The sequence below is a fragment of the Streptomyces flavalbus genome (genome assembly GCF_042674625.1).
Classification (GTDB): domain Bacteria; phylum Actinomycetota; class Actinomycetes; order Streptomycetales; family Streptomycetaceae; genus Streptomyces; species Streptomyces flavalbus.
Genome location: NZ_JBHTEB010000001.1, coordinates 6,525,032 through 6,637,131, shown reverse-complemented (window position 1 = coordinate 6,637,131; position 112,100 = coordinate 6,525,032). Strand labels below are relative to the sequence as shown.

At 72.3% G+C, this 112,100-nt stretch carries 99 protein-coding genes and 6 pseudogenes (1 of these 105 cut by a window edge); 42 read left to right on the top strand and 63 right to left on the bottom strand.

Going from position 1 to position 112,100, the window contains the following annotated elements; genetic code table 11:
- Positions 1–251, bottom strand: the 5' portion of a protein-coding gene (locus tag ACFQZ6_RS29665; RefSeq protein ID WP_381615075.1) for a DUF6158 family protein. The gene continues 1 nt to the left of window position 1, outside the view; only the first 251 of its 252 coding nucleotides appear in the window; its start codon is at positions 249–251; only part of the stop codon is in view: it crosses the left edge, with 2 bases visible at positions 1–2.
- A gap of 57 nt (positions 252–308) precedes the next feature.
- Here ACFQZ6_RS29665 and ACFQZ6_RS29660 point away from each other — a divergent pair, with 57 nt between their 5' ends.
- A complete protein-coding gene (locus ACFQZ6_RS29660) occupies positions 309–1,424 on the top strand; it encodes a baeRF2 domain-containing protein (RefSeq protein WP_381615072.1) in 1,116 nt (371 codons plus the stop codon).
- 63 nt (positions 1,425–1,487) lie between these two features.
- Here the strand turns inward: ACFQZ6_RS29660 and ACFQZ6_RS29655 are convergent, their stop codons facing one another.
- Positions 1,488–3,107: an ABC-F family ATP-binding cassette domain-containing protein gene (locus ACFQZ6_RS29655; RefSeq protein ID WP_381615069.1), complete on the bottom strand. Its 1,620-nt coding sequence runs from the start codon at positions 3,105–3,107 to the stop codon at positions 1,488–1,490.
- 93 nt (positions 3,108–3,200) lie between these two features.
- On the opposite strand from ACFQZ6_RS29655, the gene ACFQZ6_RS29650 reads away from it, so the two are divergent.
- The 3 genes from ACFQZ6_RS29650 to ACFQZ6_RS29640 all read left to right on the top strand — a co-directional run bounded on the left by ACFQZ6_RS29650 (position 3,201) and on the right by ACFQZ6_RS29640 (position 5,844).
- Positions 3,201–4,694: a bifunctional phosphatase PAP2/diacylglycerol kinase family protein gene (locus tag ACFQZ6_RS29650; RefSeq protein ID WP_381615066.1), complete on the top strand. Its 1,494-nt coding sequence runs from the start codon at positions 3,201–3,203 to the stop codon at positions 4,692–4,694.
- Positions 4,695–4,801: 107 nt separating this feature from the next.
- On the top strand, positions 4,802–5,629 hold the full coding sequence (locus ACFQZ6_RS29645) for a class I SAM-dependent methyltransferase (RefSeq protein WP_381615063.1): 828 nt from the start codon (positions 4,802–4,804) through the stop codon (positions 5,627–5,629).
- Between the two features lie 44 nt (positions 5,630–5,673).
- On the top strand, positions 5,674–5,844 hold the full coding sequence (locus ACFQZ6_RS29640) for a hydrophobic protein (protein ID WP_381615060.1): 171 nt from the start codon (positions 5,674–5,676) through the stop codon (positions 5,842–5,844).
- Between the two features lie 39 nt (positions 5,845–5,883).
- Here ACFQZ6_RS29640 and ACFQZ6_RS29635 read toward each other — a convergent pair whose 3' ends face one another.
- From ACFQZ6_RS29635 to ACFQZ6_RS29575, 13 genes are read right to left on the bottom strand one after another with little or no spacing between them, the layout of a single operon-like run.
- Positions 5,884–6,171: a gas vesicle protein K gene (locus tag ACFQZ6_RS29635; protein WP_381615057.1), complete on the bottom strand. Its 288-nt coding sequence runs from the start codon at positions 6,169–6,171 to the stop codon at positions 5,884–5,886.
- Positions 6,168–6,356: a gas vesicle protein gene (locus tag ACFQZ6_RS29630; RefSeq protein WP_381615055.1), complete on the bottom strand. Its 189-nt coding sequence runs from the start codon at positions 6,354–6,356 to the stop codon at positions 6,168–6,170. The genes ACFQZ6_RS29635 and ACFQZ6_RS29630 overlap by 4 nt, the downstream gene beginning before the upstream one ends.
- Positions 6,353–7,141 (bottom strand): GvpL/GvpF family gas vesicle protein, encoded by a 789-nt coding sequence (locus tag ACFQZ6_RS29625; protein ID WP_381615052.1) that lies wholly within the window; start codon positions 7,139–7,141, stop codon positions 6,353–6,355. Before ACFQZ6_RS29625 ends, ACFQZ6_RS29630 begins: the two co-directional genes overlap by 4 nt.
- Complete coding sequence (locus ACFQZ6_RS29620) at positions 7,138–7,467, bottom strand: gas vesicle protein (protein WP_381615049.1); 330 nt, start codon at positions 7,465–7,467, stop codon at positions 7,138–7,140. Before ACFQZ6_RS29620 ends, ACFQZ6_RS29625 begins: the two co-directional genes overlap by 4 nt.
- Positions 7,464–8,498 carry an SRPBCC family protein gene (locus ACFQZ6_RS29615; protein WP_381615046.1) on the bottom strand — a complete coding sequence of 345 codons (1,035 nt, stop codon included), beginning with the start codon at positions 8,496–8,498 and terminating at the stop codon, positions 7,464–7,466. Before ACFQZ6_RS29615 ends, ACFQZ6_RS29620 begins: the two co-directional genes overlap by 4 nt.
- On the bottom strand, positions 8,495–9,157 hold the full coding sequence (locus ACFQZ6_RS29610; protein WP_381615043.1) for a DNA primase: 663 nt from the start codon (positions 9,155–9,157) through the stop codon (positions 8,495–8,497). The genes ACFQZ6_RS29615 and ACFQZ6_RS29610 overlap by 4 nt, the downstream gene beginning before the upstream one ends.
- Positions 9,154–9,417, bottom strand: coding sequence for a gas vesicle protein GvpG (locus ACFQZ6_RS29605; RefSeq protein WP_381615041.1), 264 nt, complete (start codon positions 9,415–9,417; stop codon positions 9,154–9,156). Before ACFQZ6_RS29605 ends, ACFQZ6_RS29610 begins: the two co-directional genes overlap by 4 nt.
- 3 nt (positions 9,418–9,420) lie before the next feature.
- Positions 9,421–10,203, bottom strand: coding sequence for a GvpL/GvpF family gas vesicle protein (locus tag ACFQZ6_RS29600; protein ID WP_381615040.1), 783 nt, complete (start codon positions 10,201–10,203; stop codon positions 9,421–9,423).
- Positions 10,200–10,625 (bottom strand): gas vesicle structural protein GvpA, encoded by a 426-nt coding sequence (locus ACFQZ6_RS29595; protein WP_381615038.1) that lies wholly within the window; start codon positions 10,623–10,625, stop codon positions 10,200–10,202. The genes ACFQZ6_RS29600 and ACFQZ6_RS29595 overlap by 4 nt, the downstream gene beginning before the upstream one ends.
- 58 nt (positions 10,626–10,683) lie before the next feature.
- Positions 10,684–11,055, bottom strand: coding sequence for a gas vesicle protein GvpO (locus ACFQZ6_RS29590; protein ID WP_381615036.1), 372 nt, complete (start codon positions 11,053–11,055; stop codon positions 10,684–10,686).
- A 44-nt stretch (positions 11,056–11,099) separates the two neighbouring features.
- Positions 11,100–12,029 (bottom strand): non-homologous end-joining DNA ligase, encoded by a 930-nt coding sequence (ligD, locus tag ACFQZ6_RS29585; protein WP_381615033.1) that lies wholly within the window; start codon positions 12,027–12,029, stop codon positions 11,100–11,102.
- Positions 12,026–13,876, bottom strand: coding sequence for a transketolase (locus tag ACFQZ6_RS29580; RefSeq protein ID WP_381615030.1), 1,851 nt, complete (start codon positions 13,874–13,876; stop codon positions 12,026–12,028). Before ACFQZ6_RS29580 ends, ligD begins: the two co-directional genes overlap by 4 nt.
- Positions 13,873–15,405 carry an NAD(P)/FAD-dependent oxidoreductase gene (locus tag ACFQZ6_RS29575; RefSeq protein WP_381615028.1) on the bottom strand — a complete coding sequence of 511 codons (1,533 nt, stop codon included), beginning with the start codon at positions 15,403–15,405 and terminating at the stop codon, positions 13,873–13,875. Before ACFQZ6_RS29575 ends, ACFQZ6_RS29580 begins: the two co-directional genes overlap by 4 nt.
- A 140-nt stretch (positions 15,406–15,545) precedes the next feature.
- Here ACFQZ6_RS29575 and ACFQZ6_RS29570 point away from each other — a divergent pair, with 140 nt between their 5' ends.
- A complete protein-coding gene (locus ACFQZ6_RS29570; RefSeq protein WP_381615025.1) occupies positions 15,546–16,502 on the top strand; it encodes an LLM class F420-dependent oxidoreductase in 957 nt (318 codons plus the stop codon).
- A 13-nt stretch (positions 16,503–16,515) separates the two neighbouring features.
- On the opposite strand, the gene ACFQZ6_RS29565 is transcribed toward ACFQZ6_RS29570, so the two are convergent.
- The 11 genes and pseudogenes from ACFQZ6_RS29565 to ACFQZ6_RS29515 all read right to left on the bottom strand — a co-directional run bounded on the left by ACFQZ6_RS29565 (position 16,516) and on the right by ACFQZ6_RS29515 (position 29,637).
- Positions 16,516–16,989: a phage holin family protein gene (locus ACFQZ6_RS29565; protein ID WP_381615022.1), complete on the bottom strand. Its 474-nt coding sequence runs from the start codon at positions 16,987–16,989 to the stop codon at positions 16,516–16,518.
- A 43-nt stretch (positions 16,990–17,032) separates the two neighbouring features.
- Complete coding sequence (locus ACFQZ6_RS29560) at positions 17,033–17,587, bottom strand: GNAT family N-acetyltransferase (RefSeq protein ID WP_381615019.1); 555 nt, start codon at positions 17,585–17,587, stop codon at positions 17,033–17,035.
- 9 nt (positions 17,588–17,596) lie between these two features.
- On the bottom strand, positions 17,597–17,866 hold the full coding sequence (locus ACFQZ6_RS29555; protein WP_381615016.1) for a LapA family protein: 270 nt from the start codon (positions 17,864–17,866) through the stop codon (positions 17,597–17,599).
- Between the two features lie 61 nt (positions 17,867–17,927).
- The gene (locus tag ACFQZ6_RS29550) at positions 17,928–18,851 is read right to left on the bottom strand and encodes a S66 peptidase family protein (RefSeq protein ID WP_381618742.1); all 924 of its coding nucleotides are present in this window, start codon (positions 18,849–18,851) and stop codon (positions 17,928–17,930) included.
- Positions 18,852–18,856: 5 nt separating this feature from the next.
- Complete coding sequence (locus ACFQZ6_RS29545; protein WP_381615013.1) at positions 18,857–20,809, bottom strand: S9 family peptidase; 1,953 nt, start codon at positions 20,807–20,809, stop codon at positions 18,857–18,859.
- Positions 20,810–20,836: 27 nt separating this feature from the next.
- Positions 20,837–22,141 carry a M20/M25/M40 family metallo-hydrolase gene (locus ACFQZ6_RS29540; protein ID WP_381615010.1) on the bottom strand — a complete coding sequence of 435 codons (1,305 nt, stop codon included), beginning with the start codon at positions 22,139–22,141 and terminating at the stop codon, positions 20,837–20,839.
- Positions 22,134–22,967 (bottom strand): M55 family metallopeptidase, encoded by an 834-nt coding sequence (locus ACFQZ6_RS29535; protein WP_381615007.1) that lies wholly within the window; start codon positions 22,965–22,967, stop codon positions 22,134–22,136. The genes ACFQZ6_RS29540 and ACFQZ6_RS29535 overlap by 8 nt, the downstream gene beginning before the upstream one ends.
- Before the next feature lie 108 nt (positions 22,968–23,075).
- On the bottom strand, positions 23,076–23,801 hold the full coding sequence (locus ACFQZ6_RS29530; protein ID WP_381615004.1) for a class I SAM-dependent methyltransferase: 726 nt from the start codon (positions 23,799–23,801) through the stop codon (positions 23,076–23,078).
- 255 nt (positions 23,802–24,056) lie between these two features.
- Positions 24,057–26,522 (bottom strand): ATP-binding SpoIIE family protein phosphatase, encoded by a 2,466-nt coding sequence (locus ACFQZ6_RS29525; RefSeq protein ID WP_381615001.1) that lies wholly within the window; start codon positions 26,520–26,522, stop codon positions 24,057–24,059.
- Positions 26,523–26,639: 117 nt separating this feature from the next.
- Positions 26,640–29,044, bottom strand: a pseudogene (locus tag ACFQZ6_RS29520) (MFS transporter).
- A 149-nt stretch (positions 29,045–29,193) separates the two neighbouring features.
- Positions 29,194–29,637: an SRPBCC family protein gene (locus ACFQZ6_RS29515; RefSeq protein WP_381614999.1), complete on the bottom strand. Its 444-nt coding sequence runs from the start codon at positions 29,635–29,637 to the stop codon at positions 29,194–29,196.
- Between the two features lie 146 nt (positions 29,638–29,783).
- Between ACFQZ6_RS29515 and ACFQZ6_RS29510 the strand changes: the two genes are divergently transcribed.
- Both ACFQZ6_RS29510 and ACFQZ6_RS29505 read left to right on the top strand, forming a co-directional pair.
- Entirely contained in the window at positions 29,784–30,842 is a 1,059-nt protein-coding gene (locus ACFQZ6_RS29510) for an Rv2578c family radical SAM protein (RefSeq protein ID WP_381614996.1), read from the top strand.
- Positions 30,843–30,981: 139 nt separating this feature from the next.
- Positions 30,982–32,556 carry an alpha/beta hydrolase gene (locus ACFQZ6_RS29505; RefSeq protein ID WP_381614993.1) on the top strand — a complete coding sequence of 525 codons (1,575 nt, stop codon included), beginning with the start codon at positions 30,982–30,984 and terminating at the stop codon, positions 32,554–32,556.
- A gap of 28 nt (positions 32,557–32,584) precedes the next feature.
- On the opposite strand, the gene ACFQZ6_RS29500 is transcribed toward ACFQZ6_RS29505, so the two are convergent.
- On the bottom strand, positions 32,585–33,160 hold the full coding sequence (locus ACFQZ6_RS29500) for an adenylosuccinate lyase (RefSeq protein ID WP_381614990.1): 576 nt from the start codon (positions 33,158–33,160) through the stop codon (positions 32,585–32,587).
- 380 nt (positions 33,161–33,540) lie between these two features.
- Here ACFQZ6_RS29500 and ACFQZ6_RS29495 point away from each other — a divergent pair, with 380 nt between their 5' ends.
- The 9 genes from ACFQZ6_RS29495 to pssA all read left to right on the top strand — a co-directional run bounded on the left by ACFQZ6_RS29495 (position 33,541) and on the right by pssA (position 44,447).
- A complete protein-coding gene (locus ACFQZ6_RS29495; RefSeq protein ID WP_381614987.1) occupies positions 33,541–35,337 on the top strand; it encodes a 3-hydroxyacyl-CoA dehydrogenase family protein in 1,797 nt (598 codons plus the stop codon).
- A gap of 160 nt (positions 35,338–35,497) precedes the next feature.
- Positions 35,498–36,313: a TetR family transcriptional regulator gene (locus ACFQZ6_RS29490; RefSeq protein ID WP_381614984.1), complete on the top strand. Its 816-nt coding sequence runs from the start codon at positions 35,498–35,500 to the stop codon at positions 36,311–36,313.
- A gap of 387 nt (positions 36,314–36,700) precedes the next feature.
- Complete coding sequence (gene ccrA / locus ACFQZ6_RS29485) at positions 36,701–38,038, top strand: crotonyl-CoA carboxylase/reductase (RefSeq protein ID WP_381618739.1); 1,338 nt, start codon at positions 36,701–36,703, stop codon at positions 38,036–38,038.
- Positions 38,039–38,048: 10 nt separating this feature from the next.
- Entirely contained in the window at positions 38,049–40,097 is a 2,049-nt protein-coding gene (locus ACFQZ6_RS29480; RefSeq protein WP_381614981.1) for a protein meaA, read from the top strand.
- Positions 40,094–41,056, top strand: a complete 963-nt coding sequence (locus ACFQZ6_RS29475; protein ID WP_381614979.1) for an HpcH/HpaI aldolase/citrate lyase family protein — start codon at positions 40,094–40,096, stop codon at positions 41,054–41,056. Before ACFQZ6_RS29480 ends, ACFQZ6_RS29475 begins: the two co-directional genes overlap by 4 nt.
- A 4-nt stretch (positions 41,057–41,060) precedes the next feature.
- Positions 41,061–41,573, top strand: a complete 513-nt coding sequence (locus tag ACFQZ6_RS29470) for a MaoC family dehydratase (RefSeq protein ID WP_381614977.1) — start codon at positions 41,061–41,063, stop codon at positions 41,571–41,573.
- A 2-nt stretch (positions 41,574–41,575) separates the two neighbouring features.
- Positions 41,576–42,781, top strand: a complete 1,206-nt coding sequence (locus tag ACFQZ6_RS29465; RefSeq protein WP_381614974.1) for an acyl-CoA dehydrogenase family protein — start codon at positions 41,576–41,578, stop codon at positions 42,779–42,781.
- A 171-nt stretch (positions 42,782–42,952) separates the two neighbouring features.
- A complete protein-coding gene (locus tag ACFQZ6_RS29460; RefSeq protein WP_381614972.1) occupies positions 42,953–43,609 on the top strand; it encodes a phosphatidylserine decarboxylase in 657 nt (218 codons plus the stop codon).
- Complete coding sequence (pssA, locus tag ACFQZ6_RS29455; RefSeq protein WP_381614969.1) at positions 43,596–44,447, top strand: CDP-diacylglycerol--serine O-phosphatidyltransferase; 852 nt, start codon at positions 43,596–43,598, stop codon at positions 44,445–44,447. Before ACFQZ6_RS29460 ends, pssA begins: the two co-directional genes overlap by 14 nt.
- A gap of 186 nt (positions 44,448–44,633) precedes the next feature.
- Here the strand turns inward: pssA and ACFQZ6_RS29450 are convergent, their stop codons facing one another.
- Both ACFQZ6_RS29450 and ACFQZ6_RS29445 read right to left on the bottom strand, forming a co-directional pair.
- Entirely contained in the window at positions 44,634–45,785 is a 1,152-nt protein-coding gene (locus ACFQZ6_RS29450; protein WP_381614967.1) for a glycerate kinase, read from the bottom strand.
- Between the two features lie 130 nt (positions 45,786–45,915).
- Positions 45,916–46,665, bottom strand: coding sequence for an SIR2 family NAD-dependent protein deacylase (locus tag ACFQZ6_RS29445; protein WP_381614965.1), 750 nt, complete (start codon positions 46,663–46,665; stop codon positions 45,916–45,918).
- A gap of 81 nt (positions 46,666–46,746) precedes the next feature.
- Between ACFQZ6_RS29445 and ACFQZ6_RS29440 the strand changes: the two genes are divergently transcribed.
- Positions 46,747–46,947 (top strand): DUF2191 domain-containing protein, encoded by a 201-nt coding sequence (locus ACFQZ6_RS29440; RefSeq protein WP_381614962.1) that lies wholly within the window; start codon positions 46,747–46,749, stop codon positions 46,945–46,947.
- 21 nt (positions 46,948–46,968) lie between these two features.
- Here the strand turns inward: ACFQZ6_RS29440 and ACFQZ6_RS29435 are convergent, their stop codons facing one another.
- Positions 46,969–47,460, bottom strand: a complete 492-nt coding sequence (locus ACFQZ6_RS29435) for an NUDIX domain-containing protein (protein ID WP_381614959.1) — start codon at positions 47,458–47,460, stop codon at positions 46,969–46,971.
- A 27-nt stretch (positions 47,461–47,487) separates the two neighbouring features.
- On the bottom strand, positions 47,488–48,210 hold the full coding sequence (locus ACFQZ6_RS29430; RefSeq protein ID WP_381614956.1) for an NAD(P)-dependent oxidoreductase: 723 nt from the start codon (positions 48,208–48,210) through the stop codon (positions 47,488–47,490).
- A gap of 94 nt (positions 48,211–48,304) precedes the next feature.
- On the opposite strand from ACFQZ6_RS29430, the gene ACFQZ6_RS29425 reads away from it, so the two are divergent.
- Entirely contained in the window at positions 48,305–48,991 is a 687-nt protein-coding gene (locus tag ACFQZ6_RS29425) for a TetR/AcrR family transcriptional regulator (RefSeq protein WP_381614953.1), read from the top strand.
- 7 nt (positions 48,992–48,998) lie between these two features.
- Here the strand turns inward: ACFQZ6_RS29425 and ACFQZ6_RS29420 are convergent, their stop codons facing one another.
- The 3 genes from ACFQZ6_RS29420 to ACFQZ6_RS29410 form a co-directional block, all read right to left on the bottom strand.
- A complete protein-coding gene (locus ACFQZ6_RS29420) occupies positions 48,999–49,487 on the bottom strand; it encodes a methylated-DNA--[protein]-cysteine S-methyltransferase (RefSeq protein ID WP_381614951.1) in 489 nt (162 codons plus the stop codon).
- A gap of 19 nt (positions 49,488–49,506) precedes the next feature.
- Positions 49,507–50,997, bottom strand: coding sequence for an AlkA N-terminal domain-containing protein (locus tag ACFQZ6_RS29415; RefSeq protein WP_381614948.1), 1,491 nt, complete (start codon positions 50,995–50,997; stop codon positions 49,507–49,509).
- Between the two features lie 145 nt (positions 50,998–51,142).
- Positions 51,143–53,074, bottom strand: coding sequence for a heavy metal translocating P-type ATPase (locus tag ACFQZ6_RS29410; RefSeq protein WP_381618736.1), 1,932 nt, complete (start codon positions 53,072–53,074; stop codon positions 51,143–51,145).
- A gap of 57 nt (positions 53,075–53,131) precedes the next feature.
- On the opposite strand from ACFQZ6_RS29410, the gene ACFQZ6_RS29405 reads away from it, so the two are divergent.
- Positions 53,132–53,503 (top strand): ArsR/SmtB family transcription factor, encoded by a 372-nt coding sequence (locus ACFQZ6_RS29405; RefSeq protein WP_381614945.1) that lies wholly within the window; start codon positions 53,132–53,134, stop codon positions 53,501–53,503.
- A 16-nt stretch (positions 53,504–53,519) separates the two neighbouring features.
- Here ACFQZ6_RS29405 and lpdA read toward each other — a convergent pair whose 3' ends face one another.
- The 4 genes from lpdA to ACFQZ6_RS29385 all read right to left on the bottom strand — a co-directional run bounded on the left by lpdA (position 53,520) and on the right by ACFQZ6_RS29385 (position 59,872).
- Positions 53,520–54,941 (bottom strand): dihydrolipoyl dehydrogenase, encoded by a 1,422-nt coding sequence (lpdA, locus tag ACFQZ6_RS29400; protein ID WP_381614942.1) that lies wholly within the window; start codon positions 54,939–54,941, stop codon positions 53,520–53,522.
- A 108-nt stretch (positions 54,942–55,049) separates the two neighbouring features.
- On the bottom strand, positions 55,050–55,391 hold the full coding sequence (locus tag ACFQZ6_RS29395; RefSeq protein ID WP_381614940.1) for a DUF6343 family protein: 342 nt from the start codon (positions 55,389–55,391) through the stop codon (positions 55,050–55,052).
- Between the two features lie 16 nt (positions 55,392–55,407).
- On the bottom strand, positions 55,408–55,833 hold the full coding sequence (locus ACFQZ6_RS29390; protein ID WP_381614937.1) for a CBS domain-containing protein: 426 nt from the start codon (positions 55,831–55,833) through the stop codon (positions 55,408–55,410).
- A gap of 88 nt (positions 55,834–55,921) precedes the next feature.
- Complete coding sequence (locus tag ACFQZ6_RS29385) at positions 55,922–59,872, bottom strand: glycoside hydrolase family 2 TIM barrel-domain containing protein (protein WP_381614934.1); 3,951 nt, start codon at positions 59,870–59,872, stop codon at positions 55,922–55,924.
- A gap of 252 nt (positions 59,873–60,124) precedes the next feature.
- On the opposite strand from ACFQZ6_RS29385, the gene ACFQZ6_RS29380 reads away from it, so the two are divergent.
- The 3 genes from ACFQZ6_RS29380 to ACFQZ6_RS29370 all read left to right on the top strand — a co-directional run bounded on the left by ACFQZ6_RS29380 (position 60,125) and on the right by ACFQZ6_RS29370 (position 62,068).
- Positions 60,125–60,739 carry an ABATE domain-containing protein gene (locus tag ACFQZ6_RS29380; RefSeq protein ID WP_381614931.1) on the top strand — a complete coding sequence of 205 codons (615 nt, stop codon included), beginning with the start codon at positions 60,125–60,127 and terminating at the stop codon, positions 60,737–60,739.
- Positions 60,740–60,873: 134 nt separating this feature from the next.
- Positions 60,874–61,677, top strand: coding sequence for an MBL fold metallo-hydrolase (locus ACFQZ6_RS29375; RefSeq protein ID WP_381614928.1), 804 nt, complete (start codon positions 60,874–60,876; stop codon positions 61,675–61,677).
- 196 nt (positions 61,678–61,873) lie between these two features.
- Positions 61,874–62,068 (top strand): hypothetical protein, encoded by a 195-nt coding sequence (locus tag ACFQZ6_RS29370; protein WP_381614926.1) that lies wholly within the window; start codon positions 61,874–61,876, stop codon positions 62,066–62,068.
- Positions 62,069–62,088: 20 nt separating this feature from the next.
- Here ACFQZ6_RS29370 and ACFQZ6_RS29365 read toward each other — a convergent pair whose 3' ends face one another.
- The 4 genes from ACFQZ6_RS29365 to ACFQZ6_RS29350 all read right to left on the bottom strand — a co-directional run bounded on the left by ACFQZ6_RS29365 (position 62,089) and on the right by ACFQZ6_RS29350 (position 67,020).
- Positions 62,089–62,598: an O-acetyl-ADP-ribose deacetylase gene (locus tag ACFQZ6_RS29365; RefSeq protein WP_381614923.1), complete on the bottom strand. Its 510-nt coding sequence runs from the start codon at positions 62,596–62,598 to the stop codon at positions 62,089–62,091.
- A gap of 51 nt (positions 62,599–62,649) precedes the next feature.
- Complete coding sequence (locus tag ACFQZ6_RS29360) at positions 62,650–64,059, bottom strand: phytoene desaturase family protein (protein ID WP_381614921.1); 1,410 nt, start codon at positions 64,057–64,059, stop codon at positions 62,650–62,652.
- Positions 64,060–64,158: 99 nt separating this feature from the next.
- Positions 64,159–65,016: an inositol monophosphatase family protein gene (locus tag ACFQZ6_RS29355; protein ID WP_381614918.1), complete on the bottom strand. Its 858-nt coding sequence runs from the start codon at positions 65,014–65,016 to the stop codon at positions 64,159–64,161.
- Between the two features lie 174 nt (positions 65,017–65,190).
- Complete coding sequence (locus ACFQZ6_RS29350; protein ID WP_381614915.1) at positions 65,191–67,020, bottom strand: gamma-glutamyltransferase family protein; 1,830 nt, start codon at positions 67,018–67,020, stop codon at positions 65,191–65,193.
- A 110-nt stretch (positions 67,021–67,130) separates the two neighbouring features.
- On the opposite strand from ACFQZ6_RS29350, the gene ACFQZ6_RS29345 reads away from it, so the two are divergent.
- The 3 genes from ACFQZ6_RS29345 to ACFQZ6_RS29335 all read left to right on the top strand — a co-directional run bounded on the left by ACFQZ6_RS29345 (position 67,131) and on the right by ACFQZ6_RS29335 (position 70,552).
- Positions 67,131–68,315 carry a hypothetical protein gene (locus ACFQZ6_RS29345; protein WP_381614912.1) on the top strand — a complete coding sequence of 395 codons (1,185 nt, stop codon included), beginning with the start codon at positions 67,131–67,133 and terminating at the stop codon, positions 68,313–68,315.
- A gap of 229 nt (positions 68,316–68,544) precedes the next feature.
- Positions 68,545–69,528, top strand: coding sequence for a glycoside hydrolase family 11 protein (locus ACFQZ6_RS29340; protein WP_381614909.1), 984 nt, complete (start codon positions 68,545–68,547; stop codon positions 69,526–69,528).
- A gap of 34 nt (positions 69,529–69,562) precedes the next feature.
- Complete coding sequence (locus tag ACFQZ6_RS29335; RefSeq protein WP_381614906.1) at positions 69,563–70,552, top strand: polysaccharide deacetylase family protein; 990 nt, start codon at positions 69,563–69,565, stop codon at positions 70,550–70,552.
- A gap of 3 nt (positions 70,553–70,555) precedes the next feature.
- Here the strand turns inward: ACFQZ6_RS29335 and ACFQZ6_RS29330 are convergent, their stop codons facing one another.
- Both ACFQZ6_RS29330 and ACFQZ6_RS29325 read right to left on the bottom strand, forming a co-directional pair.
- Entirely contained in the window at positions 70,556–71,230 is a 675-nt protein-coding gene (locus ACFQZ6_RS29330; RefSeq protein WP_381614903.1) for a response regulator, read from the bottom strand.
- Positions 71,227–72,378: a sensor histidine kinase gene (locus ACFQZ6_RS29325; protein WP_381614900.1), complete on the bottom strand. Its 1,152-nt coding sequence runs from the start codon at positions 72,376–72,378 to the stop codon at positions 71,227–71,229. The genes ACFQZ6_RS29330 and ACFQZ6_RS29325 overlap by 4 nt, the downstream gene beginning before the upstream one ends.
- Before the next feature lie 165 nt (positions 72,379–72,543).
- On the opposite strand from ACFQZ6_RS29325, the gene ACFQZ6_RS29320 reads away from it, so the two are divergent.
- The 3 genes from ACFQZ6_RS29320 (at position 72,544) to ACFQZ6_RS29310 (ending at position 75,325) form a co-directional block, all read left to right on the top strand.
- Positions 72,544–73,545 (top strand): carboxymuconolactone decarboxylase family protein, encoded by a 1,002-nt coding sequence (locus tag ACFQZ6_RS29320; protein ID WP_381614897.1) that lies wholly within the window; start codon positions 72,544–72,546, stop codon positions 73,543–73,545.
- On the top strand, positions 73,542–74,366 hold the full coding sequence (locus ACFQZ6_RS29315; RefSeq protein WP_381614894.1) for a class I SAM-dependent methyltransferase: 825 nt from the start codon (positions 73,542–73,544) through the stop codon (positions 74,364–74,366). Before ACFQZ6_RS29320 ends, ACFQZ6_RS29315 begins: the two co-directional genes overlap by 4 nt.
- Positions 74,367–74,644: 278 nt before the next feature.
- Positions 74,645–75,325 carry a hypothetical protein gene (locus tag ACFQZ6_RS29310; RefSeq protein ID WP_381614891.1) on the top strand — a complete coding sequence of 227 codons (681 nt, stop codon included), beginning with the start codon at positions 74,645–74,647 and terminating at the stop codon, positions 75,323–75,325.
- A gap of 20 nt (positions 75,326–75,345) precedes the next feature.
- On the opposite strand, the gene ACFQZ6_RS29305 is transcribed toward ACFQZ6_RS29310, so the two are convergent.
- The 9 genes and pseudogenes from ACFQZ6_RS29305 to ACFQZ6_RS29265 form a co-directional block, all read right to left on the bottom strand.
- A complete protein-coding gene (locus ACFQZ6_RS29305; protein WP_381614889.1) occupies positions 75,346–76,890 on the bottom strand; it encodes an NCS1 family nucleobase:cation symporter-1 in 1,545 nt (514 codons plus the stop codon).
- Positions 76,891–76,991: 101 nt separating this feature from the next.
- Positions 76,992–78,011, bottom strand: a complete 1,020-nt coding sequence (locus tag ACFQZ6_RS29300; RefSeq protein ID WP_381614886.1) for a TIGR03842 family LLM class F420-dependent oxidoreductase — start codon at positions 78,009–78,011, stop codon at positions 76,992–76,994.
- A 23-nt stretch (positions 78,012–78,034) separates the two neighbouring features.
- Entirely contained in the window at positions 78,035–79,438 is a 1,404-nt protein-coding gene (gene hydA, locus ACFQZ6_RS29295) for a dihydropyrimidinase (RefSeq protein WP_381614883.1), read from the bottom strand.
- A gap of 28 nt (positions 79,439–79,466) precedes the next feature.
- Positions 79,467–80,309 carry a nitrilase-related carbon-nitrogen hydrolase gene (locus ACFQZ6_RS29290; protein ID WP_381614880.1) on the bottom strand — a complete coding sequence of 281 codons (843 nt, stop codon included), beginning with the start codon at positions 80,307–80,309 and terminating at the stop codon, positions 79,467–79,469.
- Positions 80,310–80,465: 156 nt separating this feature from the next.
- A complete protein-coding gene (locus ACFQZ6_RS29285) occupies positions 80,466–82,028 on the bottom strand; it encodes a PucR family transcriptional regulator (RefSeq protein ID WP_381614877.1) in 1,563 nt (520 codons plus the stop codon).
- Between the two features lie 14 nt (positions 82,029–82,042).
- Positions 82,043–83,329, bottom strand: coding sequence for an aspartate aminotransferase family protein (locus ACFQZ6_RS29280; protein WP_381614874.1), 1,287 nt, complete (start codon positions 83,327–83,329; stop codon positions 82,043–82,045).
- A pseudogene (locus tag ACFQZ6_RS29275) lies at positions 83,326–84,167 on the bottom strand (nitrilase-related carbon-nitrogen hydrolase). The gene ACFQZ6_RS29280 and the pseudogene ACFQZ6_RS29275 overlap by 4 nt, the downstream one beginning before the upstream one ends.
- Before the next feature lie 157 nt (positions 84,168–84,324).
- Positions 84,325–85,605 (bottom strand): hypothetical protein, encoded by a 1,281-nt coding sequence (locus ACFQZ6_RS29270; RefSeq protein WP_381614871.1) that lies wholly within the window; start codon positions 85,603–85,605, stop codon positions 84,325–84,327.
- Positions 85,606–85,731: 126 nt separating this feature from the next.
- On the bottom strand, positions 85,732–85,983 hold the full coding sequence (locus ACFQZ6_RS29265) for a helix-turn-helix domain-containing protein (RefSeq protein ID WP_381614868.1): 252 nt from the start codon (positions 85,981–85,983) through the stop codon (positions 85,732–85,734).
- A gap of 32 nt (positions 85,984–86,015) precedes the next feature.
- Between ACFQZ6_RS29265 and map the strand changes: the two genes are divergently transcribed.
- The 3 genes and pseudogenes from map to ACFQZ6_RS29250 all read left to right on the top strand — a co-directional run bounded on the left by map (position 86,016) and on the right by ACFQZ6_RS29250 (position 90,776).
- On the top strand, positions 86,016–86,798 hold the full coding sequence (map, locus tag ACFQZ6_RS29260; protein WP_381614865.1) for a type I methionyl aminopeptidase: 783 nt from the start codon (positions 86,016–86,018) through the stop codon (positions 86,796–86,798).
- Between the two features lie 594 nt (positions 86,799–87,392).
- Positions 87,393–89,984, top strand: a complete 2,592-nt coding sequence (locus tag ACFQZ6_RS29255; protein ID WP_381614863.1) for an ATP-dependent Clp protease ATP-binding subunit — start codon at positions 87,393–87,395, stop codon at positions 89,982–89,984.
- Positions 89,985–90,003: 19 nt separating this feature from the next.
- Positions 90,004–90,776 (top strand): annotated as a pseudogene (locus ACFQZ6_RS29250) (hypothetical protein).
- Positions 90,777–91,078: 302 nt separating this feature from the next.
- Here the strand turns inward: ACFQZ6_RS29250 and ACFQZ6_RS29245 are convergent.
- Positions 91,079–91,822 carry an amino acid ABC transporter ATP-binding protein gene (locus tag ACFQZ6_RS29245; protein ID WP_381614861.1) on the bottom strand — a complete coding sequence of 248 codons (744 nt, stop codon included), beginning with the start codon at positions 91,820–91,822 and terminating at the stop codon, positions 91,079–91,081.
- Between the two features lie 139 nt (positions 91,823–91,961).
- A complete protein-coding gene (locus ACFQZ6_RS29240; protein WP_381614858.1) occupies positions 91,962–92,396 on the bottom strand; it encodes a DUF6278 family protein in 435 nt (144 codons plus the stop codon).
- Positions 92,397–92,627: 231 nt separating this feature from the next.
- Between ACFQZ6_RS29240 and ACFQZ6_RS29235 the strand changes: the two genes are divergently transcribed.
- Entirely contained in the window at positions 92,628–94,448 is a 1,821-nt protein-coding gene (locus ACFQZ6_RS29235; RefSeq protein WP_381614856.1) for an SGNH/GDSL hydrolase family protein, read from the top strand.
- 17 nt (positions 94,449–94,465) lie between these two features.
- On the opposite strand, the gene ACFQZ6_RS29230 is transcribed toward ACFQZ6_RS29235, so the two are convergent.
- The 6 genes from ACFQZ6_RS29230 to ACFQZ6_RS29205 form a co-directional block, all read right to left on the bottom strand.
- Positions 94,466–95,245 (bottom strand): exodeoxyribonuclease III, encoded by a 780-nt coding sequence (locus tag ACFQZ6_RS29230; protein WP_381614853.1) that lies wholly within the window; start codon positions 95,243–95,245, stop codon positions 94,466–94,468.
- Positions 95,246–95,299: 54 nt separating this feature from the next.
- Complete coding sequence (locus ACFQZ6_RS29225) at positions 95,300–95,935, bottom strand: MBL fold metallo-hydrolase (RefSeq protein ID WP_381614850.1); 636 nt, start codon at positions 95,933–95,935, stop codon at positions 95,300–95,302.
- Between the two features lie 68 nt (positions 95,936–96,003).
- On the bottom strand, positions 96,004–97,356 hold the full coding sequence (gene pcaDC, locus ACFQZ6_RS29220) for a bifunctional 3-oxoadipate enol-lactonase/4-carboxymuconolactone decarboxylase PcaDC (RefSeq protein WP_449334079.1): 1,353 nt from the start codon (positions 97,354–97,356) through the stop codon (positions 96,004–96,006).
- A gap of 29 nt (positions 97,357–97,385) precedes the next feature.
- Positions 97,386–97,658 (bottom strand): tyrosine-type recombinase/integrase, encoded by a 273-nt coding sequence (locus tag ACFQZ6_RS29215; protein ID WP_381618733.1) that lies wholly within the window; start codon positions 97,656–97,658, stop codon positions 97,386–97,388.
- Entirely contained in the window at positions 97,634–98,011 is a 378-nt protein-coding gene (locus tag ACFQZ6_RS29210) for a hypothetical protein (protein WP_381614845.1), read from the bottom strand. The genes ACFQZ6_RS29215 and ACFQZ6_RS29210 overlap by 25 nt, the downstream gene beginning before the upstream one ends.
- Positions 98,012–98,056: 45 nt before the next feature.
- Positions 98,057–98,209 carry a hypothetical protein gene (locus ACFQZ6_RS29205; RefSeq protein ID WP_381614842.1) on the bottom strand — a complete coding sequence of 51 codons (153 nt, stop codon included), beginning with the start codon at positions 98,207–98,209 and terminating at the stop codon, positions 98,057–98,059.
- Positions 98,210–98,898: 689 nt separating this feature from the next.
- On the opposite strand from ACFQZ6_RS29205, the gene ACFQZ6_RS29200 reads away from it, so the two are divergent.
- From ACFQZ6_RS29200 to ACFQZ6_RS29165, 8 genes and pseudogenes are all read left to right on the top strand, one after another.
- Positions 98,899–101,697 carry an FG-GAP repeat domain-containing protein gene (locus ACFQZ6_RS29200; protein WP_381614840.1) on the top strand — a complete coding sequence of 933 codons (2,799 nt, stop codon included), beginning with the start codon at positions 98,899–98,901 and terminating at the stop codon, positions 101,695–101,697.
- A 343-nt stretch (positions 101,698–102,040) separates the two neighbouring features.
- Complete coding sequence (locus ACFQZ6_RS29195; protein ID WP_381614837.1) at positions 102,041–102,478, top strand: hypothetical protein; 438 nt, start codon at positions 102,041–102,043, stop codon at positions 102,476–102,478.
- Between the two features lie 617 nt (positions 102,479–103,095).
- Positions 103,096–103,188, top strand: a pseudogene (locus ACFQZ6_RS29190) (hypothetical protein); the annotation flags it as partial.
- A gap of 51 nt (positions 103,189–103,239) precedes the next feature.
- A pseudogene (locus tag ACFQZ6_RS29185) lies at positions 103,240–103,584 on the top strand (alpha/beta fold hydrolase); the annotation flags it as partial.
- A 143-nt stretch (positions 103,585–103,727) separates the two neighbouring features.
- Positions 103,728–103,931, top strand: coding sequence for an alpha/beta fold hydrolase (locus ACFQZ6_RS29180; protein WP_381618922.1), 204 nt, complete (start codon positions 103,728–103,730; stop codon positions 103,929–103,931).
- A 770-nt stretch (positions 103,932–104,701) separates the two neighbouring features.
- Positions 104,702–105,160, top strand: coding sequence for an SPW repeat protein (locus tag ACFQZ6_RS29175; protein ID WP_381614834.1), 459 nt, complete (start codon positions 104,702–104,704; stop codon positions 105,158–105,160).
- 336 nt (positions 105,161–105,496) lie between these two features.
- On the top strand, positions 105,497–107,209 hold the full coding sequence (ctaD, locus tag ACFQZ6_RS29170) for an aa3-type cytochrome oxidase subunit I (RefSeq protein WP_381614831.1): 1,713 nt from the start codon (positions 105,497–105,499) through the stop codon (positions 107,207–107,209).
- Positions 107,206–107,580, top strand: a complete 375-nt coding sequence (locus ACFQZ6_RS29165; RefSeq protein WP_381614828.1) for a hypothetical protein — start codon at positions 107,206–107,208, stop codon at positions 107,578–107,580. The genes ctaD and ACFQZ6_RS29165 overlap by 4 nt, the downstream gene beginning before the upstream one ends.
- 120 nt (positions 107,581–107,700) lie before the next feature.
- Here the strand turns inward: ACFQZ6_RS29165 and ACFQZ6_RS29160 are convergent, their stop codons facing one another.
- Entirely contained in the window at positions 107,701–108,009 is a 309-nt protein-coding gene (locus tag ACFQZ6_RS29160; protein WP_381614826.1) for a hypothetical protein, read from the bottom strand.
- A gap of 719 nt (positions 108,010–108,728) precedes the next feature.
- On the opposite strand from ACFQZ6_RS29160, the pseudogene ACFQZ6_RS29155 reads away from it, so the two are divergent.
- Both ACFQZ6_RS29155 and ACFQZ6_RS29150 read left to right on the top strand, forming a co-directional pair.
- Positions 108,729–109,927, top strand: a pseudogene (locus ACFQZ6_RS29155) (hypothetical protein).
- Positions 109,928–109,938: 11 nt separating this feature from the next.
- Complete coding sequence (locus ACFQZ6_RS29150; RefSeq protein WP_381614823.1) at positions 109,939–110,538, top strand: hemerythrin domain-containing protein; 600 nt, start codon at positions 109,939–109,941, stop codon at positions 110,536–110,538.
- 468 nt (positions 110,539–111,006) lie between these two features.
- Here the strand turns inward: ACFQZ6_RS29150 and ACFQZ6_RS29145 are convergent, their stop codons facing one another.
- The gene (locus ACFQZ6_RS29145; protein WP_381614820.1) at positions 111,007–111,975 is read right to left on the bottom strand and encodes a zinc-binding dehydrogenase; all 969 of its coding nucleotides are present in this window, start codon (positions 111,973–111,975) and stop codon (positions 111,007–111,009) included.
- Positions 111,976–112,100 lie beyond the last annotated feature (125 nt).

The window sequence follows — 112,100 nt, the reverse complement described above, 5'->3', positions numbered from 1 at the left end:
TACTCGCGGTCGCGGGCGCCGTCCCGGGTGCGGCCCGACGCCACGAAGCGGGTCGGGTTGCGGCGCAGGTACTCGCCCTCCAGTTGGGCCATGCGCTCGTTGTGGGTGCGCAGCGCGTCGTTCGAGCCGTACAGGAGTGTGTCGTGGCGGGTGCGGTGGATGGTCTCCAGCTCCCGCATGAGCTGCTGGTCGTCCAGTTGCCCCGGGTCGACTCCGGTCATCGTGGTGCCCCGCTCGTCGTGTTCGTTCATGCCGTTCGGGTACCCGCCCGGCACGCACTACCCCCGAGCGGCATCCGGGAGGGAGCCATGGATCTCGCTTTCCTGCACCCACTCTACGAACATTCCGGCCCCTGGGCCTCCGTGTACCTCGACACCTCCCGGCATACGGAGGACACCCCGCACGAGCGGCACCTGACGGCCGAGGCCATGGCTCAGGACCTCGCGGACCAGGGCGCCGACGCGGCGACCTGCCGGGCCGTACGGGACGCCGCCGAGGAGTTGCGGCACTCCCCCGAACCGCACGGGCGGGCCCTGTTCGCCCACGCGGGTGAAGTCGTCCTCGACCCGTCGCTGGCCCGTCCGCCGCAGCGCGACTGGGCCGTCTGGGCGCCGCTGCCGCGGGTCGCGCCGCTGCTGGACCTGGCCGGGGAGGACCCGGTGTGCGTGGTGGCGTACATCGACCGCAAGGGCGCCGACTTCGAGCTGCGCTCCGCGCTGGCCAGGGAGGACGCGGGCACGGTCGCCGGGCGGCAGTGGCCGGTGCACCGCACCAGCACCGTCGACTGGTCCGAGCGCCACTTCCAGCTACGGGTGGAGAACACCTGGGAGCACAACGCGGCCGAGATCGCGGACGCGCTGGCCGTCTGCCAGGAGGAGACCCGGGCCGACCTGCTGGTGCTGGTCGGGGACGACCGCGAGCGGCGCTCCGTGCACGAGCGGCTGCCGCGGCGGCTGCACGACCGGGCGGTGGAGGCCGGGCGCGGGCCCGGCAGCAGGCTGCTGGACGCCGAGGTGGAGGAGATCCGCGCCGAGCACGTACGGCGGCAGGCCGAGGCGGAGGTGGAGCGGTTCCTCGCCGCCCGCGCCCCGGACGCCGAGGGACACCCGGCGGCGGTGGAGGGCGTGCCCGCGCTGGTGGAGGCGGCGCGCGAGCACCGTCTGGACGAGCTGCTGGTGCTGCCGGAGGGCCCCGACACGCACCGCGAGGTGTGGATCGGTGAGGACCCCGACCAGTTGGCGATGCGCCGCACCGAGCTGAAGGTGCTCGGCGAGCAGGACTCCTGGTCGGCCCGCGCGGACGACGCGCTCATCCGCTCGGCGGTGGCGACGGGCGCCCCGGCGCTGTCGCTGGCCCCGTCGCGGTCCGCCCACGAGGCGGAGGTCCCCTCGGGCGGCCTCGGGGCGCTGCTGCGCTGGCGGTGACGCCGCACCCACAGAGAACGTCGCACCCACAGAGAACGTCGCACCCCGCGGGAGGCCGTAGCGCTACCGCACGCGTTCCACCCGCCGCTCGTCCCAGACCGGGCCGTCCGTCTCGCGGACCCGCCCGTCGGCGCCGAAGACCAGGTAGCGGTCGAAGGAGCGGGCGAACCAGCGGTCGTGGGTGACCGCGAGGACGGTGCCGTCGAAGGCTTCCAGGCCCTCCTGGAGGGCCTCGGCGGACTCCAGGTCGAGGTTGTCGGTGGGCTCGTCGAGGAGCAGGGCCGTGGCGCCCGCGAGTTCCAGGAGCAGGATCTGGAAGCGGGCCTGCTGGCCGCCGGAGAGCCGGTCGAAGCTCTGCTCGGCCTGCTGGGTCAGCTCGTAGCGGCGCAGCCTGGACATCGCCGCGCCCCGGTCCTGGGCGTGTTCGAGCCACAGCACGTCGAGCAGGGTGCGGCCGGTGAGTTCCGGGTGGGCGTGGGTCTGCGCGAAGTGGCCGGGCACGACGCGCGCGCCGAGCTTCCACTGCCCGGTGTGCGCCACGTCCTCCCCGGCGAGCAGTCGCAGGAAGTGGGACTTGCCGGAGCCGTTGGAGCCGAGGACGGCGACCCGTTCGCCGTAGAAGACCTCCAGGTCGAACGGTTTCATCAGGCCGGTCAGCTCCAGCCCGGCGCAGGTCAGGGCGCGCACGCCGGTACGGCCGCCCTTCAGCCGCATCCGGATGTCCTGCTCGCGCGGCGGCTCGGGGGGCGGCCCGGCCTCCTCGAACTTGCGCAGCCTGGTCTGGGCGGCGGCGTAGCGGGAGGCCATGTCGGGGCTGTTGGCGGCGGCCTGCCGCAGGTTGAGCACGAGCTTCTTGAGCTGGGCGTGCTTCTCGTCCCAGCGGCGACGCAGTTCCTCGAAGCGGGCGAAGCGCTCGCGGCGGGCCTGGTGGTAGGTGGTGAAGCCGCCGCCGTGCACCCAGGCGTCCGCCCCGGCGGGTCCCGGCTCCACGGAGACGATCTTCTCGGCGGCGCGGGCGAGGAGTTCCCGGTCGTGGGAGACGAACAGGACCGTCTTGCGGGTCTCCTCCAGCCGCTCCTCGAGCCAGCGCTTGCCGGGCACGTCGAGGTAGTTGTCCGGCTCGTCGAGCAGCAGCACCTCGTCGGTGCCGCGCAGAAGCGCCTCCAGGACGAGGCGCTTCTGCTCGCCGCCGGAGAGGGTGCGCACCTGCCGCCACTGCGCCTTGTCGTACGGCACGCCGAGCGCGGCCATGGTGCACATGTCCCACAGCGTCTCCGCCTCGTACCCGCGCGCCTCTGCCCAGTCGGCGAGGGCCTGCGCGTACCTGAGCTGGGCGGCCTCGTCGTCGACGGTCATGATCAGGTGCTCGGCGGCGTCGACGGCCCGCGCGGCCTGACTGATCCGGGGCGGCGCGACCGACACCAGCAGGTCGCGTACGGTCGTCTCGTCCCGTACGGAGCCCACGAACTGCCGCATCACACCGAGGCCGCCGCTGACGGTGACGGTGCCGCCGTGCGGCTTCAGCTCGCCGGAGATCAGCCGCAGGAGGGTGGTCTTGCCCGCGCCGTTGGGGCCGACGAGGGCGACGACGGCGCCCTCGCCCACCCGGAACGACACGTCCCCGAGGAGGGTCCTCCCGTCGGGGAGGTGGTACTCGAGGTGCGCGGCTTCCAGGTGTCCCATGGGCGCGATTGTCCGGGCGCCCGCCGCGCTGGGGCAAACCGTTATCGCCGGGGCGCCGCGAGGAAGGGGGGCCCAGCGGGTACCCGCACCCGTATGAGTCCCGATGTCGATCTCACCGTTCCCCAGCCCGGCCGCCGTTCCGTGCGGGCGCGGCTGCTCGCCCTGGACAGCCGGTTGTTCGAGTTCGCCGCGGCCCGGCACTGGCCGTACGCGCAGCGGGTGCTGCCGCGGCTGAGCCACGGCGCCAACCACGGGGTGCTGTGGTTCGCGACGGCCGCCGCCATGGCCGCGAGCCGCACCCCGCGCGGCCGTCGCGCCGCCGCCCGCGGACTGGCCTCGCTCGCGCTGGCGTCGGCCACCATCAACACCCTCGGCAAGCGCTCGGTGCGCCGCCCCCGCCCGGTCCTCGACCCGGTCCCCGCGGTACGGCACCTGAAGCGGCAGCCGATCACGACGTCCTTCCCGTCCGGGCACTCGGCCTCCGCGGCGGCGTTCGCGGCGGGCGTGGCCATGGAGTCCCCGGCGTGGGGCACGGCGGTGGCGCCGGTGGCGTTCTCGGTGGCGATGTCCCGGATCTACACCGGGGCGCACTTCCCGAGCGACGTGCTGGCGGGCGCCGCGCTCGGGGTGGGCGCGGCGTTCGCGGTACGGGGGATGGCGCCGACGCGGGCGCAGCTCGTGCCGCCCGCCCGGCCGCGCGCCGAGGTCCCGGCGCTGCCCGACGGGGAGGGCCTGGTCGTGGTGGCGAACACCGCGGCGGGCACCGCGGACCGGGTGCGGGCGCTGCGGGCCGCGCTGCCCGGCGCCGAGGTCGTCGAGTGCGATCCGCGGGACGTGCCCGCCGAGTTGGAGAAGGCCGCCAGCCACGCGCGGGTGCTCGGGGTGTGCGGCGGCGACGGCACGGTGAACGCGGCGGCCCGGACCGCGCTGCGGCACGCGCTGCCGCTGGCCGTGCTGCCCGGCGGCACCCTCAACCACTTCGCGCAGGACCTGGGCGTGGAGGACGCCGGTGCGTTCAGCCGGGCGGTGCGGCGCGGGGAGGCGGTCCGGGTGGACGTGGGCCGGTTCAGTTGTGGCGAGCGGCACGGGGTGTTCCTGAACACGTGCAGCCTCGGCGTCTACCCGGAGCTGGTGCGGGAGCGGGACCGCTTCTCGGCGCGGATCGGCAACTGGCCCGCGGGGGTGCTGGCGGTGCTGCGGGTGCTGCGCGCCGACCGGCATCCGCTGGAGGTGCGGCTCGGCGGTGGGGCCCGGCCGCTGTGGCTGCTGTTCGCGGGGAACGGCACCTACCACCGGATGGGGCTGATCCCGGGCCGCCGTCTGGACCTGGCCGACGGGCAGTTGGACGTGCGGGTGGTGCACGGCGGGCGTCGGCCCGCGCCGCGGCTGCTGGCCGCCGCCCTCGCCGGACCGCTCACCCGCTCCCCCGCGCACGCCGCCGTGCAGGTGCCCCGGCTGCGGCTGGCGGACGTGGCGCCGGGCACGCTGCTCGCCCATGACGGCGAGGTCACGGAGGTGGCGGGCGAGGTAATGCTGGAGAAGCTGCCGGAGGCGCTGACGGTGTACCGTCCGCTGCCCGGCGACTGACGTAGCGTCAGTCCACATAGCGAAACACAGGGTCTCATCATTCGGGCGGCGGGCGTACGGTGTCCCTACCTCGTTCAGCTCCGCCGTCCGACGAGAAGGGCACAGCCATGCCGGAACCCCGGGAGACCGCCGTCTACACGCACGGGCACCACGAGTCCGTCCTGCGTTCGCACACCTGGCGGACCGCCGCCAACTCCGCGGCCTACCTGCTCCCTTCGCTGAAGCCCCACATGAAGGTCCTGGACATCGGCTGCGGACCCGGCACGATCACCGCCGACCTGGCGGAACTGGTCCCCGACGGCCACGTCACCGGCGTGGACCACGCGCCGGGCATCCTGGAACGGGCCCGCGCCACCGCCACCGCACGCGGGCTGGCCAACGTGGACTTCGCGGTCGCGGACGTGCACGCGCTGGACTTCCCCGACGACACGTTCTGCGTGGTCCACGCCCACCAGGTGCTCCAGCACGTCGGTGACCCGGTGCGCGCGCTGAGCGAGATGCGGCGGGTCACCAAGCCCGGCGGGTTCGTCGCCGTCCGGGACGCCGACTACGCGGCGATGACCTGGTACCCCGCGTCGCCGGACCTGGACGCCTGGCTGGACCTGTACGAGCGGGTGTCCCGGGCCAACGGCGGCGAGCCGGACGCCGGGCGGCGGCTGCGGTCCTGGGCGCTGCGGGCGGGCTTCGACGCCGCCGACGTCATCGCCACCTCCGCCACCTGGACCTTCGCCACCGCCGAGGAGCGCGCCTGGTGGAGCGGCCTGTGGGCGGACCGCACCCTGGCCTCGGCGTACGCCGACCGGGCCACCGGGGGCGGCCACGCGACCGCCGGGGAGCTGCGGGAGGTGTCCCGGGCGTGGCGGGAGTGGGGCGCGCGGGAGGACGGCTGGTTCAGCGTCCTGCACGGGGAAATTCTGTGCAGGAAAGACGCCTGAGAAGCGAAATTCAGGAAACCCGTACGACAGGAGGTTGACACAATATGGTACCCATCCTGATCGTGCTGCTTCTGGCGCTCATTCTGTTCGGCGCCGGATTCGCGTTGAAGGCGCTCTGGTGGATAGCGCTGGCGGTACTCGTCATATGGCTGCTGGGGTTCCTCTTCCGGAGCACCAGCGCGGCGGGAGGCCGCAGCCGCTGGTACAGGTGGTGAACGACCCCCGGGGCTGACCCTCAGCCCCGGGGGAACCCCTCACTCGCGAGGGAGCAGAGGTCCAAGCGGCCCGAGGTCCAGATTCAGGTCCTCGGGCCGCAGTCCGTACCGCTCCCGCAGCTCCGTCATCCGGTCGTCCAGCAGCATCAGGGTGAGCCCGATCCGCTCCTCCTGCTCCTCGCTGAGGTCCCCCTCGTCGAAGCGGCGCAGCGCCTGCCGCTCCATGAGCTGGCGCAGCAGCTCCACCACGGTCAGGACGAGTTTCACCAGGTCGCGCTCCACGGTGTCCGGCTCCAGGTCGAGACGGCCTCGGCGGGCGGCGGTCATGCCCCCTCCTCCCAGGGTGCGGGAACGCGTGCGTTCACCGAGCTGATCAGGGCGTTCAGGTCGATCCGGACGAGATCGACGTCGGCGATGCGCAGGGTGACGTCGCCGGTGATGACGACGCCCCCCGCCAGCAGCCGGTCGAGGAGGTCGACGAGCGCGACCTCCCGGCGTTCCACGACGGTCACGCCCGGCCCTCCTCGAATTCCACGAAGGAATAGGCCGCCCACGGCCCGGTGAGTTCCACCCGGATTCCCGAGGCGCCGTCCACCGTCTCGTCTTTCGTGCGGTCCACGATTTCCACGAATTCCTCGGAATCGGCGCGCGGCACCAGATAGGCGGCGTTGAGCACGTTGCGTCCGGACGCGCCGGACAGCGCCGGGCTCTGCGGCGCGTGCAGCCGGGCGTCCTCGGCGTGCGCGGCGAGCGTGCGGTGCAGCCGGGTCGCGAAGGTCTCGGCCCGCTGCCAGGCGTCCTCGCGGCTGCGGGCCTGCCTGCTGCGCTGGCGCAGGTAGTCACGGCCGGAGGCGGCCGAGGGCGCCCGGCGGGACTCCGGGACGGGCCGGGCCTCCTCCTCGGCCGGGAGGTACACCTTCACGCCCCACTCCACGCGCCCCTCCAGCCGGTCCAGCGTGTGCCGGAAGTCCGCCTCGCGCGCCTCGATCATCGTGCGGACGCCGCTGTCGTCCCGGAAGACGGTGGCGAGCCGCAGCGGCAGCGGGGTGGTCACGGTGGTGAGGGCGTCGATCACGCCCTGGTGGGCCCGCGCCACCCCGGTGAGCCAGTCCAGGTCCTCCAGGTGCGACCGCAGCGGCTCCTCCGCGAAGTCGGCCTCGGGTACGTGGCTGACCACGGCCACCAGACCGTGGTGCGACAGCAGCCGGGGCGGGTCCCCGGCCACGCCCGCGAGCTGGGACTGGAGCGGGGTGCCGAAGGGGCGGCAGACGGCGTACACGTACCGCAGTCCGGTCACGATGCCTCCTCCTCGCGGGCGCGGCCGGGTTCCAGTTCCGCCAGCCGGGCCCGCAGTTCGGCGTTCTCCCGGGACAGCTCGTCGCGGCGGGCCCGGGTGGACAGCGCCGGGTCGTCCTCCCACCAGTCGATGCCCATCTCCTTGGCCTTGTCCACCGAGGCCACGATGAGCCGGAGCTTGATGGTGAGCAGCTCGATGTCGAGGAGGTTGATCCGGATGTCGCCCGCGATGACGACGCCCTTGTCCAACACCCGTTCCAGGATGTCGGCGAGGTTGGCGCCGCCGTCACGGCCGTAGGTCTCGGGCAGTCTGCTGGGGGTCGTCATGCGCGGCTCCCGCGCTCGTCGGCGTACTCGTACTCGGCGTCCTCTTCGACGTCCTCGTCCGCCGGTTCCTCGCCCTCGCCCTCCGGCTCCTCGTAGGCGTCCGCCGGTTCCTCGTCGTCTTCCGCCGGTTCCTCGTACGCGTCCTCCGGCTCGGCGTCCTCCGGCTCCGCCTCTTCCCGTTCCGCCTCTTCCAGGGCCTCCTCGTGGCCGAGTACGACCTCGCCGTCGCGGATCTCGCCGCGCCAGCCCTCCTCGGCCTCCCCCTTGAGGGTGATGAACCGGGCGAAGTTCTTCAGGTCCAGGCGGGCCCGGCGGCCCTGGGCGCGCCAGAGGTTTCCGGTCTTCTCGAACAGGCCCTTGGGGTAGTACTCGATCACCAGCAGCACCCGGGTGAGGTTGTCCGCGAGCTGGTGGAAGGAGACGACGCCCTTCGTGGTGCCCTTGGCGCCCTCCGAGGTCCAGGCGATCCGGTCGTCCGGCACCTGCTCGGTGGTGTGCGCCTTCCAGCTCCGGTTGGACCAGAAGACCTTGAGCTGCCAGTCGGAGTCGGTGTCGTCGGCGCGGCCCGCGCTCTTGACGCCCTTGGCGAAGGTGCTGAAGTCCTGGTACCGGGTCCACTGGTCGTAGGCGGTGCGCAGCGGCACGCCCACGTCGACCTGCTCGATGATGACGGTGGGCCGGTGCCCGGCACCGCCCTTCCGGCCGCCCTTGCCCGCGGTGAGGTTCTTCAGCGCGCCGGTCACGCTGTCCTTGGCCCGCGAGGCGCCGATCTCCAGCGCGCTGCGCAGCGGGCCCTTGCCCTCGGCGAGCTTGCGCCCGCCGTCCAGGGCGAGCTGGGCGAAGCCGGGGCTCTTGCCCTCGGCGATGTCGTTCAGCCGGACGGTGGTCTCGCCCAGCTTGCGGCCGAGGCCGACCAGCACGCGCTGGGCCTGGGCGGCGAGGTACTCCTGCGCCTCCGCCTTGAGCCGGTCGGCGGCCTCGCTGCGGGCCACTCCGCCGAGCGCGTCCGCTCCCAGGGGCGCCTTGCTCATCGCTCACCGCCTCCCTTCGGCAGCCGGGACCTGGTACCGCGGGCCGCGCCCCCGATCGCGGTGGCCTTGCGGGCGGCGGTCTTGCGGGCCGCCTTCTTCGCGGCGGTCTTCTTGGCCGGGGCCTTCTTCGCGGCGGCGGTCTTCTTGGCGGGGGCCTTCTTGGCTGCGCCCTCCGCCGTCTTCCTGGCCGCCGTCTTCTTCGCCGCGGCCTTCTTGGCGGGCGGCGGCGCGGCCTCCGCCTCCGGCTCTTCGTCGGGTTCCGGCTCCTCGTACGCCTCCGCCTCGTCGTCCTCGTACGCCTCGTCGTCGGAGGAGTCGTCGTCCCGGCCCGCCCCCGGTATCGCCCCGGAGAGCTGGCCGCGGACCTTGCTGGTGCGGTCGTGGAGGCGGTCCGCGAGGGCGTCGAGCTGCCGTTCGACCATGGCGCCGGACGCGGCGGAGCCGACGCCGCGCAGGTCCTCACGGAGCTGGTCGCCGATCTCCTTGAACTGCGGGTTGTCCCGCAACTGCCCGGCCACCACGTTCGCGAGCGCCCGCGGGCTGAGCTGCATCCGCTTACCCGCGACCATCGTGCCCACGGCGAAGGCGAGCTTCGCCTTCTTGGTCCGTCCGAGGACGTAACCGGCCCCTACCGCGAGGCCAAGTCCCACTCGGTTCATCGTGTCGTCCCGTCGTTCGTGTGCCCGCCCCCGCGGGAGGCGGTCTCCAGTCGGTCCAGCAGTTCGTCCTCCCTGCGGTCGAACTCCTCCTCGTCGATCTCGCCCGCCTCCAACTGCTCTTCGAGGCGGGCGAGCTCGGCTCGGATCACTCCCGGGTCGTAGTACTGGCGCTCCGCCTCACGGAGCACCTGTCCGATGACCCACGCGCTGCCGCGCACCGGGGCGAACGGCAGCAGCAGGACCTCTCCGATCAGTCCCATGGGTCATCCGGTTCCCGTGTCGGCGCCGCCGGTCCCGCCGATGGTGCTGCCCGCGGGCTCGGCCGGTCCGGGCTCGACGAAGCTGTACGGCGGCAGCGGGCCGTTGACCCGCAGTTCGAGGTGCGGGTGCGAGGCGCGGGCCTGCTCCACGGCCGCCAGGAAGGTCTCGGCGGAGTCCCGGGCGACCAGGAAGGACACGTTGGCCAGCCAGCCGGTGGACTGCGGGCCCACGCTCTCGGCCGCCGCGGCGGACTCCAGCAGGCGTCGCAGCTCGGCGGCGTCCTCCGCCTCCTTGGCCTGCACCGCGGCGGCGACCAGCTCACCGAGCCGCAGCCGCTGCTCGTAGGTGCCGCCGTCGGCCTGCCGGTTGGCCTCCGCGAGGGCGCGTATCTCCTCGTTCTCGGCCATCACCCGGTGCAGGACCGCCTCCTCCACGTGGGTGGCCTTGACGTTGTACTCGACCTTGCCCTCCAGCGCCCGCAGGCGTTCCTGGTAGTGGTCGGCGCGCTCGGCGAGCACCCCGGTGACGGAGTCGTCGTCGGGGGCGATGCTGCCGAACCGCATGGGCAGGACACAGGCGGCCGATCCGGCCTCCGCGAGCACGTTCTGGTGGGCGAGCAGGTCCTTGCGCTTGGGCCGCAGCCCTTCCGGGGCCTCGCTGACGATCGCCGCGAGGTCGCCCTCCTTGAGGATCCGCACCGGCCGCGGCGGATCACCGACGCCGCCCATGCCCTCGGGGAGCGCGGGGTGCGATCCGGCGGTGATGCCGTAGACGTACGTGCTCACTCCTGCTCCTCCTTCCGGCGCGCGGCCGTGCTCTTGCGGGCGCGCGGCCTGGGCTCGGACTCGCCCTCCCCGCGCGCCTGCCGGAAGGCGTCGGAGACGGTCTGGGCGGCGCCGGACAGGGCGCCCTTGGACTTGCCGCGCGCTCCGGACTCGGTGATCTCACCGACGACGTCGGGCAGTCCGGGGCTCTTGTTGGGTCCGGACTCCAGGTCGAGGCGGTTGCAGGCCTCGGCGAAGCGCAGATAGGTGTCGACGCTGGCGACGACGACGCGTACGTCGATCTTCAGGATCTCGATGCCGACGAGGGAGACCCGTACGAAGGCGTCGATGACGAGCCCTCGGTCGAGGACCAGCTCCAGGACGTCGTACAGGCCGCTGGTGCCGCCTCCTCCTCCGGTCTGCTGTGCCGGGACGACGGTCATACCGACCGTGCCTCCTTGTCTGTGGGTTCGACTGTGGTGTGGGACGCGGGCGGGCGGCCTAGCGGCCGCCGGGCCTATGTGCGTCGGCCCGCCCGCGTTCGTAGCGGCGCAGGCGCCGGTAGCCGGTGAGCTGCCCTTCGGGGTCGAGGTCGACCTGGTAGCTCGCCATCAGGCTCATCGTGTCGGGCACCCGGGCGAGTTCGAGGACCTCGACCTCCAGCGACCAGCCGTCCTCGGTCTGTTCGAACGACGAGACGGTCTCGGCCGACATCCCGGTCAGCTCCGCGAGCTGGGCGCGTGCGTGCCGCAGCACCTGCATCGGGTTCGGTGCGGTGCGCTCTTCGGGTTCTTTGGGTTCCGCTGGCTTTTCGGTGTCTTTGGGGGGGTTCTGTGAACTCGACGAATCAGTTGTGTTCTTTGTGTTCGACATGGCCACCTCCAAACACGGGTGGCCGGACGGGCGTTGGCCAAACCTCAGCCGCGCAACGCGTCGAGGCGCCGTCGCGCCGGTCCCAGCGCGCGGGCCCGGCGCGGCACGCCGCCCCAGGGGTCGGTACGGGCCTGGTCGACGGCGTCGGTGATGGTCCAGCGGCGCGGGCCGAGGTCGGGGTCGTCGAGCTGGTCCCAGGAGACGGGCATGGCGACGGGCGCGCCGGGCCGGGCGCGCACGGTGTAGGGGGCGACGGCGGTCTGCGCGTAGGCGTTGCGCTGCACGTCGAGGTAGAGGCGGTCGCCGCGGTCCTTCTTGCGGGCGGCGGTGGTGAACCGGTCGGGGTGCTCGGCGGCGAGGGTGTCCGCGACGTCCCTGGCGAACTCCCGTACGGTGTCGAAGTCCTGGCGTCCGTCGAGCGGGACGACGACGTGCAGGCCGCGGGAGCCGGTGGTCATCAGCGCGGACGGCAGCCGCAGTTCGTCGAGCAGCTCCCCGAGGAGCCGGGCCGCGTCCCGCACCGCCCCGAAGTCGTCGGTGGACGGGTCGAGGTCGAAGACCATCCGGTCGGGGTGGTGGGGCCGTTCGGCGCGCGACAGCCAGCGGTGCAGGGTCAGGCAGGCCTGGTCGGCGAGGTAGACGAGGGTGGCGGTGTCGTCGCAGACGGTGTGCCGGACGGTGCCGCCCTCCTTCTCCATCTCGGCCCGGGTGACCCAGTCCGGGTAGTGCTCGGGGGTGTTCTTCTGCATGAACCGGGGGCCGTCCAGGCCGTCCGGGTGGCGCTCCAGCATCAGCGGGCGGCCCCGCACCTGGGGCAGCAGGTACGGCGCCACGGAGCGGTAGTAGTCGACGAGGTCGCCCTTGGTGTGGCCGGGCGCGTCGCCGTCCCGGGCGGGGAAGAGGACCTTGTCGGCCCGCTGGACCTCGACCGTGCGCCGCCCGGCCCGTACCGTCCGCACGGCGCCGCGGCTCATCGTACGACCGCCTGCTCCACGAGGAGTTCGACGGACGCGGTGATCGACTCGGCGTCGATGCCCGCCGCGTGCAGTTGCTCGGCGGGGCTGGCGGAGCCCGGCATCGTGCGGACGGCCAGGCGCACCAGGCGGGGCATGGGGCGCCCGTCGAGGAAGGCGTCGCAGACGGCGTCCCCGAGGCCGCCCTCCTCGTGGTGGTCCTCGACGGTGAGCAGACAGCCGGTGTCCTCGGCGGCCTGGCGCAGGGTGGCCCGGTCGACGGGCTTGACGGAGTACAGGTCGATGACGCGAACCTGGATGCCGCGCGCGTCCAGGGCGTCGGCGGCGGCCAGCGCCTCCGGCACGGTCACGCCCGCGGCGACGACGGTGAGCCGGTCGGCGGCGGAGGAGCGCAGCACCTTGCTGCCGCCGACGGGGAACTCCTCGTCGGGCGGGTAGATCACCGCGTTCTTGCCGCGCGAGGTGCGCAGGTAGCGCACGCCGTCCAGGCCGACCATGGCGCTGACCAGCCGGGCGGTCTGGTTGGCGTCGCACGGGTAGAGTACGGTCGAGCCGTGCACGGCGCGGAACATCGCCAGGTCCTCCAGGCCCATCTGCGAGGGCCCGTCCTGCCCGATGGCCACGCCCGCGTGCGAGCCGACGAGGTTGATCCCGGCGCCGCTGACGGCGGCCATCCGCACGAAGTCGTGGGCGCGGGTGAGGAACGCCGCGAACGACGACGCGTACGGCACCCAGCCGCGCGTCGCGAGGCCCACCGCGGCGGCGACCATCTGCTGCTCGGCGATGTAGCACTCGAAGAACCGCTCGGGGTGTTCCTTGGCGAAGAACTCGGCCCGGGTGGAGTCGCTGACCTCGCCGTCCAGGGCGACGACGTCGCCGCGTCCGCTGCCGAGCGCGGCGAGCGCCTTGCCGTAGGCGTCGCGGGTGGCGACCTCCTCGCCCAGGTCCCAGCGGGGCAGTTCGACGTGCCCGGTGCGCACGGCGTGCAACATGCGGGTGGCGGGCGGTTCGTGGACCTCGACGCGCAGGTCCCGGGGGCCGCCGAGTTCGGCGACGGCCTCGTCGGCGTCCGGCAGCGGCTTGCCGTGCAGTCCCTCGCGGTCCTCGACGGCCGCGACGCCCTTGCCCTTCAGGGTGCGGGCGAGGACGGCCGTGGGCTGGCCCCGGGTGGACAGGGCCTCGCCGTAGGCGCGGTCGACGGCGTCGACGTCGTGGCCGTCGACCTCGATGGTGTGCCAGCCGAACGCCTGGAAGCGGCGGGCGTAGGCGTCGAGGTCGTGGCCGTGCCGGGTGGGCCCGCGCTGGCCGAGCCGGTTGACGTCGACGATCGCGGTGAGGTTGTCGAGGTGCTCGTACGCGGCGTGCTCGGCGGCCTCCCACACGGAGCCCTCGGCGAGTTCGCTGTCGCCGCACAGCACCCACACCCGGTAGTCGCCGCCGCGGTCGAGGCGCTTGCCCGCGAGGGCGACGCCGACGCCGACGGGCAGGCCCTGCCCGAGGGAGCCGGTGGCGGTCTCCACCCACGGCAGCCGTCGTGGCGTGGGGTGCCCCTCCAGCCTGCTGCCCAGTTCGCGGAACGTCAGCAGTTCCTCGTCGTCGATGGCACCGGCGGCCTTGTACGCGGCGTAGAGCAGGGGGGAGGCGTGGCCCTTGGAGAGGATGAAGCGGTCGTTGCAGGGGTGGGCGGGGCGTGCGAAGTCGTAGCGGAGGTGGCGGGCCAGCAGGACGGCCATCAGGTCCGCCGCCGACATCGAGGACGTGGGGTGCCCGGAGCCCGCGGCGGCTGCCGCCCGGACGCTGTCCACGCGCAACTGCTGGCCGAGGTCGACGAGTTCACCGCTGTTCATGCCTCTCCCTCCGTGGGGTGGTCGGGCTTCATGTCGGGGTCGGTGCGCTTGACGGGGCCGGGGGCGGGGTGCTCGGCGCCGCGTTCCGGGGCGGGCTGGTTCTTCGCGGGCTCGCCGCCGGGCTGGTTCCTGGCGGGCTCGCCGCCCGGCTGGTTCTTCGCGGGCTCCGCGCTGCCGTCGCCGTCGCTGTTGCCGTTGCCGTTGCCGTTGCTGTTGCTGTTGCTGTTGTTCGGCATCCGCACCAGCTCCGGTGACGCCGTGTCCAGCGGCACCGACCAGGACCGTACGAGGCCCAGTTGCACGGCCTGCCGGGGCAGGACGGCGTCCAGCAGCCAGTCGGCGGCGACCCGGACCCGGTTGCCGGGCATCGCGGCGAGGTGGTAGCCGCGGGTCACGGCACCGGCGAGCGGCCCGGACAGCGGCACCCCGAACGGGTTGGCGGCGGCCTTCGCCCCGCCGAGGTCCACCACGAACCCCAGGTCACCATGGCGGTACGGCTTGCGCTCCCCCACCCCCAGCGACGCGGCGACGTTGTGCGCGCACGTCTTGCCGTGCCGCCAGGCGTGCTGCGCGGTCATCGGCGTGAACTGGCCGGGGTTCTCCAGGTCGGGTACGGCGGCGGCGTCCCCGCAGGCGAACACCTCGGGCCGTCCGGGCACCTGGAGGTAGGGGTCGACGAGCAGCCGCCCGCGTTCCATCGGCAGCCCCAGCGACTCCGCGAGCGGATCGGGCCGTACGCCCACGCACCACACCAGCGTGTGGGTGTCGACGAACTCGCCGTCGGTGAGCAGCACCCCGGTGGGCGTGGCCTCCTTCACGGAGGTGCCCATCCGCACGTCGACGCCGCGCTCGCGCAGCACCCGGTCGGCGGTGCGGGAGAGCCGTTCGTCCATCTCGGGCATCACGCGCTCGGCGATGTCGAGGAGCATCCAGCGGGGCCGCATCCCCTCCCGCAGGGGGTGCTTGCGGACCTGCGCGTCGGTGAAGAGCTGCCCGTGCGCGGCGACCTCGGTGCCGGTGTACCCGGCGCCGACGACGACGAAGGTGCAGCGCGCGGCGCAGCTCTCGGGGTCGTCGGCGGCGGCGGCCAGCTCCACCTGCCGGGTGACGTGGTCCCGTAGGTAGAGGGCCTCGGGCAGGCCGCGGAAGCCGTGCGCGTGCTCGGCGACGCCCGGGATCGGCAGCAGCTTGTTGACGCTGCCCGCGGCGAGCACCAGACGGTCGTACTCCAGGGTCCCGGTGTCGCCCTCGGGGCCGGTGTAGCGCACCGTGCGCGCGTCCAGGTCGAGGGCGTCGGCCTCACCGAGCACCAGGCGGACCCGGGGCAGGGTGCCGGACAGGGACACGGTGACCCGGCGTGGCTCCAGGATTCCGGCGGCCACCTGGGGCAGCAGCGGCAGGTACAGGAAGTAGTCGGTCGGGTTGAGCAGGGTGATCTCGGCCTTGCCCCGGGCCATCCGCGACAGCTCACGGGCCGTGCGGTACCCGGCGAAGCCGGCTCCGACGATCACGATGCGGGGTCGACTCACGGTTCCTCCGGCGGTGGCGTCTCGTCCGAGCCTTCCGCGTCCCCCTGGCCAGGGCGGCCAAACGTGCCCGGGGTTTCCGCACCGGCGGCGGGGTAACTCGGCGCCGCGACACGTCCCGCCCCCCCACGGAGGTGCCCCCCATGCCCGAGTACGGCTACTTCCTGTCCTGTGAGGAACACGGTCCCGCCGAGCTGGTCGAGCAGGCGCGGATGGCCGAGCAGGCCGGTTTCCAGGCGCTGTGGATCTCCGACCACTACCACCCCTGGAACGACGCGCAGGGGCAGAGCCCGTTCGTGTGGTCGGTGATCGGCGCGCTCTCCGAGGCGGTGTCGCTGCCCATCGAGACGGCGGTGACCTGCCCGACGGTGCGCACCCACCCGGCGGTGGTGGCGCAGGCCGCGGCGACCTGCGCGGTGATGACGGGGGGCCGGTTCCGGCTGGGGGTGGGCACCGGGGAGGCGCTGAACGAGCACATCCTGGGGGACGCGTGGCCGCCCGCGCACATCCGGATGGAGATGCTGGAGGAGGCCATCACGGTGATGCGCAAGCTGTTCACCGGGGAGGAGGTCAGCCACCGCGGCACCCACTACACCGTGGAGAACGCCCGCCTCTACACGGTCCCCGAGGAGCCCGTCCCCATCGACGTCTCCGGGTTCGGCCCCAAGGCGACGTCGCTGGCGGCGCGGGTCGGCGACGGCTACATCACGATGATGCCCGAGGAGCCGATGGTGGAGCAGTTCCGCAAGGGCGGCGGGGGCACCAAGCTGGTGAGCGGCGGGACGAAGGTCTGCTACGGCACCGACCGCGACGAGGCGGTACGGACCGTGCGGCGGCTGTGGGCCAACGAGCTGCTGCCCGGCGAGATGGGGCAGGTGCTGCCCACGCCGCGCCACTTCGAGCAGTTGGAGCCGCTGGTCACCGAGGACATGGTGCGCGACGGCCGGGTCTGCGGGGACGACGTGGACGAGCACGTCGGCGCGCTGAACGCGTTCGCCGAGGCGGGCTTCGACCGGGTCTACGTCAACCAGATCGGCCCGGAGCAGCGGGCGTTCTTCGACTTCTACCGGACGAAGGTGCTCCCGCAGCTCCAGGGGTGACGCGGGCGAGGGGTCAGGCCCGGTGGTGCGGGCCCTCCGGGTCGGTCCCCTCGGCCCGCGGCGCTTCCGGCGCCCCGGGCGCCGTCGGCGGCATCGGCGGGTAGGGCACGCTCCCCAGGCCGCCGGGCGGACCGGCGGGCGGGGTGCCGCCGGGCACCCGGTCCTCGCCACCGGGCGCCTGAACCGCGTCCTGCCGGGAGGGCCGGGCGGCGCCGCGCAGCAGGTAGGCGATCGCGGCGAGGAGCACGGCGGTGATCAGCGCCGCCGACCAGTCGGGCAGCCCGGCGGCGAGGGCGAGGCCCACGGTGAGCGCGAGGGCGGCGCCCGCGTACAGGGCGACGGCGCCGGACGCGGCGTACAGCGCGGCCTTGCGCCGCTGCTCGCGCGCCTGCCGGTGCAGTTCGTCCCGCACCGTCTCACGCGCCACCTGCGCCAGTTCGTCGACGAGGTGCTTGTCCAGGTGTTCCAGATGATCAAGGCGCTTCATGGCGCCCGGGTACCCTTGGTCGACGCAGCGTAACGCCTTGGCGTCAGCTCTCGGCCTTGACCATCTCCACGGTCAGCGCCCAGCGTTCGTGGTCCCGCCAGGCCCCGTCGATGAACAGCATGTCCGGCGAGTAGCCCTCCAGACGGAAGCCGCAGGCGCGGGCCAGGGCGATGGACGCGGCGTTGTCGGGCTGCACGTTGATCTCCAGCCGGTGCAGCCCCATCGCCCCGAACGCGTACCGCACCACCAGCCCGAGCCCCTCCCGCATCAGCCCCCGCCCGGCGGCGTGCGCGAACGCCCCGTAGCCGAGGGCGCCGCACTGGAACGCCCCGGCGACGATGTTGTTGACGTTGATGAACCCGGCGAGGGCGCCGTCGTCGAGGTCGCAGACGAGGAACCCCGCCTTGGTGGGATCGTCGATGAGCCGCCCCGCGTACCCGGCGTACTCCTGCTCGGTCTGCGGCGGGAAGAGCCACGGCCGGTGCAGCTCCCGGCTCTCGCGGGCCCGCGCGACGAACTCGGCGGCGTCGGCGCGGGTGAAGTGCCGGATGCCCACGCGGGGGCCCTCGGCGAGGTGGCGGGAGACGGGGTGCGGCACCCCGCCACCCTACGGCCTCACGCGCTCCCTGCGCCGCCTGACGAAGTACGCCCCGCACAGCACCCCGATGAGCCACATCGCGAGCAGCGCCGCCCACAGCGGCATGGACACCACCGGCACCAGCAGGCGGATGTCGGTGGTCTGGGTGTTCTCGAAGATGAAGACCAGGGCGAGGAGGGCGAGGACCAGGACGGCGATCTGGCCGGTGCTCATCGCACGGGCCTGACCGGCGTCCGGCCCACCGCCGGTGTCGCCCGGCGCGGTCTGCTTCCGGCTCATGCCACCAGCGTGCGCCCTCCCCCGGCCGACCCGCGCGGGAAACGCCGCCCCCCGGGTGACGTCACCGCAGCGCCGGTGCGTCCAGGGTCAGGGTCGCCCGGTCCGCGTCCAGCTCGGCCGCCACCCCGAACGGCACGGTGAGCGCGCCCTCGCAGTGCCCGAACCCGAACTCCTCCACCACCGGCACCCCGAGCCCGCCGAGCCGGTCGACGAGCAGCGCCCGCACCTCGTCGTAGGGGTCGCACTCCGCCCACGACCCGAGCAGCACCCCGCGCACGCCGTCCAGCCAGCCGGAGCGCAGCAACTGGGTGAGGTAGCGGTCGAGCCGGTACGTCTCCTCCCCCACGTCCTCCAGGCAGAGCAGGCCGCCGCTGGCGGCGGGGCGGGCGTGCGGGGTGCCGAGGTCGGCGGCGAGCAGGCTGAGGCAGCCGCCGAGGAGGACGCCGCGGGCCCGGCCGGGGACGAGGGCGCGTCCGGCGGAGGGGATGGTGCGCACGGTCTCCGGGGCGAACAGGGTGGCCCGCAGGTGGTCCTGGGCGCGGGCGTTCTTCAGGAAGTCGACCGCCGCGGTCATCGGGCCGTGCAGGGTGGCCAGGCCGAGCCGGGTGGCGAACGCTTCGTGCAGCGCGGTGATGTCGCTGTAGCCGACGAACACCTTGGGCCCGGCGGCCCGCATCGCCTCCCAGTCGAGCAGGTCGACCATGCGCTGGACGCCGTAGCCGCCGCGGGCGCACAGCACGGCGTCCACGGCCGGGTCGCACCAGGCGTTCTGGAGGTCGGCGGCGCGGTCGGCGTCCGCGCCCGCCAGGTAGTCGAACGTGCCGTGCCGGTCGAGGACGTGCGGGGCGACGACCGGGTCGAGGTCCCAGCCGCGCAGCACGTCGAGCCCGGCCTGCAGCCGCTCCTCCGGGACCGGCCCGCTGGGCGCGACGACGGCGACCCGGGCGCCGGGCGCCAGCCGGGCGGGCCGGGTCAGCTCTCGCACCTGGGTCACTTGGTCAGCTCCAGCGTCGGGACACCGGTCGGGTTGAGCCCGAACACCTGGGCGTACAGGGAGAGTTCGGCCTCCAGGGCGCGCACCATGGTCTCGGCGCGCCGAAAGCCGTGGCCCTCGCCCTCGAAGGCGATGTAGGCGTGCGGCACCCGGCTGCCCTCGATGCGGGCGAGGAAGCGTTCGCACTGGGAGGGCGGGCAGATCGGGTCGTCGAGGCCCTGGAGCAGCAGGAACGGCACGGTGAGGTGCTCGGCCCGCTCGGTCGGGGAGCGCTCGGCGTACCGGCCGGGCACCTCCGCGAGCGGTCCGACGAGGCTCTCCAGGTACTGCGACTCGAAGTCGTGGGTCTCCCCCGTCGCCCAGCCGGTGAGGTCGAGGATGGGGTAGATGATCGTGCCGCAGGCGTAGACGTCGGTGGCGGTGAGGGAGGCGGCGGAGGTCCAGCCGCCCGCGCTGCCGCCGCGGATGGCGAGGCGGTCCCGGTCGGCGGTGCCCTCGTCGGCGAGGGCGAGTGCGACGGCGGCGCAGTCCTCGACGTCGACGACGCCCCACTGCTCGCGCAGCCGGTTGCGGTACTCGCGCCCGTAGCCGGTGGAGCCGCCGTAGTTGACCTCCGCGACGCCGATGCCGCGGGAGGTGAAGTAGGCGATCTCCAGGTCCAGGACGAGCGGGGAGCGCCCGGTGGGCCCGCCGTGCGCCCAGACGACGTAGGGCGGCAGGTCGGGTCCGGGGGCCACGCAGCCGGGGTTGTGCGGCGGGTAGACGTGGGCGTGGATGTCCCGGCCGTCGGGTCCGGTGAAGGTGCGGATCTGCGGCTCGGGGTAGTAGGCGGGGTCCACGGCGTCGTCGTGGGGGGCGCCGACGACGCGGGCGTGGCCGGTGCGGGTGTCGAGTTCGACGACCTCCCAGGCGCTGCGCGGGCTGGCGCCGACGGCGACGACGCGTTCGCCGTGCACGGCGAGGGTGGCGGAGAACTCGGTCCAGGGTCCGGCGGCGTCGACGACCTCGCCGGTCTCGGGGTCGAGTATGCCGAGGGCGGTGGCGCCGCGGCCGTGGACGACGGCGACGGTGCCGCTGTCGAGGGGGGCGAACCAGCGCTGTCCGAGCCGCCACAGCGGGCCGCCGAACTCCTCCTCGCGCGTGCACAGCGGGGCGCCGTCGCGGTAGAGGTTCCACCAGCCGCCGCGGTCGCTGGCGTACAGCAGGGCGCCGTCCGCCGACCAGTCGGCCTGCGCGATGGACTCCTCGGGGCCGCCCGCGACGGTGCGCGGCTCGTCGAAGGTGCCGTCGGCGCGGACGTCGGCGACCAGCAGCTCGGTGCCGTCCCAGGGCATCCGCGGGTGGTCCCAGGCCAGCCAGGCGGCCCGCCGCCCGTCCGGGGAGAGCCGGGGTCCGGTGACGAACCGCTGCCGGGCGGGGGTGAGTTCGCGCACCGCGTCCCGGTCCTGCGCGGCGGACCCGTCCAGCGGTACGGCGGCCAGGACGCGCCGTACGTCGGTGGGGCCGTCGCCGGTGAACTCCTCCAGGACGCACCACACCTCGCCGCGCTCCACGCGCAGCACCAGGTCGGCCCAGCGCAGCCCGCCGCCGACCGGCGACAGCGGCGTCAGCGGAACCGGTTCGGCGCCCGGCCGGTACCGGTACAGCCGCTGGTCAGCGAAGTGGACGAACACCACCAGGGGCGCGCCGTCGACGACGGCTCCGGCCCAGGGCTGGCCGCCGTACTCGATGACGCGGCTGCGGACGTTCCACGGGGCGGGCAGCACGGACTCCTCCGTGCCGTCGCCGTGCCGTCGCACCAGCGTGCGCCGACCGCCCTCGGTGGGGCGCGGCGCGGTCCACCAGACCTCGTCGCCGACGAAGCCGACGAACTCGGGGTGTCCGTCGTGCGCGGCGGCCGTGGCCGCGTCGATCGGCGAGGGCCATGAACCGTATGGCAGGGTCTGCACCTTTTTCCCTCCCTCTCCCGGCCCCGCTCAGGCCGTCCGCAGAAAGCGGTCGAGGACGCGGACACCGAAGTGCAGCGCCTCGACGGGCACCCGCTCGTCGACCCCGTGGAAGAGGGCCTGGTAGTCGAACCCCTCCGGCAGCTTCAGCGGCGCGAAGCCGTAGCCGGTGATGCCGAGCCGGGAGAACTGCTTGGCGTCGGTGCCGCCCGACATGCAGTACGGCACCACGTGGCCCTCCGGCGCGAACTCCCGCACCGCGGCGCGCAGCCCGGCGAACGTGGGCGAGTCCACCGGCGCCTGGAGGGCGACCTCGTGGTGGGCGAACTCCCAGTCGACGTCCGGGCCGGTGAGCCGGTCGAGGGTGGCGCGGAACTCCTCCTCGCCGCCCGGCAGATAGCGTCCGTCGACATGGGCGACGGCCTGGCCGGGGATGACGTTCACCTTGTAACCGGCGTCCAGCATGGTCGGGTTGGCGCTGTTGCGGACGGTCGCCTCGACCAGCTTGGCGGCCGGGCCCAGCTTCTCCAGCAGGGCGTCGACGTCGCTGAGGTCGGTCTCGATGCCGTAGACGGCGGCGAGTTCGGTGAGCGCGGCGCGCACGGTCGGGGTGAGCCGCAGCGGCCACTCGTGGTCACCGATCCGGGCGATCGCGGCGGACAGCCGGGTCACCGCGTTCTCGCGGTTGACCTTGGAGCCGTGTCCGGCGCGGCCGCGCGCGGTGAGCTTCAGCCAGGCGGTGCCGCGCTCCCCGGCGGCGATCGGGTAGATCTCGCGGCCCGCGCCGTCGTGGAAGGTGAACGCGCCGGACTCGCTGATGCCCTCGGTGCAGCCCTCGAACAGGTGCGGGTGCCGGTCCGCGAGGAACCCGGAGCCGTCCTCGGCGCTGGCCTCCTCGTCGGCGGTGAAGGCGACCACGATGTCCCGGCGCGGGCGGACGCCGTGGCGGGCCCAGTCGCGCACCACGGCGAGGATCATCGCGTCCATGTTCTTCATGTCGACGGCGCCCCGCCCCCACACGACGCCGTCGCGGACCTCGCCGGAGAACGGGTGCACGCTCCAGTCGGCGGCCTCGGCCGGTACGACGTCCAGGTGGCCGTGGACGAGCAGCGCGTCGGCGGACGGGTCGGTCCCCTCGACGCGGGCGACGACGTTGGTGCGGCCCTCGGTGCGCTCAAGCAGCACCGGTTCGAGCCCGGCGTCCGCGAGCCGCTCGGCGGCGTACTCGGCGGCGGGCCGCTCCCGGCAGTCGCCGCCGCCCCGGTTGGTGGTGTCGATGCGGATCAGGTCGGACGTGAAGGTCACGACCTCGTCCAGGGCCCGCTGGTCAGCCATACTGCTCCTCCACGGCGGCGGAGACGACGGTGGTGACGGCCTTGAAGGTGCGGATGCCCTCGAACATGGTCCCGCTGGTGTAGGCCACCTTCCGCTCCCCGATCCGCTCCACTCCCGGTACGACGGTCGCCGCCATGGCGAGATGCTCGGCGTCGAACTCGACGGCGACTGTATACGGTCCACCGGCGACCGGTTCCCGCCGCCCCGCGAGGCCCACCGCCTCCTTGGCCGCGGCCCGGATGTCGGCGGCGGTGCGGGCGGGCGTCCGGCACACGGCGGCGTACCGGGACACGTGGTCCTTGACGGCGACCTTCAGCGCCTCGGGGGCGTAGCCGAGGGCGTCCTCGCAGGCCACGTCGTCGCCGGTGACCAGGATGACCGGCACCCCGTACTCGGCGACCACGTGCGCGTTGAGCAGGCCCTCGCTGGCGCGCACGTCGTTCAGCCACACCCCGGTGATGGAGTTGGCGAGGTAGGTGTGCGCGAGCACGCCCTCCTCCCCGGCCCCCGCGTGGTAGCCGACGAACGCGATGGCGTCGACGTCGCCGTGCTGCACGCCCTCCACCATGGACAGCGACTTGTGCCGCCCGGTGAGCATCTGCACCCGTTCGTCCAGATCCTCCAGGAGCAGGTTGCGCATCGTCCAGTGGGCCTCGTTGACGAGCACCTCGTCGGCGCCCCCGTCGAAGAAGCCGAGGGCGGCGGCGTTGACGTCCGAGGTGAACATGGAACGGCAGCGTTCCCACTGCGGGGTCCCCGGCAGCACGTCGGCGGGCCAGGTCACCCCCGTGGCGCCCTCCATGTCGGCGCTGATCAGGATCTTCATGCTGCGAAACGTTACGCGTCGCGGCCGGAACGGGCCAGGACGCGGGACGGCCGTTCCCGGCGTCCGGCGCCCCGGCCGCCCGGTCCGGTGCCGCTCAGGTCTCCCGGGTCACTGCTGGCGCCCTGCCACCAGCCAGCCGGACGGCAGTTCTATCCGGGTGCCGTCCTCAGTGTACTCCGTGGTGACCAAAGGGAGTTCACCGCTCGCCAGCACGGTGAGCCCGGCCGCGCGCAGCAGGTCGGGCACGGCGGCGTCGGCGACCTCGCCGGGCGCGATGCCGTGCCGCAGGACGGGCGCGAGCTTCGCGGGCGGACCGGCGGGGCCCTGCGCGAGACCGCGCAGTACGGCTCCGGCGGCCTGCGAGGGCTCGACGAGGAAGACCCGGCCGCGCTCCCCGGCGAGCGTGGCGATGCTGTCGGCCAGCGGCTGCCGGTCGTCGGGCTCGCACTGGTGCAGCACGCCCCGCACGTACACGTTGGCGTCGCCCAGCTCGGCGTGCAGGGTCTGCGCCTCGCCCTTCTCGGCGGCGTCCAGCAGCCGGTAGCTGGCCTGTCCGGCCGGGTCGGCGCGGCGGGCGTGGTCGAGGGCGGCGGCGGACAGGTCGACGCCGATCACATGGGGGAAGCGGTCGGCGAGGAACCGGGTCTGGGTGCCGTTGCCGCAGCCGAGGTCGAGCAGCGGCAACGTGGGCTCCAGCAGGTGCGGTTCGAACAGCGCCAGGTGGCGTCCGGCGGTCAGCGCGGGCTCCGCGTCCCAGAACACCGCCCCCGGTTCGTCCGACGCCTCCTGCCAGAAGCCCTCCCAGGCGTCCCGGTACCGACTCGTCACGCTCATGCCCAACTCCCCAGGGTGCGAAGGCGACCCGCTCCGACAGACGGGCCAGTACGGTCTACCGCGCCCGGGTCACCGCCACAAGAACGCGGCGCACATCCCGCACGCCCCGTTCACTCCCCCACGCCCCGAGTGCGCCCCCTCTCGGGGCCAGCGGCACGGCAGGGCACACCGGAACCAGCCCGTCATCCGCACACGAGGACCACCCGCATCCACAGGCGAGGGCCGCCCGCCTGCCCGTTCGCTCCCCCCGCGGGGTCAGCGGCGTGGCAGGGTGAGTTCGAACCACACCGTCTTGCCCGCGCCGGTCCGGGTGGCGCCCCACTCGCGGGCGAGCGTGCTGACGACGCGCAGTCCGCGTCCGGTCTCGTCGTCGCCGGAGGCGCTGAGCAGGGTGGGCAGTTCGTGGTCGTCGTCGTCCACCTCGCACAGCAGGGTGTCGCCGCGCACCAGGCGCAGCCCGACCGGGCGGTGGTGGGAGTGCCGTACCGCGTTGGTGACGAGTTCGCTGACCAGCAGTTCGGCGGTGTACGCCGTCTTCGCCAGGCCCCAGTCGTGGAGCTGCTCGCGGACCGCGGCCCGGGCCCGGCCGACCTCGGCGGGGTCGAGGGGCAGCCGCCACTCCGCGACGTCGTCGGGCTCGATGCCGCTGAGCCGGGCCATCAGCAGGGCCACGTCGTCCTTGCGGCCACCGCGCGGATTGAGGGCGCGGATGATGGTGTCGCAGGCGTCGTCCATGGACGCGGCCGGGTGCGCCGCCGACTCGCACAGCGTGGCGAGGCCGACGCCGATGTCCTCGCCGCGCACCTCGACCAGCCCGTCCGTGCACATCACCAGCCGGTCACCGGGCCGCACGGGCACCCGGACCGCCTCGAACGGCACGCCGCCGATGCCGATCGGGGCGCCCGTGGGCAGGTCGAGCAGCTCACTGCGGCCGTCCTCGGCGCGCACCAGCACCGGTGGGATGTGCCCGGCGTTGGCGAGGCACAGTTCGCCCGCGACGGGGTCGTAGACGGCGTACAGACAGGTCGCGAGGTAGTTCTCGCCGAGCCGCTGGGCGAGGTCGTCGAGGTTGCGCAGCAGTTGCGCGGGCGGCAGGTCGAGGGCGGCCATGGTCTGCACGGCGGTGCGCAACTGTCCCATCATCGCCGCGGAGTTCAGGCCGTGGCCCATGACGTCCCCGACGACGAACGCGGTGCGGGCGCCGGGCAGCTTCACCGAGTCGAACCAGTCGCCGCCGACCCGGCCGAGGAGCGTGCCGGGGAGGTAGCGGGTGGCGATGTCGCAGCCCGCCATCCGCGCCGGGATGTGCGGCAACATGCTGTCCTGGAGGGTCTCGGCGACGGACTCCTGGTAGGTGTACATGCGCGCGTTGTCCAGGACGAGGCCCGCGCGGGCGGCGAGTTCGGCGCCGGTGACCCGGTCCATGTCGTTGAACACGGGCCGCTCGGGATGCCGCAGCAGGATCATGAACCCGAGGACGACGTTGCGGGCCTTCAGCGGTACGACCAGCATGGAGCGCCCGGTGATCAGCGGCCGGATGTCGCGCTTCTCGAACTGCGCGGCGATGGCGTGCCCCATCTCCTCGCTGATTCGCGGCACCAGCACCGGCTCCCCGGTGGTCATGCACTGGAAGAACGGGGTGTGCGCCGGGAACGGCATGGCCTCGCCGACCGGCACCACGTCGTCCCAGCGGCCGGGTTCGTCGGTGTGCTCCAGGGCCACCCGGTGCCAGAGGGTGGTGGTGTCCGGCACACCGCCCGGGAACCCCTCACCGGCGACGACCTGCTCGCGCAGATAGGTGCCCGCGACGTCGGTGAACCGGGGTACGACGGCCTTGCTGACCTCGACGATGGTCGCCGCGAGGTCGAGTGAGGTGCCGATCCGGCCGCTGACCTCGTTGAGGAACTCCAGGCGCTCGCGGACGGCGGCGTACTCCAGGTCCTCGCTGTCGTCGGCGTCCTCGCGCAGGTCCGTCGGCACGGGCTCGCCCGCCGCGACCGCCCGCGCGAGCCGCTCCCGGCGCGCCCGGCGCTCGGCACGCCGGGGCACGCCCCAGTCGGGGGTGACGGGCACCCGGTCGTTCTGGCTGAACTCCAGGACGGGGTAGCCCAGTTCCAGGACCTGTCCGACGATCCGGGCGCTCTCCTCGACGCTCATGCTGGGCAGGATCTCGGGCAGCCCGCGCGCGAGGCGCTCGGCGCCGGGGAAGTCGGTGTGCAGGGCGAAGGCGGGCACGATCCGCTCGACGACGGCGTCGGTGGCGTCGAGCGCGTCGTCGGGGTCGCGCAGTTGGAGGGGCGCGGCGTCGGCGGCGAGCACGAGCAGTCGTTCCGGGCCGGGGCCGACCAGCGGGTAGGCCCACCACAGCACGTCGATCCGGTCCCGTCCTGGCACGCTGAGCCGCGCGCAGCCCGCGGCCGGGTAGGACAGCTCCCCGCCGAGGGAGACGTCGAGGTCGGGTCCGAGCCCGTCGTCCTCGCCGTACGGGGACAGGGCGCCGTCCTCGGGCAGCGCGCCGGAGACGGGGAGCAGGTCGACCACCGGCCGGCCGAGCGCCGCCTCCTTGGGGGTGCCGAACAGCCGCCGGGCCCCGGCGCTCCAGTGGGAGACGAGGCCCTCGCGGTCGACGACGACCACGGCGAGCGGGATGCGTCCGGCGACGGCGTTCCCCGGCACCGGGTGGCCGTCGGCCGCCGCGCGGCCGTCGGTGCCACGGTCCATGGTCCAGGCCCTCCTCCCCCATGGCTGAGCAAGATCTGTCCCCCGGCCTCCACGGTACGGCGGTCACCGCGCCCGATGTGCGGCAACGGGCGAATTGACCGTACCCGCGGGGAGGTGTCAGTCCTCGTGCCCGAGCTGGAGGTCCCGTTCGGTGCGTCCGCCGCCCGCGACCTGGAGGACGGTGGCGACGGGCGGGTACCCGGCGGCGATGACGGTGTACTCGCCGGAGGACAGGTCGACGAAGCGGAAGGTGCCGTCGGCCGGGGTGGTGAGGGTGTCGACGACGTTGCCCGCCGCGTCCAGGAGGGTCACGCGCGCGTCCTCGACGGGTCGTCCGCCCCGGCCCGGACCGTGCCGCGCAGCACGGCGCCGCCCGCGAGTTCGACGTCCTGCCGGGTCTCCCGGGCGGCCTGCACGGTGACCGGCAGGGCGGCGGGGCGGAAGGCGGGCGCGCTGGCGGCGAGGGTGTACTCACCGGCGACGAGTTCGGTGATGACGTAGCCGCCCTCGCGTCCGCTGCGGGTGGTGGCGACGACCTCGCCGTGCACGTTGGTGAGGGTGACGGTGGCGTCCCGCACGGGGGTGCCGTCGGCGGTGAGCACGCTCCCGGCGAGGCGTCCGGCACCGCCGAGGACGACGTCGAGTTCGACGGGCCGCTCCCCGACGGTCACGGAGACCGCCTGCGGCTGGTGGCCGCCCGCGGCGGCGATCAGCACGTACGCCCCCGCCCCCGGCGTGGCCAGCGCGTACCGCCCGTCGTCGCCGCTCGCGCCGCGCCCGACCTGCTGTCCGGCGACGTCGATCAGGGTGAGCGCGGCGCGCGGCACGACGGTGCCGTCCGGGTGCTGCACGGTGCCGCAGACGGCGATCCCGGCGGTGTAGGAGTGGCGCGCCTGCGGCACCGGCGGGGGCGGCGGTACGGCGTTCAGCCGGGCGGTGTCCGGTTCGGTGGTGGGGGCGTTGTGGGACACCAGTGGTTTCTCCTTGAGGAAGAAGGCGATGAGCAGACCGAGGACGAGCACCGGCACGAGGTAGAGGAAGATCCTCGGCATGGCGTCGGCGTAGGCCCGGATGTAGCTGTCGCGCAGCTCGGGCGGCAGGGCGTGCACGAGCTGCGGGGTGAGGGACTCGGCGGCGGGCAGCCCGGCGCCCGCGCGCGCGGGGAGTTCGTCGGCGAGGGCGTCGGTGAGCCGGTCGGCGAAGAGGGTGCCGAAGACGGCGGCGCCGACGCTGCCGCCGATCTGCCGGAAGTAGTTGTTGGCGCTGGTCGCGGTGCCGAGGTCGGCGGGGCGGACGCTGTTCTGCACGGCGAGGATGAGCACCGGCATCACCATGCCGATCCCGGCGCCGAGGACGGCCATCCAGAGGCTGTAGTGCGCGCGGGGGGTGTCGGCCTCCAGCCGGGACAGCAGCCACATCCCGACGACGCACAGGGCGCAGCCGAGGACCGGGTGGGCCTTGTAGCGGCCGGTGCGGCTGACGAGCTGCCCGGTGACGATGGAGGCGCCGACGATGCCCGCCATCATCGGCAGCATCAGCAGCCCGGACTCGGTGGCGGAGGCGCCGTCGACCATCTGGAGAAAGGTCGGCAGGTAGCTGGCGGCGCCGAACAGGGCGACGCCGACGACCAGGCCGACCAGGCTGGTGACGTTGAAGACGGAGTCCCGGAACAGCCGCAGCGGGATGAGGGGTTCGGCGGCGCGGTGCTCGGCGAGCAGGAAGAGCAGGGTGGCGGCGACGGCTCCGGCGCCGAGGCCGAGGATGACGCGTGAGTCCCAGGCGTGTTCGGTGCCGCCCCAGGTGGTCAGCAGCACCACGCAGGTGGAGGCGGCGGCGAGCAGCAGCGCCCCGAGGAGGTCGAGGCGTGCCTTCCGTGCCGGTTTGGGGAGTTTCAGCACGACGGCGACGACGACCATGGTGACCAGCCCGAAGGGCACGTTGACGTAGAAGCACCAGCGCCAGGAGAGGTGGTCGGTGAAGTAGCCGCCGAGCAGGGGTCCGGCGACGGAGGCGAGGCCGAAGGCGGCGCCGATCAGGCCCATGAACCGGCCGCGCCGCCGGGGCGGCACGATGTCCGCGATGATCGCCTGTACGCCGATCATGAGCCCGCCCGCGCCGACGCCCTGGACGGCCCGGTAGGCGATGAGCTGGTCCATGGTCTGGGCCCGCCCGGCGAGCGCGGAGCCGACGACGAAGACGACGATCGCGAACTGGAAGACGCCCTTGCGGCCGAGGAGGTCCCCGAGCTTGCCGTAGACCGGCAGTCCGACGGTGGCGGTGAGGAGGTAGGCGGTGATCGCCCAGGACATCTTCTCCAGGCCGTGCAGTTCGCCGACGATCCGCGGCAGCGCGGTGGCGACGATCATCTGCTCCAGGGCGGCGAGCAGCAGCGCCAGCATCAGCCCGAAGAACACCAGCCGCACCCGGCGCGGGCTGAGCCCGGCGTCGGTGGCGGTCCCGTCGGCGGGCGGGGGCGGGGGTGCCGCGACCGGTTCATCCTGTACCAGAGTCGTCCCGCCCACGTACCGCTCCCCTCGTCGCGCCTGCCGCACGGTGCCCGCGGAAGCGGAAACGGCGCGCAGGCGCGGCGAGTTACGGCGGCGGACCGGTCCCCGCGGAGATCCACTCGAACCGGTGAGCCCTCAACGGCGGCGCCGGGACGGCCCTTTGTCTACTTCTCGACCTCGGTGGCGAGCCTGGCGAGGATGGCGTCGTAGATCCGGGCGAGGCCCTTGGGCGCGAAGGTCCGCTCGAAGAAGCCGCCGATGCCGGTGGCGCCCTGCCAGGTGGTGGTCACCACGACGCGGGCCTTGCCCTCCCCGGCCGGGGTGACCCGCCAGGTGGTGACCATGGAGGAGTTGCGGTCCTTCTCGACGAGGTCGCCGTCGGACGGCTCGGTGACCTCCAGCAGGCAGTCCCGGACGCGCTTGCTGGTGGCCTGGAGCTTCCAGTGGACCAGGGTGCCCTCGCCGTCGCCGCCCTCGCGCACCTCGTACTCGCTGAACTGTTCGGGCAGCAGCTTGGCTCGGGTGCCGCTGTAGTCGGCGAGGGTGTCGAACACCGTGTCCGGGTCCGCCGCGACGACCCGCTCCGTGCTGGCCTCGACCTGCGCCATCGACTTCCTCCAGGGCTTGAGTTCTCAAGGTCGGGGCAAGCCAACCACCCCGGTCCCCGGCCGCCAAATCGGGGCTTCGGAAGTGACCGAACACGATCATGGGAACACATGTTCTATTCTGTGCCCAGTGCTACCGAGGAGGCGTCATGCGCTGGGAGAACCTCACGACGGGATCCGGCGAGGGCGAGGGGTCCGGCGAACACGGCCGGGCGGCCGACGCCGCGCTGTTCGGCGCGGACGCGGTGCATACGCGCACCTTCGACACGCCGGAGTTCGCGGGCATCACCTTCCACGAGATCCGGGCCCGCTCCATCCTGAACCGGGTGCCGGGCGCCTCCCGGATGCCGTTCGAATGGACGGTGAACCCGTACCGGGGGTGCACGCACGCGTGCGTGTACTGCTTCGCGCGCAAGACGCACAGCTATCTCGACCTCGACACCGGGCTCGGCTTCGACTCACAGATCGTGGTCAAGGTGAACGCGCCGGAGCTGCTGCGCCGCCAGCTCGGCTCGCGGCGCTGGCAGGGCGAGCACGTGGCGATGGGCACCAACGTGGACTGCTACCAGCGGGCGGAGGGCCGCTACCGGCTGATGCCGGGCATCATCGGCGCCCTGCGCGACCACGCCAACCCGTTCTCCATCCTCACCAAGGGCACGCTGATCCTGCGCGACCTCGATCTGCTGGCCGAGGCGGCGGAGGTGACCGACGTCGGCATCTCCGTCTCGGTCGGCTTCACCGACCCGGAGCTGTGGCGCACCGTGGAGCCGGGCACGCCCTCCCCCGAGCGGCGCCTCGACGTCGTCCGCGCCCTCGGTGAGCGGGGCATCGGCTGCGGGGTGCTGATGGCGCCGGTGATCCCGTTCCTGAGCGACCACCCGGACCGGCTGCGGGCCACCGTGCGGGCGATCGCGGCCAGCGGGGCGACGTCCGTGACGCCGCTGGTGCTGCACCTGCGGCCGGGCGCGCGGGAGTGGTTCATGGCCTGGCTGGGACGCCACCACCCCTCTCTGGTGGGCCGCTACGAGCGGCTGTACGCGGACGGCGCGTACGCGCCCAAGTGGTACCAGCGGCGGATCACCCGTCAGGTGCACGACCTCGCCCGCGAGTACGGCATCGGGCCCTCCTCCGCGGCCATGCCCAGGCGGGTACCGGAGCCGGAGCCCCCGGCCGAAGTGACCGAACCCGTGCAGCTCTCGCTGATCTGACGGGGCATTCGAGCGCATCCGGCGGCCCGATCGGGTCACCTCGGCCCGCCCCGCGTTCCTCTGCTCCCCCTTCCCGGGACGATCCGGCAAGGACCGTGACCCGCGCGGTCCGCAGCCCCTCCGTCCCGGGGAGGACCCGATGGGAAAGCGCGCAGCCCTGCTCTGCGCCGCCGCCGTCCTGGTGGCGGGCACCTGCACCGCCGTACCCGCGCCCGCCGCGGCGAGCCCCGCCGCTGGCCTCACCTGGAAGGCGTGCGGCACCGCCCGCTACCCGACGCTCCAGTGCGCCTCCCTTGAGGTGCCGCTGGACCACGCCGAGCCGCGCGGGCGGCGGATCACCCTCGCGCTGTCCCGCGTCCCGCACACCGCCCACGTCTCCGAGGGGCCGCTGCTGGTCAACCCGGGCGGCCCGGGCGGCAGCGGGCGGACCCTCGCCGGGTACGTCGCCGCCGCGCTGCCCAAGGAGGTCGCGGCGCGGTACGACGTCGTCGGCTTCGACCCGCGCGGGGTGGGCGCCAGCAAGCCCGCGCTGGACTGCCGACCCGGGCACTTCGCCCCCGTGCGGCCCGCCTCCGTGCCGGGCTCGCCGGACGTCGAGCGGGCGGGCCTGGCGCGCGCCCGCGCGTTCGCCGAGTCCTGCGGCAGGAAGTACGCGCGCGTGCTGCCGTACATCGACACGGTCAGCGCCGCGCGGGACCTGGACCTGGTCCGGCGGGCGCTGGGCACGGGGCGGCTGAACTACTTCGGCTACTCGTACGGCACCTACCTGGGCGCGGTCTACGCGCGGCTGTTCCCCAACCGGGTGCGGCGGATGGTGCTGGACTCCGTCGTCGACCCCCGGGGCGTCTGGTACGACGCCAACCTCGCCCAGGACCACGCCTTCGACGCCCGGCACCGGGCGTTCCTGGCCTGGGTCGCCCGGCACGACAGGGCCTACGGTCTGGGCACCGACCCGGAGGCGGTCGGTGAGAAGTGGTACGCCCTGCGGGCGGCCCTCGCGCGGCGCCCGGCGGGCGGGAAGGTGGGCGCCGCCGAACTGGAGGACACCTTCCTGCCGGGCGGCTACTACAACGGCTACTGGCCCTACCTGGCCGAGGCGTTCGCGGCCTACGTACGCGACGAGGACGCCGGTCCCCTGCTGGCGGCGTACGAGGAGTTCGGGGCGGTGGACGCGGCCGGGGACAACAACTACAGCGTCTACACCGCCGTGGAGTGCCGGGACGCCCGCTGGCCGCGCGACTGGCGCCGGTGGCGCGCGGACAACTGGGCGGCGCACGAGAGGGCGCCGTTCATGACCTGGAACAACGCCTGGTACAACGCACCGTGCGCGTTCTGGCCGACCCGGCCGCTGGACCCGGTGGACGTCTCCAACGCCCATCTGCCGCCGGTCCTGCTGTTCCAGGCGACGGGCGACGCGGCCACCCCGTACGAGGGCGCGGTGCGGATGCGCCGGATGCTGCACGGCTCCGCCCTGGTGGTCGAGGACGGCGGCGCCAACCACGGCATCACGCTCAGCGGGAACGGCTGCCTCGACCGCCACCTGACGGCGTATCTGACGCGCGGCACGGTGCCCGCCGCCGAGGGTGGCCCGGGCGTCCGGGACGAGCCGGACGCCGTGTGCGCGCCGCTGCCCGACCCGAGGCCGCTGGGCGGCGGCGGGCGCACGGCGTCGCCGGGCGCGGCACTGCACCGCCTGCTCGGCTTCCGCCGCTGACGGGGCACGGGGTTCGTCGTGGGGCCGCTCAGCGCTTCTTGGGCAGCCGCGCCAGCGCCCGTACCGCCGCCTCCGCGAAGGCCGGGTGGGCGAGGGCGGCCTCCAGGACGGGGCGGGCGCGGGGGTCGCCCAGGGCGCCGAGGCCCTCGACGCAGGCGAGGCCGACCCGGCGGTAGGGGTCGTGCGGGCGCAGCCGCCGGGTGAGGGTGCTGATCAGGGCGGGCACCGACTCGGGGGCGCGCAGCGCGGTCAGCAGCCGTACCGGGTGCAGGGCGTAGGCGACGCGCAGTTCGTTGGTGGCGAGGGCCGCCGCCGCGCGGGCGGTGCGCGGGTCGCCGAGGCGGGCGAGGGCGTACGCGGCGGAGGCGCAGCGCTGCGGGTCGCGGTGGTTGAGGAAGAGCACGAGGGACTCGAAGGCCCGTCGGTCGCCCGCGAGGCCGAGCCGGAACGCGGCCAGCTCCCTGGCCCACAGCGGCTGGCCGGGGGCGGTGAGCACGTCCGCGAGCCGGTCGCGGTCCTCGGTGGCCAGCAGCGCGCCGAACCCGGGGGTGTCGCCGCTCTCCCGCCGTAAGCGCTCCGTGAGCGATCGCAACTCTTCGTCCATGACGCGAGGGTACAAACGATCTCGGCGCCGGGGACCCATCTCACCCGGACAAAGGACTGGCGCGCTCGTTACTCGCCGGTTAAGCTCAGACGAGCGAGTTACCCACTCGCGGACCCTCGTGGTGGCCTGGTGACGCAGCCGCCGCGAGAGCAGTCGGTTCGGTACTCCGTACCGCAGTACGACCCAGGCCCCGGGACAGGGCCGGTCGGCCATCACCGTTCGCCGGGCGTGTGCGCGCCCGAGGCGGGCGGCGGCACCGGGCGTGTGCGCATCGCAGCCCGGCCACACCCGCACCACACAGCAGCACTTCCACGCACCCGGTGCGCCCCCTCGGCGCACCGGGGCGCTCCCAGTCGTCACCCTCATTCCTGGAGCCCGCGATGGCCTCTCCCCTGTCCCCCTCTTCCCTGCAGAAGATCGCCGTGGTCGGTCTCGGCACCATGGGCACCGGCATCGCCGAGGTGCTCGCCAAGGCGGGCCGCGACGTCGTCGGCATCGACATCAGCGAGGCCCAGACCGCGGCGTGCGTCGCCGCGCTGGAGTCCGCCACCGCCCGCGCGGTGGCCCGCGGCCGGTTGACGGAGCCGGAGCGCGCCGAGGTCCTGGCCCGCTTCCGCACGGCCACCGAGCTGACCGCCGCGGCCGACGCGGACCTCGTCATCGAGGTGGCGCCGGAGTCGTACGAGGTCAAGCAGCAGATCTTCCGCGAGCTGGACGGGATCGTGCGGCCGGACACCATCCTCGCGACCGGCACCAACGCGCTGTCCGTGACCCGGCTCGCGGCCGACTCGGCGCGTCCCGAGCGGGTGCTCGGGCTGCACTTCTTCAACCCGGCCCCGGCGATGAAGCTGGTCGAGGTGGTCTCCTCGGTGCTGACCGCGCCGGACGCCGTCACCGCCGTCACCGACCTCGCCGTCCAGCTCGGCAAGGAGCCGGTGGCGGTCGGCGACCGGCCCGGGTTCGTCGCCGACGGGCTGCTGTTCGGCTACCTCAACCAGGCCGCCGCGATGTACGAGGCCAACTACGCCACCCGCGAGGACATCGACGCCGCGATGCGGCTGGGCTGCGGGCTGCCGATGGGTCCGCTCGCGCTGCTCGACCTGATCGGCGTCGACACCGCGCGGACCGTCCTGGACGCCATGTACGCCGAGTCCCAGGACCGGCTGCACGCCCCCGCGCCGATCCTGAAGCAGCTCAGCGAGGCCGGGCTGACGGGCCGTAAGGCGGGCCGCGGCTTCTACACCTACGAGGCCCCCGGCAGCGCGACGGTGGTGCGGGACGCGCTGACACCGCTGGCGGGCGGCGGCCTCACGCCGGGCCGCCCGGTCAGCTCGGTCGGCGTGGCCGGTTCCGGGACCATGGCGTCGGGCATCGCGGAGGTGTTCGCCAAGGCCGGGTACGACGTCGTCCTCGCCGCCCGCAGCGAGGAGAAGGCGCAGGCCGCGAAGGCCAGGATCGGCAAGTCGCTGTCCCGCTCGGTGGACAAGGGCCGGATGACCGCGGAGGCCGCCGTCCAGACCCTGGAGCGGATCACCCCGGCGGGCTCCTACGACGCCTTCGCCGACGTCGACCTGGCCGTGGAGGCGGTCGCCGAGGACCTGGACGTCAAGCGGCAGTTGTTCGCGGCGCTGGACAAGGTGTGCAAGCCGGGCGCGGTGCTGGCGACGACCACCTCCTCGCTGCCGGTGATCGCCTGCGCCCGCGCCACCTCGCGCCCGCAGGACGTGATCGGGATGCACTTCTTCAACCCGGCCCCGGCGATGAAGCTGGTCGAGGTGGTGCGCACGGTGCTGACCGGCGACGACGTGCACGCCACCGTCCGCGAGGTGTGCGGCACCATCCGCAAGCACGCCGTGGACTGCGGCGACCGGGCCGGGTTCATCGTCAACGCCCTGCTGTTCCCGTACTTGAACAACGCCATCAAGATGGTCCAGGACCACTATGCCTCCCTCGACGACATCGACGCGGCGATGAAGCTGGGCGGCGGCTACCCGATGGGCCCCTTCGAGCTGCTGGACGTCGTCGGGCTCGATGTCTCGCTGGCCATCGAGAAGGTGCTGCACCGCGAGTTCCGCGACCCGGGCCTGGCCCCGGCACCGCTCCTGGAGCACCTGGTGGCCGCGGGCTGCCTCGGCCGCAAGACGGGCCGCGGCTTCCGCGAATATGCCCGGCGGTGACCGGCCCGGCGACTGGTTCCGCGCGGGCGCGGAGTGGGGCGGACTGCTCGATCCGGGCAGCCGCCCCGCCCCCGCCGCACCCGGCGCTCCCCCGCCCGCGGAGGGCGCGGGAAAGCCCGGACCTGCGCACCAGGCCGCGGACATGCAGTACGTTCGGGTCATGTCCCAGCCCGCCAAGTCCACCCGTACCTCCGCCACGTCCGACGCTCCGGAGACCGCCGCGGGCAGCCGTGCCGCCGCCCAGCGGCTGAAAATGCGCCGGGAGCTGGCGGCGGCGGCCATGGAGCTGTTCGCGACCAAGGGGTACGAGGCGACCACCGTCGACGAGATCGCCGCCCAGGCCGGGGTGGCCCGCCGCACCTTCTTCCGCCACTTCCGCTCCAAGGAGGAGGCGATCTTCCCCGACCACGACGACACCCTGGTCCGGGCGGAGGCGGTGCTGAACGCGGCGCCCGCGCACGAGCACCCGCTCGACACGGTGTGCCGTGGCATCAAGGAGGTCATGCGGATGTACGCGGCCCGGCCGGAGATCTCGGTCGCCCGCTACAAGCTCACCCGCGAGGTGCCCACCCTGCGCGAGGCGGAGATCGCCTCGGTGGCCCGCTACGAACGACTCTTCACCCGCTACCTGCTCGGCCACTTCGACGAGCACGCGCACGACGACGACGCCAACGACGACCCGCTGCTCGCCGAGGTCGCCGCGTCCGCCGTGGTCACCGCCCACAACCACGTGCTGCGGCGCTGGCTGCGGGCGGACGGCCAGGGCGACGTGGAGGCACAGCTCGACCACGCCTTCGCGATCGTCCGCAAGACCTTCGGCGCGGGCATCGGCGTCGGCCGCTCCACCGCGCCCCGGTCCGCCACCGCCCCTGCGGCGGTCTCCGCGCACGGTGAGGTGCTGGTCACGGTGGCCCGCACCGACGCCCCGCTGGACGAGGTCATGCGGACCATCGAGGAGGCCCTGAAGTCCCGCTGACCACCCCTGCGCACCTGTGACGACGGCCACCCTTCGGGGTGGCCGTTTTGGTGTCTCCCGAGCCGTTTTCCACCAGTCCTCCACCCCGGTTCGATCGATCATCGCTCATTTGTTACGTAAAGATTTCATCTGAGAGCAGTTTCTGGCACTCAGTGCCTTGCCAGGTGACACGGTGTGCCATACGTTGAAGGTGTCCGGGCTGTCCCCGCGGGCTGACCCCGCGCCCCGGACGCCTGCGTCACAGGCACCCTCCCGCGCCACAAAGCGCTGCCGAACAGCACCACCCGCCGAACCGACGGCACCTGCGGAAAAACCCCTCAGCAGCACCGACGTAACCCTCAGCGCCCCTCCCTCAGGGCGCTCATCGCCGGAGGCAACACCGTGACCGTGAAGGACATCCTGGCCGCGATCCAGTCGCCCGACTCCACCCCGGCCGACTTCGCCAACCTGCCGCTCCCCGAGTCGTACCGCGCGATCACCGTGCACAAGGACGAGACGGAGATGTTCGCGGGCCTCGAGACCCGCGACAAGGACCCCCGCAAGTCGCTGCACCTGGACGAGGTGCCGCTGCCCGAACTGGGCCCTGGCGAGGCCCTGGTGGCCGTCATGGCCTCCTCGGTCAACTACAACTCGGTGTGGACCTCGATCTTCGAGCCGCTGTCCACCTTCGGGTTCCTGGAGCGCTACGGCCGCACCAACGACCTCGCCAAGCGCCATGACCTGCCGTACCACATCATCGGCTCCGACCTCGCGGGCGTCGTGCTGCGCACCGGCCCCGGCGTCAACGCCTGGCGGCCCGGCGACGAGGTCGTCGCGCACTGCCTCTCCGTCGAGCTGGAGTCCTCCGACGGCCACAACGACACCATGCTCGACCCCGAGCAGCGCATCTGGGGCTTCGAGACCAACTTCGGCGGCCTCGCCGAGATCGCGCTCGTGAAGTCCAACCAGCTCATGCCGAAGCCGGACCACCTCTCCTGGGAGGAGGCCGCCGCGCCCGGGCTGGTCAACTCCACCGCCTACCGGCAGCTCGTCTCCCGCAACGGCGCGGCGATGAAGCAGGGCGACAACGTGCTGATCTGGGGCGCGAGCGGCGGCCTCGGCTCGTACGCCACCCAGTTCGCGCTGGCGGGCGGCGCCCACCCGATCTGCGTCGTCTCCTCGCCGCAGAAGGCGGAGATCTGCCGGTCCATGGGTGCCGAGTCGATCATCGACCGCAACGCCGAGGGCTACCGGTTCTGGAAGGACGAGCAGACCCAGGACCCCAGGGAGTGGAAGCGCTTCGGCAAGCGCATCCGCGAACTCACCGGCGGCGAGGACATCGACATCGTCTTCGAGCACCCCGGCCGCGAGACCTTCGGCGCGTCCGTCTTCGTCACCCGCAAGGGCGGCACCATCACCACCTGCGCCTCCACCTCGGGCTACATGCACGAGTACGACAACCGCTACCTGTGGATGTCGCTGAAGCGGATCATCGGCTCCCACTTCGCCAACTACCGCGAGGCGTGGGAGGCCAACCGCCTGATCGCCAAGGGCAAGATCCACCCGACGCTCTCCAAGGTCTACGCCCTGGAGGAGACCGGCCAGGCCGCGCACGACGTGCACCGCAACGCCCACCAGGGCAAGGTCGGCGTGCTCTGCCTCGCGCCCGAGGAAGGGCTCGGCGTGCGCGACCAGGAGATGCGCGCCCGGCACCTGGACGCCATCAACCGCTTCCGGAACGTCTGAGGGCCGGTCGATGACAGAGCGTCAGACGCCGCAGGCGCGCAAGGAAAGGGACCGTCCGTGGCTGATGCGGACGTACGCCGGTCACTCCACGGCGGAGGCGTCCAACGAGCTGTACCGGCGCAACCTCGCCAAGGGCCAGACGGGACTGTCGGTCGCCTTCGACCTGCCGACCCAGACCGGCTACGACTCCGACCACGTCCTCGCCCGCGGCGAGGTGGGCCGGGTCGGGGTGCCCGTCGCGCACCTCGGGGACATGCGCCGTCTCTTCCAGGACATCCCCCTGGAGCAGATGAACACCTCGATGACCATCAACGCCACCGCCATGTGGCTGCTGGCGCTCTACCAGGTCGTCGCGGAGGAGCAGGGCGCGGACGTCACCAGGCTCCAGGGCACCACCCAGAACGACATCGTCAAGGAGTACCTGTCCCGGGGCACGCACGTCTTCCCCCCGGGGCCCTCCCTCCGCCTGACGACCGACATGATCGCCTACACGGTCTCCCACCTGCCCAAGTGGAACCCGATCAACATCTGCAGCTACCACCTCCAGGAGGCGGGCGCGACGCCGGTCCAGGAGATCGCCTACGCGATGTCCACGGCGATCGCCGTCCTGGACGCCGTACGCGACTCCGGACAGGTGCCGCAGGAGCGCATGGGCGACGTGGTGGGCCGGATCTCCTTCTTCGTGAACGCGGGCGTCCGGTTCATCGAGGAGATGTGCAAGATGCGCGCCTTCGGCCGCATCTGGGACCGCGTCACCCATGAGCGGTACGGCATCGAGGACCCCAAGCACCGCCGCTTCCGGTACGGCGTCCAGGTCAACTCCCTCGGGCTGACCGAGGCGCAGCCGGAGAACAACGTCCAGCGGATCGTCCTGGAGATGCTGGCGGTGACCCTCTCCAAGGACGCACGCGCGCGTGCCGTGCAGCTCCCCGCCTGGAACGAGGCGCTCGGCCTGCCGCGCCCCTGGGACCAGCAGTGGAGCCTGCGCATCCAGCAGGTGCTGGCCCACGAGAGCGACCTGCTGGAGTACGACGACATCTTCGAGGGCTCGAAGGTGATCGAGGCGAAGGTGGACGAGCTGGTCGACGCGGCGTTCGCCGAGATGGACCGCATCGAGGAGATGGGCGGCGCGATGGCGGCCGTCGAGTCCGGCTACCTGAAGTCGCAGCTCGTCGCCTCCCACGCGGAGCGCCGGGCCCGGATCGAGTCCGGGCAGGAGAAGATCGTCGGCGTCAACATCTTCGAGACGACCGAGCCGAACCCGCTCACCGCCGACCTGGACACCGCGATCCAGACGGTCGACCCGGCGGTGGAGGCCCGCGTCGTCGCCGCCCTCCAGGAGTGGCGGGACACCCGCTACCAGCCGCCCTTCAACCACCCGCGCCCCTGCAAGGCGCTGGAGCGGCTGAAGGAGGCCGCCAAGGGCACCGACAACCTGATGGAGGCCACCCTGGAGTGCGCCCGCGCGGGCGTGACGACCGGCGAGTGGGCGGGCGCCCTGCGCGAGGTGTTCGGCGAGTTCCGGGCGCCCACCGGGGTCTCCTCGGCGCCGGTCGCGGTGACCGCCGAGGAGGGCACGGCGATGGCCGACGTCCGCCGCAGGGTGGACGCCACCGCCCGGGACCTCGGCGTCGGCAAGCTCCGGTTCCTGGTCGGCAAGCCGGGCCTGGACGGGCACTCCAACGGCGCCGAGCAGATCGCCGTACGCGCGCGGGACGCGGGCTTCGAGGTGGTCTACCAGGGCATCCGGCTCACCCCGGAGCAGATCGTCGACGCCGCCCTCGCGGAGGACGTGCACGCGGTCGGCCTGTCCATCCTGTCCGGTTCGCACGCCCAGCTCGTGCCGGACGTACTCGAACGGCTGCGTGTGGCAGGTGCCACAGACATCCCGGTGATCGCCGGTGGCATCATCCCGAACGGTGACGCCGAACAGCTCCGGGCCGCCGGAGTGGCCGCGGTCTTCACCCCGAAGGACTTCGACATCACCGGCATCATCGGCCGCATCGTCGACGAGATCCGCACAGCCAACAAGCTCGACCCCCTGGAGGTCCCCGCATGACCACGGTCAACCGCCTTCGCCCCCGGCGTTCCTGCCTGGCGGTACCGGGTTCCAACCCGCGCTTCCTGGAGAAGGCCCAGGGCCTCCCCGCCGACCAGGTCTTCCTGGACCTGGAGGACGCCTGCGCGCCGCTCGCCAAGCCGGAGGCCCGGCACACCATCGTCAAGTTCCTCAACGAGGGCGACTGGACCGGCAAGACCCGCGTCGTGCGCGTCAACGACTGGACCACCGAGTGGACGTACCGCGACGTCGTGACCGTCGTCGAGGGCGCGGGCCCGAACCTGGACTGCATCATGCTGCCGAAGGTCCAGGACGCCCAGCAGATCGTCGCCCTCGACCTGCTGCTCACCCAGATCGAGAAGACGATGGGCTTCGAGGTCGGCCGGATCGGCATCGAGGCGCAGATCGAGAACGCGCAGGGCCTGAACAACGTCAACGAGATCGCGCAGGCGTCCCCGCGCGTCGAGACGATCATCTTCGGCCCGGCCGACTTCATGGCGTCCATCAACATGAAGTCGCTGGTCGTGGGCGAGCAGCCGCCCGGCTACCCGGCGGACGCCTACCACTACATCCTGATGAAGATCCTGATGGCCGCCCGCGCCAACAACCTCCAGGCGATCGACGGCCCCTACCTCCAGATCCGCAACGTCGACGGCTACCGCGAGGTCGCCCAGCGCGCCGCCGCGCTCGGCTTCGACGGCAAGTGGGTGCTGCACCCCGGCCAGGTCGAGGCGTCCAACGAGATCTTCTCGCCGTCCCAGGAGGACTACGACCACGCCGAGCTGATCCTGGACGCGTACGACTACTACACCTCCGAGGCGGGCGGCAAGAAGGGCTCCGCGATGCTCGGCGACGAGATGATCGACGAGGCCAGCCGCAAGATGGCGCTGGTCATCGCGGGCAAGGGCCGCGCCGCCGGAATGCGGCGGACCAGCACGTTCGAGATTCCGGAGGCGTAAGGCCATGCAGTTCGGGCGCACCTACGAGGAGTTCGAGGTCGGGGCGGTCTACAAGCACTGGCCGGGCAAGACGGTCACCGAGTACGACGACCACCTCTTCTGCCTCCTCACCATGAACCACCACCCGCTCCACATGGACAGCAACTACGCGGAGCGGACGACGGACTTCGGCAAGAACGTCGTCGTCGGGAACTACGTCTACTCGCTCCTGCTCGGCATGTCCGTCCCGGACGTCTCCGGCAAGGCGATCGCCAACCTGGAGATCGAGTCGCTGCGGCACGTGGCCCCGACCTTCCACGGCGACACCATCTACGGCGAGACGACCGTGCTGGACAAGTGGCCGTCGAAGTCGAAGGACGACCGCGGCATCGTGCACGTGGAGACCAAGGGATACAAGCAGGACGGCACCCTGGTCTGCGTCTTCCGCCGCAAGGTGATGGTGCCGACCGAGACGTACATCAAGGCGCGCGGCGGCGAGCAGCCGGGCCGCCCCGAACTGAAGGAACAGGGGAAGTAACGATGGCCCGCCTCGCCCAGACCGCCGGTCTGACCGACGTCCAGCAGGAGATCCTGTCCACCGTCCGCGACTTCGTGGACAAGGAGATCATCCCGGTCGCGACCGAGCTGGAGCACCGCGACGAGTACCCGCAAGCGATCGTCGACGGCCTGAAGGAGTTGGGCCTGTTCGGCCTGATGATCCCCGAGGAATACGGCGGCCTGGGCGAGTCGCTGCTGACGTACGCGCTGTGCGTGGAGGAGATCGCCCGGGGCTGGATGTCCGTCTCCGGCATCATCAACACGCACTTCATCGTCGCGTACATGCTCAAGCAGCACGGCACGCAGGAGCAGAAGGACCACTTCCTGCCCCGCATGGCCGCGGGCGACATCCGCGGCGCGTTCTCGATGTCGGAGCCGGGCCTCGGCTCCGACGTGTCGGCGATCACCTCGAAGGCGGTCAGGGACGGCGAGGAGTACGTCCTCAACGGCCAGAAGATGTGGCTGACCAACGGCGGTACGTCGTCGCTGGTGGCCGTCCTGGTCAGAAGTGACGAAGGACACCCCGAGGGGACGGCCCCCCACAAGTCGATGACCACCTTCCTGGTGGAGAAGGAGCCCGGCTTCGGCGAGGTCCGTCCCGGCCTCACCATCCCGGGCAAGATCGACAAGATGGGCTACAAGGGGGTGGACACCACCGAACTCATCATGGATGGCCTGCGGATTCCCGCCGACCGGGTGCTCGGCGGGGTCACCGGCCGAGGTTTTTACCAAATGATGGACGGCGTCGAGGTGGGCCGCGTGAACGTGGCGGCGCGTGGCTGCGGCGTCGCTCAGCGTGCCTTCGAACTGGGCGTCCAGTACGCCCAGCAGCGGCACACCTTCGGCAAGCCGATCGCCCAGCACCAGGCCATCCAGTTCAAGCTGGCGGAGATGGCCACCAAGGTCGAGGCGGCCCATGCGATGATGGTGAACGCGGCACGCAAAAAGGACTCCGGGCAGCGAAACGACCTCGAAGCGGGGATGGCGAAGTACCTCGCCTCCGAGTACTGCAAGGAGGTCGTGGAGGACGCCTTCCGGATCCACGGCGGCTACGGCTTCTCCAAGGAGTACGAGATCGAGCGCCTCTACCGGGAGGCCCCGATGCTGCTGATCGGTGAGGGTACCGCCGAGATCCAGAAAATGATCATTGGACGCCGACTGCTCGAAGAGTATCGATTCCAGGGCTGAATGTCCGGAAACGGGGTGTTATCTCCGAGAAGAAGATCACACCCCGTAGGCACTCTCCAGCCGTCGACTCAGCTTCCGGGCTTACCCAGTTGTGGCGCTTAGCCGCTACGATCGCCGGAAAGCCGCCGTCCCCCGTCAGAAGCGCGGCGTAATCCGCTACGAAGGTCATCCATGCCCCACAGCCAAACCTCTGCACCTCGCGACAGCCTGGCCGGCGTACGCCTCGCGCGCGGAGCATCGCCGTGGCTCCTCCCGACCGTTGCCACCGCAGCCCTCAGCCTCGCCCGTGCGCGCCGCTCCGGCGTGGCCAAGGCCGTCGCCGTCCCCGCCACCGCGCTCGCGGCGGGGATGCTGTGGTTCTTCCGCGACCCCGAGCGCGAGATCGCCCAGGGCAGGGTCATCTCGCCCGCCGACGGCGTGGTGCAGAGCATCATGCCGTGGAAGGACGGCCGCACCCGCGTCGCGATCTTCATGAGCCCGCTCAACGTGCACGTCAACCGTGCCCCGCTGTCCGGCACGGTGACGTCCGTGGAGCACGTCCCGGGCGGATTCGTTCCCGCGTTCAACAAGGAGAGCGAGAACAACGAGCGCGTCGTCTGGCACTTCGACACCGAACTCGGTGACATCGAGATGATCCAGATCGCGGGCGCGGTGGCCCGCCGTATCGTCCCCTACCTCCCCGAGGGCACCAAGGTCGAGCAGGGCGACCGGATCGGCCTGATCCGCTTCGGCTCCCGGGTCGACCTCTACCTGCCGGAGGGCGTGGACGTCGCGGTCGAGGTCGGCCAGAAGACGGTGGCTGGGGTGACTCGCATTGACCGTGACTGACCCGGAGACGCAAACGGGCTGGGTGCCGGAGGTCGCCGAGGACGAAGAGGAGGAGATGCCCCTCTCTCTGCGCCTGTCGATAGCGGACACCCTCACCCTGGGCAACGCGACCTGTGGCTTCATGGCGGTGTACTTCACCACCACCGGCATCCTGATCCCGCACCTCACGGGCAGCCAGGAGACCGGCATGGCCCGCCACAGCGCGGCCACGGCGGTCATCCTCATGCTCTGCGCGGCGGTCTTCGACCTGTTCGACGGCCTGGTGGCGCGCAAGCTCCGCTCCTCCCCCATGGGCGCGGAGCTGGACAACCTCTCCGACCTGATCAGCTTCGGCCTGGCCCCGGCGTACTTCGTCCTGGTCTACGGCATGGTCGCGGACGACGCCCACCAGCGGGTGGCGGCGGTGGGCGCGATCGTCGTGCTCCTGGCCGTCGTCCTCCGCCTGGCGAGGTTCTCCTGCGTCACCCCGACGAACGGCATGTTCCAGGGGATGCCGAGCCCCTTCGGCGCCCTGACGGTCGTCGCCATCGTCCTGCTTGAGCTGCCCTTCGTCGCCACCCTGCTGGCGATCATCGGCACCGCCTGGCTGATGGTGAGCCGGGTCGAGTACCCCAAGCCGCGGGGCCGCCTCGCGGTGGCGATGCTCGCCTGGATCGTCCTGTCGATGGGCCTCCTCTCCGCCTGGGCCTTCGGCGCCCCCAGCGGCCAGCTCCTCCTCCAGACGGGCTGCGCCCTCCAACTGGTCACCGGCGCGGTGATCCCCCTGTTCGCCACGGCCCGCCGGGTGAACAACTTCCGCGACAACCGCCGCGAGGCGCGAGCGGCGCAGCTCCCGTAGCCACGACGGCGGCGGCCCCGAACCCGGGATGGGGTTCGGGGCCGCCGCCGTTTTCAGCGCCGGTCGCACTCTCCAGCCCGTCCGGCGTTTGAGGACGAGGCCCTTTCGGGGCCGAAGCGGGGGTCTGGGGGCGGCAGCCCCCAGGGACGGGACGGGTAGGGGCGGCGGGGGCGAAGAACCCGGGCCTCAGCGCAGGAAGTCCCGCGCGATCCCCTCAGCCACCCGCTCCAGAATCGGCCCCGCATCCGCGATGCACCGCGACACATCCGGCTCCACGTCCGTCAGCGGATACGCCCGCCGAATCCCCGCCCGCCCCAACACCTCCGGCGCCAGCGCCAGCCGCCCACACACCGCGACGACCTCCTTGCCCGCCGCCCGCGCCGCCGCCGCGACCCCGGCGGGAGCCTTGCCGTGCAGGGTCTGCTCATCGAGCGACCCCTCCCCGGTGATCACCAGCTCCGCCCGCTCCAGCGCCGCACCGAACCCGAGCACATCGAGCATCACCTCGATCCCGGGCCGGAACCGCGCCCCGAGCAGCAGCGCCCCGTACCCGACCCCGCCCGCCGCCCCCGCCCCGGCCGCGAGCGCGTACTCGGCGGCCCGCTCTCCCAGGGGCGTGCCCTCCAGCACCTTGGCGAAGCGCCCGAGCGCGGCGTCCAGCACCGCCACGTCGTCCGGCGAGGCCCCCTTCTGCGGCCCGTACACCGCCGCCGCGCCCGTCGGCCCGGTCAGCGGGTTGTCGACGTCGCTGGCGAGCACCAGCTCCACCCCCGCCAGCCGCGGGTCGAGCCCGGACAGATCGGCGGAGACCAGCTCGGCCAGCCCGCCGCCCCCCGGCGGCACGGGCTCCCCCGCACCGTCCAGGAACCGCGCCCCGAGCGCGGACAGCATCCCCGCGCCCCCGTCGGTCGTCGCGCTCCCGCCGACGCCGAAGACGATGGTCCGGGCCCCGGCGTCCAGCGCGGCCCGCAGCAGCTCACCGGAGCCGTACGTCGACGCGGTCAGCGGGGCGAGGACCCCGGCGGGCAGCCGCTGCAAGCCGCTGGCCTCGGCCATCTCCACCACGGCGGTACCGTCCCGCAGCGCGAACGCCGCGTCGACCTCGCCGCCGAGCGGCCCGGCCACCCGCACCTCCCGCCGCTCGAACCCGGCGGCGACGGCGGCGGCCACGGTCCCGTCACCGCCGTCGGCCACCGGCAGCGCGGCGACCTCGGCGTCCGGCACGACCCGGCGCAACCCGGCCGTGACCCGCCGCGCGACCTCCACGGCGGTCAGCGAGCCCTTGAACTTGTCCGCGGCGATGAGCACCCTGCGTGCCCCGTGCACTGCGTCCGCCACCTGGCATTCCCCTTGCTCTCCGAGCCCTGCGCACGTCAGGCACGTCAGGGCAGTCGCGCCGCAGCGACCCTAACCGGAGCGCGCCCCCGCCGTCATGCCCCTGCCCAGCCCGTGGAACGCCGGGACACCGTCAGTCCGACGTGGTCCGGGCGTCCTCCCCCGCGAGTCGCCGCAGCAGCGCGGGCAGCGCCGTCCCGATCGGCTCCCGGATCACCTCGTCGGCGAGGTCGTCGTACGGCGTCGGCTCGGCGTTGACGATGATCAGCCGGGCGCCGTGGTCGGCGGCGACCCCGGCGAGCCCGGCGGCGGGCTGCACCTGGAGGCTGGTGCCCACGGCGACGAAGACCTGGCACGCCTTGGAGATGGCGAGGGCGTCACCGAGGACGACCGGGTCGAGGCGTTCACCGAACATCACCGTCGCGGGCTTGAGGATGCCGCCGCACTCCAGGCACGCCGGGTCGTCCTCCCCGGCGTCCACCCGCGCGAGCGCGTCCACCATGGCGCTGCGGGCGTGGCACTGGGTGCACACCACGCTCCGCGCGCTGCCGTGCAGTTCGAGGACCTTGCGGGCGGGCATCCCGGCGAGCTGGTGCAGCCCGTCCACGTTCTGCGTGATCACCCGCACCGGCACCCCGGCCCGCTCCAGCTCGGCCACCGCCCGGTGCGCGGCGTTCGGCTCGGCCCCGAGGGCGCCGTCGCGCCGCCGCATCCGCCAGGACCGGCGCCGGATCTCGGGATCGCCCATGTAGGAGTCGTACGTCACGAGCTTCTCGGCGTCCGGCTCCCGCCGCCACAGCCCGTTGGGCCCGCGGTAGTCGGGGATGCCGGAGTCGGTGGAGATACCGGCGCCGCTGAGGAGGGCGACCATGGGCTTGTTCATGACGCCGAGGGTAGGGCGGGCCCTGAAGAAGCCGCGAACGGATAATCACACCGGTGTGGATCTCGGTGCTAGGGTCCGCCCATGGCAAAGGTCTCCGTGTCCCTCGATGCCGATCTCGTCGTGGAAGCCATGGTGCTGTCCGGCGTCGGCAGCCCGCAGGACGCCGTCGAGTTGGTGGTGCGCGACTACATCGAGCGGGGTCACCGAACCGAGGCGCGGGTCGCGCAGCGCGACGAGGAGCTGCGCGCGGTGGAGCTGAAGCCACGTGACGTGGAAGGCTGAGCGGGCTGAGCGGACCGCTCGTCAGCCGACGCGGTAGCCGTTCTCCAGTTCCACCGTGCCCGCGCCGGAGTTGACCGCGTCCAGGGCCGCGAGGACGCGGCGGCCCAGCGCGCCCGGCAGGTGGGCGAGCAGGTCGGCGCGCGGGACGAGGCGCCAGGACAGCAGTTCCTCCTCCTGGAGGCGGATCGACCCGAGGTCGTCCTCGCTGAGCACCCCGCCGTCGTAGACGTAGGCCACCACGGGTGGCCTACCGGCGCCCGGCACCCAGTCCACCGCGAGCAGGCGCCCCAGTTCGACGTCCAGGCCGATCTCCTCGGCCGTCTCCCGGCGCGCGCCCTGCCGTGGGGTCTCCCCGTCGTCGGACTCGACGGTGCCGCCCGGCAGCGCCCAGCCCTCGCGGTAGTTGGGGTCGACGAGCAGTACCCGGCCCTCCGGGTCGCGGAACAGCACGGCGGCACCGGCGAGGACGCGCGGCAGACTGGCGATGTACGTGGCGTAGTCCAAGGTCGTCACCCTGGAAGGGTAACCAGCGCGGCCCCGTCAGCCCGCTGACTTGGGCCGATCCACGCTTTCGTGGGGAACGGACGCGTGCGCGAGCGCGCTGGGGGTGAGTCGGCCTACGATCGCCGGGGCCTCCCGGACGAGGGTGTCGTCGGTGAGCGCGGCCACCATGAACAGCGCGAAGTCCACACGGCGGGTGCGGTTGCTGGCCAGCACGGGGTCGCCCACGTGCTGGCTCCACACCGGCAGGCCCTGGCTCTCGCCCTCCTCCAGACTGCTGCCGCGCACCACGGTCCACCGGGTGTCGCTGGCGAACACCCTCCGGCACGCCTCCACCTGGTCGTCGATCTCGACGGCGCGGACGAGCCTGCCCAGCACGGCGGCGATCCGGACAGCCGCGCGGAACCACCACGTGTACCGGTCCCGCCCGTCCCGGGTGATGTGCCACCCGCAGGAAAACACCAGCCGGGCGCCCGGCGGAGCGTGGTCGAGCACCGCCTGCGCCGTGCCCGACGCGTACTGCTGTACCCCCCACGGCACCAGCACCGTCAGCACCCCGTCGCACCCGGCGACGGCCCGCCGGATCACCTCGGGGTCGTCGGTGTCTCCGGGGACGACGGTGATCCGCCCCTCGAACGCGGCCAGCTTCGGCACGCTGGCCTCCCGGCACACGCCGACCACCTCGTAGCCCCGGTCCAGCGCGTGCCGCACCATGTACTGCCCCAGCTTCCCCGACGCCCCGATGACACAGATCCTCCGCACCGCGTCCCCCCACTCCCGGCAACCTTATCTTGTAAGGCAAGCTAGCCTTATGCCGTAAGGCGGTCAAGGCGGCGGACGGAAGGGGAGGGCGCGGATGCCCGAGCGGGGCACGGGGCGGCGGCGTACGACCGCACGTCCCCCACTGAGCCGGGAACGGGTGATCCGTACGGCGGTGGCGGTGGCGGACGAGAAGGGCTCGGTCGCCGCTCTCACCATGCGGGCCGTCGCCCAGCGGCTGGGGGTCGAGGCGATGTCCCTCTACCACCATGTGGCGGGCCGCGAGGAGATCCTCGACGGCATGGTGGACGCGGTGTTCGCCGAGATCGACCTGCCGCCGCACGACGGGGACTGGAAGAGCGCCATGCGTCACCGCGCCGAGTCGGCCCGGGCCGCCCTGCGCCGTCACCCGTGGGCCGTCGGCCTGATGGACTCCCGCGCCCAGCCAGGCCCGGCGACCCTGCGCCACCACGACGCCGTCCTCGGCAGCCTGCGCGGCTCGGGCTTCTCCGTCCCGATGGCCGCGCACGCCTTCTCACTGATCGACAGCTACCTGTACGGCTTCGTCCTACAGGAACTGAGTCTGCCCTTCACCGGTGAGGCGGAACTGCACGACGTCGCCGACGCGATGCTGCGCGCGATGCCCCCCGACACCTATCCCCACCTCGCCGAACTGGCCACCGAACACGCCCTCAAGCCCGGGTACGACTACGCCGACGAGTTCGCCTTCGGCCTCGCCCTGATCCTCGACGCGCTCGGCCCGGACGAGGTTCCGGGCGGGTAGCGGCAGGTCAGAACAGTGCCGTGCCCCGTTCGAAGTCCAGCAGGCGGCGCTTGCGGTCCAGGCCGCCGCCGTACCCCGTGAGGTCACCGCTCGCGCCGATGACCCGGTGGCAGGGGACGATGATCCCGACGGGGTTGCGCCCGTTGGCGAGGCCCACGGCGCGGGAGGCGTGGGGGTTGCCGAGGTCGGCCGCCAGTTCGCCGTAGGTGCGGGTCTCGCCGTAGGGGATCGTGCGGAGGGCGGCCCAGACGGTGCGTTGGAACGGGGTGCCGTTCAGGCGGAGCTCGACGGTGAACTCCTTCAGGTCGCCCGCGAAGTACGCCTCCAGTTGTTCCTCCGCCTCCGCGAAGGGGGCGGTGGAGCGGGGGCCGAAGGTCTCCTCGGCGGGGCGGTGGCGCTGGTCGGTCATGTAGAGGCCGGACAGGGTCCCGTCGTCGGCCACCAGGGTCAGGGGGCCGTACGGGCTGTCGATGACGGTGTGCTGCTTCGTGTTCATGGAACGTCCCTGGGATTCCCTACGTGGGGAGGAAGTTGATCGGGTGGCTGTCGGTCGCCCACAGGTACTGGACCGCGTACGCCCGCCAGGGCCGCCACGACGACGCGCGTGCCGTCAGGGCCGCCGGGGTGGAGGGCAGGCCCAGGTCGCGGGCGGCGCGGCGGATGCCGAGGTCGGTGGGGAGGAAGGCGTCGGGGTCGCCGAGGGCGCGCATGGCGATGACGTCGGCGGTCCACGGGCCGAAGCCGGGCAGGGCGAGGAGGCGGGCGCGGGTCTCGGGCCAGTCGCTCTCCACGCCCAGGTGGATGGCGCCGGTGGCGAGTTGGGTGATCAGGGTGGTCAGGGTGGTGCGGCGGGTCTTCGGCATGGCCAGCGCGTCCGGGTCCACGGCCGCCAGCGCCTCCGTCGACGGGAAGAGGTGGGTCAGACCGCCCTCCGGGTCGGTGACGCGTTCGCCGTGCGCGGTGACCAGGCGGGCGGCGTGGGTGCGGGCGGCGGCGGTGGAGACCTGCTGGCCCAGCACCGCGCGGACCGCGAACTCGGCCGCGTCGACGGTGCGCGGGACCCGGCGGCCGGGCGCCTTGTCGACCAGCGGGGCGAGCAGCGGGTCCGTGCGCAGTTGGTCGTCGATGGCCACCGGGTCGGCGTCCAGGTCGAGCATTCGGCGGCAGCGGCTGATGGCGACCGGGAGGTCGCGCAGGTCGGTGAGGGTGAGGCGGCAGGCGATGTGGTCGGGGTGCGGGGTGAGGGCGGCGATGCCGTGGCCGTACGGCAGGCGGAGGGTGCGCCGGTAGGCGCCGTCCCGCCACTCCTCCACACCGGGGACGGCGGTCGCCGCCAGGTGCCCGAAGAGGTTGTCCGGGTTGAGGGGGGCGCGGAAGGGGAGCCGCAGGGTCAGGGTGCCGCCCGCGCTGGCCGTAGGAGCGCTGCTCGGGGCGGGGGCGCGGGTGCGCAGGGCCGTCGGTGTCAGTGCGTACACCTCCCGCACCGTGTCGTTGAAGGCGCGGATCGACGCGAAACCGGACGCGAAGGCGATCTCCGCCATCGGCAGCGCCGTCGTCTCGATGAGCAGCCGGGCGGTCTGCGCGCGCTGGGCGCGGGCCAGGGCGAGCGGGCCCGCGCCCAGTTCGGCCAGGAGCTGGCGTTCGATCTGCCGGGTGCTGTAGCCGAGCCGGGCGGCGAGACCGGGGACGCCCTCGCGGTCCACGGTGCCGTCCGCGATCAGCCGCATCGCGCGGCCCACGACGTCGGCCCGGTGGTTCCACTCGGGTGAGCCGGGGCTGGTGTCGGGGCGGCACCGCTTGCACGCCCGGAACCCGGCCTGCTGGCAGGCCGCCGCGCTCGGGTGGAAGACCATGTTGCGCGGCTTGGGCGCCACCACGGGGCAGCTCGGTCGGCAGTAGATGCCGGTGGTCAGGACGGCGGTGTAGAACCAGCCGTCGAAGCGGGCGTCCTTGGACTGGACGGCGCGTACGCAGCGCTCGGTGTCGGTGTGCATCCCCTGGTGCATGTCTCCAGGATCGGGGACGCGCGCGGGCGGGGCTGGCGGGAATCCGACATCAGCCTTCCGTGGGCTGCCCCGCCACCGATCGCCCCCTCACGGCTCCCCCGCCACCGACCGCCCCCTCACGGCTCCCCCGCCACCGATCACCCCGTCACCCCTCCCCAGCCACCGACCGCCACGCCGACTCCCGCAGCAGTCGCAGCCCGTTCAGGCCGACCAGGACCGTGGAGCCCTCGTGGCCCGCCACGCCCAGCGGCAGTGGCAGGTGTCCGGCGAGGTCCCAGACGACGAGCACGGCGATGAAGGTGCCCGCGATGACGAGGTTCTGCACGACCAGGCGGCGGGCGGTGCGGGAGAGGCGGACGACGGCGGGGACGGCGGTGAGTTCGTCGCGTACGACGACGGCGTCGGCGGTCTCCAGCGCGAGGTCGCTGCCCGCGCGCCCCATGGCGACGCCGGAGTGCGCGGCGGCGAGGGCGGGCGCGTCGTTGACGCCGTCACCGACGAACAGCACCTTCCGGCCGGACCGTTCCAGGTCCCGTACGGCGTTCACCTTGTCCTCGGGGAGGAGACCGGCGCGCACGTCGGTGATGCCCGTGGCCTCGGCGACCAGCGCGGCGGTGCGGGCGTTGTCGCCGGTGAGGAGGGTGGGCGCGGTGCCGGTGAGCGCGGTCAGGTCGGCGGTGGTCGCGGCGGCGTCGGGGCGGAGGCGGTCGGTGAGGGCGAGGGTGCCGACGGGGGTGCCGTCGCGGGTGACCTCGACGACGGTGGCGGCGTCGGAGGCGGGCCGCGCGGCTCGGCCGACGGTCACCACGTGCCCGGCGACGGTGGCGGTGACGCCCTGGCCGGGGGTGGCGGTGAAGTCGTCGGCGGTGGGCAGGGGCAGGCCCCGGGTGCGGGCGGCGGTCACGATGGCGCGGGCCAGCGGGTGCTCGCTGGGGTGCTCGGCCGCGGCGGCGAGGGTGAGCAGGGCGTCCGCGTCCAGGCCGGAGCCGGGCAGCGGTCGTACGTCCGTCACCTCGGGGGCGCCCTCGGTGAGGGTGCCGGTCTTGTCGAGGGCGGCGGTGTCGATCTCCCCGAGGCGTTCCATGGCGACGGCCGACTTGACCAGCACGCCGTGCCGTCCGGCGTTGGCGATGGCGGAGAGCAGCGGCGGCATGGTGGCGAGGACGACCGCGCACGGCGAGACGACGATCATGAAGGTCATGGCGCGCAGCAGCGCGTCGGTGAGGTCCTCGCCGAAGGCGAGCGGGACGCCGAAGACGGCGAGGGTGGCGACGACGATGCCGACGGCGTAGCGCTGTTCGACCTTCTCGATGAACAGTTGGGTCGGCGCCTTGGTGCGGGACGCCTCCTCCACCAGGGTGACGATGCGGGCGATGACGGAGTCGGCGGGGTCGCGGTCGACGCGGACGCGCAGCGCGCCGGTGCCGTTGAGGGTCCCGGCGAAGACCTCGTCGCCGGGACGCTTGACGACGGGGAGGGGTTCGCCGGTGATGGTCGCCTGGTCGGCCTCGCTGGTGCCGTCCAGGACGGTGCCGTCGGCGCCGACGCGCTCGCCGGGGCGGATCAGCAGGGTGTCGCCGGTGGCGAGGTCGGCGGTGGGGACCGTCTCCTCGGCGCCGTCGGGGGTGACGCGGGTGGCGGTGGTGGGGGCGAGGTCGAGCAGGCCGCGCACGGAGTCGGCGGTGCGGGCGGTGGCCAGCGCCTCCAGGGCGCCGGAGGTGGCGAAGATGACGATCAGCAGGGCGCCGTCGAGGACCTGCCCGATCGCGGCGGCGCCGAGCGCGGCGACGATCATCAGCAGGTCGACGTCGAGGGTCTTCTCGCGCAGGGCGCGCAGCCCTTCGAGGGCGGGCTCCCAGCCGCCGGTCGCGTAGGCGACCGCGTACAGGGGCGCGGACGCCCACACCGGCGCGCCGCCGAGGTCGAGGGCGAGTCCGAGCAGGAAGGCCACCAGCGCCGCGAGCGCCCAGCGGGCCTCGGGCAGGGCGAGGACGCGGGTACGGCGGCGGGGGGCCTCCGGCGCGGTGCGGGCGGGGGCCGGGCGGGGGGCGAGGGTCGCTGACACGGGGCCCACCATACAGGAACGCATGAAGACTCATTCATGCGTTCATATGCGACCGGTACGATACCGGTCATGGGTCACGGAGCCGTCACCGCAGCGCAGGACACCGCCGAGCGCCTACGCCTGGACGAGGGCAACGCCGCCAAAGTGGCGACCACCCTCCAGGCCCTGTCCACCCCGTCCCGGCTGCTGATCCTCGCCCGGCTGCGGGAAGGCCCGCTGCCCGCCACCGAGTTGGCGGCGGAGGTCGGCATGGAGCAGTCCGCCTGCTCCCACCAACTGCGCCTGCTGCGCAACCTCGGCCTGGTGGTCGGTGAGCGGCGCGGCCGTTCGGTCGTCTACGCGCTGCACGACCACCATGTCGCGGAACTCCTCGACCAGGCCGTCTACCACGTGGAGCACCTCCGCCTCGGCATCAGCGACGCGGCGGAGGAGCGCCCGTAGACCGTCCCACCGGCCGCTAGAAGTTGATCATGTGGCCGGACAGCCCGTGCACCGCCTCCTTCACGGCCTCGCTCAGCGTCGGGTGGGCGTGCACGTTGCGGGCGACCTCGTGGACGGTGAGGTCCCACTGCTGGGCCAGGGTCAGCTCGGGCAGCAGCTCGGTGACGTCCGGGCCGATCAGATGGCCGCCCAGCAGCTCGCCGTACCTGCCGTCGCTGATCAGCTTGACGAAGCCGGTGGCGTCGCCGAGGCCGTGCGCCTTGCCGTTGGCGGTGAACGGGAACTTCGCCACCTGGACGTCGTACCCGCGCTCGCGCGCCTGGGCCTCGGTGTAGCCGAAGCTGGCGATCTGCGGCTGGCAGAAGGTGGCGCGCGGGATCATCGCGTAGTCCAGCTCCATCGTCTCGGCGTCCGCGATCGTCTCGGCGGCGACGATGCCCATCGCCTCCGCCGCGTGCGCCAGCATCAGCTTGGCGGTGACGTCCCCGATGGCGTAGAGGTGCGGCACGGAGGTGCGGCAGCGGCCGTCGACGTCGATCGCGCCCCGCTCGGTGACCCGGACGCCGGTGCTCTCCAGGCCGTAGCCGGTGACGTTCGGCGCGAAGCCGATCGCCTGGAGCACCTTGTCGGCCTCCAGCACCTGCTGCGAGCCGTCCTTCGCGGTGACCGTGACCCGCACCCGCGGTCCTGACTCGTCGATCGCGTCGACGCGGGTGGAGGTCAGCACGTCGATGCCGAGGCGGCGGTACTGCTTCGCCAGCTCCGCGGAGACCTCGGCGTCCTCCAGCGGCGCCATCCGGTCCAGGAACTCGACGATCGTCACCTTCACGCCGTAGTTGTGCAGCACGTACGCGAACTCGACGCCGATCGCCCCGGCCCCCGCGATGACGATCGACTCCGGCAGGTCCTCGGCGAGGATCTGCTCCTCGTACGTCACCACGCGGGCGCTGCGCTTGGTGCCGGGCAGCAGCCTCGGGGTGGCGCCGGTGGCGATGACGCAGTCATCGAAGCCGATGGTCCGGGTGGAGCCGTCGTAACCGGCCACCTGGAGGGTGCGCGGGCCGAGGAAGGTGCCGCGGCCGTCGAACTCCGTGATCTTGTTCTTCTTCATCAGGTAGTGAACGCCCTTGACCCGGCCGTCCGCGACCTTGCGGCTGCGCCGGAACGCCTCGCCGTAGTCGAAGGTGATCGGGCTGTCGGAGCGGATGCCGAAGGTCCTGGCCTCGCGGGTGACGAGGTGCGCGAGTTCGGCGTTGCGCAGCAGGGCCTTGGTGGGGATGCAGCCGACGTTCAGGCAGACGCCGCCCCAGTACTTCTCCTCCACCACCGCGACCCGCTTGCCCAGTTGGGCGGCGCGGATGGCGGCGACATAGCCGCCGGGGCCCGCCCCGAGGACCACGACGTCGAAGTGCTCGTCCTGCTCGTCCTGCTCATCCATGCGTTGCGATCCCTTTCGGTACGGCGGGAACGTGCGGTCCGTCGCGTTCCGTACGGCGCACCAGGGATTCTTTCGCTCCGGCGCGCTCCCCGCCACACCGCGGGCCCTCTACCGGCCCGGCGATCCGCGCTCGCGGCGCATCCGGCGCCGTACGACCGCACCGTCCACGGTGGCGATCAGCGCGAGCACGCCGCAGCCGACGGCCAGGCCGGTCAGCACCCCGCTGCCGGGTGAGTCGCCGGGGCCCGAGCGGGCCGCCCAGACGGCGAAGCCGACCGTCGCCGCGACGAAGAGCGGCAGGAAGACGACCGTGAGCAGCAGGCGCAGCCGCAGGTCGCTCTGCGCGGTGACCGGTTCGGTGCCGGTGCGCGGGGAGCGGCGCCCGAAGGCGCCGGAGCGGGAGCGGGGCACCGGCGGGTGGTACGGGTCCCGCGAGTCGGAGGGGGACATACGGGCCTCGCTTCGGTCAGTGGTTCGGGGCGGCGCGGCTGATGTCCGCCAGCGCGGAGTGCGGGTCCTCGGTGGTGGCCAGGTCACCGAGGCTGACCACGCCGACCGGGCAGCCGCCGTGCTCGACGACCGGGAGCCTGCGGACGGCGTACCGGCGCATCAGCGCGATCGCCCGGTCCGTGGTGTCGTCGGGGGTCAGCGTCACCACGGGCGGGCGGGTGCAGACCGCGCCGACCGTGGTGACCCGCGGGTCGCGGCCCTCGGCGACGGCGCGCACCGCGATGTCACGGTCCGTGAGGACGCCGAAGAGGTCGCAGTCGTAGGCCACCAGGACCTCTCCGACGTCCTGCTCACGCATCACCCGGGCGGCCCTCGCCACCGTCGTCATGGGTTCGACGGCGGCTGCCCCGGGCGACATCAGGTCACGTATCCGCCGGGTCATGGGGGCCTCCCGGGTGGGTGCGGTCGTGCGTGGGCCGGGCTACGGCATACGGAGTACCGCGCCCGGGCCGCCGCACACCGCTGTCCGGCTATCCGTCTTCGGCGCCCAGCTCCGTCGCCGTCTCCCGCCGGGCCAGCGCGGGGGCCTCGCGGAGGTCGGTGACCGGGCGGAGCCGGTAGGTGTAGGCGTAGTCGCGGTCGGTGAAGAGCTTGTACGCGTCATGGGTGTGGGCGCCCCAGCTGTTGTCGCCGCCGACGCCCATCTGCCGGTGGTTCAGCCGCAGGACGACCTCCTCGCGCGGGGTGAGCTGGTAGTCGTGGCGGGCGCCGAGGGAGAGGTCCTCCGGGGTGAAGTGCGAGGCGTTGACCTCCAGGAGGGGCCCGCCGGGCGGGGCGGAGGCGAGCAGGCCGACGCCGTCGCGGCCGGTGAGGGCGATCCAGCGGACGTCGGTCTTGTTGCCGTTCTCCTGGGGGCGGATGTAGGGGGTCCACTGCTCGGCGACCGTGCTGGAGTAGCGGCCGACGTCGGTGCCGTGGTTGCGGTCCCAGTGGTTCTCCTCGGGGCCGCGGCCGAAGTAGTGCAGGCGGTACAGCCGGGCCGGGAGGAGGAGCAGGCTGCCGACCTCCGGGATGTAGGGGAGGGTGGCGGCGCCCGGGTGCAGGGTGTGGTCGACCTTGATCTCGGCGTCCCCGAAGACGGTGTACGTCGTGCCGTACGTCGACCGCGTGCTCGTCGGCAGGGTCCCGTCGACGGCGATCTCGACGGCCCTGTCCCCCAGCGCCCGCACCCGTACGCCCGTCACCTCGCGCCGGGCCCCGGCGTCCCGCCAGGTCTGGTTGCGGATGTGCTGGCCGTTGCCCCGGTCGTTGTCGGTGGGCGCCCGCCAGAAGTTCGGCGCGGGTCCCGAGGTCAGCAGGCGGACGCCCCCGGCCTCGTACGAGGTGATCACGCCGGTGCGCTTGTCGACGGTGACGGAGAAGTCCCGGCCGGTGACGGTGACGGCCGTGTCGCCGTCGTCGTAGGACAGCGGCGGCACGCTGGTCAGGGGTGCGGGGCGGGGTGCCGGGCTGGGGAGGTCGAGGGGGAGCTGGTCGGCGGCCACCTCGAAACCGGCGTCCGCCCAGGGGGTGGGCTCCTTGGTGGTGAAGGACAGCCGCAGGAAGTACTCCGTGCCGGGCGCCGGGTCGGCGGGCGGGCGTACGGGCAGGGTGACGTCCTTGCTGGACAGCGGGGGCAGGTCCAGTTGGGCGCGGGTGAGCCGACCGCGCCGGACCACCTCGCCGTCGGCGGACAGCGTCCAACTGCCGTCGTACTCGCGGAGGTTGGTGAAGAGGTGCTCGTTGGTGAGGGTGACGGTGACCGCGCCGGGGGTGCCGCCTGTGGAGGCGAGGGCGGCGTGGACGGCCTGGTAGATCCGCTTGACCTCCGCCGCCTTGCCGGTGTGCCGCCGGTCGGCGGTGACGATGCCGTCCGCGCCGAAGTTGCCGTCGTTGGGGTTGTCGCCCCAGTCGCCGCCGTAGGAGAGGAAGGTCCGCTCGCGGGGCCGCCGTTCGCTGACGTCGACGGTGGCGGCGTCGAACCAGAACCGCACGCCCTCGTCGCCGGGGCCCCGGCCCGCGTCGGCCAGTTCGGCGGCGGTGAGCGCGCGGGCGTGGACGCGGGCCCGCCGGATGGTGCCGCTGAACTCGCGGCTGGGGTTGTCGACGTCGGTGCCGAGGGCGAGCGGCGCCGTGGTGACGGACGGGCGCCTGGTGGTCGTCCGGGTGGCGCGCACCGCGCCGTCCACCCACAGGGTCAGGGTGCCCGCCGCCGCGTCGAAGACTCCCGCGACGTGGTGCTCGGCGCCGGTCCAGCCGTCGCCCGGGAGCGCCCAGTTCACGCTGACCCACTGGCCGCTGTCGTAGATGAAGAACTCGAGGTTCTTGTTGGTCTGCTTCAGCGCGTACTGGGTGTCGCCCTTGGCGACGATCGGCTGGTGGTAGCCCGTGACCCGCGGGGTGATCCACGCTTCCAGGGTGAGCGAGCCGGTGAGGTCGAGGCCGGGGTCGCGGGCGAAGACCGTGCCGCCGGACACGCCGTGCTCCCGGTCGAAGGTGCCGCTCGGGGCGAGCAGTTCCCCGCGCAGCCCGAGCGGGCCCGACTCGGTGAACCGGGTGCGGGCGGGGGTGGGCCAGGTCAGCGCCTGGTCCATGAAGTCCCAGATCCAGCCGCCCTGGAGGACGTCGTGGCGGCGTACGACGTCCCAGTACTCCTTGAAGTTGCCGTTGGAGTTCCCCATCGCGTGGGAGTACTCGATCATCACGTACGGCCGGGTGTCGGCGGTGTCCCGGGCGCGCTGCTCGACGCGGGCGGGGCTGTCGTACATCTCGGAGCGGATGTCGCTGACGCCGGGCCGGTCGTCGCCCTCGTACTGGATGACGCGGGTGGTGTCGTAGGAGCGGATCCAGTCGTGCATGGCGGTGAACGTGCTGCCGCCGCCCGCCTCGTTGCCGAGGGACCAGATGACGACGCTGGCGTGGTTCTTGTCGCGGTGCACCATGTTCTGGGCACGGGCGACGCACGCCTCGGTCCAGTCGGGGTGGTTGCCGGGGTACTCGCCGCGGATGCCGTGGGTCTCCAGGTTGGTCTCGTCGACGAGGTACAGGCCGTACTCGTCGGCGAGTTCCAGCCACAGCGGGTTGTCCGGGTAGTGCGAGGTGCGGACCGAGTTCATGTTCATCCGCTTGATGATCCTGATGTCCTCGACCATGTCGGCGCGGGTGAGCGCCATGCCCCGGTCGGGGTGCATCTCGTGCCGGTTGGTGCCGCGCAGGGACACGGGCTGGCCGTTGATCCGCATCAGCCCGTCCGTGAGCGCGAACTCGCGCAGGCCGACGCGGTGCGAGAGGGTCTCGGTCACCTTCCCCGCCGGGTCGCGCAGACGCAGTACGGCGGTGTAGAGGGTGGGGTGCTCGGCCGACCAGAGGCGTGGACCGGGAACGGACCGGGCGGCCTGCACGGTGACCTCCGCGCCGCCGGGACCGACCTCGACGGGCTGACTGAGAGGACGTGACCAGACGGGGTGGCCGCGGTCGTCGTACAGCATGGTGTCGACGGTGTACCGGCCGCCGTCGCCCGTGTACGACCGCACGGTGGCCGTCACCGACAGCTCCGCCGCCGTGTGGCCGTCGCTCAGCGGGGTGTCCAGCCGGAAGTCGCGCAGGCGCACCGGTGGCGTGGAGTACAGGTAGACCGAGCGGAAGATGCCGCTCAGCCGGATCATGTCCTGGTCCTCCAGCCAGTCGCCGTCGGAGTAGCGGTAGACCTCGACGGCGATCTGGTTGGTGCCGGGTCTGAGCCGGTCGGTGACGTCGTACTCGGCGGGGGTGAAGGAGTCCTCGCTGTAGCCGACGAGTTCGCCGTTGATCCACACGTAGTGCGCCGACTTGACGCCCTCGAAGTGCAGGAACGTCCGCCGTCCCGCCCAGCCGCGGGGGACGGTGAAGGTACGGCGGTACTGGCCGACGGGGTTGTAGCGGGTCGGCGCGGCGGGCGGCTGGGGTTCCTCGCCGAGGCCGTTGGGGCCCCAGTAGGGGTAGGTGATGTTGACGTAGATCGGGAAGTCGTAGCCGTGCGACTGCCAGACGGACGGCACCGGGAGGGTGTCCCAGTCGCTGTCGTCGACGTCGGTGCGGTGGAAGTCGGGGTCGCGGTCGTCGGGCCGGTCGGCGTAGGCGAACTTCCAGGTGCCGTCGAGGCTCAGCCGGTACGGGGAGCGGGTGCGGTCGGCCGCGAGGGCCTGGTCGAGGTCGGCGTACGGCATGAGCGTGGTGTGCGGGGGTTCGGTGCCGACCTGGAAGAGGGCGGTGTTCCCGTTCCACTCCGGGGTGTCCGACGCCTCCGGCAGGCCGAGGGGGCGGGCGGTGGCCGACGGCGTGGACAGGGCCAGGGCGCCGAGGACGGCGGCTCCCCCTTCGAGGAGCCTGCGGCGGCTGACGGCGGGGCGCTCGGGGGGCGTGGTGGGGTGGGTGTGAGGGCGCGTGGGGTGCGGGTGCGGCATGACCGTGTCCTTCCTCGGGACGAACAGTGCGCTGCACGGGCTGAGAGCGGCTCAGCTCACAGACGGCCCACCCTAGAACTCCGAACACAAACGAATCAATTACCCCGTCGGACTTTGTTCGGTCCTGGGGAAGCGGGGTCGGTCGTCCACCTGGGGAGCACGATCACCGTCCGACCGCGGACGAGGGTCGGACGCGGGGAACCCAGCCGCGGTCCGGGCTCGTGGAAAACGCCGGGCAGTACCATGAGCCGCATGAAGGAGGCCGCCCCGTCCGCCGCGCCCGCTGACGGCGTCCAGCCGGTTCCGCCGCCCGCGCCGGGCGCCGACCGGCGTCCTTCCCTGGACTTCGCCGACAGCACCGCGGCCCTGCCCGGCGGGCAGCGGTACGACGCCCTGGAGACCCCCGACACCGCCCGGCGCTGGCTGCTCGGGCGCGACCTGATCGCGCCGGACGTCCGGATGTACGAGGTGTGCGCGGCCCGCACCCGCACCCTGCGCGGCCATGTGCGCGCCCTGTTCACGGCCCGGGTCGAGGAGCGGATGGCGCCCGCCGAGTCGCTGCGCGCGGTGAACGAGGCGCTGACGCGCGTGCCCACCGCCCCCCTGCTCACCTGGGACGAGACGGACGGCCCGCGCCGCGTCCAACTCCACCCCACCGACCAGGCCGTGGACCACGCCCTCGCGGCCCTCGCCGCCGACGCCGCCGACCTGCTCACCGGCCCGGACGCCGCCCTCCTCGCCGCCTGCGGCGCGGCGCCGTGCGACCGGTTCCTGCTGCGCACCCACGGCCGCCGCCACTGGTGCTCGACGCGCTGCGGCGACCGGGTCCGCGCGGCCCGGGCGTACGCCCGGCGCAGCGGAGCCTGAACACCCCTGCACCTCCGGCGCGAGCCGTCACTCCCGCACGCCCTGCCTTCTCACGGAAAGGGTTGCCCATATCCATGAGGAGCGGATACGGTCCTTCACGGATACTCACCCACCTATCCGTGAGGGATACCGCCATGACGTCGTCCGTGACCACCACTCCTTCCACCGACCGGTTCCCCGTCCACGTCTACGGCGGCCCCACCGCCCTCTTCGAGTACGGCGGTCTGCGCTTCCTCACCGACCCGACCTTCGACGCCCCCGGCGACCACCTCTCCGGGACCGGCGTGACCCTGACCAAGACGGCGCCCGCCGCGGCCTCGCCCGCCGACCTCGGCCGGGTGGACGTCGTCCTGCTCTCCCACGACGAGCACGCCGACAACCTCGACGACTCCGGGCGCGCCCTGCTCGCGGACGTGCCGCTCACCCTGACCACGCCGGGTGGGGGACGGCGTCTCGGCGCCGGGGCGCGGGGCCTGGCCGACTGGGAGGCGGTCACGCTCGACCGGCCGGGCGGCGGCACCGTCACGGTGACCGGCGTGCCCGCCGTGCACGGTCCCGGTCCGCGTGAGTCGGTCGAACCGTTCACCGGCGAGGTCGTCGGCTTCGTCCTCACCGGCGACGGCCTGCCCACCGTCTACGTCAGCGGCGACAACGCGTCGCTGGACGCCGTGCGCGAGATCGCCGACCGGTTCGGCCCCGTCGACACCGCCGTCCTCTTCGCGGGGGCGCCCCGCTTCCCGTTCCTCTTCGACGGCGAGCCCCTCGTCCTGGACAGCGCCCAGGCCGCCGAGGCGGCACGCATCCTCGACGCCCGCCGGGTCGTCCCCGTGCACTACGACAGTTGGGCCCACTTCACCGAGGGCCGCGAGGACCTGATCACCGCGTTCGACACGGCCGGGCTGGCGAAGGTGCTGGACCTCGGGGTACCGGGAGCCTGAACTGCCCGACTCCCGCGGGCACGGGCCCGCCCCACGCCGGATCGTAGTTCGCGTCCATCTCCTGGTAGAAACCGATCAGCCGCACGTCAGCCTCCGTTGAACGGGAACCGCCCTGACCGGTTACCCCGTCCTCGACGTCACCGAACTCACGTCGGACGTCATCAACGGCGCGTTCCGCGTTCCGGGTGGCTCGTCCGTGCTCACCGACGGTGCCTTCGTCTGGCGCGCGGACCTGGCGAAACACGTCGAGCACTACCGCATCGACCTGCCCGAGGAATTCCTGGCCGCCGTCCACCGGCATGGTTTCCGTGTTCCTCCGGCCGACTACGACACCCTCCTCCCGCTCTCCGTCGAGGTGGGCGGCCTGCTGGGGTTCCGGACCGCGCCCTGAGCCACCACCCCCGCTGGTGATCAGCCGACCTGCGCCGCGAACGCCTCGTACGCCCGCTCGTCGAAGAGGACGAAGCTGACCTCTTCGACGGCCGTCTCCGTCTCCCGGACCGTGTGGACCGCGATCCGGGCCGCGTCGGCCATCGGCCAGCGGAAGACGCCGGTGGAGATCGCCGGGAACGCGACCGTGCGGGCGCCGAGTCCGTCGGCGACGCGCAGGGACTCCCGGTAGCAGGAGGCCAGCAGGTCGGAGCGGTCCTCGGCGTCGCTGTACACGGGGCCGACGGTGTGGATCACCCAGCGGGCGTCCAGCTCCCCGGCGGTGGTGGCGACCGCGCGGCCGGTGGGCAGGCCCTTGCCGTACCGCGAGGCGCGCAGGGCGCGGCACTCGCGGAGGATGGCGGGGCCGCCGCGCCGGTGGATGGCGCCGTCCACGCCGCCTCCGCCGAGGAGGGAGGAGTTGGCCGCGTTGACGATCGCGTCGGCGCGCTGCCGGGTGATGTCGCCCTGGATGAGCGTGATCGTGGTCATGGGGTGTCTTTCGTTCGCCGTACGTCGTCGTGCCGCTCGCCCGGTCGCCGGTCAGGTCTGCCGCAGTCGCCGCCAGACCGCCTTCGCCGCGTTGTGCCCGGACATGCCGTGCACCCCGGGGCCCGGCGGGGTGGCCGACGAGCAGATGAAGACGGCCGGGTGCGCGGTGGCGTACGGGAACAGGGAGAGCCGGGGGCGCAGTACCGTCTGGAGGCCGCTGACCGCGCCGGAGGCGATGTCGCCGCCGACGTAGTTGGCGTTGCGGGCGGCGATCTCGGGCGGGCCCGCGGTGGCGCGGGCCAGCACACGATCGCGGAACCCCGGTGCGTACCGCTCCAGTTGGCGTTCTATGGCGTCGGTGAGGTCGCCGGTCCAGCCGTGCGGTACGTGGCCGTACGCCCAGAAGACGTGCTGGCCCGCCGGGGCCCGGGACGGGTCCACGACGCTGGGCTGCACGGTGATCAGGAACGGCCGGTCGGGCGCGCGGCCCTCCCTGGACGCCGCGCGCAGCGCCGTGCCGATCTCCGCGCTGTCGGCGCCGATCTGCACCGTCCCGGCGCGGCGCGCGTCCTCGGCGGTCCAGGGCACCGGGCCGTCCAGCGCGTAGTCGATCTTGAAGACGCCGGGGCCGTACCGGTACCCGGCGTACGTGCTGCCGAGGCCCGCGATCCGGGCCAGGGCGGTGGGTGAGGTGTCGAAGACGTAGGCGCGGGCGGGCGGCAGGTCGTCGAGGCGTTTCACCTCGTAGTCGGTGTGGACGGTACCGCCGAGGTCCTTCAGGTACCCGGCGAGCGCGTCGGAGACCGCCTGGGAGCCGCCGCGGGCCACGGGCCAGCCGCGGGCGTGCGCGGCGAGGGCGAAGACCAGGCCGATGGCGCCGGTGGCGAAGCCGGACAGCGGGGCCATGACGTGGGCGACGAGCCCGGCGAAGAGGGTCTTGGCGGGTTCGTCGCGGAACCGTCGGGTCAGCCATGTCGACGGGGGCAGGCCGACGAGGCCGAAGCGGGCCAGGGTGACCGGGTCGCGGGGCAGCGCGGTGAGCGGCAGGGACATGAAGTCCCGCGCGAGGGTGTCCCACTTGGGCAGGAAGGGCTCGACGAGCCTGCGGTACGGGCCCGCGTCCCGGGGGCCGAAGGAGGCCGCCGTCTCGGCGACCGAGCGGGCCAGCACGGCGGCGGTGCCGCCCGCGAAGGGGTGCGCCATGGGCAGCTCGGGGTGCAGCCACTCCAGGCCGTACCGGTCCAGGGGGAGGGCGCGGAACGCCGGGGAGTTGATGCCGAGGGGGTGGGCGGCGGAGCACGGGTCGTGCCGGAAGCCGGGGAGGGTCAGCTCCTCGGTGCGGGCGCCCCCGCCGATGGTGTCCCGCGCCTCGAAGACGGCCACGGAGAAGCCGCGGCGGGCCAGCTCCACGGCAGCGGTCAGCCCGTTCGGCCCCGCTCCCACCACGACCGCGTCGAGCATCGACGGCACCTTCGGACCCCTTCGTCTGCCGATGGCCACTGAACCTCAGGATATGCGGGGGCACGGACACCGCGCCGGGCGGTCCGGGCACCCCCTGTCTCAGTCCCCCGCCGCCGCCCCGCCCGCCAGCAGCCCCGCCACCCGGCGGGCCGTGGCCGTGTCGCGTGCCGCGGTGAACGGCAGGGCGTTGCCGCCGGTGATGCGGAACGGCTGGCCCGCGCGGGTCAGGTGGGCGCCGCCCGCCTCCTCCACGAGGAGCAGGCCCGCCGCGTGGTCCCAGGCGGCTTCCCAGGAGAAGGCCACGGCGTCCACCTCCCCGCGGGCTATCGCGAGGTACTCGAGACCGGCGGAGCCGCAGGGCCGCGGCGAGACGCCGTCGGTGCGCAGGGCGAGCAGCGCCCGCTTCTCCTCGTCGGTGGTGTAGTCCGGGTGGGAGGTGGCGATCCGCAGGTCACGGCCGGGGTCGGGCGACCCGGCACGCAACTGCCGCCCGTCGAGGAAGGCGCCCTTCCCCCGCACGGCGACGGCGAGTTGGTCACGGGCGGGGGCGTACGTCCAGGAGCCGACGACGACTCCGCCGACGGCCAGGGCGACCAGCGTGCAGAAGCCCTCCTCGCCGCGCACGAACTGCCGCGTCCCGTCGACCGGGTCGACGATCCAGACCGGCGCCTCGCCGCGGATCGCCCCGTACGACGACGGGTTGGCGTGCACCGCCTCCTCGCCGACGACCACGGAACCGGGCAACAGGGCGGCCAGGGCCACGGTCAGGTACAGCTCGGCGTTGCGGTCGGCGTCGGTCACCAGGTCGTGCGGTCCGGTCTTCTCGTCGACCTCGTGCGCGGCGAGCTGCCGGAAGCGCGGCATGATCTCGGCCGCGGCGGCCTTGCGGACCGCCTCCTCCACGTCGGCCGAGTGCCGGGCGAGAAACCCGTCGATGGTTTCACTGTCATCGATCATGCGTCCATGAGAGCACGCCCCACTGACAATCCCCACCCGGCCGGTGCACTCCGGATGGAATGCGCATGAACGCGTCCAGGTCGTCGGCCGCCCGGCACCGCGCCCGACCGCGTACCCCTGCGTCGGCCGCCCGGCTCAGCGCCCGACCGCGTACCCCTGCATCGACCGCCCGGCTCAGCGCCCGACCGCGTACCCCTGCATCCCGCGCGGGTTCGCCGCCGCCGACAGCACCCCCGTGGCGGGGTCCCGGGCCACCACGCACAGCCGTCCCTCGGACCAGGCGTCGCCGACGACGACGTGGTGGCCCCGGCGCCGCAGCTCCGCGACGACGGCGGGGTCCGTGCGCGCCTCGACGGTGACGCTGCCGGGGCGCATCCCGCGCGGGTAGAAGGAGCCGGGGAAGCTGTCGTTGTGCCAGTTCGGGGCGTCGACGGCACCCTGGAGGTCGGGGCCGCCGCGGACGCCGGGGCGCTGGACGACGTCCAGGAAGAAGTGCAGTTGCCACTGGTCCTGCTGGTCGCCGCCGGGGGTGCCGAAGGCCAGGATGGGCACGCCGTCGCGCAGGACGATCGTCGGAGTGAGGGTGGTGCGGGGGCGGCGGCCCGGGGTGAGGGAGTTCGGCAGCCCCTCCTCCAGCCAGGTCATCTGGAGCCGGGTGCCGAGCGGGAAGCCCAGTTCGGGCACGACCGGGTTGGACTGGAGCCAGCCGCCGCTGGGCGTCGCGGCGACCATGTTGCCCCAGCGGTCGACGACGTCGATGTGGCAGGTGTCCCCGCGGGTGGCGCCGTCCGCCGCCACGTCGGGTTCGCCGGGCACGGGGGACAGCGGACTCTTGGCGACCGTCGGCTCGCCCACCCCCATCGGGCTGAACCCGGGGTCCTCGTCGGCCACCACGCGCGCGTGCCCGCACAGCCGCGGCACGCGTCCGCCGGGGCTGCCCGGCCGCAGCTCAGAGGAGGCCGTGTCCCCGACGAGGGCGCGCCGCCCGGCGTTGTACCCGTCCGACAGCAGCTCGTCCAGGGGGACGTCGGCGGCGTCGCCGTACCACGCCTCCCGGTCGGCCATGGCGAGCTTGCAGCCCTCGACCAGCAGATGGACGTAGTCGGCCGAGCCGTACGGCGGGAGTTCGGGCGGGAGCAGCGCGAGTTGCTGGAGGAAGACGGGGCCCTGGCTCCAGGGCCCGGCCTTGCAGACGGTCCAGCCGTTCCAGTCGTACGTCGCGGGGGCCTCGTAGGTCGCGGACCAGGTGGCGAGGTCGGCGGCGGTGAGGGTGCCGGTGTGGCGCTCGCCGCTGGTGTCCATGGTGGGCCGCTGGGACTGCCGTACCAGGGCCTCGGCTATGAACCCGGTGCGCCACACCTCCCGCGCGGCGTCGATCCGCGCCTCCCGGTCGCCCGCCGCGGCGGTCTCGGCGAGCAGCCGCTTCCAGGTGGCGGCGAGGGCGGGGTTGCGCAGCAGCTCACCGGGGCACGGCGGCCTGCCGCCGGGCAGGTACACCTCCGCCGACGACGTCCACTCCGTCTCGAACAGCTCCCGCACCGTCGCGACGGTCTGCCCGACGCGCTCCACGGGCGCGTGCCCGTGTTCGGCGTACCCGATGGCGTACTTGAGCACGTCGTCGAGGGGCTTGGTGCCGTGGTCGCGCAGCAGCAGCATCCAGGCGTCGAAGGCACCGGGCACGGCGGCGGCGAGCGGCCCGGTGCCGGGCACCAGCTCCAGTCCGAGCCCCTGGTAGTGCGCGACGGTCGCGCCCGCCGGTGCGACACCCTGCCCGCACACCACCCGCACCTCACCCCCCGCCGGGGCGAGCAGGATCGGCACCTCACCACCCGGCCCGTTCAGATGCGGCTCGACCACGTGCAGCACGAACGCCCCCGCCACGGCGGCGTCGTAGGCGTTGCCGCCGTCCTCCAGCACGGCCATCGCCGACTGCGACGCCAGCCAGTGCGTGGAGGACACCATCCCGAAGGTGCCCTGGAGGGTGGGTCGGGTCGTGAACTGCATCTCTCACCTCGCTGGGGGTGCGGGTCCGCTTGTGGCAGGGTTGCACACCGGCGATCAGGCCCGGGACCTGGACGGAGGACGAAACGGACGCCAGGGTTGCGTCCGCGCTCATGAACGGCGTACGGATACTCGTGGACGCGGTGGTGATCGCGTCGGCCCTGGCCGCCCTCGCGGTCGCCCCGCGTGTCCTGGCCCGGCGTCGTCCCGACGCCGTCGGGACGGTGGTCGGCCGCCGTCTCTCGTCGCCTCCCGTCTGGCTGGCGCTGGTGACCGCGCTGGTCTACGTCGACCAGGTGCTGTTCACCGTGTACGTGCTGCGCGTGCACGACGGCGACCCGGCGTTCATCGCCCGGTACCTGCCCGCCGGTTGGTTCGACCTGGCGTCGGAGCACCCCGTCGTGCGCGCGCTGGCCGAGCACTGGCCCCTGCCCGGTCTGCTCGCGCCGAGCCTGCTGCGGGTGCAGGCGTTCCTGGAACTCCCCTTCGTGCTGCTGGCGTTCGCGACGGTCGTGCGGTGGCTGGACGCCGACCTGTACCGCCGGATCGCGCGCTCGGCCCTGCTGCCCGCGGCCTCGGTGTCGTACACGGCCGTGTTCTGCCTGGTGGAGTGGGACCTGCGGAACCCCTACACGGTCGACGACCTGCTGATCCGCGCGCTCTCGGCCGTCCTCACCCCGCTGTTCCTCGCGTGGCTGGCGGCGCGGGACGGCGCCACCTCGCGGGTACCGGCCTCGGTGCCGGGCCTGTTGGTGTTCATCGGTTCGCTGGGGGCGCTGGGCGCGCTGGTGCTGGTGGTGTACGACACCGCGCTGCTGTACAGCCTGGGCCGCTTGGACGACCGGCTGCCGCTGGCGCTGGCGGCGTCCGTCGCGCTGCTGGGGTTGCGGGCGGGCCTGGCCCCGCGCGTGTCCGACGCCTCCTCGCCGACGCTGTCCTTCGTGGTGCGCGCCCTGCGCCACTGGCTCCTGCTGTTCTTCGTGCCCGCCCTGGCGATCCGCTACGGCCTGTTGTTCGGCACGCCCCCGCTCGCCCTCGCGGTCGGCGCGCTGACGGGGGTGGTGGCCTGCGTGCGGGCCGTCCGGGAGACGCCGGACGCGCACGGTGTGCGGCTGGTCGTCCGCCTCGGCGGCGCCGTCGTCGGGGGGAGCCTGGCCGCCGCCCTGGCGGCGCGGGTGACGCCACCGTCGTACGCGGAGGTCACGCTGCTGTCGGCGATGGGCGCCTTCCTCGTCGTGGGGGTGGCGGTGTGCGGGTTGCTCGACCGCGTCAGCGAGCTTCGAAACATTCGAAGCTGACTGTCCAGGCATTTGATCTAGCGATCCTCGGTCACTTCTTCGACTAGATCCATTCACCACCATAAGTGCCTATGAGCTGCACCTTCACTCTCGCAGCAGCACTCACCCCGCACCCGCAAGTTTCGAAACAATTACCGAAACCGTTGACACTTGACGAGGCCACACCAACACTGTCGCCGTTCGTACCGCGCAACCCGCACCCCCACTTCCCCCTGGAGGAAGCACGGAGATGAACGCGCTCAGTGTCCGAAGTCTCAGACGCGGCTGGACCCTCGTCCTGGCCGCCGTGATCACGCTGCTGATCCCGTCGACGGCGCACGCCGACACGGTCGTCAACAGCAACCAGACCGGCACGCACGAGGGGTACTACTACTCGTTCTGGACCGACTCGCCCGGCACGGTCTCCATGAACATGAGTTCCGGTGGGAACTACAGCACCCGGTGGAGCAACACCGGCAACTTCGTCGCCGGCAAGGGCTGGAGCAACGGTGGCCGCAGGGCGGTGACCTACTCGGGCAGCTTCAACCCGTCGGGCAACGCCTACCTCGCGCTCTACGGCTGGACGTCCAACCCGCTCGTCGAGTACTACATCGTCGACAACTGGGGCACCTACCGGCCCACCGGCACGTTCATGGGCACCGTCACCAGCGACGGCGGCACCTACGACATCTACAAGACGACCCGCTACAACCAGCCCTCCGTCGAAGGCACCCGCACCTTCGACCAGTACTGGAGCGTGCGGCAGCAGAAGCGGACCGGCGGCACCATCACGACCGGCAACCACTTCGACGCCTGGTCCCGCGCCGGGATGCAGCTCGGCAGCTTCAACTACTACATGATCATGGCGACCGAGGGTTACCAGAGCAGCGGCAGCTCCAACATCACCGTCGGCAGCGGTGGTTCCGACGGCGGTGGCGGCGGTGGCGGAGGCGGGGGCGGTGGCGGCGGTGGCTGCACGGCGACCCTCTCCGCGGGCCAGCAGTGGAGCGACCGCTACAACCTCAACGTCTCCGTCAGCGGCTCCAACACCTGGACCGTGACCATGAACGTCCCCTCCCCGGCGAAGGTCCTGTCCACCTGGAACATCAACGCCACCTACCCGAGCGCCCAGACGCTCGTCGCCAAGCCCAACGGCAGCGGCAACACCTTCGGCGTCACCATCCAGCACAACGGCAACTGGACCTGGCCCTCGGTCTCGTGCAGTACCAGCTGACCCCACCCCGGCCACCACAGGAGGACGCACCCCCATGCGCACCACACCACGCCTGGCCCTGCGCGGCCTGCTCACCGGTCTCGCCGTCGGGGCGCTGGCCGTGACGGGCACCGCGGCGGTCAACGCCGCCCCGGAGCGGGCGGCGGCCTGTTCCGGCTACGTCGCTCTGACCTTCGACGACGGCCCGTCCGGCAACACCTCGGCCCTGCTCAACGCGCTCAAGCAGAACGGGCTGCGGGCCACGATGTTCAACCAGGGCAACAACGCCGCCGCCAACCCGGCCCTGGTCAGGGCCCAGGTCGACGCGGGGATGTGGGTCGGCAACCACAGCTACACCCACCCGCACATGACCCAGCTCAGCCAGTCGCAGATGGACTCGGAGATCTCCCGCACCCAGCAGGCGATCGCGAACGGCGGGGGCGGCACGCCGAAACTGTTCCGGCCGCCGTACGGGGAGACCAACTCGACGCTGCGCTCGGTCGAGTCCAAGTACGGTCTGACCGAGATCCTCTGGGACGTCGACTCCCAGGACTGGAACAACGCGAGCACGGACGCGATCGTGCAGGCCGCCTCCCGGCTCACCAACGGCCAGGTGATCCTCATGCACGACTGGCCCGCCAACACGCTCGCCGCGATCCCGCGCATCGCGCAGAACCTGGCCTCCCGCGGGCTGTGCTCCGGCATGATCTCGCCGCAGACGGGCCGCGCGGTCGCCCCCGACGGGAGCGGCGGCGGAGGCGATGGCGGAGGCGGCGGCGGTAGCTGCACGGCGACCCTCTCCGCGGGCCAGCAGTGGAGCGACCGCTACAACCTCAACGTCTCCGTCAGCGGCTCCAACACCTGGACGGTCACCATGAACGTCCCCTCCCCCGCCAGGATCCTGTCCACCTGGAACATCAACGCCACCTACCCGAGCGCCCAGACGCTCGTCGCCAAGCCCAACGGCAGCGGCAACACCTTCGGCGTCACCATCCAGCACAACGGCAACTGGAACTGGCCGACCGTCTCCTGCTCCACGAGCTGACGGTCACCGGCCGCCCCGCGCGGTCACCAGTCCCGACTCATAGGCGAACACGACGAGCTGGGCGCGATCCCGAGCGCCCAGCTTGGTCATGGCCCGGCTGACGTGGGTCTTGGCGGTGTACGGGCTGATGACCATGTGCGCGGCGATCTCCTCGTTGGTCAGCCCGCGGGCGGCGAGCGCGGTCACCTCGCGTTCGCGCCGGGTCAGCGACTCCAGGCCCGGCGCGGTGGCCCGGTCCGGGGGCCGGGACACGAACTCGCCGATCAGGGTGCGGGTGACCGACGGCGACAGCAGGGCCTCGCCCCGGGCGACGACCTCGATGGCCTGGAGCAGGTCGGCCGGTTCGGTGTCCTTCAGCAGGAACCCGCTCGCCCCCGCCCGCAGCGCCTCGAAGACGTAGCTGTCGAAGCCGTAGTTGGTGAGGATCACCACGCGTACGGCGGCCAGGGCCGGGTCGGCGGCGATCCGGCGGGTCGTCTCGATGCCCGACAGCACCGGCATCTGCACGTCGACGAGGGCGATGTCGGGGACCTGGTCACGCACCAGCGCCAGCCCCTGCTCCCCGTCCGCCGCCTCCCCGACGACCTCGATGCCGTCCTCCGCCTCCAGCAGGGCGCGGAACCCGGCGCGCATCAGCGCCTGGTCGTCGACGAGCGCCACCCGGATCGGCCCCGTCACCGGCGCACACCCCCGCCCGTCACCGGTCTTCTCTCCCCTTCCCGCAACGGCGGTCCACCCAGGGGCAGTTCGACCCACACCGAGAAGCCGCCCGTCGCGCGTGGGGCGGCGTGCAGGGTGCCGCCGAGCGCGGTGACGCGTTCGCGCATACCGGTGAGTCCGGTGCCGGGCCGTGGCGGGCGGGCCGGGTCGGCCGACCCGTCGTCGTCCACGCGTATCTCCAGGGTGTCCGGCCCGTGGTCGAGGCGGACGGTCACCTTCGCCGGGCCCGCGTGCCGGGCCGCGTTGGTGAGGGCCTCCTGGACGATGCGGTACGCGGCCCGGTCGACGCACTCCGGCAGCGGCCGTCCGTCGCCGGTGACCGTCAGCTCGACGGCGAGACCCGCCGCGCGGGCCCGCTCCACGAGCTGTTCGCAGGTGCCGGTCGGCTCGTCCGTGCGCAGCACCTCGAGCGTGGCCCGCAGTTCGCGCATCGCCTCGCCGCTGGCCTCCTGGATGGCGAGCAGCGCGGGCGGCACCTCGTCGCCGCGTTTGCGGGCGAGGTGGACGGCGACGCCCGCCTGGAGCTTGACGATGGAGATGCTGTGGGTGAGCGAGTCGTGCAGCTCGCGCGCGATGCGCAGCCGCTCCTCCCCGGCGCGCCGCAGCGCCGCCTCCTCGCGGGTGCGCTCGGCCTCCAGGGCGCGCTGCTCGGTCTGGCGCAGGTACGCCTGCCAGTTGCGGTCGGCCATGCCGGTGGCCACCGCGCACAGGAACCAGCCCACGAGCAGCGCGGTCCGCTCGACGACCTCCCCGGTGGTCGGCCCCGTGGTCAGGTACCCGGCGAGGAACACCAGTCCGGCGACCGCGCCCAGCCCCCGGTGACCGGCGCGCGCCGCGGTGTGCACGGCGCTCAGCACGGGCAGCGCGGCGAGGGGGCCGGGGTGGGCGTGCAGCACGTACGCCGTGCCGGTCGCCGTCGCCACCGCGAGGACGGCGCGCGGGGCGGTGCGGTAGAAGGCGAGCGCCGCGCTCGCGAGCACGGCCAGCGTGTAGTCGACGGCTGTCGTGCCGTCGTCGAAGGCGGCCGTGGTCACCACGAGGGCGCCGACCACGGCCGCGAGGGCCGCGTCGGCGAGCCGTCCGCGCCTGACCTGGTGCCTGTCCATGTCCGAACCCTAGACGGCGGCACCGACGACGGCGTCCGACCTGTGGATAACTCCCGCGCTACTCCCGGCGGAGTAGTCGCCCGCCGCGCCCACCCGCCCGGAGCAGCGGCAACTGCCTCCGGCCGTACGACGCTTCGGGGCCGGGCGGGCGGCGACAGTGCTGCCATGTCCACACCGTTCCGCTTCACCAGCCCCCCGGCGCCGAGGTCGGCCACCGGCCGGGTCGCCGCGACCTACGAGCAGCTCTCCCGGGACTTCGGCGTCGACCGCCCGCCGACCTTCGTCATCCTGTCCTCCGCGCCCGAACTCCTCACCGCGGCCTGGGCCCTGACCCGCGAGTCGCTGATCGCGGGCGCCGGGAGCCGCACCGACAGGGAGCTGGTCGCGCTCGGGGTGTCGCTCGCCAACCAGTGCCCGTTCTGCGTGGACGCGCACACCGTGCTGCTGCACGCCACCGGCGACCACGCCCTCGCCGAGCGCCTGGCGCGCGGGCAGCGGCCCGAGAACGAGGAGCACGCGCGGCTGCTCGACTGGGGTCGGCGCACCCGCGTCCCGGGCGCCGCGCTGGAGCCGTACCCGTTCCCCCGCGCGGAGCTGCCCGCGTACCTCGGCACGGCGTTCGCGTTCCACTTCGTCAACCGGATCGTGTCGGCGCTGGTGACGGAGGACCTGCTCCCGGCGGGCGTCCAGCGGTTCCGGGCGGTGCGCAGCATGGCGGGCCGCTCCCTGTCCGCCACCGTGCGCCGCACCGCCGTCCCGGGCGCCTCCCTCGCCCTCCTGGACGACCCCGGCGACGCCCCCGCGTGGGCGGGCGACAGTCCCGTCGGTCCGGCGTACGCGGCGCTGCGCCGCGCCGCCACCCTGGGCGCGGGCCTGCTGCCCGAGGACGAGCGGGCCCTCGTACGGCGGACCCTGGCGGCCTGGGACGGCTCGCACCCGTCGCTTACGCACGCCGCCTTCCCGGACCGCGCCGAGCGTCCCGGCGCCCGGTTGGCGCTGCTGGCCGCGCTGGCGCCGTACCGGATCACCGGGGCGGACGTGGCGGCCTGGCGGCGGCCCGAGCACACCGACCACTGCCTGGTCCACCTGGTCGCCTACGGCGCGTTCGCCGCCGTCGACCGCATCGAACGCGCCCTGAGCGCGCGCCCCGCGGAGGAGACGGCATGACCGGCATCGCCCATCCCCGCCAGGCGCGCGCCTGGAACGGCCCCTTCGGCGCCCACTGGGCCGCCCACGCCGACCGCTACGACACCATGCTGGCCGAGCTGAACGACGTACTGTTCGACGCGGCGGGCGTCACGGTGGCCGACCGGGTCCTCGACGTCGGCTGCGGCTCGGGCGCCACCACCCGGATCGCGGCACGGCGGGCCGCCCGCAGCCATGTCGTCGGCGTCGACCTGTCCGCGCCGCTGCTGCGCCTGGCCCGGCGGCGCACCGCCGCCGAGCGCCTCACCAACGTCACCTACGTGGAGGCCGACGCGCAGACGCACCCCTTCCCGGCGAACGGCTACGACGTGATCGTCAGCCGCGGCGGGGTGATGTTCTTCGCCGACCACGCGGCGGCCTTCGCGAACCTCGCGCGGGCGCTGCGGCCGGGCGGGCGGCTGGTGTTCGTCTGCCCCCGCCCGGCCGGGCCGGACAGCCAGGAAGTGCGGGCGTTCGCCCCGTTCGGGCGGCTGCTCGGCGCGCCGGACGCCGACGCGGAGGCCGCGCACACCGCGATGATGTCCCTGTCCGACCCGGCGGCCCTCCAACAGGCCCTCAACGGCTACGAGGACGTCACCGTCGACCCCGTCGACGTGTGGACGGTGTGGGGCCGGGACGCGGCCGACGCCGTCGACTTCGCGCTCTCCCGGGACGCCCGCGGGCGTACGTTCTCCCCCGCCCTGCGCGCCGAACTGGCGGACGCCCTGAGCCCGTACGAGACGCCCCACGGCGTACGGCTGCGCACGGGCGTCTGGCTGGTGCGGGCGACCCGCCCCGCATGACCGGCACCGGCGCCAGGCACCCCACCACGCGCGCGTGCCACCGTGGGCACGGATACGCCCCGGACGGCCATGAACCGCACCGAACACGCACGCGCGCGTGCGAACCGTCCCGCGCCCGGACGCACCACCCCGCTCCGGCCCGCTCACGGTGGGCCCGCTGTCACCACCCGGGCACACAGCGAGTTGGCACTTTCGCCCCACAGGCAGTCGTGTGACACTGGCGTCCCGTCCGCAGTGCGGACCCCCGCTCCGCACCCTCCCCCACCGAAAAGTGCGCCGTGCGTTCACTTCCTCTGCCGCTCGCCCTCACCGCGCGGCTGGCCCCCGTCGCGGTGCTCGCCTGCGCGGGCTGGGCCCTCACGTCCGGTCCCGACGCCACGCCGACCGCCAAGGCCAACGACAACCCGCAGTCCGAGAACCGGTCGGCGGCCGAGCCGTCCGCCCCGTCGTCGACGGCGGAGTCGAGGACGTACACCACCGCGCCCGCGCCCTGCACCAGCATGGCGAAGAAGACGATCACGTCGCTGGTGCCCGGCGCCAAGACGGCGGGCAAGGAGATCCCGTCGACGGACACCGACAAGCGCCGCACCTGCTCGTGGAACGCGCTGAAGGGCTACGACTACCGCTGGCTCGACGTGTCCTTCGAGATCATGCAGAACGAGTCGGCGGCGGAGAAGTCGTACACGGCGCGCACCACGGAGAAGAGCGGCGGCGGCGAGGTCCCGGGCCTCGGGGACACCGCCTACTCGGTGGTGAACCTCACCACCGAGGACGGGCAGCAGACCCGCGAAGGCGTCGTCCTCGTGCGGGCCGCCAACGCGCTGGTCGCCGTCACCTACAACGGCAGTGACTTCGAGTCGAAGAAGGCGCCGAGCACGGACGAGATCAACAAGGGCGCCATCAAGGCCGCCAAGGAGGCGGTGGCGGCGCTGGCGGACGGCCAGTCCCAGCAGAGCTGACCGTCCGCGGGCGCCCCGGCTCAGGCGGCGTCGGCGGGTCGCCGTGCCACCGACGCCATGAGTGCCACGTACACCACCAGCGAGGTGCCGAGGCCGACTGCCCACCCGTAGTCGGCGAGCGGCTGGAGGAACGGGACCAGTCCGTCGGCGGGGAAGGGCCCGGCCTTGTTCCCGTCGGCGTCCACGTTGGAGTACGACCCGCCCACGGCGAGCACGGCACCGGCCGCGAAGGCCACGAGCGCCCGCCAGTTCCACCCGGAGGAGTACCAGTAGGGGCTGCCGGGCCCGCTGTACAGGCCGCGCAGCTCCAGGCGGGTACGGCGGACGATCCAGTAGTCGGCGATGAGGATGCCCGCGACGGTGCCGAGCAGTCCGCCGACGGTGCCCAGCCAGGTGAAGATGTAGATGTCCGGGTTCTCGATCAGCTTCCACGGGAAGATCACGACACCGATGAAGCAGGCGATGATCGCACCGCTACGGAAAGTGATCAGCTTCGGTGCCAGATTGGACAGGTCGTAGGCGGGACTGACCAGGTTGGCGGCGAGGTTCGTGGACAGCGTGGCGAGCAGCAGCACGAACAGCGCGAACAGCACCCCGACCTCGCTGTCCATCCGCGCGGCGAGCTGGCTGGGGTCCCAGATCGGCTCGCCGTAGACGGCCACCGAACCGGACGTCACCAGCACCGACAGCAGCGCGAACGCGGCCATGGTGGTGGGCAGTCCCAGGGTCTGCCCCCAGACCTGGGCCTTCTGCCCGGCGCCGAACCGGGTGAAGTCGGGGATGTTCAGCGACAGCGTCGACCAGAAGCCGATCATGCCCATCAGCGCCGGGAAGAAGACCTTCCAGAAGTCGGCGCCCCACCCGAGCTGGGACGGCTGGTCGAGCAGCGGCCCGAACCCGCCCGCCTTGTCGGCGATCCACACCAGCAGCGCCACCGCACCGGCGAGCATCAGCGGCGCCGCCCAGTTCTCCAGCCGCCGTACGGCGTCCATGCCGCGCAGGATGATGACGATCTCCACGGCGAAGAACAGCAGGAAGCACAGCCACTGCGTCCACGGGTACCCGGCGGCCTTCCCGGCGTCGGTCCACCAGCTCCCGCCGCCGAAGAGCTTTCCGGCGAGGAAGAAGATGGACTGCCCGCCGATCCAGGTCTGGATGCCGAACCAGGCGCACGCCACCAACCCCCGCAGCAGCGCGGGCAGATTGGCGCCGCGCAGCCCGAAGGAGGCCCGCGCGAGCACGGGGAAGGGTATGCCGTACTTGGGTCCGGCGTGCCCGGTGAGCAGCATCGGCAGCAGCACGATGACGTTGCCGAGGGCGATGGTGAGCACGGACTGCTTCCAGTCCATGCCGAGCGCGACCAGCCCGGCGGCGAGCGTCCAGGAGGGCACGTTGACCGCCATGCCGATCCACAGCGCGGCGAAGTTGTACGTCGTCCAGCGCCGCTCGGCGAGCGGTACGGGACGCAGGTCGTCGTTGGCGAAGGGGCTGTCGGCGGGGAAGGCGTCGGCGTCGAGTTCGACGCGGCCGTCTGGCGCGCCGAGCACGGAGACCCTATCTGTCATGAGCAGGCCAATCAGGGGAGAAAGGGGACGGGAGAGGCCGTGCGGAGGCCCGGACCCCTCCCCGGGACGGCGGGGAGGGGAGACAGGGAGAGACGGGCGGTTCAGCCGTTGACGGCGGGGATGACGTGCTGCCCGTAGGCGTCGATCACGGCCTCCTGCGCGTCGTGCATGTCGTACACGGCGAACTGGTCGACGCCCAGCTCGCGCAGCGCGTTCAGCTTCTCCACGTGCTTCTCGACCGGCCCGACCAGGCAGAACCGGTCGACGATCTCGTCCGGCACGAACTGGGTGTCCGGGTTGCCGCTGCGCCCGTGGTGGGAGTAGTCGTAGCCCTCGCGGGCCTTGATGTAGTCGGTGAGTTCGGGCGGTACGACGCTGCCGTCGGCGCCGTACTTGGCGACCAGGTCAGCGACGTGGTTGCCGACCATCCCGCCGAACCAGCGGCACTGCTCGCGCGCGTGGGCGAGCGCCTCGGGCGAGTCGTCGGCGGTGACGTAGGCGGGCGCGGCGACGCAGACGGTCACGTCCGCCGGATCGCGCCCGGCGGCGACGGCGGCGTCCTTGACGGCCTTGACCATGTACTCGGTGAGGTAGAGGTCGGCGAGCTGGAGGATGAACCCGTCGGCCTCCTCACCGGTCAGCTTCAGCGCCCTGGGCCCGTACGCGGCCATCCACACCGGCAGCCGCGCGTCCTCCTTGATCCACGGGAACCTGATGACCGTACCGCCGAGGTCGGCCTCCTGGCCGTTGCCGAGGGCGCGGATGACCTTCATCGCCTCGCTGATCCGGGCGAGGGTGTTGGGCCTGCGCCCGGCGACGCGCATCGCGGAGTCGCCGCGTCCGATGCCGCACACGGTGCGGTTGCCGTACATGTCGTTGAGGGTGGCGAAGGTGGAGGCGGTGACCTCCCAGGTGCGGGTGCCCGGGTTGGTGACCATCGGGCCGACGGTGAGCTTCTGCGTCTGGGCGAGGATCTGGCTGTAGATGACGAAGGGTTCCTGCCACAGCACGGCGGAGTCGAAGGTCCAGCCGTACCGGAAGCCGTTGCGTTCGGCGCGCTTCATCAGGGAGATGACCCGGGACGCGGGCGGGTCCGTCTGAAGTACGAGTCCGAAGTCCATGAGGGCCGCTCCTTGTTCGGGTCCTAGTGGAGGTACTGGCAGGTGGAGCGGGGGGTGTACACGCCGTGCCCGGCGTGCCCCGTGTACTCCCGCTCGGTGATGACGGGCACCCCGCGCGAGAGGACGGTCTCGACCCTGCCGGTGACGCTCCTGCCCTCGTAGGCCGAGTAGTCGACGTTCATGTGGTGGGTCACGGCGGAGATGACCTGCTCGGCGCCCGGGTCGTAGATGACGACGTCGGCGTCCGCGCCCGGCGCGATGGTGCCCTTCTTCGGGTACAGGCCGAACATCCGCGCCGGGGTGGCGCAGGCGATCTCGATCCACCGGCGCCGGGAGATGTGCCCGTCGAGGACGGCCTGGTGGAGCAGGTCCATCCGGTTCTCCACCCCCGGCAGCCCGTTGGGGATCTTCGAGAAGTCGCCGCGCCCCAGCTCCTTCTGCCCGCTGAAGCAGAACGGGCAGTGGTCGGTGGACACCACCTGGAGGTCGTTGGTCCGCAGCCCCTTCCACAGCTCGGCCTGGTGCTCCCGGGGCCTGAGCGGCGTACTGCACACGTACTTGGCGCCCTCGAAGCCGGGCTCGGCGAGGTTGTCGGTGGACAGGAACAGGTACTGCGGGCAGGTCTCCCCGAACACGTTCAGCCCGGCGTCCCGCGCCCTGGCCAGCTCCGCCACGGCCTCCATCGCCGACACATGGACGACGTACAGCGGCGCCCCCGCGACCTGCGCGAGCCGGATGGCCCGATGGGTGGCCTCCGCCTCAAGGAGGGCCTTGCGCACCTCCCCGTGGTAGCGCGGATCGGTCTCCCCGCGGGCCAGCGCCTGCTCCACCAGCACATCGATGGCGATCCCGTTCTCGGCGTGCATCATGATCAGCCCGCCGTTCTCGGCGGACCGCTGCATGGCCCGCAGGATCTGCCCGTCGTCGGAGTAGAACACCCCCGGATAGGCCATGAACTGCTTGAAGGAGGTGACCCCCTCCTCCACCAGCAGATCCATCTCCTTGAGCGTCTCCTCCCGCACATCGGAGACGATCATGTGGAAGGCGTAGTCGACCGCGCAGTTGCCCTCCGCCTTGGCGTGCCAGGCGTCGAGCCCTTCGCGCAGCGAGCGCCCGACGCTCTGCACCGCGAAGTCGACGATCGTGGTCGTGCCGCCCCAGGCGGCGGCGCGGGTGCCGGTCTCGAAGGTGTCGGAGGCGAAGGTGCCGCCGAACGGCAGCTCCATGTGCGTGTGGGCGTCGACGCCGCCCGGGATGACGTACCTCCCGGTCGCGTCGATGACCCGCTCGGCGCTGAATGCCTCGGCGGCCGGGGTGCCGGAGGCGGCGAGGGCGGCGATACGGCCGTCCTCGATCAGGACGTCGGCGTGCATCTCGTCGGACGCGGTGATGACGAGACCGCCGCGGATGACGGTACGGCTGCTCATGCTGCTCCTCCTGCCAAGGTCGGTACGGTCAGGGCGCGGTCAGCGGACCGTAGGCGCCCGGCGCGCGGTCCCGGTAGAACTGCCAGCGGTCGCGGACCTCCCGCAGCTTGGCCAGGTCCAGGTCGCGCACGACGAGTTCGCTCTCCTTGTCGCTGGCCACCTCCCCCACGAACTGCGCCTCGGGATCGACGAAGTAGCTCGTGCCGTAGAAGTCGTTGTCGCCGTACTCCTCGACCCCGACCCGGTTGATGGCGCCGACGAAGTACTCGTTGGCGACCGCCGCGGCGGGCTGCTCCAACTGCCACAGATAGCCGGACAGCCCGCGCGAGGTGGCCGACGGGTTGAAGACGATCTCGGCCCCCGCGAGCCCGAGCGCCCGCCACCCCTCCGGGAAGTGCCGGTCGTAGCAGATGTAGACCCCGACCTTCCCCACCGCGGTGTCGAAGACGGGCCAGCCGCTGTTGCCGGGCCGGAAGTAGAACTTCTCCCAGAACCCCTTGACCTGCGGGATGTGCGTCTTGCGGTACTTGCCGAGGTAGGACCCGTCCGCGTCGATCACGGCGGCGGTGTTGTAGAGGACCCCCGGCTGCTCCTCCTCGTACATGGGCAGCACCAGGACGAGCCCCAACTCCCGCGCCAGCGCCTGGAACCGCTGCACGATCGGCCCGTCCGGCACCTGCTCGGCGTACTCGTAGAACGCCGGGTCCTGCACCTGGCAGAAGTAGGGCCCGTAGAACAGCTCCTGGAAGCACAGCACTTGGGCGCCCTGCGCGGCGGCGTCCCGGGCGGCCCGCTCATGTACCCGGATCATCGACTCCTTGTCGCCGGTCCAGGCGGTCTGGAAGACGGCGGCACGGATCACTCTGCTCATCGGGACCTCCGGTTGGCTGGGTGTGCGGTGAGCCTAGGAAGTCCGGAAGTCGTCGTTGAGGTACACCGTGTCACGTCCGCGGCACCCCGGCGTGCCACCGTGTCACGCCTTGTCTGCCCCATGTTTCACCGCCGTTTTCGCAGGTGGCCGCATGTTTCACCCCTGTTGCGCGTCATGCGCGAGGAGCGCGATGTGCACGGAGGCGGCCTGCTCGAAGTCGTCGAGGTCCACCCCCAGCCGCGTCTGTATCGCCTCCAGCCGCCGGTAGAGCGCGGGCCGCGACACATGGTGGAGCCGCGCCGTACGCGACTTGTTCCGCCCGGTGGCGAGGTAGGTCCGCAACACCGGCAGCAGATCCTCCTCACCCCCGCACAGCAGCCCGTCCAACTCCCGCTCGGCGAAGGCCTGCACCTGCGGGTCGTCCCGCAACAGCCGTACCAGCCCCCGCAGGTGGACGTCCCTCAGCCGCACCACCGCCGGCAGTTCCAGCGCGGCCGACGACCCGGCGACGGCCTCCGCGACGTGCCGCGCCTCGCGCAGCCCCGCGGGCACCTCGTCCCAGCCGGTACACGCCCCGGCCCCGGCCACCACCAGTCGCTCCGCCCCCGACTCCGCCCGCAGCCGCACGGCGAAGTGCGCGGCGAGCGCGTCGGCGTCCTGGTCCCGGGGCAGGCTCAGCAGCACCGCGGTCGCCCCGTCCGCCAGCTCGGCCACCAGCCCCGGCAGCCCGAGCAGCCGCAGCACCCGGTCCAACTGCCCGGCGTCCCCGTCCCGCACCACCAGCGGCACGAACGTCCGCCGGTTGACGGGCAGCCCTGCGGCCCGCGCACGCGGCAGCAATTGCCGCGCCGGTACGACACCGGAGACCAGGTCGGTGAGGAGCGACTGCGCGGACTCCTCCTCCCAACTGTGCGCGGAGCCGCCGAGCATCCGGTGCAGCACCAGCGCCTCGGCGGCCCGGTCGGCGAGCAGCCGCCCGGTGGCGGTGTCCCCCCGGTAACCGCACAACACGATCCGCCCCCACCGCTCCCCGCGCCCGCCCAGCTCGGCCCTGATCCACCCGGCGCCCTCCCGCCCCCCGGCCTGCCGGGCGATGCGCTCCCAGTCCCGCAGCACGTCGTCGACGGCGGACCGCTCCCCCGCGGTGGCCAGCACCCGGTGGGCGAGGTTGGTCACGACGACCGGACACCCACTGTGCTGCGCCACCTCGTCCAGCAACCGCTGAAGCGGCGCCCCCGCGGTGATCAGCCCCGTCAGAGCGGTCCGCACGGCCTCCGACAGACTCACGGCGGCGAACTTCCGCCGCACCAGCCGGGACTGCACCTCCTCGGTCAGCTCCGCGAACGGGAACGGCCGGTGCAGCACCACGAGCGGCAGCCCGCACCGCTCGGCGGCCCGCCGCATCACCTCCGGCGGCGTCCGGAAGGCCCGCCCGAGCCCCAGCACCACCGCGGCGGCCTCCGCCCGGTGCAGGGACCTGATGTACTCGGCCTGCTTGCCCTCGTCCCCCGCGAGCAGCACGCCCGTGGTGAGCACCATCTCCCCGCCGCTGAGCATCACCCCGACGTCGGCGGCCTCGGCGACGTGCACCCAGCGCACGGCCCGGTCGAGCTGGTCGGCACCGGCGACCACCTCGGGCTCCCCGGCGAGCACCCGCTCCAGCCTGAGCACCTGCCGGACCGACAGGGCCGGTTCCACTGTCCCCAGGGCGATGGTCATGGCGCGCGCTCCTGCTACTGGATGCTCCGCAGGGCGTCTTCCAGGATCGCGGCGCCCTCCTCGGCCTCCGCGACGGTCAGCGACATCGGCGGCGCGATCCGCAGGGCACTGGTGTCGTGCCCACCGCCCTTGCCGATGAGCAGCCCACCCGCGCGGGCGGCCTCCAGCACCGCGGCGGCGGCCTCGGGATCGGCCTCGCCGGTGCCCGGCCGCGCCAGCTCGATCCCGATCATCAGCCCGCGCCCGCGCACCTCCCGCACCGCGGGAACCTGCGCTCCGACGGCCCGCAGCCGCTCGATGAGCAGCCCGCCGACCCGCCGGGCGTTGCCCTGCAGGTCGTGCTCCAGCAGATACGTCAGATTGGCGAGCCCCGCGGCCATGGTGATCTGCGTACCACCGAAGGTGGAAATGCTGTTGGAGTCCAGACAGTTCATGATCTCGGCACGAGCGATCACACCCCCGATCGACATCCCGTTGCCGATGCCCTTGGCGAAGGTCACGATGTCCGGTGGCCCGCCGCGCCCGTGCGCCTGCCAGCCCCAGAAGTGCTCACCGGTGCGCCCCCAGCCGGTCTGCACCTCGTCGGCGATCCACAGGATGCCCCGCTCGTGCAGCACCTCGCGGAAGGCGGCGTACAGCCCGTCCGGCGGCGCGGTGAACCCGCCCACGCCCTGCACGGGCTCGGCGATCAACGCGGCGGGCGGCCTGGTGTGCCCGAGCAGGTCCCGCAGGTCCGCCACACAGGCGGCGATGAACTCCTCGTCCCCCAGCTCCGCGAAGGGCCCGCGCCCCCGCACGCCCCCGTGCACGTACAGCGTCTGGAGCGGCGACAGCGAGGTGGGCGACCAGCCACGGTTCCCGGTGATCCCCACCGTGCTGAAGGACCGCCCGTGGTAGCTGTTCCGCATGGCCAGCACGGTGTTGCTACGCCGGTACGTGGTGGCCAGCAACAACGCGGTGTCGTTGGCCTCGGTCCCCGAGGTCGTGAAGAAGACCCGCGCATCGGGAATCCCACTCAACCGCGCGATCCGCTCGGCCAACTCGATCATGGGCCGATTCAGATAAAGGGTGGACGAATGAACAATCCGCCCGGCCTGCTCACTCACCGCCTTGGCAACCTCAGGCAGGGCATGAGCGGTCATGGTAGTCAGAATTCCCCCGAAGAAATCAAGGTATCTCCTCCCCTCGGCATCCCACACATACCGCCCCTCCCCATGAGTGATCTCAAGGGGCTCGTCATAGTAGAGAGCGAGCCAGTCGGGCAGCACCTCACGATGACGCCCCAGCAGATCCTTGCTCACGGTCGCACCAGCCCTTCGTACGCGTCGGGACGGCGGTCCCGGTAGAACGCCCACTGCTGCCGCACTTCCTCGATCACCCCGAAGTCAAGGTCCCGGACGACGAGCTCCTCCTCGCCGTCACTGGCGACCTCCCCCACGAACTGCCCCCGGGGATCAACGAAATAACTACTGCCGTAGAAGTCGTTGTCCCCGTACTCCTCAACACCCACCCGGTTGATGGCGGCGACGAAATACTCATTGGCGACCGCCGCGGCAGGCTGCTCAAGCCGCCACAGATAAGACGAGAGCCCCCGATGCGTGGCCGACGGATTGTAAACCAACTGGGCCCCGTTCAACCCCAGCTCCCGCCACCCCTCAGGAAAGTGCCGGTCATAACAAATATAGACCCCCACCTTCCCCACAGCGGTATCAAAAACAGGCCACCCCAGATTCCCAGGCCGAAAATAGAACTTCTCCCAGAACCCCTTCACCTGCGGAATGTGATGCTTCCGGTACTTCCCCAGATAACTCCCGTCAGCATCGATCACAGCGGCGGTGTTGTAGTAGAACCCCGTCTCCTCCACCTCGAAGACCGGCACCACGATCACCATCCCGGTCTCCCGCGCGACGTCCCGCATACGCCGCACGGTCGGCCCGTCCGGCACCGGCTCGGCCCACCGGTAGTGCTCGGAATCCTGCACCTGGCAGAAGTAGGGCGCGTTGAAGACCTCCTGGAACCCGATGACCTTGGCACCCTGCCGGCCGCCGCACGGGCGTGCTCCTCGTGTTTCGCCACCATGGACCCGGTGTCCCCGGTCCAGGTCGCCTGGACCAGAGCGGCGCGTACGACGTTGGCCATGAGCTGCTCCTTCGACGGGACGTCAGAGCCTCTACGCCCGTAGAGCAGGCGGTAGAGGGATGAACGTATGCCTAGGGAACGGCCTTGCCAAGACCACCGTCGTTAACCCGTGGAGACGGGCGTGTTTCACCCTCCCGGGGACGACCGACAGGGCCGGTCAGACGGTCAGCCCCGCCACCCGCAGGGCGTGCAGCACGTCCCAGTGCCGCTCCTCGGAGACCTGCCGCGCCGCCTCCAGCAGCAACGGCACCAGCGTCTGCGGATCGGGCACGGCGCTCCGGGCGGCCTCCTCCGGCGTCCGCATCCGCACACAGGCGTCGAGCAGCGCCCCGACCTCCCGCCGCCGTCCCGCACCGACCAGCCCGAGCACGGCGACGCCGATCTCCTCCGCGGGCCGTACGACGCCCTGCCGCAGGATCTGCTGCCCGTCCCCGGCCCGCCCGGCGGCCACCAGCGCGTCAGCGGCGGCGACCAGCCGGTCCGCGGGCAGCGAGGCCGCCTCCCACAACAACGTGGCCCAGTCGGCCCCCAGCCCCGCCCGCTCCAACTCCACGGCCAGCAGCGGGTACCAGGCGGCGGGCCAGTAGGCGGCCTCCACCAGCAGCACATGGGCCTCCCCACTGCGCCCTTCCCGCCGCAACCGCAACAGCGCCGCCACCACCCCGCCGACTTGCCGCCGCACCCCCTCGTCCACCACGGCCTCCGACTCGGCGGACGGCACCCGCACCGCCCCCTCATCGGCCCCGGCGAACCGCGCCCCACGGGGCACGCTCCCCGCGACCGGCACGACCTCCGCGACAGGGGCGGCCCCGGCCTCCTCCTCCACCATCCCCGCGAAGCGGGCACTCCCCCGCCGCCGCTTGCGCTGCTTGGGCACGGCGGGGACGGAAGGAACCGCAGCCGGAGCAGCATCCGCAACAGCGGCAGGAGGGGAGGACTCCACCTTCTCCATCCGGGCCCGGAGTTCGGCGCAACGCGCGGTGGCCCGCTCATGGTCATCGCGGGCCCAGGCGAGATCGAGCCGCAGCACGCGGTCCTGCTCCGGATCGGTCACCGAGGCGAGCGCCCGCCCCAGCCCGGCCAGCCGCTCGGCGGCGTACTTCTGCTCCCGGAGCATCACATCGAGCCGGTCACCGAGGGCGTCCCGCGCGCCGGGCCGGGCGTCGTACGCGGCCAGCGCGGCGGCGTGCAGCGCACGGGCCCGCTCCTGCTCGGCGACCGCGGCGCCAGGGCCGTACTCCCCGGCGAGGTCCTGCAACAACGCTTCCACGACGTCCCAGGGCGGCATCTCAAGCCCTTCGAGGCACGCCTGCATACCCTCGGGGTCGCGCTGCCAGAACACCGCGCACCACCCGGACCCGTGGTCCAGGCGGGTCATCAGTCCGTTCAGGTAGTCCGTGAACTCCCGCACCCTTCCCGGGAGTTGATCCACTGCCATCGCCCAACCCCCGTACGACCGGAGCCTCCGGCCCCGTACACAACACCAGCCGTGTTACAGGCTAACTACGGGGAGTTTTCAAAAGGGACGCGAGACTCTCAGATCCACCGGCCCGCGAGGGTGACGTCAGACCCCGACGACGGCACACCGCCCCACCAACTCGTCCATCGACAGCCCGAGCGCGCGGGCCAGCGCGGCCACCGTGAAGAACGCCGGGGTCGGCGCCCGCCCGGTCTCGATCTTCCGGAGCGTCTCGGCGGAGATCCCGGCACTCGCCGCGACCTCGGCCATGCTCCGGCCGCCGCGGGCGTCACGCAGCAACCGTCCGAGCCGTTCACCGCGCTCGCGTTCTTCGGGGGTGAGAGGGGTGCGCACCATGGCGCCATTCTAATACCGGTATAGTAATTGGCATGGTGGAGCTCAAGACAGACACATCGATCGACGCGATGCACGCCGCGGGCCGGGTGGTCGGGCAGGCCCTGACCGCCGTACGAGAAGCGGCTGACGTGGGCGTTTCCCTGCTGGAGCTGGACGAGGTGGCCCGCGGGGTGCTCCGCGAGGCGGGCGCGACCTCGCCCTTCCTCGGCTACCGCCCCTCCTTCGCCCCGACCCCGTTCCCCGCGGTCATCTGCGCCTCCGTGAACGACGCGATCGTGCACGGCATCCCCACGACCTACCGGCTGCGCGACGGTGACCTCGTCTCCATCGACTGCGGCGCGCTCCTGGACGGCTGGGCGGGCGACTCGGCCATCAGCTTCACCGTCGGGCGCCCGCGGGCCGCCGACCTACGGCTGATCGAGACCGCCGAGCGGGCGCTCGCCGCGGGCATCGAGGCGGCGGTCGTCGGCAACCGCATCGGCGACATCGCCCACGCGGTGGGGTCCGTGTGCCGGGCGGCGGGGTACGGCATCCCCGACGGCTTCGGCGGCCATGGCATCGGGCGCGCGATGCACGAGGACCCGGGGGTGCCCAACGAGGGGCGTCCAGGGCGGGGGCTGCCGCTGCGGCACGGCATGGTCCTCGCGATCGAGCCGATGGTCATCGCCGGGGGGCGGGACGGGTACCACGCGGCACCTGACGGCTGGACCCTGCGCACGAACGACGGTTCCCGCGCGGCCCACGCGGAGCACACGGTGGCGATCACGGAAGCGGGACCGCGGGTGCTTACGGAACGGGCGGTGCGGGTGGAGTAGGGCGGGTGGGTATGCGGGGCCCTGCGTTGACGGGTGCCGCGGATGCCCGTACCGCTGGGTGGGTCGCGCGCCCGGCGCTAACGGGGTGCCGCTGCGCCCACCCTCCCCCAAGCTCTCGGCTTCGCTCGAGCAGGGGGGACCCCCATCGCCCCAGCGGCACGACTGCCCGCAGCTAAGGCGGCTACGACGGCGCGGCTGCCCGCAGCTAAGGCAGCTAGGGCACTAGCCAGCGACGGCCCGCAGTCGCCGTACGACGGAAGGGGCCGTGTCGGGGGGTGTCCGCCCGCAGTGGTTCGCGCGCAGAACACCGGCACCTTCACAGCCGTACAGCCCGCGCGGTTCCGAGGACGGACACCCCCCGGCGCGGCCCCGACCCACCCCCCGGTGTAAAGCGCTACGCCCGCCACCCACCGGACCAGCCACAGGCCGCCGCAGGCATCGCACGACATGCTGCCCGCCCCCGATCGTGCGAAGGTGGCCGCAGGTGTAACCGGAACACCACCGGGCACCCGCGTCCGAACCTGCACGTCGATCAGCGAGCGCGCCCCCGGGCGGCCACCGCGAGGCCGTCCAGGGGCGCCGGAACGGAAGGCCATGACCAGCGGCTTCAACGGTCCGCAGGGCTACGGCCCGGACCCCTTCGGAGAATTCCTCGCCCGTTTCTTCGGCGGCCCCCGCCCCCGCCAGATCGACATAGGCCGACTGCTCAGTCAACCGGCCCGCGAACTGGTCCGAGGCGCCGCCCAGTACGCCGCCGAGCACGGCAGCCGCGACCTCGACACCGAGCACCTGCTCCGCGCGGCCCTCGGCACCGAACCCACCCGCAGCCTCCTCAGCCGCGCAGGCGTGGCCGACCCCGACTCCCTCGCCTCGGAGATCGACGAGCGCTCCGGCCCGGTCCAGTACCCGGAGGGCGAGGCCCCACCCCCCACCTCCCTCTCCCTCACCCCGGCCGTCAAGCGCGCCCTCCTGGACGCCCACGACATGGCCCGCTCCAGCGGCGCGGGCTACATCGGCCCCGAGCACGTCCTCAGCGCCCTCGCCTCCAACCCCGACTCCGCCGCGGGCCACATCCTCAACGCCGCCCGCTTCACCCCGGGCAACCTGCCCCCCGACGCCACCGACCCCTCCCTCCGCGCCCCGCAGGGCAAGGGCGGAGCCCCCCGCGTCGGCCCGGAGCCGCCCCGCTCCGACACCCCCACCCTCGACAAGTACGGCCGCGACCTCACGGACATGGCCCGCCAGGGCCGTATCGACCCGGTCATCGGCCGCGACGAGGAGATCGAGCAGACGATCGAGGTCCTGTCCCGCCGCGGCAAGAACAACCCGGTGCTCATCGGCGACGCGGGCGTCGGCAAGACCGCCATCGTCGAGGGCCTCGCCCAGCGCATCGCGGACGCGGACGTCCCGGACGTCCTCACCGGCCGCCGCGTCGTCGCCCTCGACCTCAGCGGCGTCGTCGCGGGCACCCGCTACCGCGGCGACTTCGAGGAACGCCTCAACAACATCGTCAGCGAGATCCGCGCCAACACCGACCGCCTGATCGTCTTCATCGACGAACTGCACACGGTCGTCGGCGCGGGCGCGGGCGGCGAGGGCGGCTCGATGGACGCGGGCAACATCCTCAAACCGGCGCTCTCCCGGGGCGAACTGCACATCGTGGGCGCGACGACACTCGAAGAGTTCCGCAGGATCGAGAAGGACGCCGCCCTCGCCCGCCGCTTCCAGCCGATCCTCGTCCCGGAACCCACCACCACCGACGCCGTGGAGATCCTCCGTGGCCTGCGCGACCGCTACGAGGCCCACCACCAGGTCCGCTACACGGACGAGGCCCTCACGGCAGCCGTGGAACTCTCGGACCGCTACCTCACCGACCGCCGCCTCCCGGACAAGGCGATCGACCTGATCGACCAGGCGGGCGCCCGCGTCCGCCTCCGCGCCAAGACCAAGGGCACGGACGTACGGGCCATGGAACGCGAGGCGGACCAGCTCACCCGCGACAAGGACCAGGCGGTCGCGGACGAGCAGTACGAGGAGGCGATGCGCCTACGCGACCGCATCACCGCGCTCAAGCGGCGCATCGCCGAGGCCAGCCACGACGGCGAGGCGGACGAGGGCCAGCACCTGGAGGTCACCGCGGAGGCGATCGCCGAGGTGGTGTCCCGCCAGACGGGCATCCCGGTGAGCCGCCTCACCGAGGAGGAGAAGGACCGCCTCCTCGGCCTCGAAGACCACCTCCACGAACGCGTCGTGGGCCAGGACGAGGCGGTCCGCGTGGTGTCCGACGCGATCATGCGCTCAAGGGCGGGACTGGCCGACCCGGGCCGCCCGATCGGCAGCTTCCTCTTCCTCGGCCCGACCGGCGTCGGCAAGACGGAACTCGCGCGGGCCCTCGCGGAGGCCCTGTTCGGCAGCGAGGACCGCATGGTCCGCCTGGACATGAGCGAGTACCAGGAGCGGCACACGGTCAGCCGCCTGGTCGGCGCGCCCCCCGGCTACGTCGGCCACGAGGAGGCGGGCCAGCTCACCGAGGTCGTCCGCCGCCACCCGTACTCACTCCTCCTCCTCGACGAGGTGGAGAAGGCACACCCGGACGTCTTCAACATCCTGCTCCAGGTCCTGGACGACGGCCGTCTGACCGACTCCCAGGGCCGCACGGTGGACTTCACCAACACGGTCATCGTGATGACGAGCAACCTGGGCTCGGAGGCGATCACCCGCCGCGGCGCGGGCATCGGCTTCGGCTCGGGCGGCACGGAGGCGGACGAGGAGGCGCGCCGGGAGCAGATCATGCGCCCGCTGCGGGAGCACTTCCGCCCGGAGTTCCTCAACCGTATCGACGAGATCGTGGTGTTCCGCCAGCTCTCCCCCGACCAACTGCACCGCATCACCCACCTCCTCCTGGAGGGCACCCGCCGCCTGCTGCACGCGCAGGACATCACGGTGGAGTTCACGGACGCGGCGGTGGACTGGCTGTCCAGGGAGGGCTTCCAGCCGGAGTACGGCGCCCGCCCACTGCGCCGCACGATCCAGCGCGAGGTCGACAACCGCCTCTCCCGCCTCCTCCTGGACGGCCGCCTCAAGGAGGGCGACCAGGTGACGGTGGACGCCCAGAACGGCACCCTGAGGTTCACCACCCCGTCGGCCCCCTCGGAGAGCCCCGCGTCGAACACGGGTTTGCGTTGACCCGCTACCATCCCCGCCCATGAATGACGACGTGCGCAACATCGTCCTGGGCGTGGTCGCGGCGGGCATCAGCGCGGCGCTGGGCTGGATCGCCCGTACGTACCTGTGGAAGCGGAAACTCCGCCGCAAACAGGCCTTCTTCGGCCTGCCGGAGAACTCGGAGTCGCTGCTCGTCGTCAACCGCGACCCGGCCACGGCGGAACCGGCGGTGCACCGCTTCGACGTGTTCGCGCTGCTGGAACTGTCCGCGCTGATCAAGGACTGCGGCGCGCACGTCCAGGTGGTCACCCAGGACGCCAACCCGCAGGGCTTCGGCGAGCGCACCGAGTTCTGCGTGGGCGGCCCGGGTTCCAACCGCCGTATGGTCGCCCACATGGCGGCGATGCTGCCGGGCGTCCGCGTCAACGTGGACCCCGAACCGGTCCGGACCGGGGCGCCTTCCTGATAGGCACCGAGCGCTACCGCATGGAGCCGGGGATCACGGAGTACGTGCTGCTGGCGCGGCTGACGGCCGGTGACCGGCGGGAGACCCGCCCGGTGTTCCTCTTCTGCGGCCAGCGGGCGATCACCAACCAGGCGGCGACCCGCTACCTGGCCCGCCACCACGAGCGCCTGGCCCGCAAGTACGGCGGCAACTCCTTCGTCCTGCTGCTGAAGGTCGTCAACTCCCAGGCGTACGGCCCGGACGTGGTGGAGCTGGTGGGCGACATGACCCGCACGGCCCAGACCCCGCTCCCCGTACCGGCCGCGTCGACTCCGCCCAAAACAAAGAACTCGCACCGCGGCCAGTAAGAATTCGCACCGGGGCCAGTAAGAGTTCGCACCGCGGCCAGCAAGAAGACGAGAACAGCGCCCCAGAAGACCAAGCCAACCCGTCCGGCGCGCGGCTGACCTTCTCCTCCGCGGCGACCGGCACCCCCCTGGATGTCGGTGCCACCGCGTGAGCAGTGATCGGCGGCCACGCCCGGCCGGGTCTGGCTCATAGGGTTGAACGCCACATCGTAGTCGAGGTCTGAACCACCCCTCCTCCCGGCACGTCCTTCACCTCCCGACCCGGACCACGGGACCCCAAGTCCCGCAGCCCTCAGGCCCCCTCAATGCTTGAGGATCTTGGAAAGGAAGTCCCGCGCCCGCTCGCTGCTCGGGTTGGTGAAGAACTCGTCGGGGCTGCGGTCCTCGACGACCCGGCCGTCCGACATGAACACCACCCGGTTGGCCGCGGACCGGGCGAAGCCCATCTCGTGGGTGACGACGACCATGGTCATGCCGTCCCGGGCGAGCTGCCGCATCACCTCCAGGACCTCGTTGATCATCTCGGGGTCGAGGGCCGACGTCGGCTCGTCGAAGAGCATGACCTTGGGTTCCATGGCGAGCGCCCGCGCGATGGCGACCCGCTGCTGCTGCCCGCCGGAGAGCTGGGCGGGGTACTTGTCCGCCTGGTCGGCGAGGCCGACGCGGTCGAGCAGTTGGCGGGAGCGCTTGTCGGCGTCCTCCTTCTTGCGTCTGCGGACCTTGACCTGCCCGAGCGAGATGTTCTGCAGGACGGTCTTGTGGGCGAAGAGGTTGAACGACTGGAAGACCATCCCCACGTCGGCGCGGAGCGCCGCGAGCGCCTTGCCCTCGTCCGGGAGCGGCTGCCCGTCCAGCAGGATCGTGCCGGAGTGGATGGGTTCCAGCCGGTTGATCGCGCGGCACAGCGTGGACTTCCCCGAGCCCGAGGGGCCGATGACGACGACCACCTCTCCCCTGCCCACGGTGAGGTCGATGTCCTGGAGGACATGCAGGTCACCGAAGAACTTGTTGACGTCACGCAGCTCGATCAGCGGCTCGACGGCCATGCTCAGCCCTACTCACTCTCAACTGTTCACGCATCTACGGCGACCGCCGCAAACTAACCAGACAACGCGCACCTCACAGCACGCCACACACCCCCACCCCGATAAACCGTATTAACCACACACCACCCGCCCCGGCACCTCATGCCTCCGCGATCTCCGCATACAACTGCGACAGCTCAGGCACCCCATGGGCCGCCCACTCCTGCCCCACGGTCACGACGTCGAACTCACGCCCGGAGGCCAGCCGGACGACGGGTTCACCGGTGGACCAGATGTCCCAGGCCGCCCCAGGCACCGTCCGCACGATGACCGTGCCCAGATACAGACCGGCGTCGTTGCCGAGCCACGGCAGCGTCTCCTCGTCGTCACGCCAACGCGGCAGCAGTTGGTCCAGCGCTTCGAGCGAGGCCACCGAGTCATCGAGCAGGACGCCCGCCCGGGACGCCTGCGACCGCAGCAGCTCGCACTCGGACAGCAGACCGGCGATCCCCTCGGGGTCGGGCGCGTCACCGCCCGCCGTCAGAAGCGCGGCGCCCCGCTTCTTCCGCCGACCGCCCAGGAAAGGGATGTTCATACGGACCAGCCTGTCATTCGCACCCGCGTGCGCACCACAGGCGCGCGGACCTCAGCGTGCGGGGGGTTTCCCGCACCGCTCACGCATGGCTCGTTGACCTGCGCCGATCACCTCCCTAGCTTCACGGTGACTCATTCACGACCAACGGGTCACTCAGTCCCGTAAGACCACAAAACCACCACCGTAAGACCCGGAACCCACCCCCACACCCACACCCCGGGAGTACCGGCCTTGCTGCCCCACCACCTCGGGCCCCCCAGCACCCCCCGCACCCCCCACGGCCTCACGGCCCTCACCCTCCTCCTCACCCTCCCCCTCCTCCTCACCCTCCTCACGGCCCTCCTCCCCGGAGTCGGCAACAGCGCCCAGGCCGCGGAACGCCTCCTCGCCCCCCTCCCCCTGGACCGCCTCTACGACAACACCGCGGTCAGCGACGACGCCACCCCCGAGAAGGCCGACTTCGACGGCCTCGGCGCCTCCCTCTCCGCCCAGGACCTCAAGGCGGCGGGCTGGACGCCGGGCGGCGCGCTGACCGTGCAGGGCGCCCGGCTGACCTGGCCGAACAGCGCCCCGGGCAGCCCGGACAACGTGCGTGCGGCCGGGCAGAGCGTCTGGCTGGGCGGCACCGGCGACGCGCTGGCCTTCCTGGTCGCGGGCACGGACGGCGACGGCGTCACCGGCTCCGGCACGGTCTCGTACGCCGACGGCTCCCTCTCCTCGTACCGGCTGACCGCCCCCGACTGGCGTACCGGTCCGCTCGCGACCAAGGCGGTGGCGCTGCCGCACGTCAACACGCCCGACGGCCAGCTCGCCGAGAAGGCGCGGCTGTACGTGGTGACGGTGCCGGTCGCGGCGGGCCGCCAGGTGGTCTCCGTGCAGTTGCCGTACGCGCCCGCGCTGCACGTGTTCTCGGTGGCGGTGCGCCCGGTCGCGGCGGACTGGACCGGGAGCTGGGCGACGGCGACGTCCGGGTACCAGGCGGTCGGCCCGTGGACCGACCGGACGCTGCGGCTGGTGGTGCACACCTCGGTGGGCGGGCCGCGGGTGCGGCTGCGGTTCGACAACACCTTCGCGGGGGCGCCGGTGCGGATCGGCCGGGCGACGGTCGCCGTGCAGGACAGCGGCGCGGCGGCGCGCGGCGGGCCGGTGCCGGTGACGTTCGGGGGCGCGTCGGCGGCGGTGCTCCCGGCGGGGACGCAGGCGTACAGCGATCCGCTGGCCTTCCAGGTGCCCGCGGACGCCAACCTGCTGGTCAGCTTCCACCTCCCCGGCACGGTGTCGGCGGTGCCGGTGCACCGGCTCGCGGTGCAGCGGTCGTACGTCAGTGAGCCCGGCGACCACTCGGCGGACGGCCCGGCGACGGCGTACACATCGACGATCACGAACTGGCCGCTGCTCACCGGGGTCGACGTGGGCGGTGGGCCGGGGTCGGTGGTGATGCTGGGCGACTCGATCACGGACGGTGACCGGTCGACGGTGGGCGCGAACCGGCGCTGGCCGGACGTGCTGGCGACCCGGCTGCTGGCGCAGTCCGCGGTGCCGCGCTACGGCGTGCTCAACCAGGGCGTCTCGGCGAACCGGGTGCTCAGCGACCGCTACCCCGGGGACGGCGTGTCGGCGGACCTGGGCGGGGTGAGCGCGCTGAACCGGCTGGACCGGGACGTGCTGGCGCAGACGTCGGTGCGCACGGCGGTGGTGTTCCAGGGCATCAACGACCTGCTGTCGGGCGCCTCGGCGGACGAGGTCGTCGCGGGGCTGCGGCAGCTCGCGGACCGCGCCCACGAGCGGGGACTACGGGTCCTGGCGGCGACGCTGCTGCCGTGCGGCGGGGTCGCGGGCTGCACGGCGGCGGTGGAGGCCGAGCGGGCCGAGGTGAACGCGTACATCCGGGACGCGTCGGTCTTCGACGGGGTGCTCGACTTCGACGCGGCGCTGCGGGACCCGGCGCAGCCGACCCGGATGCGCCCGGAGTACGACAGCGGCGACCACCTGCACCCGGGCGACGCGGGCCTCGCGGAACTGGCCGAGTCGGTCGACCTGGCGCTTCTGTGAGCCGCGGGGCGAGAGGGCTACACCTCCAGATCCACCACCACCGGCGCGTGGTCCGAGGCCCCCTTGCCCTTGCGCTCCTCCCGGTCGACGTAGGCGTCCTTGACGGCGTCGGAGAACGCCTTGTTGCCGTAGACGAGGTCGATGCGCATCCCGCGGTTCTTGGGGAAGCAGAGCTGGCGGTAGTCCCAGTACGTGAAGGGGTGGTCGTACTTCAGGGGCCGCGGCACGACGTCGCTGAGGCCGGTCTCGCGCAGGGCGGTGAGGGCGGCGCGCTCGGCGGGGGTGACGTGGGTGAGGCCCTCGAAGGCGGCCGTGTCGTAGACGTCGTCGTCGGTCGGCGCCACGTTGTAGTCGCCGAGGACGGCGAAGGGGCGGCTGCCGCCCGCGTCACCGGCGACGGCGGCCTTCAGGGCCTCGAACCACTGGAGCTTGTAGGCGTAGTGCGGGTGGTCGACCTCGCGGCCGTTGGGCACGTACACCGACCAGACGCGGACCGGGCCGCAGGTGGCGGAGACGGCGCGGGGCTCCACCGAGCCGTCGTAGCCGGGGTCGCCGGGCAGGCCCTTGACGACGTCGGTGAGGCCGACGCGGGAGAGCACCGCCACGCCGTTCCACCGGCCGGTGGCGTGTACGGCGGCCTCGTAACCGATCTCGCGCAGTTGCTCGGTCGGGAACTGCTCCTCGGCGACCTTGGCCTCCTGGAGGCAGAGCACGTCGGTGCCGCTGCTCTCCAGCCAGGCCAGGAGCCGGGGCAGGCGGGCGGTGATCGAGTTCACGTTCCAGGTCGCGATGCGCATGTCCCACAACCTACCCGGCGGGTCTGACAACGCCGCCCCGCCGGGTTGCGGCACTCAGACCTCCGCCGTGCCGCCCGGGGCCAGCCGCTGGTGGTCGGCGCCGCCGAGGGCGCCGATCTGGCGGTCGTAGACCGGGCGGGCGAGGTCGGTGAGGAGGGCGTCGTGGATGTCGTAGGCGCGTCGCGGCTTGACCTCGCGGACGTAGTCGATGACCTCGGAGATCTTGTTCCAGGGGGCCATGACCGGCAGCATCAGCGTCTCCACCGGCTGGCCGGGGACGGTCAGCGCGTCACCCGGGTGGAAGACCTTGCCGCCCTCCACCAGGTAGCCGACGTTGGTGACGCGCGGGATGTCCGGGTGGATGACCGCGTGGAGTTCGCCGTGCACCTGGACGTCGAAGCCCGCGGCGGTGAACGTGTCGCCGTGGCCGACGGTGTGCACCCGGCCCGGGAACGCGGCCGAGATCTGCTCGGCGACGGACCGCAGCGTCCAGATCTCGGCGGCCGGGTTGGCCTCCAGCGCGGCCCGCAGCCGTCCCTCGTCGAAGTGGTCGGGGTGCTCGTGGGTGACGAGCACGGCGTCCGCGCCGACCGTGGCGTCCTCCTCGGTGAACATGCCGGGGTCGATGACGAGGGTGCGTCCGTCCTTCTGAAGGCGGACGCAGGCGTGCGACTTCTTGGTGAGCTTCATGGTCCCATCCTGCCTCGCGACGCCGCGCGGACCGCGGGAGGCGGTCCGGGAGACGGTCCGCGAGGCGGTCACTCCTGCGGCGTGGTCTCCTCCCGCACCACCTGCTGCGCCACCTTGAAGGCGCGGTCGGCGGCCGGTACGCCGCAGTACACGGCGGCCTGGAGCAGCACCTCCCGGATCTCGGCCGGGGTGAGGCCGTTGCGCAGGGCGGCGCGGGTGTGGTCGGCGAGTTCCTCCAGGTGACCGCCCGCGACGAGGGCGGTGAGGGTGACGCAACTGCGGGTACGCCGGTCCAGTCCGGGCCGGTTCCATATCTCGCCCCAGGCGTACCGGGTCTGGAACTCCTGGAAGTCCGCGGAGAACTCGTCGGCCCGCGCCAGTTCCCGGTCCACGTGCGCGTCCCCGAGCACCTCGCGGCGCACCTTGATGCCGGTGTCGTACGGATCGGCCCGCCCGCCCAGCCCCGGCGGGGCCACGGCGGCCGGGGCGATCTCGGCGATGGGCCCGCTCTGCTGGGGCTGCGCGAACTGCGGCGCCTGCGGTGCCTGCTGGGCCGGTACGAGACCAGGCTGCCCGGGACCCGGACCGGGAACGGCGGCGGCCGGGATCGCGACCTGCCCGGTGGTCGAGTCGAACGCGGGCTGCCAGGCGGTGGAGAAGTGATGGACCAGCAGGTCGGTGACGGCCGCGGGCTGTTCGACCGGTACGAGGTGGGAGGCGCCGGGTACGACGGCCAGCCGCGCGTCCGGGATCCCGGCGACCAGCGTGCGCGCCTCCGCGGGCCCGGTGACCTGGTCCTCGGACCCGACGAGGACCAGCGTCGGCACCCCGATCCCGGCCAGCTCGGACCGTACGTCGAACGCGGCCAGCGCCTCGCAGGCGGCGATGTAGCAGCCGGGGTCGGTGGTGCGCACCATCTGCACCGCCCACTCGGTGATCGCGGGCTGCGCGGCGGCGAACCCGGCGGTGAACCACCGGTCGGGCGCGGCGCGGGCGATGGGGTCGAGGCCGTTGGTGCGCACGACCACCCCGCGCTGCCGGAACTCGTCGGCCGAGCCGAACCGTGGGGAGGCGGCGATCAGCACGAGCGAGGCCAGCCGCTCCGGGTGCCGCAGCGCCAACTCGATACCGACGGCGCCGCCGAGCGCACAGCCCGCGTACCCGAAGCGCTGCACCCCGAGCGCGTCCAGCGTGGCGAGCAGCCGGTCGGCGAGGTCCCGGACCGCGCCCGCGGGGTACGCCGGTGCCCCACCGTGCCCCGGCAGGTCGAACCGGAGGACCCGCCACTGCTCGGCCAACTCCGGCACCTGCCGGTCCCACATGTGCCATGTAGTACCGAGGGACGGCCCCAAGATCAGCACGGGGAGGTGTTCTGGCCCGTCAAAGCGATATTGCAGCGTTTCGATCTTGGCTTCGGTCACGGGTTCACACCTTCATCTGTCACGATCTGTCACACACCCCCTGCGAGACCTCCCCATGCCTCCGCCGCTGGAAGCAGGTCCGCCACGTCCGGCTTCACGTACCACCTCTTCGTCGGCTTCACGTTGGTGTGCCCGGCCCACATAGCGAGCAGGTGATCCGGGACCCCTTTGTTGGCCAGGGACGTGAGGCAGGACGCCCGAGCATCGTACAGACGGACCCTACGGAGGCCGTTTGCGTCCATCATCTTGTAGGCCCGCGTTCGGAGCTGCCGACCGTTCAGCGCGCCCCCAAGTTCATCCACGAGCACATACCCGCCGCCCTCGTACCCCTCACCCGCCGCCAGGCGTCCACTGCCTGCGTGGCGCGGAACGTCCTCAGCGCCTCCCGTACGAGGCTTGGGAGCGGCAACGCACGCTCCCCCGCCATGCGGAGGCCCATCAGGGACAGCAGCAGCGGCGCAAACAGGCGGTCACTCTTCATCGCAGCGACGAAGGCACCCACCTCCGAGGCGTTCCGTGGCTGGACCACCTCCTTCGTCTTTCGCTCCGCCTTCCGGGCCTTCAGCGGAATGTGCACCTCGCTGGCTACATCGACGGTCACCAGACCGCGCGTGACAGCGCGGTTCAGGGCCTCCTTCAGCCTGGCCAGGCTCATGTCAACCGAGGTGACCCGCGCTGGTGGAGTCCTCTCTGCTTGGGATCAGGAATCTTTCCGTAGGTGCGCGAGAGCATCGGCGAGGGGCAACTCGTACCGGTCCTTGTCCTTCTCCCAGCGCGCCATCACCGAGGCCGCTGCCTTGGCCATTTCGGTCAGGAGCCCGGCTTCTCTGAGGGCGTCTGCGACTTCCTCCATCTCGGGGCCCCATCGCCGCAGGCATCCTCTTCGCCTCCTCCGTGAGGAGGTCGGCGACGCCATGGGCATCGGCGAGAGCGTGCGAAACGCCGGCCAGCGTGCGGGCGGCCTTCTGGAATCCCGCAAACGATGCCTTCAGGGCCGAGGCGGAGCCGACCCGTCCGCCTCGCGTTGGCGTCGACGTAGAGGCCCTCGAAGGCGTATCTGGCGACTTCGGTCGCAACGTCCTCCGCGGCAAGCGGCGGACAGATGGAAAGGACAGCGTCGCTCGCATCGAGAGCTTCTTCGAGCGACTTGCAGGAGATCAAGCCCGCGACCTTGGCACGCTCAGCAGTAGCAGAGCTGCGCCCCGCGGGAATCCACAGCACGCGACGAGCCCCGCTGGCTTGGGCGGCCACAGCCGCTCCCACGGAGCCGGGGTGCAGGATGGTCACCGAGGTCACTGTGTTCCTCCAGGGGGAAGCTCGGCCGGGACCCCCACCGGCTCATCGCCGGGACCGACCTTTACCTCGCCTGAAGACATCACGAACCAGCGGCCTGGGGTCCCAGCGACCCCACTGGTGTGCGCTGATAAGCTCCTGCCGCCCGCTCAGGGCATACACATTTCATGCACAGCTCTCGGGGCTGTCGGGACCCATCACAGCTACCAGAGCCAGGGGCCGGGGGGTTCTGTGAAGGTCGGCAAGGTCATGCGACGGCGTCAGTTCGGCAGAGGGGGTACGGCCCTGGCCCTGGGCGTCGTCCTCGCGGCAGGCGCTGCGGGCGCGGTGCCGGCGGGAACGGCGGTAGCCGTGGGGGCCGACCAGGTCGTCGGGGCGGGCGAGGTGGGCGAGGTGGTGCTGCCCGCCGCGGACCGCAGCACCACGCGCAACCCGGGGTTCATCGGCTTCGGCGACACGGGTGTGCTGTCGAATCCCGAAGGTTCCAGCGGCTGGCTCTGGACCGACTACGCGACGCGCGAGACCCGGCAGATGACCGAGTTCGCCGACACCCAGCAACCCAACGGGCTCGCCCAGTCGGACACCACCTACACCCTGTCGTCCGACGCCGAGGGCCGAAGGGTCGTGCGGTTCCGCGCGATGGGCTCCGGCGAGGACCGCGGCTCGGTGACCGTCCCGACCGGTCTGACCTACGCGGGAACGGCCGGCGAGGGTGTCGTGGTCGCCTACCTGGGCAGCGCGTCCAGCGTACGCGAACTGCACCTGCTCAAGCAGGCGGCTGACGGCGGCACCGAGGACACGAAGGTGACCGGCTGGCCCGCCGACGCGAAGCTCCTCGCACTGAGCGGGAGGGACGACCGCTCACTGCTGCTGCGCTACCGCGTGCCGACCGAGGACCCTGAGGTCTTCCAGTACCAGCTCGTCCTGGTCGACGTCCGCGACGGGACCTGGACCAAGCTCTTCGCCCCCTACAACACGAACTCGGCCCGGCTGCCCGTCCTGGCCGAGGGCTACGTCGGCTGGTGGTACCCGGGAGCCGGTGCGCGGCTGCTGCGCCGCGACGCGCTGGACGGACCGGTGATCACCGTCCCCTCCCAGGGCACCGGGGGGAAGACCGACTTCACGGTCATCGGTGACGACGTCGTGGTGGCCACCTACGGCGACGAGACCCGTTCCGTACTCACCCGGCCCCTCACCGACGCGGGCGAATGGCGCACACTGCTCCCGCAGATGGACGGCTGGGTGCACGCGTCGGCGGACGGATCGGCTGTCGTGGTGGGCGGTCCCGACAAGGCGCACTGGGGGATCCACCGCCTCTCCGAGGCGTCGGACGGACAGATCGTCACCGATGAGCTGATGGACCTGCCGCCGGTGCCCGCGCCCGTCGACGGGCTGTCGCTGGTGGGCGGCACACTCGCCTGGACGGACCAGACCTCGCCTCCGTCCCATGACGTCATGTTCAACACGCGCACCGTGTCGGCCGACGCCCTCCCCCAGGCGGGCCCGGTCCGCCCGGCCGGCGGATGGGTCAAGCCGTGCATTTTCACGTGCAGCTGTGTACGGCTGTTCGGCACCGGCGACGGCTCCGTCGTCTACAGCGACCTGGACAACTCCCAGCTGGTGCACCGCCGTACACCCGCCGGTGACGTCCAGACGATGACGGTTCCCGGCTTCTACGGCGAGGTGAGCGCCGCACAGGGACGGTACGCGCTGCTCTCGGGCGGTGCGAACCACAAGCACTTCCTTGTCGACTGGACGCAGTCCAAGGTCGTCTTGACGCGCACGGCCGTGGCCGCCGCCCTGTGGGACGGACAGCTGTGGACCACCACGTCCACCGCCGGACACCTGTCGGTGAGCCGTATCGGCTCCACGGCCGCGGCGGTCGACGTCAACGTCGGCTCGGCGTGCGTACCCAGCGAGCTGCAGGCCAACGGACGATTCGTCTACTGGGTATGCGCCGCGCAGAAGAAGGCCGGCGTGTTCGACCGCTCCCGCGGCCGGTCGGTGACCGTACCCGTGGGGGACGCGCTGCTGGCCGACGGGTTCCTTGTCCGCCATGACAACGGGCGCGGCAAGCTGGTGCGCACCGACGTCCGCTCCGGGCAGGCAGTCAGCTCTGACCTGGCCGATCTGCCCGCGACGAAGAACCTCATGCCCGAGGGCAGCACCTCGGACCGACGCGTCCGCTGGACCCTGGACCCCGACATGGGCCGCGTGGCCTTCGTGGACGCCGGGGAACGCATCCACCTGCTGACCGCCGGGACGCTCGCCGCCCCCGTGCGGCGAGATCACGCGGGCCGGGACGGCATCGGCGACCTCCTCACCCTCAACTCCTCCGGCACCCTCACCTTCCAGCAGGGCACCGGCAACGGCACCTTCTCCGGCAAGGTGAGCGGCGGCGGATGGCCGACCTCGGTGAGGGCGGTGCCGTTCGGCGACCTCAGCGGCGACCGCTGCAACGACGTCCTGGTACGGCTCAGCAGCGGCGCCCTGCGCGCCTACAAGCCGGGCTGCGGTGCCGCGCTGAAGCCGTCGACCCCGTACACCTCGCTGGGCACCTCCGGCTGGACCCAGTACGACGTGCTCACCGCGCCCGGTGACGTGACCAAGGACGGACTCCCGGACCTGATCGCGCGGAACTCCTCGACCGGCACCGTGTACCTCTACAAGGGCACGAGCACGGGCAAGCTCTCCACGCGCGTGAAGCTGTACGACAACTGGAAGACGTACAAGAAGATCGTGGGCGCCGGGGACCTGAACGGCGACGGCGTCGGCGACCTGCTCGCCCAGGACAAGTCGAACAACCTGTACCGGTACTACGGCAAGGGCAACGGCACGTTCACGGCGCGGGTGAAACTGTTCACCAACTGGGGCGGCTCCTACAACACGGTCGTCGGCGTCGGTGACATCACCGGAGACGGCAAGGCCGACCTGGTCTCCCGGGACAGCAGCGGGAACGTCTGGCGCAACAACGGCGACGGCAGGGGCTCGTTCGGGGCACGGGTGAAGATCGCGAGCGGCTGGCAGGGCTACAAGGGCCTTTTCTAGAAGCGACTGCCAGCCAGCGAGGAGGGTGCTGGTCCGTGGATGTCCGAAGGTTGGGGCACCACATGCACGCCAAACCCGGCCGGGCCGGGCGACCCTGCCCCGGGCGGCCGACCGGGTCGGTCCTCGCGGGGCTGCTCCTGCGGCCGCCCCTTTCGCGTCACAGCGGTCTGCCGCGAGAACGGTGATCGGCGGAGCCCGGCCCGGGCGGGGCGCAGGCCGGGCAGCCCGCCTTCCTCCGGACGGCACGTGAGCCTGGACATCGGCCCCACCGGCGTGTTCACCCTCACCGCCGGTCCTGACGGCGCGACGGACACCAGGGCCAAGCCCCAAGGTGGCGAACACCGTGGCCTGGCACCGCTTCGACCAGGGCAGCCACACCCAGGCCAGCCAAACCTGGGTGGCCGCCCTCCATAACGCCCACGCCGCCGACGACCACGACATGGGTGCCGGCCTCCTGGGCGACCTCGCCTACCAGGCCGCATGGCGGGGCGATCACACCACTGCGGCCAGCGTCCTCAACCACGCCCTGACCCGCGCCCGCATCCCCGCCACCCGCTGCCTTCTCCAACTGCGCCTCGCACGGACCCTCGCCGCGCGAGGCGGCCCCGGGGAACGGCGCTCCGTGCTGCGCGCCCTCGCAGCGGCCGAGAAACACCTCACTGACGCTGGCGCCGACCGGCCCGCCTGGTGCGCCTGGGTGTCTGCGGCCGACCTCGCCGTCGATTCCGGGCAGGCCCTCCTCGACCTCGGCGGCACCGCACGCGCCCGCCAGTGGCTGTGACGTTGTTCAACGGGCTCTGGCACAGATCTTGGGGAGCGGTCGCGGAGGGTCACCTGAAGCGTCCACGGAGACAAACCGTACGTTCAGGGGGCGGGGTTGCTCGTCGGCGGAGGCACCGCCACCGGCCAGCCCGGCTGCGGCAACCAACTCCGTTGTCAGAGACAGGATTTGTTCCATGGGCCGCCAGCGTCTCCGCAGGGCGGCATTCTGAAACGATCAGTTGGTTGACCACTGCCCGTGCCGAGTCGGGAGTGGCCGGACGCCCGAGATCGCGTAGAGACGAGACATACTGCGCCGCAGGTCTGTTGAACGGAACGTGAACGCCGCACGTCTGCCGTGTCAGGCACATCATGGCTCCCCCATCGCTCCGGCCTCTCAGGAGATCCTGTGCGATCCACTGTCCGAAGGGGACTTGCCTGTCTGGCGAGTCTGTCCTTCCTACTGACCCTCGCAGTGGCTGTACCCGCGAGAGCCGCCCCACGTTCCCTGACGGTCTCCACCGACAAAGGGCTGGTCGCGGGAGCCTCAGCAGACCAGGTCGACCGCTTCCTCGGCATCCCGTACGCGGCTCCGCCGTCGGTGCCGGACGCTGGCAGCCTCCGACACCCGCCGCTGCCCTCGTCGAGGTGGGGCGGCGCGGGATGGTCGGCGGCCAGGAGGACATGATCACGGACATCGCTCTCGACCTGACGGCACCGGCCGGCAAGTGAGGCAGTCGGTGCCTCGGTTGATGCCGCCCCGGTGACGAAGGAGACCCACGCATGAGGGACACGACGCATACGACCACCTTGCGGAAGGGATATGCGCCCAGCCGCTTCGGTCAGTTGCACTACGTGGAGTGCGGTGACGGCGAGCCCGTGCTGCTCCTCCACCAGACGCCCCGCTCCTGGACGGAGTACCTGGGTGTCCTCCCCCTGGTCGGAGAACGGTATCGGGCGATCGCCATGGACACGCTGGGCTATGGAGCATCCGCGAAGCCCACCGGGCCGCACACCATCGAGCGCTTCGCGGACGCCGCGGAGGAGCTGGTCGAGGCACTCGGCCTGGACCGTTTCCACCTGGTGGGGCACCACACGGGCGGGGTGATCGCCGTCGAGCTGGCAGCCCGCTTCCAGAACCGCGTGGCCACCTTGGTGCTGTCCGCGGCATCGTTCGTCGACGACGAGAAGCGCGCCGGCGCGGTCGCCCATGGACGCGTCGACCATGTCGACCCCGCGCCGGACGGCACGGGGCGGTACGCCGCTACGTCATGGAGCCCCGCCTGTCACAGATCACCGCACGCACGCTCGCGGTGTGCGCGCCCGACGACCACTATTCCCTCCCGTCCCTGGCCAAGTTCGCAGCAGCGCTCGGCTGCCCGACGAGGGCGCTGTCCGACGGGCACGTGGCGGCACCGCGGCAGGTGCCCCAGGAGTTCGCCGCGACCATCCTGGACTGGATCGGTCGCACGTGACCTCCGCGGCAGGCATCCTGATCCGGTCGGGGCCGGGACATGCCGTCGGCGAGGTAAGCCACACGGCCGGTTGGGACCGTCGGCGGGTGCTCGACGGCTCAGCCGCTCGACGTTGATCGCGAGTACGGTCGGACGTGCTGGACGTGCGCCTTCGCGAGGCCGTGCTCCGACGATCGGGTCACGCTGGTGTGCCCGACCGAGGCCGACGCCTCCTCTGCCCGGACGTGGCGCCGGACGGGCGTCCGCGCGCTCAGCGGTTGATCGGGCGATGGGGTGCGGGCACGGAAGGCCAAGCGGGTGGTCCCCGCGCCTGCGGCAGTGAGCTCCACCCGGTGGCCAATTGCGGGGGTACGACCAGTGGACCAGGACGCCCACGGACGGCCTCCACAGTCTTGCTCGACGGTCCGGTACGTCCTCAGACTCAGCCCGGCGGCGGTGCACCGCAGGAGCCGCCCGCCTGCGGTGATCCGGCCCGGGGGCTGGGCTGCCCTGCCGGATGACGAGGCCCTAGTGAAAATTAGCCCATTCAGGAGCATTTTTACTGTTTCGTTGATCCGGTGAGGGTTATTCGGCGGGGAGAAGGCGGGAAGCCCCGCAGCCCTGGACCGTAAGGATGCCGCCCCACCAGCAGACCGACCACAGGACTCCGGCCCTCTGGCAGCGGCGCTCAACACAGCACCTGATGCTCTCTTCCGGAAGTGATCGCAGTGACGTCACCCAGCTACGGGCCCACCGGGTCGACCCGATCGGGCGGACCGACCGGGCCGACCATGGAGACCCACCCCGACATCGTCGAGATGCGCCAGCGCCATGCGCTGGCCGAACGTGCCGCGACGACCCCGAGGGCGCAAGCCATCGAGGCACTGGCCCTGCTCACGGGCCTCTACCTCGCGGCCTCCCCGTGGATCGCGGGATTCAACGGCGGCGGCTTCTCCCGGCTCGCCATCAACAACCTGATCGTGGGAATCGGCTACGCGCTGCTGATGAGCGGCGGATTCGGGCGCGCCTACGACCGGGCACACAGCATGGCCTGGGCGGCCTGCGCCCTGGGCGCGTGGACGGTCATCGCCCCATGGGTGGTGTCAGGCAACGTCGACACCACACGCACCATCACCAACAACGTGATCACTGGCCTGATCGCCCTGCTCCTCGCCCTTGCCGCCAGCGCGGCAGCCCGCTCAGCCGACGCACGCGGTACCGAGGGGGCCTACGGCGGAACCGACCGCTGAGCGGACGCCGATCCGGCAACGGGAGATCCCGGACCGTCACCCTCTGTCGCGCGCCGTCGTCTGTGCGCTCTCACTCCCGCCTGTAAGGACTCCCGCGGGCGCCCAGGTCGCCACCTGGGCGCCCGCCCGCGTCGTGCCCGCCCGGTGCGGGCGGCACGGCCGGCCGGGGAGGCGAGCGAGCGCCTCCGCAGTCGTCATCGGGGCGAGGACCACCCCGTGGAAGCCACGTGCAGGGCCATCCGGCCTAACACCGCGCCAGCCTCGGGTCATGACGTACCGGCAGGACTACCTTGCGGCTGGTCAGGCGCAACCTGTACAAGCGGAGCGAGGGAACCGATGGCGACACAGGCGGAACCGGTATCTCCGGTACCGGCGGCGGAGCCGCACAGCACGGGGGAGGTGATCGTCTCCTGGCTGACCACGACGGACCACAAGAAGATCGGGCACCTCTACCTGATCACGTCGTTCGCGTTCTTCCTGATCGCCGGGGCACTGGCGATGGCGATCCGGGCCGAGCTGGCCCGCCCGGGGATGCAGATGCTCTCCACCGAGCAGTACAACCAGGCGTTCACCATGCACGGCACCATCATGTTGCTGCTGTTCGCCACCCCGACGTTCGCGGGCTTCGCCAACGCCATCATGCCCTTGCAGATCGGCTCCCCCGACGTCGCCTTCCCGCGGCTGAACATGTTCTCCTACTGGCTGTTCCTGTTCGGCGGGCTGATCGTGCTCGCCAGCTTCCTCACCCCGCAGGGCGCCGCGGACTTCGGCTGGACGGCGTACACCCCGCTCAGCGGTGGCGAGCGCACCGCCTACCTGGGCGGGGACCTGTGGATCATGGGGTTGTCGCTGGCCGGGTTCGGCACCATCCTCGGCTCGGTCAACTTCATCACCACCATCATCTGTATGCGCGCCCCCGGCATGACCATGTTCCGGATGCCCATCTTCACCTGGAACGTCCTGCTGACCTCGGTGCTGGTGCTGCTCGCCTTCCCCGTCCTGGCCGCCGCCCTGTTCGCGCTGGAGGCGGACCGCAAGTTCGGCGCGCACATCTACGACCCGTCCAACGGCGGGGCGATCCTCTGGCAGCACCTGTTCTGGTTCTTCGGCCATCCGGAGGTCTACATCCTGGCCCTGCCGTTCTTCGGCGTGATCAGTGAGGTCATCCCGGTCTTCTCCCGCAAACCGATCTTCGGCTACACCGGCCTGGTGGCCGCCACGATCGCCATCACGGGGCTGTCCGTGACAGTGTGGGCGCACCACATGTTCGCCACCCAGGCCGTGTTGCTGCCGTTCTTCTCCTTCATGAGCTTCCTCATCGCGGTGCCGACCGGCGTGAAGTTCTTCAACTGGATCGGCACGATGTGGAAGGGCTCCCTGTCGTTCGAGCCGCCGATGCTCTGGGCGGCCGGGTTCCTCGTCACCTTCCTCTTCGGGGGTCTGACCGGCGTCATCCTCGCCTCACCCCCGATGGACTTCCACGTCACCGACTCCTACTTCGTCGTCGCCCACTTCCACTACGTCCTGTTCGGCACGATCGTCTTCGCGATGTTCGCCGGGTTCAGCTTCTGGTGGCCGAAGATGACCGGGACCATGCTCGACACCCGCCTGGAGAAGATCCACTTCTGGACGCTGTTCGTCGGCTTCCACGCGACGTTCCTGGTGCAGCACTGGCTCGGCGCCGAGGGGATGCCCCGCCGGTACGCCGACTACCTCGCCGCCGACGGATTCACGGCGCTCAACACGATCTCCTCCATCGGCGCCTTTCTCCTGGGCTTGTCCACCCTTCCCTTCCTCTACAACGTGTGGAAGACCGCCAAGCGCGGCGAACGGGTCACAGTCGACGACCCCTGGGGATACGGCCGTTCCCTGGAGTGGGCCACGTCCTGCCCGCCGCCCCGGCACAACTTCGTCACCCTGCCCAAGATCCGCTCGGAGTCCCCGGCCTTCGACCTGCACCACCTGGAGGTGGCGCAGGTCGACTACCGCGCGGACACCGGCAAGCGCGACGCGGTCGACGCGCCGGGCCACGCGGACGGGCCGCGATGAGACGCAAGGCGCCCACCGAGGCACCCCAGACGCCGGGCAACGCCCTGGTCCGGGAGACGGAGGGCTACCTGCGTGCCCGCTCCCACCACGAGCAGGCGGTCCGCGAGGCCGAGGAACTGTGCGCCCGCCTGTCCTGGCTCACCACCACCCAGGCCCAGGACCTGACCGAGCACTACGTCCGCCAGCGGGTCGACCTCACGCGGCGGATGCTACGCCGCACAGTGCAACGGGCCGCCGAGATACAGCGCGAGTACGAGGCCCGCTACGCCACGCTGCGGCGGTCGCTGCTCCGCCGCCACGCCGCCTGCGCCTGTGTCGTCCTGGCCTGCGCCACGGGGGCCAGCGCCCTGGCAGGCTGCCTCCTCCGCTGATGCCTGGGCAGGCACGACATAGCGCCTGGTGCTCACGCGGAGCCGCCTCATCCGGCATCGAAGAGATCGAAGAGACCGACGTCGGCCTTCCTGCGGCGGCCCCATCAGCTGAGGCGGGGCTCATGGTCGGGGGTTGATCCGATGCCATGGTGGGCGTGCGTCGCCTCCGCGGTGCCCGGCCACGGAGCCGCAGCGTCGGCACACCCGCTGCACACGGTCGGCCGCGCCGCCGGATTCCGGGACGGCGTCGGGCCAGCTGACATGCGGGAAGCGAACGAGTTGCGAGCGGCTCAGAGACAGCCCGCACATGGTCTCGTTCCGGCCCGGCTCCCAGGCGTGGACCTCGCCGGCGGGCAGCCTACGTCGGCCGTCCTCCTCGTCGGTCCACTGTCCGGAGGCAGCAACGGCGTACCGCTTACCGCGCTTCATGGGTCTGATCATGCCGCGGGGCGGTGTTCTCGGTCACCTCGGCACTGTCCTTCCCTCGGGTTCCGCCCCGATCCGGTCGGGCCGTAGCGTGAGGTCGGGCGGCCCGCACCCCGCGAGTGCCACCAAAGCCGCTGCCTCACACGCCACGGGCGCAGACCGCGCCGGTGGTGGGGCGGGTCCGGTGACCTGACTGGCGGCGCCAACGCTCCCCAACGGTCGACCGAACAGCCATGACGCGCACGTGAGGGAGCGGGTGTGAGGGCTTTCACCTGCGGCGAGTAACTCCGTGCGGCTTGAGCCGGACCTTTGTCCGCACGTACCCACTGGGGGCACGCGGACCCCTCAGCGGCGGTCGGCGTCGACCTGGCCGGGACGCTGCCGGTCGGCCACCGACGCGTCAGGCACCCTCGCACGTCCGCCGTCGTCTCCGGTGTCGCTCTGAATCAGGCATACGGCAGTCGGTGAGGCGGGGCGGCAGCCTCACGTCCGACGACCGCGCAGTGCGGAGGTTCGCCCGGTGCGCCCGGTTCCGGTCGTGCCACGGTTCATCGACGTTGTCATCTCACCTGACCCGGTAGAGGGAACCCCCGCGCCGCTTGGGCGCAAGCGGTGGCTGAGAAGCGGCGGTGGCGGTGAGACTCGCAGGTGGACCTGTGCTCGTAGTCCGCGGCGGGGTACCCGCCGGCGCACGAGTCGCCCTGCCCCAGGAGGCACCCCCCATGACTTTCAATCCGCTTGAGCAGCGGGGCATCCCGCTGGACCGGCAACTGCGCAGTTGGCGAGAGCTGAACGTGCAGCCGATCGACCCCGACCGCTGCGACCCCTACACCCGGTGCCGGATCATCACGATGAACGGGATCGAGGTGGAGGCGATCCTCTTCAGCCACCAGCTCGCTCGCCATACGGCCGACCCGGAGATCAAGCGGCAGCTGGCACGGACCCGGTACATCGAGGCACAGCAGCAGAAGGTGGTGAACTGGCTGCTGCCGGGTGTCTCGTCGGTGCTGGAGACGACGATCGCCTATGAGCAGGTCGCGGTCGATCTGACGGCGTGGGTGGCGCGGATGGAGCCGGATCCGTATCTGAGGCAGGCGTACCAGTTCGGTGTCCTGGAGGACTTCGACCACCTGTACCGGTACGCCAACCTCTACGAGATGATCGAGCACCGCAAGGCGGAGTCGATCGTCGACAACCTCACCGAGGTCATGCCGGGCAGGCCCACCCGGTACCACCACCGGGATCCGGTCGACAACGTCCGCGACCCCTACGACAAGGACACCACGAACCCCCTGTCGAAGCTGCACGCGCTGACGATCATGTCGGCGGAGCAGCAGACCATGAACTTCTACATGAACACCGGCCCCACCTACATGGAGCCGATCGCCCGCCAGCTCTACCAGGAGATCGGGCTGATCGAGGAGGAGCACGTCACGCACTACGAGTCCCTCGTCGACCCGGGCGAGACGTGGTGGGAGCAACTGGTCAACCACGAGTACAACGAGTGCTACCTGTACTACTCCTTCATGGAGCAGGAGAGCGACCCGAAGGTGAAGGCGATCTGGGAGCTCCACCTGAACATGGAGCTGGAGCACCTGCACACCGCCTGCGACCTGATGCGCCGCCACGACGGACGCGAGCCGCAGGAGGTGCTGGCGCCGGAGCTGCCCAACGTGCTCACGTTCGAGCCGAACAAACAGTACCTGCGCGAACTGCTCGACACGCAGATGGACCTCACGACCCTCGGCGCGGGCTACGTCCGCGAGGCGCACGAACGGTTCGAGAAGATGCAGGAGCAGATCCACGGCGGCGAGGCCCGCCGAGCGACCGGGTGATGACCGAGCACGACGACATGTTCGGCCGCGAGTACCGCGTCCAGACCGAGGGCGAGCACCCCGACCCCACCCAGCGCGAGAAGTGAGGACGCCGCACATGTCCGAACTGCGAACACCTCAGGCCGGTGACGACCAGGCAGCCGACATCGACGTAGTGGCTCTGCTGATGCGTCAGCACGGCGACATCCGCAACCTCTTCGACGAGGTCGAGCAGAGTCTGGGCGAGGAACGACGGGACGCTTTCCGTCGCCTGGTACGCCTGCTGGCCGTGCACGAGACCGCCGAAGAGGAGGTCGTCCACCCCTTCGTCCGCAGGGCGGTCGAAGGGGGCGAGCAGGTCGTCGAAGACCGCCTGGCGGAGGAGAAGTCGGCGAAGGAAACGCTGGCGGTACTGGACGACATGGACACCGACGACCCCGAGTTCATGCCCCGGCTGATGCAGTTGCGCACCGAGGTGCAGGAGCACGCGCGGGCGGAGGAACGCTACGAGTTCGCCCACATCCGCCGCAGCACCGACGTGACCAACCTCGCCGCCATGGCCAAGGCCGTCAAAGCCGCCGAGGCGATGGCTCCCACCCGGCCGCACCCCGGTGTCGAATCGGCCACTGCCAACGTGGCCCTCGGCCCGGTGGCCGCACTCATGGACCGTACGAAGGACGCCGTCCGCAAGGCCATGGGAAAGAGCGGAAAGAGCTGACATACCCGTGAGTCGTCAGGTCGGCGGACCACAAGATCGCCCGCGGGGACCAGTCTCCGCGGGACCCGGCCGGACCAGGTGAGTCTCCGGGCCACCACCGAGCGATCGAAGCGGGAGCGTCCGGGCGGAACGTCGGACTCGGCGTCGGAGGCAGCGGCGGTGGCCACCGACGCAGACCAGCAGGACCGCCGCACGGGAGGCGCCGGGATACGGGTCCGGTGCCGCCGTCGACAACCAGCTGTCGATCGGCACCGCACCATCAGCGGATGCGCCAGCGCCCGCCCCCTTGCGGATCTCGTAGATCACCACAACCAGCCCCGGGCTCACGCTCCAGGTGGTCCCGCAGTCGCAGCACCCGGCTGCCGCATCCGGGGCGGCATGGCATCGTGCGCACAGCGGACAGGGCTCCCACCCGCGCAGACGGGACAGGGGCCGCCTGCGTGGGCCGCGGTCAGCCGCCCGGCCAGATCACCGCGCGCACGCAGCCGTCCGTCTTCTCCTTGAACATGTCGTATGCCCGCGGCGCCTCGTCCAGGGCACCGTATGAGTCGCCAGGTGGGCCGTGCTCAGCTCTCCGGCCGCCAGCCGGTCCAGCAGCATCGGGATGTAGCGCTGGCCGTGCTGCTGGGCGCCCCGCACGGTCAGGCCCTTGTTGATCACCGCGCCGAGGGGGAACTTGTCGACGGCGCCGGCGAAGACTCCGAGGACGAACACCGTGCCGCCCTTGCGGCAGGCGTGAATGGCCTGCCGTACGGCGGTGGGCCGGTCCGTCTGGAGCCGGAGCTGCTGCTTGGCCGGGTCGTAGAGGTGGACGGGGCGGTCGCTGTGGGCTTCCATGCCGACCGCCTCGACGCACACGTCGGGGCCGCGGCCTCCGGTGCGTTCGCGCAGTTCCGCGCCGACGTCGATGACGGTGTAGTCGATGACCTCGCTGCCCATGTGCCGCTCGGTCATCTCCAGGCGTTCGGGAATCCGGTCGATGGAGATCACGCGTTCCGCGCCCAGCAGGATGGCAGCGCGCGCCGCCATCTGGCCGACCGCCCCGCAGCCCCATACGGCGACGACGTCGCCGGGTTTCACCCCTGCCAGGTCGGCGCCCATCCATCCGGTGAGCACCGAGTAGGCGGGCATGTACCCGGGGGCATCGGGGTCCATGTCATCGAGTCGGCTCGGCTTTCTCCTTCGCGGCCCGCTCTCCTCAAGACGGTCGTCGACCACCTGCTCACCGTCCCGCAGCAGACGGCGGGCTGCCGGGTGAACCACTTCCTCCTCGGCGGTCTCGTGGACGGTCAGCAGGCGGACGAGTCCGCGGAATGTCTCCGCCCGGTCGTCGGCGGTGGCGTTCTCGACCCCGGCGAAGAGATCACGGATGTGGTGGTGCTGCTTCAGCAGTGCCACGACGTCGTCGTTCTCGCCGGTGTCGTCGAGGTGGGGCATGGCGTCGGTCAGGGGAGTCTCCTTGGGGTGCGATTCCGCAGCGGCGTCGGCCCGCAGCCAGAGATTCCCTGGGCTTGGTCCAGGTTCTCCGTGGTGACGGGCGGCCGCGACCGCGCGGGGTCGAA

Bases quoted from the DNA above. Each gene is read 5' to 3' on its own strand.
- ACFQZ6_RS29660 (WP_381615072.1), top strand. From the start codon at position 309: ATGGATCTCGCTTTCCTGCACCCACTCTACGAACATTCCGGCCCCTGG.
- ACFQZ6_RS29655 (WP_381615069.1), bottom strand. From the start codon at position 3,107: ATGGGACACCTGGAAGCCGCGCACCTCGAGTACCACCTCCCCGACGGG.
- ACFQZ6_RS29650 (WP_381615066.1), top strand. From the start codon at position 3,201: ATGAGTCCCGATGTCGATCTCACCGTTCCCCAGCCCGGCCGCCGTTCC.
- ACFQZ6_RS29645 (WP_381615063.1), top strand. From the start codon at position 4,802: ATGCCGGAACCCCGGGAGACCGCCGTCTACACGCACGGGCACCACGAG.
- ACFQZ6_RS29640 (WP_381615060.1), top strand. From the start codon at position 5,674: ATGGTACCCATCCTGATCGTGCTGCTTCTGGCGCTCATTCTGTTCGGC.
- ACFQZ6_RS29635 (WP_381615057.1), bottom strand. From the start codon at position 6,171: ATGACCGCCGCCCGCCGAGGCCGTCTCGACCTGGAGCCGGACACCGTG.
- ACFQZ6_RS29620 (WP_381615049.1), bottom strand. From the start codon at position 7,467: ATGACGACCCCCAGCAGACTGCCCGAGACCTACGGCCGTGACGGCGGC.
- ACFQZ6_RS29615 (WP_381615046.1), bottom strand. From the start codon at position 8,498: ATGAGCAAGGCGCCCCTGGGAGCGGACGCGCTCGGCGGAGTGGCCCGC.
- ACFQZ6_RS29610 (WP_381615043.1), bottom strand. From the start codon at position 9,157: ATGAACCGAGTGGGACTTGGCCTCGCGGTAGGGGCCGGTTACGTCCTC.
- ACFQZ6_RS29605 (WP_381615041.1), bottom strand. From the start codon at position 9,417: ATGGGACTGATCGGAGAGGTCCTGCTGCTGCCGTTCGCCCCGGTGCGC.
- ACFQZ6_RS29595 (WP_381615038.1), bottom strand. From the start codon at position 10,625: ATGACCGTCGTCCCGGCACAGCAGACCGGAGGAGGAGGCGGCACCAGC.
- ACFQZ6_RS29590 (WP_381615036.1), bottom strand. From the start codon at position 11,055: ATGTCGAACACAAAGAACACAACTGATTCGTCGAGTTCACAGAACCCC.
- ligD (WP_381615033.1), bottom strand. From the start codon at position 12,029: ATGAGCCGCGGCGCCGTGCGGACGGTACGGGCCGGGCGGCGCACGGTC.
- ACFQZ6_RS29580 (WP_381615030.1), bottom strand. From the start codon at position 13,876: ATGAACAGCGGTGAACTCGTCGACCTCGGCCAGCAGTTGCGCGTGGAC.
- ACFQZ6_RS29570 (WP_381615025.1), top strand. From the start codon at position 15,546: ATGCCCGAGTACGGCTACTTCCTGTCCTGTGAGGAACACGGTCCCGCC.
- ACFQZ6_RS29565 (WP_381615022.1), bottom strand. From the start codon at position 16,989: ATGAAGCGCCTTGATCATCTGGAACACCTGGACAAGCACCTCGTCGAC.
- ACFQZ6_RS29555 (WP_381615016.1), bottom strand. From the start codon at position 17,866: ATGAGCCGGAAGCAGACCGCGCCGGGCGACACCGGCGGTGGGCCGGAC.
- ACFQZ6_RS29540 (WP_381615010.1), bottom strand. From the start codon at position 22,141: ATGGCTGACCAGCGGGCCCTGGACGAGGTCGTGACCTTCACGTCCGAC.
- ACFQZ6_RS29535 (WP_381615007.1), bottom strand. From the start codon at position 22,967: ATGAAGATCCTGATCAGCGCCGACATGGAGGGCGCCACGGGGGTGACC.
- ACFQZ6_RS29530 (WP_381615004.1), bottom strand. From the start codon at position 23,801: ATGAGCGTGACGAGTCGGTACCGGGACGCCTGGGAGGGCTTCTGGCAG.
- ACFQZ6_RS29525 (WP_381615001.1), bottom strand. From the start codon at position 26,522: ATGGACCGTGGCACCGACGGCCGCGCGGCGGCCGACGGCCACCCGGTG.
- ACFQZ6_RS29515 (WP_381614999.1), bottom strand. From the start codon at position 29,637: ATGGCGCAGGTCGAGGCCAGCACGGAGCGGGTCGTCGCGGCGGACCCG.
- ACFQZ6_RS29510 (WP_381614996.1), top strand. From the start codon at position 29,784: ATGCGCTGGGAGAACCTCACGACGGGATCCGGCGAGGGCGAGGGGTCC.
- ACFQZ6_RS29505 (WP_381614993.1), top strand. From the start codon at position 30,982: ATGGGAAAGCGCGCAGCCCTGCTCTGCGCCGCCGCCGTCCTGGTGGCG.
- ACFQZ6_RS29500 (WP_381614990.1), bottom strand. From the start codon at position 33,160: ATGGACGAAGAGTTGCGATCGCTCACGGAGCGCTTACGGCGGGAGAGC.
- ACFQZ6_RS29495 (WP_381614987.1), top strand. From the start codon at position 33,541: ATGGCCTCTCCCCTGTCCCCCTCTTCCCTGCAGAAGATCGCCGTGGTC.
- ACFQZ6_RS29490 (WP_381614984.1), top strand. From the start codon at position 35,498: ATGTCCCAGCCCGCCAAGTCCACCCGTACCTCCGCCACGTCCGACGCT.
- ACFQZ6_RS29480 (WP_381614981.1), top strand. From the start codon at position 38,049: ATGACAGAGCGTCAGACGCCGCAGGCGCGCAAGGAAAGGGACCGTCCG.
- ACFQZ6_RS29475 (WP_381614979.1), top strand. From the start codon at position 40,094: ATGACCACGGTCAACCGCCTTCGCCCCCGGCGTTCCTGCCTGGCGGTA.
- ACFQZ6_RS29470 (WP_381614977.1), top strand. From the start codon at position 41,061: ATGCAGTTCGGGCGCACCTACGAGGAGTTCGAGGTCGGGGCGGTCTAC.
- ACFQZ6_RS29465 (WP_381614974.1), top strand. From the start codon at position 41,576: ATGGCCCGCCTCGCCCAGACCGCCGGTCTGACCGACGTCCAGCAGGAG.
- ACFQZ6_RS29460 (WP_381614972.1), top strand. From the start codon at position 42,953: ATGCCCCACAGCCAAACCTCTGCACCTCGCGACAGCCTGGCCGGCGTA.
- ACFQZ6_RS29445 (WP_381614965.1), bottom strand. From the start codon at position 46,665: ATGAACAAGCCCATGGTCGCCCTCCTCAGCGGCGCCGGTATCTCCACC.
- ACFQZ6_RS29440 (WP_381614962.1), top strand. From the start codon at position 46,747: ATGGCAAAGGTCTCCGTGTCCCTCGATGCCGATCTCGTCGTGGAAGCC.
- ACFQZ6_RS29425 (WP_381614953.1), top strand. From the start codon at position 48,305: ATGCCCGAGCGGGGCACGGGGCGGCGGCGTACGACCGCACGTCCCCCA.
- ACFQZ6_RS29420 (WP_381614951.1), bottom strand. From the start codon at position 49,487: ATGAACACGAAGCAGCACACCGTCATCGACAGCCCGTACGGCCCCCTG.
- ACFQZ6_RS29415 (WP_381614948.1), bottom strand. From the start codon at position 50,997: ATGCACCAGGGGATGCACACCGACACCGAGCGCTGCGTACGCGCCGTC.
- ACFQZ6_RS29410 (WP_381618736.1), bottom strand. From the start codon at position 53,074: ATGGTGGGCCCCGTGTCAGCGACCCTCGCCCCCCGCCCGGCCCCCGCC.
- ACFQZ6_RS29405 (WP_381614945.1), top strand. From the start codon at position 53,132: ATGGGTCACGGAGCCGTCACCGCAGCGCAGGACACCGCCGAGCGCCTA.
- lpdA (WP_381614942.1), bottom strand. From the start codon at position 54,941: ATGGATGAGCAGGACGAGCAGGACGAGCACTTCGACGTCGTGGTCCTC.
- ACFQZ6_RS29395 (WP_381614940.1), bottom strand. From the start codon at position 55,391: ATGTCCCCCTCCGACTCGCGGGACCCGTACCACCCGCCGGTGCCCCGC.
- ACFQZ6_RS29390 (WP_381614937.1), bottom strand. From the start codon at position 55,833: ATGACCCGGCGGATACGTGACCTGATGTCGCCCGGGGCAGCCGCCGTC.
- ACFQZ6_RS29385 (WP_381614934.1), bottom strand. From the start codon at position 59,872: ATGCCGCACCCGCACCCCACGCGCCCTCACACCCACCCCACCACGCCC.
- ACFQZ6_RS29380 (WP_381614931.1), top strand. From the start codon at position 60,125: ATGAAGGAGGCCGCCCCGTCCGCCGCGCCCGCTGACGGCGTCCAGCCG.
- ACFQZ6_RS29375 (WP_381614928.1), top strand. From the start codon at position 60,874: ATGACGTCGTCCGTGACCACCACTCCTTCCACCGACCGGTTCCCCGTC.
- ACFQZ6_RS29365 (WP_381614923.1), bottom strand. From the start codon at position 62,598: ATGACCACGATCACGCTCATCCAGGGCGACATCACCCGGCAGCGCGCC.
- ACFQZ6_RS29360 (WP_381614921.1), bottom strand. From the start codon at position 64,059: ATGCTCGACGCGGTCGTGGTGGGAGCGGGGCCGAACGGGCTGACCGCT.
- ACFQZ6_RS29355 (WP_381614918.1), bottom strand. From the start codon at position 65,016: ATGATCGATGACAGTGAAACCATCGACGGGTTTCTCGCCCGGCACTCG.
- ACFQZ6_RS29350 (WP_381614915.1), bottom strand. From the start codon at position 67,020: ATGCAGTTCACGACCCGACCCACCCTCCAGGGCACCTTCGGGATGGTG.
- ACFQZ6_RS29345 (WP_381614912.1), top strand. From the start codon at position 67,131: ATGAACGGCGTACGGATACTCGTGGACGCGGTGGTGATCGCGTCGGCC.
- ACFQZ6_RS29340 (WP_381614909.1), top strand. From the start codon at position 68,545: ATGAACGCGCTCAGTGTCCGAAGTCTCAGACGCGGCTGGACCCTCGTC.
- ACFQZ6_RS29335 (WP_381614906.1), top strand. From the start codon at position 69,563: ATGCGCACCACACCACGCCTGGCCCTGCGCGGCCTGCTCACCGGTCTC.
- ACFQZ6_RS29325 (WP_381614900.1), bottom strand. From the start codon at position 72,378: ATGGACAGGCACCAGGTCAGGCGCGGACGGCTCGCCGACGCGGCCCTC.
- ACFQZ6_RS29320 (WP_381614897.1), top strand. From the start codon at position 72,544: ATGTCCACACCGTTCCGCTTCACCAGCCCCCCGGCGCCGAGGTCGGCC.
- ACFQZ6_RS29315 (WP_381614894.1), top strand. From the start codon at position 73,542: ATGACCGGCATCGCCCATCCCCGCCAGGCGCGCGCCTGGAACGGCCCC.
- ACFQZ6_RS29305 (WP_381614889.1), bottom strand. From the start codon at position 76,890: ATGACAGATAGGGTCTCCGTGCTCGGCGCGCCAGACGGCCGCGTCGAA.
- ACFQZ6_RS29300 (WP_381614886.1), bottom strand. From the start codon at position 78,011: ATGGACTTCGGACTCGTACTTCAGACGGACCCGCCCGCGTCCCGGGTC.
- hydA (WP_381614883.1), bottom strand. From the start codon at position 79,438: ATGAGCAGCCGTACCGTCATCCGCGGCGGTCTCGTCATCACCGCGTCC.
- ACFQZ6_RS29290 (WP_381614880.1), bottom strand. From the start codon at position 80,309: ATGAGCAGAGTGATCCGTGCCGCCGTCTTCCAGACCGCCTGGACCGGC.
- ACFQZ6_RS29285 (WP_381614877.1), bottom strand. From the start codon at position 82,028: ATGACCATCGCCCTGGGGACAGTGGAACCGGCCCTGTCGGTCCGGCAG.
- ACFQZ6_RS29270 (WP_381614871.1), bottom strand. From the start codon at position 85,605: ATGGCAGTGGATCAACTCCCGGGAAGGGTGCGGGAGTTCACGGACTAC.
- ACFQZ6_RS29265 (WP_381614868.1), bottom strand. From the start codon at position 85,983: ATGGTGCGCACCCCTCTCACCCCCGAAGAACGCGAGCGCGGTGAACGG.
- map (WP_381614865.1), top strand. From the start codon at position 86,016: ATGGTGGAGCTCAAGACAGACACATCGATCGACGCGATGCACGCCGCG.
- ACFQZ6_RS29255 (WP_381614863.1), top strand. From the start codon at position 87,393: ATGACCAGCGGCTTCAACGGTCCGCAGGGCTACGGCCCGGACCCCTTC.
- ACFQZ6_RS29245 (WP_381614861.1), bottom strand. From the start codon at position 91,822: ATGGCCGTCGAGCCGCTGATCGAGCTGCGTGACGTCAACAAGTTCTTC.
- ACFQZ6_RS29240 (WP_381614858.1), bottom strand. From the start codon at position 92,396: ATGAACATCCCTTTCCTGGGCGGTCGGCGGAAGAAGCGGGGCGCCGCG.
- ACFQZ6_RS29230 (WP_381614853.1), bottom strand. From the start codon at position 95,245: ATGCGCATCGCGACCTGGAACGTGAACTCGATCACCGCCCGCCTGCCC.
- ACFQZ6_RS29225 (WP_381614850.1), bottom strand. From the start codon at position 95,935: ATGAAGCTCACCAAGAAGTCGCACGCCTGCGTCCGCCTTCAGAAGGAC.
- ACFQZ6_RS29210 (WP_381614845.1), bottom strand. From the start codon at position 98,011: ATGAGCCTGGCCAGGCTGAAGGAGGCCCTGAACCGCGCTGTCACGCGC.
- ACFQZ6_RS29205 (WP_381614842.1), bottom strand. From the start codon at position 98,209: ATGGAGGAAGTCGCAGACGCCCTCAGAGAAGCCGGGCTCCTGACCGAA.
- ACFQZ6_RS29200 (WP_381614840.1), top strand. From the start codon at position 98,899: ATGCGACGGCGTCAGTTCGGCAGAGGGGGTACGGCCCTGGCCCTGGGC.
- ACFQZ6_RS29180 (WP_381618922.1), top strand. From the start codon at position 103,728: ATGGAGCCCCGCCTGTCACAGATCACCGCACGCACGCTCGCGGTGTGC.
- ACFQZ6_RS29175 (WP_381614834.1), top strand. From the start codon at position 104,702: ATGGAGACCCACCCCGACATCGTCGAGATGCGCCAGCGCCATGCGCTG.
- ctaD (WP_381614831.1), top strand. From the start codon at position 105,497: ATGGCGACACAGGCGGAACCGGTATCTCCGGTACCGGCGGCGGAGCCG.
- ACFQZ6_RS29165 (WP_381614828.1), top strand. From the start codon at position 107,206: ATGAGACGCAAGGCGCCCACCGAGGCACCCCAGACGCCGGGCAACGCC.
- ACFQZ6_RS29160 (WP_381614826.1), bottom strand. From the start codon at position 108,009: ATGAAGCGCGGTAAGCGGTACGCCGTTGCTGCCTCCGGACAGTGGACC.
- ACFQZ6_RS29150 (WP_381614823.1), top strand. From the start codon at position 109,939: ATGTCCGAACTGCGAACACCTCAGGCCGGTGACGACCAGGCAGCCGAC.
- ACFQZ6_RS29145 (WP_381614820.1), bottom strand. From the start codon at position 111,975: ATGCCCCACCTCGACGACACCGGCGAGAACGACGACGTCGTGGCACTG.